Annotated in this window: 119 protein-coding genes, 1 pseudogene and 3 riboswitches (2 of these 123 running past the window's edge); of the genes and pseudogenes, 35 read left to right on the forward strand and 85 right to left on the reverse strand. The window is 49.7% G+C overall.

All coding sequences use genetic code 11. From position 1 onward, the window contains the following. Together pabB and M1Q06_RS15955 are read right to left on the reverse strand one after the other, a co-directional pair. On the reverse strand, window positions 1–107 hold the 5' end (the start) of the coding sequence (pabB, locus tag M1Q06_RS15950; RefSeq protein WP_434400667.1) for an aminodeoxychorismate synthase component I. 1,639 nt of this gene lie to the left of the window's left edge; 107 of the gene's 1,746 nt are visible here — the first part of the coding sequence; it begins with the start codon at window positions 105–107; the stop codon falls past the left edge of the window. Then, window positions 82–705, reverse strand: a complete 624-nt coding sequence (locus tag M1Q06_RS15955) for an anthranilate synthase component II (protein WP_434400668.1) — start codon at window positions 703–705, stop codon at window positions 82–84. Before M1Q06_RS15955 ends, pabB begins: the two co-directional genes overlap by 26 nt. A gap of 208 nt (window positions 706–913) precedes the next feature. On the opposite strand from M1Q06_RS15955, the gene M1Q06_RS15960 reads away from it, so the two are divergent. Beyond that, window positions 914–1,063, forward strand: coding sequence for a hypothetical protein (locus M1Q06_RS15960; RefSeq protein ID WP_434400670.1), 150 nt, complete (start codon window positions 914–916; stop codon window positions 1,061–1,063). 33 nt (window positions 1,064–1,096) lie between these two features. Here the strand turns inward: M1Q06_RS15960 and M1Q06_RS15965 are convergent, their stop codons facing one another. The 17 genes from M1Q06_RS15965 to M1Q06_RS16045 form a co-directional block, all read right to left on the reverse strand. After that, a complete protein-coding gene (locus M1Q06_RS15965) occupies window positions 1,097–1,306 on the reverse strand; it encodes a hypothetical protein (protein ID WP_434400672.1) in 210 nt (69 codons plus the stop codon). A gap of 123 nt (window positions 1,307–1,429) precedes the next feature. Then, window positions 1,430–1,966 carry a DUF1259 domain-containing protein gene (locus M1Q06_RS15970; RefSeq protein WP_434400674.1) on the reverse strand — a complete coding sequence of 179 codons (537 nt, stop codon included), beginning with the start codon at window positions 1,964–1,966 and terminating at the stop codon, window positions 1,430–1,432. Between the two features lie 106 nt (window positions 1,967–2,072). Next, entirely contained in the window at window positions 2,073–2,255 is a 183-nt protein-coding gene (locus M1Q06_RS15975) for a hypothetical protein (RefSeq protein WP_434400676.1), read from the reverse strand. Window positions 2,256–2,328: 73 nt separating this feature from the next. Further along, on the reverse strand, window positions 2,329–2,808 hold the full coding sequence (locus M1Q06_RS15980; RefSeq protein WP_434400678.1) for a flavodoxin domain-containing protein: 480 nt from the start codon (window positions 2,806–2,808) through the stop codon (window positions 2,329–2,331). Then, window positions 2,795–3,841: a ribonucleotide-diphosphate reductase subunit beta gene (locus M1Q06_RS15985; protein WP_434400680.1), complete on the reverse strand. Its 1,047-nt coding sequence runs from the start codon at window positions 3,839–3,841 to the stop codon at window positions 2,795–2,797. Before M1Q06_RS15985 ends, M1Q06_RS15980 begins: the two co-directional genes overlap by 14 nt. A gap of 6 nt (window positions 3,842–3,847) precedes the next feature. Further along, window positions 3,848–6,025 (reverse strand): ribonucleoside-diphosphate reductase subunit alpha, encoded by a 2,178-nt coding sequence (locus M1Q06_RS15990; RefSeq protein ID WP_434400682.1) that lies wholly within the window; start codon window positions 6,023–6,025, stop codon window positions 3,848–3,850. Between the two features lies 1 nt (window position 6,026). Beyond that, window positions 6,027–6,515, reverse strand: coding sequence for an acyl-CoA thioesterase (locus M1Q06_RS15995; protein WP_434400684.1), 489 nt, complete (start codon window positions 6,513–6,515; stop codon window positions 6,027–6,029). A gap of 136 nt (window positions 6,516–6,651) precedes the next feature. Then, a riboswitch (cobalamin riboswitch) is annotated at window positions 6,652–6,829 on the reverse strand. Between the two features lie 1,107 nt (window positions 6,830–7,936). Beyond that, complete coding sequence (locus M1Q06_RS16000; RefSeq protein WP_058382400.1) at window positions 7,937–8,125, reverse strand: DUF3934 domain-containing protein; 189 nt, start codon at window positions 8,123–8,125, stop codon at window positions 7,937–7,939. 71 nt (window positions 8,126–8,196) lie between these two features. Next, entirely contained in the window at window positions 8,197–8,673 is a 477-nt protein-coding gene (locus tag M1Q06_RS16005) for a glutathione peroxidase (RefSeq protein ID WP_434402908.1), read from the reverse strand. Between the two features lie 28 nt (window positions 8,674–8,701). Continuing rightward, complete coding sequence (locus tag M1Q06_RS16010) at window positions 8,702–9,139, reverse strand: transcriptional regulator, SarA/Rot family (RefSeq protein WP_404335479.1); 438 nt, start codon at window positions 9,137–9,139, stop codon at window positions 8,702–8,704. Between the two features lie 20 nt (window positions 9,140–9,159). Further along, window positions 9,160–9,579 (reverse strand): organic hydroperoxide resistance protein, encoded by a 420-nt coding sequence (locus M1Q06_RS16015; RefSeq protein WP_434400687.1) that lies wholly within the window; start codon window positions 9,577–9,579, stop codon window positions 9,160–9,162. Between the two features lie 150 nt (window positions 9,580–9,729). Further along, window positions 9,730–10,284, reverse strand: coding sequence for a methyltransferase family protein (locus tag M1Q06_RS16020; protein ID WP_434402910.1), 555 nt, complete (start codon window positions 10,282–10,284; stop codon window positions 9,730–9,732). Window positions 10,285–10,499: 215 nt separating this feature from the next. After that, window positions 10,500–12,152 (reverse strand): b(o/a)3-type cytochrome-c oxidase subunit 1, encoded by a 1,653-nt coding sequence (locus M1Q06_RS16025; RefSeq protein WP_434400689.1) that lies wholly within the window; start codon window positions 12,150–12,152, stop codon window positions 10,500–10,502. A 1-nt stretch (window position 12,153) separates the two neighbouring features. Next, on the reverse strand, window positions 12,154–12,621 hold the full coding sequence (locus M1Q06_RS16030) for a cytochrome c oxidase subunit II (protein ID WP_058382394.1): 468 nt from the start codon (window positions 12,619–12,621) through the stop codon (window positions 12,154–12,156). Between the two features lie 18 nt (window positions 12,622–12,639). Next, window positions 12,640–12,762: a cytochrome C oxidase subunit II gene (locus tag M1Q06_RS16035; RefSeq protein ID WP_121299205.1), complete on the reverse strand. Its 123-nt coding sequence runs from the start codon at window positions 12,760–12,762 to the stop codon at window positions 12,640–12,642. Between the two features lie 415 nt (window positions 12,763–13,177). Further along, window positions 13,178–13,501 (reverse strand): hypothetical protein, encoded by a 324-nt coding sequence (locus M1Q06_RS16040; protein ID WP_434400691.1) that lies wholly within the window; start codon window positions 13,499–13,501, stop codon window positions 13,178–13,180. A 415-nt stretch (window positions 13,502–13,916) separates the two neighbouring features. Further along, window positions 13,917–14,612 (reverse strand): Crp/Fnr family transcriptional regulator, encoded by a 696-nt coding sequence (locus tag M1Q06_RS16045; protein WP_434400693.1) that lies wholly within the window; start codon window positions 14,610–14,612, stop codon window positions 13,917–13,919. A gap of 171 nt (window positions 14,613–14,783) precedes the next feature. Here M1Q06_RS16045 and M1Q06_RS16050 point away from each other — a divergent pair, with 171 nt between their 5' ends. Beyond that, window positions 14,784–15,248, forward strand: coding sequence for a universal stress protein (locus M1Q06_RS16050; protein WP_121299207.1), 465 nt, complete (start codon window positions 14,784–14,786; stop codon window positions 15,246–15,248). Between the two features lie 58 nt (window positions 15,249–15,306). Here the strand turns inward: M1Q06_RS16050 and M1Q06_RS16055 are convergent, their stop codons facing one another. Then, window positions 15,307–16,356: a M14 family zinc carboxypeptidase gene (locus tag M1Q06_RS16055; RefSeq protein WP_421958180.1), complete on the reverse strand. Its 1,050-nt coding sequence runs from the start codon at window positions 16,354–16,356 to the stop codon at window positions 15,307–15,309. Window positions 16,357–16,761: 405 nt separating this feature from the next. Between M1Q06_RS16055 and M1Q06_RS16060 the strand changes: the two genes are divergently transcribed. From M1Q06_RS16060 to M1Q06_RS16085, 6 genes are all read left to right on the forward strand, one after another. Beyond that, window positions 16,762–18,081: a murein hydrolase activator EnvC family protein gene (locus M1Q06_RS16060; RefSeq protein WP_121299209.1), complete on the forward strand. Its 1,320-nt coding sequence runs from the start codon at window positions 16,762–16,764 to the stop codon at window positions 18,079–18,081. Window positions 18,082–18,268: 187 nt separating this feature from the next. Beyond that, window positions 18,269–18,496 carry a hypothetical protein gene (locus M1Q06_RS16065; RefSeq protein WP_434400696.1) on the forward strand — a complete coding sequence of 76 codons (228 nt, stop codon included), beginning with the start codon at window positions 18,269–18,271 and terminating at the stop codon, window positions 18,494–18,496. Between the two features lie 39 nt (window positions 18,497–18,535). Further along, window positions 18,536–18,835, forward strand: coding sequence for a hypothetical protein (locus tag M1Q06_RS16070; protein ID WP_434400698.1), 300 nt, complete (start codon window positions 18,536–18,538; stop codon window positions 18,833–18,835). A gap of 39 nt (window positions 18,836–18,874) precedes the next feature. Further along, on the forward strand, window positions 18,875–19,036 hold the full coding sequence (locus M1Q06_RS16075; protein ID WP_434400700.1) for a hypothetical protein: 162 nt from the start codon (window positions 18,875–18,877) through the stop codon (window positions 19,034–19,036). A gap of 155 nt (window positions 19,037–19,191) precedes the next feature. After that, window positions 19,192–19,470 (forward strand): hypothetical protein, encoded by a 279-nt coding sequence (locus tag M1Q06_RS16080; RefSeq protein WP_434400702.1) that lies wholly within the window; start codon window positions 19,192–19,194, stop codon window positions 19,468–19,470. Between the two features lie 33 nt (window positions 19,471–19,503). After that, window positions 19,504–19,773, forward strand: a complete 270-nt coding sequence (locus M1Q06_RS16085; RefSeq protein WP_058382385.1) for a hypothetical protein — start codon at window positions 19,504–19,506, stop codon at window positions 19,771–19,773. A gap of 51 nt (window positions 19,774–19,824) precedes the next feature. Here the strand turns inward: M1Q06_RS16085 and panB are convergent, their stop codons facing one another. The 8 genes and pseudogenes from panB to M1Q06_RS16125 form a co-directional block, all read right to left on the reverse strand. Next, window positions 19,825–20,658, reverse strand: a complete 834-nt coding sequence (gene panB / locus M1Q06_RS16090; protein WP_434400704.1) for a 3-methyl-2-oxobutanoate hydroxymethyltransferase — start codon at window positions 20,656–20,658, stop codon at window positions 19,825–19,827. A gap of 205 nt (window positions 20,659–20,863) precedes the next feature. Continuing rightward, window positions 20,864–21,334 carry a GNAT family N-acetyltransferase gene (locus M1Q06_RS16095; protein ID WP_434400706.1) on the reverse strand — a complete coding sequence of 157 codons (471 nt, stop codon included), beginning with the start codon at window positions 21,332–21,334 and terminating at the stop codon, window positions 20,864–20,866. Further along, entirely contained in the window at window positions 21,331–21,747 is a 417-nt protein-coding gene (locus M1Q06_RS16100; RefSeq protein WP_434402912.1) for an HIT family protein, read from the reverse strand. Before M1Q06_RS16100 ends, M1Q06_RS16095 begins: the two co-directional genes overlap by 4 nt. 84 nt (window positions 21,748–21,831) lie before the next feature. Then, window positions 21,832–22,356, reverse strand: a pseudogene (locus M1Q06_RS16105) (class I SAM-dependent methyltransferase); the annotation flags it as partial. 19 nt (window positions 22,357–22,375) lie between these two features. Continuing rightward, a complete protein-coding gene (locus M1Q06_RS16110; RefSeq protein ID WP_434400708.1) occupies window positions 22,376–22,936 on the reverse strand; it encodes a GNAT family N-acetyltransferase in 561 nt (186 codons plus the stop codon). Then, window positions 22,917–23,450, reverse strand: coding sequence for a GNAT family N-acetyltransferase (locus M1Q06_RS16115; protein WP_434400710.1), 534 nt, complete (start codon window positions 23,448–23,450; stop codon window positions 22,917–22,919). The genes M1Q06_RS16110 and M1Q06_RS16115 overlap by 20 nt, the downstream gene beginning before the upstream one ends. 53 nt (window positions 23,451–23,503) lie before the next feature. After that, window positions 23,504–23,956, reverse strand: a complete 453-nt coding sequence (locus M1Q06_RS16120) for a hypothetical protein (protein ID WP_434400712.1) — start codon at window positions 23,954–23,956, stop codon at window positions 23,504–23,506. A 44-nt stretch (window positions 23,957–24,000) separates the two neighbouring features. After that, window positions 24,001–24,495: a DUF4181 domain-containing protein gene (locus M1Q06_RS16125; RefSeq protein ID WP_158290791.1), complete on the reverse strand. Its 495-nt coding sequence runs from the start codon at window positions 24,493–24,495 to the stop codon at window positions 24,001–24,003. Between the two features lie 265 nt (window positions 24,496–24,760). Here M1Q06_RS16125 and M1Q06_RS16130 point away from each other — a divergent pair, with 265 nt between their 5' ends. The 4 genes from M1Q06_RS16130 to M1Q06_RS16145 all read left to right on the forward strand — a co-directional run bounded on the left by M1Q06_RS16130 (window position 24,761) and on the right by M1Q06_RS16145 (window position 29,543). After that, a complete protein-coding gene (locus M1Q06_RS16130) occupies window positions 24,761–25,990 on the forward strand; it encodes a dicarboxylate/amino acid:cation symporter (RefSeq protein WP_101192004.1) in 1,230 nt (409 codons plus the stop codon). Window positions 25,991–26,073: 83 nt separating this feature from the next. Next, window positions 26,074–26,406 (forward strand): heme oxygenase, encoded by a 333-nt coding sequence (locus M1Q06_RS16135; protein ID WP_404335501.1) that lies wholly within the window; start codon window positions 26,074–26,076, stop codon window positions 26,404–26,406. Between the two features lie 114 nt (window positions 26,407–26,520). Next, complete coding sequence (locus M1Q06_RS16140; RefSeq protein WP_121299229.1) at window positions 26,521–28,161, forward strand: diguanylate cyclase domain-containing protein; 1,641 nt, start codon at window positions 26,521–26,523, stop codon at window positions 28,159–28,161. 188 nt (window positions 28,162–28,349) lie between these two features. Then, window positions 28,350–29,543, forward strand: coding sequence for an MFS transporter (locus tag M1Q06_RS16145; RefSeq protein ID WP_434400716.1), 1,194 nt, complete (start codon window positions 28,350–28,352; stop codon window positions 29,541–29,543). A 58-nt stretch (window positions 29,544–29,601) separates the two neighbouring features. Here the strand turns inward: M1Q06_RS16145 and M1Q06_RS16150 are convergent, their stop codons facing one another. Both M1Q06_RS16150 and M1Q06_RS16155 read right to left on the reverse strand, forming a co-directional pair. After that, window positions 29,602–30,018, reverse strand: a complete 417-nt coding sequence (locus tag M1Q06_RS16150; protein WP_434400717.1) for a cupin domain-containing protein — start codon at window positions 30,016–30,018, stop codon at window positions 29,602–29,604. A 75-nt stretch (window positions 30,019–30,093) separates the two neighbouring features. Next, entirely contained in the window at window positions 30,094–31,143 is a 1,050-nt protein-coding gene (locus M1Q06_RS16155; protein ID WP_434400719.1) for an NAD(P)/FAD-dependent oxidoreductase, read from the reverse strand. A gap of 157 nt (window positions 31,144–31,300) precedes the next feature. Between M1Q06_RS16155 and M1Q06_RS16160 the strand changes: the two genes are divergently transcribed. The 4 genes from M1Q06_RS16160 (at window position 31,301) to M1Q06_RS16175 (ending at window position 35,094) form a co-directional block, all read left to right on the forward strand. Continuing rightward, window positions 31,301–32,092 (forward strand): ABC transporter ATP-binding protein, encoded by a 792-nt coding sequence (locus M1Q06_RS16160; RefSeq protein ID WP_121299236.1) that lies wholly within the window; start codon window positions 31,301–31,303, stop codon window positions 32,090–32,092. 7 nt (window positions 32,093–32,099) lie between these two features. Then, window positions 32,100–33,029 carry an iron-hydroxamate ABC transporter substrate-binding protein gene (locus M1Q06_RS16165; protein WP_434400721.1) on the forward strand — a complete coding sequence of 310 codons (930 nt, stop codon included), beginning with the start codon at window positions 32,100–32,102 and terminating at the stop codon, window positions 33,027–33,029. A 62-nt stretch (window positions 33,030–33,091) separates the two neighbouring features. Further along, a complete protein-coding gene (locus tag M1Q06_RS16170) occupies window positions 33,092–34,090 on the forward strand; it encodes a FecCD family ABC transporter permease (RefSeq protein WP_083509202.1) in 999 nt (332 codons plus the stop codon). Beyond that, window positions 34,087–35,094, forward strand: a complete 1,008-nt coding sequence (locus tag M1Q06_RS16175; protein WP_434400723.1) for a FecCD family ABC transporter permease — start codon at window positions 34,087–34,089, stop codon at window positions 35,092–35,094. The genes M1Q06_RS16170 and M1Q06_RS16175 overlap by 4 nt, the downstream gene beginning before the upstream one ends. Before the next feature lie 48 nt (window positions 35,095–35,142). Here M1Q06_RS16175 and nhaC read toward each other — a convergent pair whose 3' ends face one another. Beyond that, complete coding sequence (nhaC, locus tag M1Q06_RS16180; protein WP_121299244.1) at window positions 35,143–36,612, reverse strand: Na+/H+ antiporter NhaC; 1,470 nt, start codon at window positions 36,610–36,612, stop codon at window positions 35,143–35,145. 204 nt (window positions 36,613–36,816) lie between these two features. Here nhaC and M1Q06_RS16185 point away from each other — a divergent pair, with 204 nt between their 5' ends. From M1Q06_RS16185 to M1Q06_RS16195, 3 genes are all read left to right on the forward strand, one after another. After that, a complete protein-coding gene (locus M1Q06_RS16185; protein WP_434400726.1) occupies window positions 36,817–37,353 on the forward strand; it encodes a dihydrofolate reductase family protein in 537 nt (178 codons plus the stop codon). 107 nt (window positions 37,354–37,460) lie between these two features. Further along, window positions 37,461–38,807, forward strand: coding sequence for a magnesium transporter (gene mgtE / locus M1Q06_RS16190; protein ID WP_434400728.1), 1,347 nt, complete (start codon window positions 37,461–37,463; stop codon window positions 38,805–38,807). A 142-nt stretch (window positions 38,808–38,949) separates the two neighbouring features. Then, window positions 38,950–39,363, forward strand: coding sequence for a DUF4395 domain-containing protein (locus M1Q06_RS16195; RefSeq protein WP_434400730.1), 414 nt, complete (start codon window positions 38,950–38,952; stop codon window positions 39,361–39,363). A 49-nt stretch (window positions 39,364–39,412) separates the two neighbouring features. Here the strand turns inward: M1Q06_RS16195 and M1Q06_RS16200 are convergent, their stop codons facing one another. The 6 genes from M1Q06_RS16200 to M1Q06_RS16225 form a co-directional block, all read right to left on the reverse strand. Next, window positions 39,413–40,690, reverse strand: coding sequence for a glutamate-5-semialdehyde dehydrogenase (locus M1Q06_RS16200; RefSeq protein WP_434400732.1), 1,278 nt, complete (start codon window positions 40,688–40,690; stop codon window positions 39,413–39,415). Between the two features lie 29 nt (window positions 40,691–40,719). Continuing rightward, the gene (gene proB / locus M1Q06_RS16205; RefSeq protein WP_434400734.1) at window positions 40,720–41,490 is read right to left on the reverse strand and encodes a glutamate 5-kinase; all 771 of its coding nucleotides are present in this window, start codon (window positions 41,488–41,490) and stop codon (window positions 40,720–40,722) included. A gap of 524 nt (window positions 41,491–42,014) precedes the next feature. Further along, on the reverse strand, window positions 42,015–43,052 hold the full coding sequence (locus tag M1Q06_RS16210; RefSeq protein WP_434400736.1) for a hypothetical protein: 1,038 nt from the start codon (window positions 43,050–43,052) through the stop codon (window positions 42,015–42,017). 184 nt (window positions 43,053–43,236) lie between these two features. Then, window positions 43,237–43,872 (reverse strand): DUF4352 domain-containing protein, encoded by a 636-nt coding sequence (locus tag M1Q06_RS16215; protein ID WP_058382364.1) that lies wholly within the window; start codon window positions 43,870–43,872, stop codon window positions 43,237–43,239. 22 nt (window positions 43,873–43,894) lie between these two features. Then, window positions 43,895–45,331, reverse strand: a complete 1,437-nt coding sequence (locus M1Q06_RS16220) for an alkaline phosphatase (protein ID WP_434400738.1) — start codon at window positions 45,329–45,331, stop codon at window positions 43,895–43,897. A gap of 173 nt (window positions 45,332–45,504) precedes the next feature. Continuing rightward, complete coding sequence (locus M1Q06_RS16225; RefSeq protein WP_434400740.1) at window positions 45,505–48,600, reverse strand: efflux RND transporter permease subunit; 3,096 nt, start codon at window positions 48,598–48,600, stop codon at window positions 45,505–45,507. Between the two features lie 98 nt (window positions 48,601–48,698). On the opposite strand from M1Q06_RS16225, the gene M1Q06_RS16230 reads away from it, so the two are divergent. After that, window positions 48,699–49,550: a TetR/AcrR family transcriptional regulator gene (locus tag M1Q06_RS16230; RefSeq protein WP_434400742.1), complete on the forward strand. Its 852-nt coding sequence runs from the start codon at window positions 48,699–48,701 to the stop codon at window positions 49,548–49,550. A 246-nt stretch (window positions 49,551–49,796) separates the two neighbouring features. Here the strand turns inward: M1Q06_RS16230 and M1Q06_RS16235 are convergent, their stop codons facing one another. Further along, complete coding sequence (locus M1Q06_RS16235) at window positions 49,797–50,870, reverse strand: branched-chain amino acid aminotransferase (protein ID WP_434400744.1); 1,074 nt, start codon at window positions 50,868–50,870, stop codon at window positions 49,797–49,799. 115 nt (window positions 50,871–50,985) lie between these two features. Further along, window positions 50,986–51,600, reverse strand: a complete 615-nt coding sequence (locus M1Q06_RS16240) for an NUDIX hydrolase (RefSeq protein WP_434400746.1) — start codon at window positions 51,598–51,600, stop codon at window positions 50,986–50,988. A 153-nt stretch (window positions 51,601–51,753) separates the two neighbouring features. Between M1Q06_RS16240 and M1Q06_RS16245 the strand changes: the two genes are divergently transcribed. Continuing rightward, a complete protein-coding gene (locus M1Q06_RS16245) occupies window positions 51,754–52,512 on the forward strand; it encodes a polyphenol oxidase family protein (protein ID WP_434400748.1) in 759 nt (252 codons plus the stop codon). 369 nt (window positions 52,513–52,881) lie between these two features. Here the strand turns inward: M1Q06_RS16245 and M1Q06_RS16250 are convergent, their stop codons facing one another. Next, a complete protein-coding gene (locus tag M1Q06_RS16250; RefSeq protein WP_434400750.1) occupies window positions 52,882–55,995 on the reverse strand; it encodes an SNF2 helicase associated domain-containing protein in 3,114 nt (1,037 codons plus the stop codon). A 159-nt stretch (window positions 55,996–56,154) separates the two neighbouring features. On the opposite strand from M1Q06_RS16250, the gene M1Q06_RS16255 reads away from it, so the two are divergent. Together M1Q06_RS16255 and M1Q06_RS16260 are read left to right on the forward strand one after the other, a co-directional pair. Next, on the forward strand, window positions 56,155–56,604 hold the full coding sequence (locus M1Q06_RS16255; RefSeq protein WP_434400752.1) for an SRPBCC family protein: 450 nt from the start codon (window positions 56,155–56,157) through the stop codon (window positions 56,602–56,604). A gap of 444 nt (window positions 56,605–57,048) precedes the next feature. Then, the gene (locus M1Q06_RS16260; RefSeq protein ID WP_058382354.1) at window positions 57,049–57,585 is read left to right on the forward strand and encodes an ECF transporter S component; all 537 of its coding nucleotides are present in this window, start codon (window positions 57,049–57,051) and stop codon (window positions 57,583–57,585) included. Window positions 57,586–57,622: 37 nt separating this feature from the next. Here the strand turns inward: M1Q06_RS16260 and M1Q06_RS16265 are convergent, their stop codons facing one another. The 9 genes from M1Q06_RS16265 to M1Q06_RS16305 all read right to left on the reverse strand — a co-directional run bounded on the left by M1Q06_RS16265 (window position 57,623) and on the right by M1Q06_RS16305 (window position 62,601). Continuing rightward, window positions 57,623–58,039: a GNAT family N-acetyltransferase gene (locus tag M1Q06_RS16265; protein WP_404335536.1), complete on the reverse strand. Its 417-nt coding sequence runs from the start codon at window positions 58,037–58,039 to the stop codon at window positions 57,623–57,625. An 86-nt stretch (window positions 58,040–58,125) separates the two neighbouring features. Continuing rightward, window positions 58,126–59,655, reverse strand: a complete 1,530-nt coding sequence (mqo, locus tag M1Q06_RS16270; RefSeq protein ID WP_434400754.1) for a malate dehydrogenase (quinone) — start codon at window positions 59,653–59,655, stop codon at window positions 58,126–58,128. A 311-nt stretch (window positions 59,656–59,966) separates the two neighbouring features. Beyond that, a complete protein-coding gene (locus tag M1Q06_RS16275; protein ID WP_434400756.1) occupies window positions 59,967–60,236 on the reverse strand; it encodes a hypothetical protein in 270 nt (89 codons plus the stop codon). Between the two features lie 82 nt (window positions 60,237–60,318). Further along, window positions 60,319–60,882 (reverse strand): DNA-3-methyladenine glycosylase I, encoded by a 564-nt coding sequence (locus M1Q06_RS16280; protein WP_434400758.1) that lies wholly within the window; start codon window positions 60,880–60,882, stop codon window positions 60,319–60,321. Between the two features lie 62 nt (window positions 60,883–60,944). Further along, the gene (locus M1Q06_RS16285; protein WP_121299280.1) at window positions 60,945–61,145 is read right to left on the reverse strand and encodes a hypothetical protein; all 201 of its coding nucleotides are present in this window, start codon (window positions 61,143–61,145) and stop codon (window positions 60,945–60,947) included. A gap of 39 nt (window positions 61,146–61,184) precedes the next feature. Beyond that, a complete protein-coding gene (locus M1Q06_RS16290; protein WP_434400760.1) occupies window positions 61,185–61,391 on the reverse strand; it encodes a hypothetical protein in 207 nt (68 codons plus the stop codon). Window positions 61,392–61,578: 187 nt separating this feature from the next. Continuing rightward, window positions 61,579–61,803: a hypothetical protein gene (locus M1Q06_RS16295; protein ID WP_101192032.1), complete on the reverse strand. Its 225-nt coding sequence runs from the start codon at window positions 61,801–61,803 to the stop codon at window positions 61,579–61,581. A 35-nt stretch (window positions 61,804–61,838) separates the two neighbouring features. Further along, on the reverse strand, window positions 61,839–62,078 hold the full coding sequence (locus tag M1Q06_RS16300) for a hypothetical protein (protein WP_101192033.1): 240 nt from the start codon (window positions 62,076–62,078) through the stop codon (window positions 61,839–61,841). 178 nt (window positions 62,079–62,256) lie between these two features. Next, window positions 62,257–62,601, reverse strand: coding sequence for a DUF6176 family protein (locus M1Q06_RS16305; RefSeq protein WP_434400762.1), 345 nt, complete (start codon window positions 62,599–62,601; stop codon window positions 62,257–62,259). A gap of 184 nt (window positions 62,602–62,785) precedes the next feature. Here M1Q06_RS16305 and M1Q06_RS16310 point away from each other — a divergent pair, with 184 nt between their 5' ends. Next, window positions 62,786–63,718 carry an iron-hydroxamate ABC transporter substrate-binding protein gene (locus tag M1Q06_RS16310; protein ID WP_404335542.1) on the forward strand — a complete coding sequence of 311 codons (933 nt, stop codon included), beginning with the start codon at window positions 62,786–62,788 and terminating at the stop codon, window positions 63,716–63,718. 68 nt (window positions 63,719–63,786) lie between these two features. Here M1Q06_RS16310 and M1Q06_RS16315 read toward each other — a convergent pair whose 3' ends face one another. The 6 genes from M1Q06_RS16315 to M1Q06_RS16340 form a co-directional block, all read right to left on the reverse strand. Then, window positions 63,787–63,957: a Fe3+ hydroxamate ABC transporter substrate-binding protein gene (locus M1Q06_RS16315; RefSeq protein WP_434400764.1), complete on the reverse strand. Its 171-nt coding sequence runs from the start codon at window positions 63,955–63,957 to the stop codon at window positions 63,787–63,789. Window positions 63,958–63,979: 22 nt separating this feature from the next. Continuing rightward, window positions 63,980–64,534 (reverse strand): hypothetical protein, encoded by a 555-nt coding sequence (locus M1Q06_RS16320; protein WP_101192037.1) that lies wholly within the window; start codon window positions 64,532–64,534, stop codon window positions 63,980–63,982. A 164-nt stretch (window positions 64,535–64,698) separates the two neighbouring features. Next, the gene (locus M1Q06_RS16325) at window positions 64,699–65,778 is read right to left on the reverse strand and encodes a M42 family metallopeptidase (RefSeq protein ID WP_434400765.1); all 1,080 of its coding nucleotides are present in this window, start codon (window positions 65,776–65,778) and stop codon (window positions 64,699–64,701) included. Between the two features lie 20 nt (window positions 65,779–65,798). Continuing rightward, complete coding sequence (locus tag M1Q06_RS16330) at window positions 65,799–67,427, reverse strand: ABC transporter substrate-binding protein (RefSeq protein WP_434400766.1); 1,629 nt, start codon at window positions 67,425–67,427, stop codon at window positions 65,799–65,801. Window positions 67,428–67,624: 197 nt separating this feature from the next. After that, entirely contained in the window at window positions 67,625–68,113 is a 489-nt protein-coding gene (locus tag M1Q06_RS16335) for an LURP-one-related/scramblase family protein (RefSeq protein ID WP_434400768.1), read from the reverse strand. A 68-nt stretch (window positions 68,114–68,181) separates the two neighbouring features. Next, window positions 68,182–68,748, reverse strand: coding sequence for a DUF4256 domain-containing protein (locus M1Q06_RS16340; RefSeq protein ID WP_434400770.1), 567 nt, complete (start codon window positions 68,746–68,748; stop codon window positions 68,182–68,184). A 347-nt stretch (window positions 68,749–69,095) separates the two neighbouring features. On the opposite strand from M1Q06_RS16340, the gene M1Q06_RS16345 reads away from it, so the two are divergent. Next, on the forward strand, window positions 69,096–70,523 hold the full coding sequence (locus M1Q06_RS16345; RefSeq protein ID WP_434402914.1) for a purine-cytosine permease family protein: 1,428 nt from the start codon (window positions 69,096–69,098) through the stop codon (window positions 70,521–70,523). Between the two features lie 190 nt (window positions 70,524–70,713). Here the strand turns inward: M1Q06_RS16345 and M1Q06_RS16350 are convergent, their stop codons facing one another. The 4 genes from M1Q06_RS16350 to M1Q06_RS16365 form a co-directional block, all read right to left on the reverse strand. Then, window positions 70,714–70,854 (reverse strand): GNAT family N-acetyltransferase, encoded by a 141-nt coding sequence (locus tag M1Q06_RS16350; protein WP_244201653.1) that lies wholly within the window; start codon window positions 70,852–70,854, stop codon window positions 70,714–70,716. 258 nt (window positions 70,855–71,112) lie between these two features. After that, a complete protein-coding gene (locus tag M1Q06_RS16355) occupies window positions 71,113–71,730 on the reverse strand; it encodes a hypothetical protein (protein ID WP_434400773.1) in 618 nt (205 codons plus the stop codon). A gap of 267 nt (window positions 71,731–71,997) precedes the next feature. Next, entirely contained in the window at window positions 71,998–74,247 is a 2,250-nt protein-coding gene (gene katG / locus M1Q06_RS16360) for a catalase/peroxidase HPI (protein ID WP_121299303.1), read from the reverse strand. Window positions 74,248–74,476: 229 nt separating this feature from the next. Further along, window positions 74,477–75,118, reverse strand: a complete 642-nt coding sequence (locus tag M1Q06_RS16365; protein WP_434400775.1) for a Yip1 family protein — start codon at window positions 75,116–75,118, stop codon at window positions 74,477–74,479. 154 nt (window positions 75,119–75,272) lie between these two features. On the opposite strand from M1Q06_RS16365, the gene M1Q06_RS16370 reads away from it, so the two are divergent. Continuing rightward, complete coding sequence (locus M1Q06_RS16370; RefSeq protein WP_434400777.1) at window positions 75,273–75,845, forward strand: YdeI/OmpD-associated family protein; 573 nt, start codon at window positions 75,273–75,275, stop codon at window positions 75,843–75,845. 136 nt (window positions 75,846–75,981) lie between these two features. Here M1Q06_RS16370 and M1Q06_RS16375 read toward each other — a convergent pair whose 3' ends face one another. From M1Q06_RS16375 to M1Q06_RS16420, 10 genes are all read right to left on the reverse strand, one after another. Continuing rightward, entirely contained in the window at window positions 75,982–76,998 is a 1,017-nt protein-coding gene (locus M1Q06_RS16375; protein WP_434400779.1) for an ABC transporter ATP-binding protein, read from the reverse strand. After that, window positions 76,995–78,002 (reverse strand): ABC transporter ATP-binding protein, encoded by a 1,008-nt coding sequence (locus tag M1Q06_RS16380; protein ID WP_121299307.1) that lies wholly within the window; start codon window positions 78,000–78,002, stop codon window positions 76,995–76,997. The genes M1Q06_RS16375 and M1Q06_RS16380 overlap by 4 nt, the downstream gene beginning before the upstream one ends. Before the next feature lie 13 nt (window positions 78,003–78,015). Next, complete coding sequence (locus M1Q06_RS16385; protein ID WP_434400781.1) at window positions 78,016–78,846, reverse strand: ABC transporter permease; 831 nt, start codon at window positions 78,844–78,846, stop codon at window positions 78,016–78,018. Between the two features lie 23 nt (window positions 78,847–78,869). Continuing rightward, on the reverse strand, window positions 78,870–79,814 hold the full coding sequence (locus tag M1Q06_RS16390; protein ID WP_404335564.1) for an ABC transporter permease: 945 nt from the start codon (window positions 79,812–79,814) through the stop codon (window positions 78,870–78,872). A gap of 93 nt (window positions 79,815–79,907) precedes the next feature. After that, the gene (locus M1Q06_RS16395) at window positions 79,908–81,488 is read right to left on the reverse strand and encodes an ABC transporter substrate-binding protein (RefSeq protein ID WP_434400784.1); all 1,581 of its coding nucleotides are present in this window, start codon (window positions 81,486–81,488) and stop codon (window positions 79,908–79,910) included. Window positions 81,489–81,768: 280 nt separating this feature from the next. After that, window positions 81,769–81,871, reverse strand: a riboswitch (SAM riboswitch). Between the two features lie 100 nt (window positions 81,872–81,971). Continuing rightward, on the reverse strand, window positions 81,972–82,739 hold the full coding sequence (locus tag M1Q06_RS16400; RefSeq protein WP_434400786.1) for an alpha/beta hydrolase: 768 nt from the start codon (window positions 82,737–82,739) through the stop codon (window positions 81,972–81,974). A 156-nt stretch (window positions 82,740–82,895) separates the two neighbouring features. After that, a complete protein-coding gene (mmuM, locus tag M1Q06_RS16405) occupies window positions 82,896–83,849 on the reverse strand; it encodes a homocysteine S-methyltransferase (protein ID WP_434400788.1) in 954 nt (317 codons plus the stop codon). Between the two features lie 42 nt (window positions 83,850–83,891). After that, window positions 83,892–84,629 (reverse strand): amino acid ABC transporter ATP-binding protein, encoded by a 738-nt coding sequence (locus tag M1Q06_RS16410; RefSeq protein ID WP_434400790.1) that lies wholly within the window; start codon window positions 84,627–84,629, stop codon window positions 83,892–83,894. Then, complete coding sequence (locus M1Q06_RS16415; RefSeq protein ID WP_101192054.1) at window positions 84,629–85,348, reverse strand: amino acid ABC transporter permease; 720 nt, start codon at window positions 85,346–85,348, stop codon at window positions 84,629–84,631. The genes M1Q06_RS16410 and M1Q06_RS16415 overlap by 1 nt, the downstream gene beginning before the upstream one ends. 21 nt (window positions 85,349–85,369) lie before the next feature. Beyond that, window positions 85,370–86,182: a transporter substrate-binding domain-containing protein gene (locus M1Q06_RS16420; protein ID WP_101192055.1), complete on the reverse strand. Its 813-nt coding sequence runs from the start codon at window positions 86,180–86,182 to the stop codon at window positions 85,370–85,372. Between the two features lie 126 nt (window positions 86,183–86,308). Then, window positions 86,309–86,414, reverse strand: a riboswitch (SAM riboswitch). 206 nt (window positions 86,415–86,620) lie between these two features. Between M1Q06_RS16420 and solA the strand changes: the two genes are divergently transcribed. Further along, window positions 86,621–87,760, forward strand: a complete 1,140-nt coding sequence (solA, locus tag M1Q06_RS16425; protein ID WP_434400793.1) for an N-methyl-L-tryptophan oxidase — start codon at window positions 86,621–86,623, stop codon at window positions 87,758–87,760. 76 nt (window positions 87,761–87,836) lie between these two features. Here the strand turns inward: solA and M1Q06_RS16430 are convergent, their stop codons facing one another. Further along, window positions 87,837–88,562, reverse strand: a complete 726-nt coding sequence (locus M1Q06_RS16430) for a sulfite exporter TauE/SafE family protein (protein WP_434400795.1) — start codon at window positions 88,560–88,562, stop codon at window positions 87,837–87,839. A gap of 534 nt (window positions 88,563–89,096) precedes the next feature. On the opposite strand from M1Q06_RS16430, the gene ahpC reads away from it, so the two are divergent. Further along, complete coding sequence (ahpC, locus tag M1Q06_RS16435) at window positions 89,097–89,666, forward strand: alkyl hydroperoxide reductase subunit C (RefSeq protein ID WP_112233367.1); 570 nt, start codon at window positions 89,097–89,099, stop codon at window positions 89,664–89,666. Between the two features lie 13 nt (window positions 89,667–89,679). Then, window positions 89,680–91,227 carry an alkyl hydroperoxide reductase subunit F gene (gene ahpF / locus M1Q06_RS16440; RefSeq protein ID WP_434400797.1) on the forward strand — a complete coding sequence of 516 codons (1,548 nt, stop codon included), beginning with the start codon at window positions 89,680–89,682 and terminating at the stop codon, window positions 91,225–91,227. A gap of 55 nt (window positions 91,228–91,282) precedes the next feature. Here ahpF and M1Q06_RS16445 read toward each other — a convergent pair whose 3' ends face one another. Further along, window positions 91,283–91,762, reverse strand: coding sequence for a nucleoside deaminase (locus M1Q06_RS16445; RefSeq protein ID WP_112233365.1), 480 nt, complete (start codon window positions 91,760–91,762; stop codon window positions 91,283–91,285). Between the two features lie 70 nt (window positions 91,763–91,832). Further along, window positions 91,833–93,020 (reverse strand): DUF4317 domain-containing protein, encoded by a 1,188-nt coding sequence (locus M1Q06_RS16450; RefSeq protein WP_434400800.1) that lies wholly within the window; start codon window positions 93,018–93,020, stop codon window positions 91,833–91,835. 264 nt (window positions 93,021–93,284) lie between these two features. On the opposite strand from M1Q06_RS16450, the gene M1Q06_RS16455 reads away from it, so the two are divergent. The 5 genes from M1Q06_RS16455 to M1Q06_RS16475 all read left to right on the forward strand — a co-directional run bounded on the left by M1Q06_RS16455 (window position 93,285) and on the right by M1Q06_RS16475 (window position 98,827). Next, window positions 93,285–94,661, forward strand: a complete 1,377-nt coding sequence (locus M1Q06_RS16455; protein ID WP_434400802.1) for a PQQ-binding-like beta-propeller repeat protein — start codon at window positions 93,285–93,287, stop codon at window positions 94,659–94,661. A 409-nt stretch (window positions 94,662–95,070) separates the two neighbouring features. Next, a complete protein-coding gene (pgaC, locus tag M1Q06_RS16460; RefSeq protein WP_434402916.1) occupies window positions 95,071–96,258 on the forward strand; it encodes a poly-beta-1,6-N-acetyl-D-glucosamine synthase in 1,188 nt (395 codons plus the stop codon). Then, window positions 96,216–96,716: a hypothetical protein gene (locus M1Q06_RS16465; RefSeq protein ID WP_121299353.1), complete on the forward strand. Its 501-nt coding sequence runs from the start codon at window positions 96,216–96,218 to the stop codon at window positions 96,714–96,716. Before pgaC ends, M1Q06_RS16465 begins: the two co-directional genes overlap by 43 nt. Continuing rightward, window positions 96,670–97,542, forward strand: coding sequence for a polysaccharide deacetylase family protein (locus M1Q06_RS16470; protein WP_434400804.1), 873 nt, complete (start codon window positions 96,670–96,672; stop codon window positions 97,540–97,542). The genes M1Q06_RS16465 and M1Q06_RS16470 overlap by 47 nt, the downstream gene beginning before the upstream one ends. Before the next feature lie 187 nt (window positions 97,543–97,729). After that, window positions 97,730–98,827, forward strand: coding sequence for a hypothetical protein (locus tag M1Q06_RS16475; protein ID WP_434400806.1), 1,098 nt, complete (start codon window positions 97,730–97,732; stop codon window positions 98,825–98,827). Window positions 98,828–98,907: 80 nt separating this feature from the next. Here the strand turns inward: M1Q06_RS16475 and M1Q06_RS16480 are convergent, their stop codons facing one another. The 7 genes from M1Q06_RS16480 to M1Q06_RS16510 form a co-directional block, all read right to left on the reverse strand. Beyond that, window positions 98,908–99,813: an AEC family transporter gene (locus M1Q06_RS16480; RefSeq protein ID WP_434400808.1), complete on the reverse strand. Its 906-nt coding sequence runs from the start codon at window positions 99,811–99,813 to the stop codon at window positions 98,908–98,910. 61 nt (window positions 99,814–99,874) lie between these two features. Beyond that, window positions 99,875–101,182 carry a 2-hydroxycarboxylate transporter family protein gene (locus M1Q06_RS16485; protein ID WP_434400810.1) on the reverse strand — a complete coding sequence of 436 codons (1,308 nt, stop codon included), beginning with the start codon at window positions 101,180–101,182 and terminating at the stop codon, window positions 99,875–99,877. Between the two features lie 353 nt (window positions 101,183–101,535). Continuing rightward, window positions 101,536–102,252 carry a response regulator gene (locus M1Q06_RS16490; protein ID WP_434400812.1) on the reverse strand — a complete coding sequence of 239 codons (717 nt, stop codon included), beginning with the start codon at window positions 102,250–102,252 and terminating at the stop codon, window positions 101,536–101,538. Then, complete coding sequence (gene dcuS / locus M1Q06_RS16495; protein ID WP_434400814.1) at window positions 102,245–103,858, reverse strand: DcuS/MalK family sensor histidine kinase; 1,614 nt, start codon at window positions 103,856–103,858, stop codon at window positions 102,245–102,247. Before dcuS ends, M1Q06_RS16490 begins: the two co-directional genes overlap by 8 nt. 139 nt (window positions 103,859–103,997) lie before the next feature. Next, window positions 103,998–104,615: an NAD(P)-dependent oxidoreductase gene (locus M1Q06_RS16500; RefSeq protein WP_434400816.1), complete on the reverse strand. Its 618-nt coding sequence runs from the start codon at window positions 104,613–104,615 to the stop codon at window positions 103,998–104,000. 42 nt (window positions 104,616–104,657) lie between these two features. Continuing rightward, entirely contained in the window at window positions 104,658–105,623 is a 966-nt protein-coding gene (locus tag M1Q06_RS16505; protein ID WP_434400818.1) for a nucleoside hydrolase, read from the reverse strand. 159 nt (window positions 105,624–105,782) lie between these two features. After that, window positions 105,783–106,379, reverse strand: a complete 597-nt coding sequence (locus tag M1Q06_RS16510) for a DUF4230 domain-containing protein (RefSeq protein ID WP_434400820.1) — start codon at window positions 106,377–106,379, stop codon at window positions 105,783–105,785. Between the two features lie 269 nt (window positions 106,380–106,648). Here M1Q06_RS16510 and M1Q06_RS16515 point away from each other — a divergent pair, with 269 nt between their 5' ends. Beyond that, window positions 106,649–107,398, forward strand: a complete 750-nt coding sequence (locus M1Q06_RS16515; RefSeq protein WP_434400822.1) for an SDR family NAD(P)-dependent oxidoreductase — start codon at window positions 106,649–106,651, stop codon at window positions 107,396–107,398. Window positions 107,399–107,641: 243 nt separating this feature from the next. Here the strand turns inward: M1Q06_RS16515 and M1Q06_RS16520 are convergent, their stop codons facing one another. The 6 genes from M1Q06_RS16520 to M1Q06_RS16545 all read right to left on the reverse strand — a co-directional run. Further along, entirely contained in the window at window positions 107,642–109,150 is a 1,509-nt protein-coding gene (locus M1Q06_RS16520) for a DUF1846 domain-containing protein (RefSeq protein WP_434400823.1), read from the reverse strand. 390 nt (window positions 109,151–109,540) lie between these two features. After that, a complete protein-coding gene (gene rlmH, locus M1Q06_RS16525) occupies window positions 109,541–110,020 on the reverse strand; it encodes a 23S rRNA (pseudouridine(1915)-N(3))-methyltransferase RlmH (RefSeq protein WP_121299375.1) in 480 nt (159 codons plus the stop codon). Window positions 110,021–110,109: 89 nt separating this feature from the next. Continuing rightward, entirely contained in the window at window positions 110,110–110,322 is a 213-nt protein-coding gene (locus M1Q06_RS16530) for a CxxH/CxxC protein (RefSeq protein WP_434400825.1), read from the reverse strand. Window positions 110,323–110,589: 267 nt separating this feature from the next. After that, window positions 110,590–111,792 (reverse strand): S1C family serine protease, encoded by a 1,203-nt coding sequence (locus tag M1Q06_RS16535; RefSeq protein ID WP_434400827.1) that lies wholly within the window; start codon window positions 111,790–111,792, stop codon window positions 110,590–110,592. A 504-nt stretch (window positions 111,793–112,296) separates the two neighbouring features. Then, entirely contained in the window at window positions 112,297–113,085 is a 789-nt protein-coding gene (locus tag M1Q06_RS16540; protein WP_101192084.1) for an MBL fold metallo-hydrolase, read from the reverse strand. A gap of 13 nt (window positions 113,086–113,098) precedes the next feature. Then, window positions 113,099–113,645: the 3' portion of a two-component system regulatory protein YycI gene (locus M1Q06_RS16545; protein WP_434400830.1), read on the reverse strand. Its footprint extends 257 nt past the window's final position; the window shows 547 of its 804 coding nt (coding positions 258–804); its start codon lies off the right edge, out of view; it ends in the stop codon at window positions 113,099–113,101.

Consider the following 113,645-nt stretch of genomic DNA (forward strand, 5'->3'; position numbering starts at 1 on the left):
TCTTCAAGCGATTTAGCTTCAAGTACCGCATGCGGCTCAGAAAAAGCGACCGTCTCCGGCGTTCCGTCGTCTTTTGCAAAATCAAACTGCAGATAAGGGGCCATCATGTGCGCCTCCTTTCTTTTCACGTTTCCATACTTGGGCGTTCTGATAGGCGGTCGCAAGCATCTGAAAACCATCCTTTGTCAAAATCGACTCGGGATGGAACTGGATGCCTTCAACCGGCAGTTCTTTATGGCGCACGCCCATGATGCTGCCATCTTCTGCCCTAGCTGTTACTTCAAGAATGTCCGGCAGTGACATGCTGTCTGCTACGAGTGAATGATAGCGCACGACCGGCGTCGGTGAAGCGAGCCCTGCAAAAACCCCTTGCCCGCCATGTGCCACTCCCGACACTTTCCCGTGGACAGGCTGTGCACCTTTACGGACTTGCCCGCCGTAGAACTCGACAATGCTCTGGTGTCCAAGGCACACGCCGAGTATCGGCACGTTCCCGCTGAACTGTTCGAGCGCTTCACGCCCAACCCCTGGCTGCAAGGGCTTGCCCGGGCCTGGCGACAGCACAATCAGTTCCGGCGACAACGCTTCGATATCTTGAAGTGTGGCCTGATCATTTTGGAAGACCTCAACATGCGCGCCGAGCCGCTCGAAATAATGGACCAGATTATATGTAAATGAATCGTAATGATCGATGATGACAATCACGGGAAAAACTCCTCTTCAAATGAAATGTTGCGTAAGTTCATTATAAAGGGAGGATGAGGATTAAGCATCGATTATCTAATGGCTAGGTTTGAGCCTAAAGCAAAGCTGTTGTATCTATATTATGAAATAGAAAATATTTCCTTTATTGTCTTTATAATCTGCACTTAAGTTATAATACGATTAACTTGTAATGAAGGGAGATAATGGGATGGAAAAGAATTTACTGGTTTACATAGCAGTCGGAGCCCTTCTTGGACTGTTCTACGGCAGCATTTGGCAAGGAATCGCCGCCATGACATTGGTTTATATTGCACTGCGCCTCGACCATTTGATAAAACTATTGGAATTTAGAAAGTAACACGAGAAATTCAAACCATCGCCAACAAGGAGATTACTCTTGTTTGGCCTCTTTCTGTTCTTGCGCTTCTTTTCTTTTCACCCTCTTCTCAAACCAAAATCCGCCGCGTATAAATAGCGTGATGAACAAAGCTTTAAAAAGGTTTTCCTGTAAATTCCACGTATTTTCTTGTATGTAATTCATCCAACTATTAAAAGCTGCAAGCACCAAAAACCCTATAAAATACACTATAAATTCACGCATGCCCAAGCCTCCCACTGAATCAAAATGTGCCAGCAACCCCACCATAACATGCCAACTTTCTCTTTCCAAATAAAGGATACACGCTAAAAACCCGGATCGCCAGGCGGTCCGGGTTTTGTCTATTTAATCGATCTGGCGCAAGGCAGCAGCGAGGCGCGCGGCGAAATTCTCTGGCGGTTCCTCTGTTGTCAGTCGCAGACACACAATATTCGGGTTTGAGTCGATGCTTTGTTCAAATTCTGTTGGCAAGGCTATTGGATATTGCTGCAATGCTTGCGTAAATAACACTACTTCTTCAGGGAGCAAATATATGTCTGCTTCGTTTACGGCAGAACCGTCAGATTTCAGGTTTCGAAACGATATATCGTGTTCCAGTGTGCAATCAAAACTTTTATCATGCAATTCAATGGTTACGGTTCGGTTTTTCTTGATCAGACATTCCATGTCCGTGGTATCGGTTTCCGCCTCAAGCAAGTTACCGACCTGTTGTGCCAGATCCATGATGGTGTGTTCGATTTTCATATCGTTCCCCTTTCTTAAAGCAGATTGTGCTAAAAAGAAAACGCCGAAAAAAACCCAAGCAAGGGTTTTTTTCGGCGTTGGTTCCAGCGCTATAGTCTGTTCCATTTTACCAAATTGGAGTTGATCATTTTGAAGCAATGATGATTGACGCCTGACCGGAAATACTATGGTTTCCCGTTCGTATACAGTATAAGACAAATCGTCAAAAAAGGGAAACTATAGGCCCACAACTACTTATACAAAGTTAGTCTTCTTCCTCTTCTTCATCGTCACTCTCATTGTCTTCAGAGTCGCCTTGTTCTTCACCTGGCATGACGTCTGTTTCCTGTTCCATTTCCGGCTCTTCTTCTCCGCCACCGCATGCAGCGAGCACTCCCGCAGATAGCATTGCCGCTGCGCCGACTTTCAACCATTTCTGTTGTGCCATTGACCTTCCTCCTCTGTTTCAATTCCTTATTAGCTCTATACCCGCTTGTACAAAGGAGAAACTATCGGAAGCTTCAAGAGTTGGCGGCTGACAACATGCCTTTGTGATGGCTGTATTTTAACAGCACACTTTCTGCAAACACGCCGCAGCGCATGCGGTCGTCCGCAGACGGCATCTGTTCGACTTTAAGCGTTGCAGCTAAGATGGTTGTCGCATGAAGCATGTCCCGGAACAGATCCACCGCGCCGCAATACGTTGCAAAGCAGCGGTCGCCTGTCCCGAATACACCCGTAACAAGCGTCTTGTCTTGCTGTTCCATCGCTTCAAATAAGCCATGAAGCTGCTTTGGAATGTCACCGTTCATCCAGGTATAAGTACCGACCACAACTATATCGTAACGACATAGTTTAGCGAGATCGAATTCTTTTACACGAAAAACATCCGGTTCAGTCCCTTGCCGCACGAAAGCGTCTCCCACCATGTGCGCAAGGATTTCAGTGTGCCCCGTCGCAGAAGCATAGACAATTGCAACGCTCGGTTTATAATTCGTCAAAGCCGTTCGACTCCGATACTTTCGTATAGGCGCGTGATTTCTGTTCGAAGAAATCCGACTTCGTGCTGTTCATCATATCATCACCGAAGACGCGGATCCACGGCATCGGGTTGTCACGCGTTTCATAGAGGTTGCCAAGGCCGATTTGGCGCAGCCGCTTGTTGGCCAAATACTCGACGTATTCATTGAACTCATCAAGATCAAGCCCATCAATCTCCCCAAGGATATGCTGTGCCCATTCTTTTTCGAGTTCCACTGCGTGCGCCACTTCCTCGCGAATCCAGTTGTTCATATCATCTGTCGCGAGTTCTGGGTTTTCTGCAATCAAGATGCGGATAAATTGCGAAACAAAATAAGCGTGCTGCATTTCATCGCGTTGGATATAGCTGATCATCGTACTCGTCTTGAGCATTTTCTGCTGGCGAGCGAGATGGTAGAAAAACGCAAAACCCGCGTAGAAATAAATGCCTTCCAAGTTGATCGAGTTGACCGCAAGCTTCAGCAGGTTTTCCAAATTCGGCTCGGTGCGGAACGCTTCGTAAGCTTGTAAAATGCGTGCGTTGCGTTTTCTGACGAGCGGATCGTTCTTCGCTTCGTCAAAGCGCCGGTTTTGTTCATCGAGCGGTACGAGCGAGCTGAGTACATAGGAATACGACTCGGTATGAACCGCTTCCTGTTGGGCGATGACGGCAAAAATCGACTTGAAACTTGAATCACTGACATAGTCCATGACTTGAGTCATCGTCGGCGTCTGCAGGCTGTCGAGAGACGCGAGCTGCGTGTTGATGCGCAAAAAGACGTCTTTTTCGGTATCGGACAATGAATCCCAATTTTTAATATCATCCTGCATATTGATTTCCTGCGCTTTCCAGAAGTTCGCTAGCAGCGCTTGGTACAGTTCATACATATGCGGATGGGCGATGTCGTTCCAATTGAGCAAACCAGAGCTCGCCCCGCCGACAATGGCGGTCGAGCGGTTCGGTGCATCCGGATCCATTAATGGTTGTTTCGTTAAAGTTTGCATACTCCTCATCCTTCCTTAGCTTTCACATGCCTCGCATGCTTCGATTTCTTCCTGAGACGTGCTGCGCACATAATAGCTTGTCTTTAAGCCGCAATTCCATGCTTCGAGGTGCAGTTCCAGCAATTCTTTGGCACGGATCGTGTGCGGCACGTATAAATTAAAGCTGATCGACTGGTCGATATGGCGCTGTCTTGCGGCATTTTGGCGGATGCTCCATTTTTGGTCCAGCACGTGGCGCGCGCGGCGGTAGTAGTCATACGTCCGGTGGTTGAGATCCGGTGCCGTCACATTAAAGCGGAAATTCTTTTTCTCTTCTGCGTATTCGACGGCATATAAAGGATCGATACCGTCTGTCGAGCCGCCGATTTTGGCAGTCGATGAGTTCGGTGCGACCGCCATCATCCAGCCGTTGCGCACGCCGGATGCGGATACTTTGCGGCGCAAGGCATCCCAGCGCTCTCCCTTGTAGCTGCGGCGTTCGAAATACTCGCCCGTATGCCATTCAGAACCTGTGAATTCACTGAATGCGCCTTTTTCTTCTGCCAGCCCCGCTGATGCGCGGATGGCGTGCCAAGCGATTTCTTCGTATAAGGTATCAGCATAATCGACTGCTTCTTGCGTTTCCCAGTGGATGCTGCGAAGCGCAAGCAAATGGTGCCATCCGAATGTCCCTAATCCAACGGCACGATATTTTTGATTCGTTACTTCCGCCTGGCCGACCGAAATGGTATTCAAATCAATGACATTATCGAGCATGCGCAATTGAATGGGGATGAGGCGGGATAAGACGTCCGCTTGCACTGCTCTCGGCAAGTTGATGGACGACAGGTTGCAGACGACGAAATCGCCAGGTTTTTTCACAGTGACCAAATTGCCTTCTTCGTCTTTGTATTCTTTAATGATCTCAGTTGGAGACATGTTCTGGGCGATTTCGCTGCATAGATTGCTGCAATAGATGGATGTTTTGCCGATGCCGCGCAAGTGCTTATTCGGGTTTCCACGGTTCACTTCGTCGCGGTAGAACATATACGGAGTACCAGTTTCGAGCTGCGATACCATGATGCGCGCCATAACGTCCATTGCACGGAACGATTTTCTTGCCAATAAAGGATGGTTGACTGCTTCTTCGTATTTTTCCGTGAAGTATTTACGATCCGTTTCGTCATAGAAATCTTCCAAGCCAAGCAAATTGCCCTGCTCGTCTTTCCAACCCATCACTTGCTTCACTTCATGCGGGCAGAACGTATGCCATTCGCCGATGCTGCGTCCGTTTTCATCTGTTTCTTGCAGCTTTTTCATGAACAAATCCGGAATCGACACGCCCGTGAAAATATCGTGTGCTTTGCGGCGCTCATCGCCGTTGTTTGTTTTCAAATCCAAGAAGCCATTCATGATGTCCTTATGGAAGACATCTAGATACACTGCCACTGCGCCTTGGCGCTGGCCGAGCTGGTCGACACTGACGGCGGTGTCATTAAGCAGGCGAATCCACGGGATGACGCCGGATGAATTACCTTTAAATTTGCGGATGTCCGAGCCGAGTGCACGTACTTTTCCGTAATAAACCCCGAGGCCGCCGCCGTCTTTACTTAGGCGCGCAACGTCCCAGTTGTTCTGGTAGATCCCATCAAGCGAATCCGCCACGGTGTCGATAAAGCACGAAGACATTTGTCCGAAGCTTTTACCAGCATTCGATAAAGTCGGCGTCGCCACTGTCATATACAAATTGCTCATCGCCCAATACGCTTCCTTGACGAGTTCCAAACGGCGCACTTTCGGTTCTTTTTGCATCAAAGTCATTGCGATGATGAGAAAGCGCTCCTGCGGCAATTCCCAAACCCGGCCGTCATAGTCTTTTGCCAAATAACGGTCCGCCAGCAAGAATAATCCTATGTAATTGAACAATTCATCGCGCTCTGGTGCGATTTCTTTTCCTAGTAGGCGAATTTCGTCCTCGGAGTAAGCTTCCAACAAATCTTTCGAATAAATGCCAACTCGACTCAGCCCGTAAATCAATCCATAAAAATCATCGTATTTGTTCGCTGCGCTGTAGCCGCGTGTTTGTGCCGCTTGCTCGTATAATTTCTCCAAATATAATCCTGCTGCCTCAAACGTCCAATGCGGTTCGTCCATCGACACACGGTCAAGTGCATCTTGTATTTTTCTATCGCGTTCTACTGCTCCTAAAGTCATTTCAACACAGCTCCTTTGCATATTCGTTTGCGATCATTCGGCGTTCTTTTCGTTCTTGTGCATTCTCAAACAGTCGTTTTTCATTTTCTGTTTCCGGCACTACGCTCGCGACCGGCGTCGGGCGGCCTTCTGCATCTACTGCCACCATCGTCAAAATCGAGGTGGTCGTAAGGCTGCGCGTGCCGCTTTCGATGTGCTGACATTCTGCTTTGACGTATACTTCCATCGAAGTACGTCCTGTCGAAATGACGACGCCTTCTAGAATCAGGATATCGCCGACTTTCGCCGAGGACAGGAAATTGACGTTGTCAATCGAGGCAGTGACGACTGCACGCTGGCTATGTTTCATTGCCGCGATAGCCGCGATTTCATCGATATATGCGAGGACGGTGCCTCCGAAAATCGTGCCCATATGATTGGTATCCGGCGGCAAGACGAGCCGGGACTGGATGGTCCTGGATACGCCGGCCGGAAGTTGTTTTCTATGCATGCTGACTTCCTCCTTTTGAAAACACAAAAGCCCCCACTCTCCGGAGAGAATGGGGGCATAAACGCAAGTTAATTAGGTGGGCACACGTGGGCCACACAAACCAAACCTTTGTCATCCTTCCCAATTCCCGGAGAAGTGCAAAACGACAACAAAGGCAGGTCTCCTGGCTCGCGCGTCACTCTCCCCATGCCCTTCCCGTCCATTGGACAGTGGATTTCATGGTTCGTCTGCGCTTACAGTTGCGGGAACAGCTCCGGGATTTCACCGGATTCCCTATTCAGCCCATATTGGGCACCTTTGTTGCGGTATCACTATATATGGTGTTGAATTTTTACATCATCACCAAATCTTGTAGTTTCACTATAGACCAGTTCCAATTTCGCCGCAAGGATTTTCTCGCACTTCCTGCAGAAAGTGAAAAAGGGTCTAGTCACTGGCGTGTTTTTCGTATAAAACTTTCAATTTGTAGTTATTTTTTGATACGAGGTTCTTTAAATTTTCTGTTTCTGTGAAGATAGCGAGAGTTTGCTTGTAGAACCGATATGGTGTTGTGATTGTGCATCATCTTGGCAGTCGCCAGCCTGCTTTGGGTTGGCCTTTGGCAGTAAGCCAGGAAGACCGTCTGTCTTACTGCGTCGGCTCACCCTTGTCGCTGGCCGGCTAAAACATTTCATAGATTCGTGTGTGTTTAATTAAATCTACTTCTTTAATGAGTTCCCTGCTAGTGGGGGAATCGCTTTCCAGATTGGGCATGTAATGAGGTAGTGAGAGTTTGATTGTGGAATCGTTTCTGTGTTCTTCTTGTGCTTCATTTTATTAATCGCCGCCGGGCTTTGGGTTGGCCTTTCGCAATAAGCCAGGAAGAACGCCTGTCTTATCGCTTCGGCTCACCCCTTTGCGCTCGGCGGCTCGGAGACTTCGTTGTTCTATGTGCGTTTAATCGGAGCTGCTTCTTTAGTTAGTTGCCGGCTAGTGGGGGAATCGCTTCCCGGATTGAGCATGTAATTGGATAGCGAGAGATTTATTGTGAAATCGTTCCGGTGTTCTAGTTATGTATCATCTTGGTACTCGCCGCTGGGCTTTGGGTTGGCCTTTCGCAGTAAGCCAGGAAGAGCGCCTGTCTTATCGCTTCGGCTCACCCTTTTGCGCTCGGCGGCTTAGAGATTTCGTTGCTCAGTATGTGTTTAATTAGATCTGCTCCTATAGATAGTTGCCGGCTAGTGGGGGAATCGCTTCTTGAGATAAGCATCAACAAGATAGGCAGGATTTTCTCATGCAATCGTTCCGAAGCTTGGTTTGTTCTTTCAATGAGTTTTCGATGCCTCGCTTTAGAGTAGCTGCCGCAAAACCCCTCCGCTTTCTTCCGTCATTTCTATTTCCCAGGAAATAAAAAGGCCGCGCAATTACCTGCGCGGTTTTTGTTATCCATCGACCCATTCAGATTCAGCTTCTGGCTGTTTTCCTTTTTGGTTCGTGGCTTCTTTATTGTCTTTGCTTGTATACGGCTTGAAACTCTTGGCCTTGTTCTTGCCTTTTTCCCAACGGTTCCAGCCTTTTTTGCCGGTTCCTTGGCCTACGCCGCTTTTTGATTTCGCTTTTGCTTTGCCCATTTCTTTCACTCCCGTTCACTCATCGTGACGTTCAGCTTACCACATTCGGCAGCTTTCGTGAACAAAGGTGTTTAGGCGCCGAGCACTTTCTGGATGTCTTTGTGCATTGAATCGGGTGTATCTTTCGGTGCGAACCTCGCTACGACTTTGCCATTTGGATCGATCAGGAATTTTGTGAAATTCCATTTGATGCCGCTCGACAGGAAGCCTTTCGTGTTCGACGTCAAATGATCGAACAAGGGATGTGCATCTTTACCGTTCACCTTGATGATGTCATGCATCGGGAAAGTGACGCCGTAAGTCATGCGGCATGATGATTCGGCATCTGCCGCTTCCCCGAGTTCCTGGCCGAATTGATCGGACGGAAAGCCGAGCACAACAAGGCCTTCATCTTTGTAGCGCTGGTAAATTTTTTCGAGGCCATCAAATTGGCCGCGCAAACCGCATTTGGTCGCCGTGTTGACGACGACCATTGGCTGTCCTTTGTAACGTTCGAGCTTATACTCTTCCCCGCTGGCATCGGTGACCTTAATATCGTAGATTCCCATCATTCACCACTCCCGTTTCCAAGATTTTTCACAGATCCATTTCACCGAAAAATGCATTCAAGTCTTTCAAGTTTTTCATCAGCTCGATGGCATTGACATCGAGGTAATTGCAACTCGTGATTTTGTCATGAATGGCTTGGCCGATCGGCTCTTCGTCGGCAATCGACTGCTCGGTCAAAGAAATGCGAAAAGCGCGGCGGTCTTCAGCCGATTGTTCTTTCACGATGCGGCCATTTTGAATCATCCGGTTGATGATCGGGTTAAGTGTGCCGGTGCCGAGGCCTAGTTGCCCGCCGATCTCTTTCATCGTCAAGCCGTCTTTTTCCCACAACACCAGCAACACCAAATACTGCGTAAAGGTCAGGCCAAACGGTTCTAAGGTCTTCGCGTAAAGTTTTGAGAAATTGCTCGAAGCTTTATACACTTCAAAGCATAATTGCTGTTCCAGTTTGGTTGGTTTGTCCATGTCATCACCTGTTTTTCTGCTTATCGAACGACAATCTCCACGTCCACTGAATCTTTAATGGCTTTGGAATATGGGCAATAAGCGTGTGCTTTTTCGACATACTCCTGCTTCTTGCCATCTTCCAATCCGTCGATATCCACTTCAAGGCGCACTGCGAGTTTCACGCCGCCGTCCGTTTTATCGCCAAGCAAGGAAACTGTCGCTGTAACTTCGCTGTTCGTTACTTTCACTTTATCACGTTCCAACACGAAGTCCAATGCACTGTTGAAGCAAGAGCTATAGCCTGCCGCAAACAATTGCTCAGGGTTCGTCGCCGTGTTTGGCTGACCGCCAAGTGCGACTGGTTTTGCTACGTCGAGGTTAAAAATATTGTCCGGCGAATAAACCGTGCCTTCGCGTCCGCCGCTGTTAATCATTGTCGTTTCAAATAGTGGTTTCATTTTTATATCCCTCCAAGAATTATATCTTACACGATGTATATTAAATTAAATCGTACACGATGTAAAATGAAACGCTTCGGTTTTTTGCAAAATAAAAATCCCGGATGCAAGATCCGGGATTTCCACTTCTTTATTCGCGATAGCCCAGCTTCAATAAATATAAGGAATCAAGCGGGCGCGGTGCTTCATCCATTCCTTGTATTCGGGTCCTAACTTTTCGACGAGCAAGGCTTCTTCGTGCTGCATGCGTTTATTGAGTGCAAAAGCGAGCAACAAGCCGCCGGCAACCGCCGCGATTAGGCTCGTAAAGAACAGCGCCATGCCGATGCCGATCAAAAACAAGCCGGTATAAAGCGGGTGGCGCAGCTTGCGGTAAGGGCCGCTGCTGACGATACTATCGCCTTCCCTCACCGTCACGTGACGCGTAAATTGTGATTTCAAATGAATGATTCCCCAAAATCGCAAAAAGACGCCTATGATAAGCAACACGAGCCCGATCGGCTTGAGCACCGATGCAATTTCATTTTCTGCCAGCTCCTGAAGCCAAAAACCAACCACGATGGTGGCAATCAGCGACAATAGGATCCCGAAGAATGTCCTTTTTTCGACCGAGTCGCCTTGCCCAGTCTCACGGTTTTTAAAAACGATGAATTCGACCAGCCAGATAACGCTCACGGCGGTGAAAACCCAGTCCATCCACCCCATCACATCCACCTCTTTCTTCTCCTTAAAATACTATAGAAGATGCTGCTCAAATACAATTTCCAACTGGTTGTGCATAGAAAAAAGCTGTCCCGGCACCTTACCGGAACAGCTCTTCTTTAGTCTTCGTCCGTCACCGACAACTCAACGAGCATCGCGGTGAAAACGATAAAAATGGCCATTAATGCGATTACCATCGTGAACATTGTCCTCAACTCCTACCATGTAATAAATCCTTTCGAGCCAGGTGGTGCATGTTGGATCATGTGGGTCAGTGGAATAGCGTATGCAATGATGATCAACGCAGCGGCAATACCGATCCAAATCCACCAGTTCTCAAGCCATTTTGGCGTATTGGACATATCGCTTTCCGCCAGCGGAAATTCCACCATCTGTTCAGGCGTGTCCGCTTTTGGCGAAACGAACATCGTCATGATGACGATATACATCAAGATCATGGCAGACAGGAACAAAATCGTACCGCCGATCGCCATCGTCACATGGTTTGAGATGATGCCCTCAAACCATTCCATGGCCTGTGGATGATCGTTATAGCCGCTGTACGCTGTACGGCGCGGCGCTCCCATCAACCCCAACACGTGCTGCGCGGTCGACATGAGCAGCATGCCGATCGACCAAGTGATGATCTGGACAAAGCCGAGGCGCTGCATGCGCTTCGTGAAACGGCGACCCGTCAAGTACGGGATGAGCCAGAAGGTCAATCCCATAAACGTCATCGCGACAGGCGTCCCGACGGTAATATGGAAATGCCCGACAATCCATAAGGTATTGTGGACGACTTCATTCAATTGGAAACTGGCATTGATGATCCCGCCAGCGCCGCCAGGAATGAAGAACGCCATGGCGATGAAAATCGAAGTGAAACGGACATCTCGCCACGGCAGTTTCTTAAACCAGCCAAAGAGGCCGGTGCCGCCTTTTTTGCGCCCTGAAATTTCAAAGGTCGCAAACATCGAGAATGCTGTCATGAGCGATGGCACGATGACCATGAAGGTCAAGACCACCTGCAGGAACTTCCAGAAATTCGAGATGCCTGGCTCCGTCAATTGATGGTGGAACCCGACCGGAATCGAGAACAGGATGAACAAGACGAACGCAAGCCGTGCCAAGGAATCACTGAATACTTTCACGCCGAGCAGTTTCGGCACGATCGTGTACCAGGCGATGTACGCCGGAAGCAGCCAGAAATACACAAGCGGGTGGCCGAAATACCAGAATAGCGAACGGCTCAATTCCACATTGATCGTATCCGTCCAACCGAACGCCCACGGAATGTATTGGAACAACACGGTCGCAACAACGCCGAGACAGGCGATGATCCATAACACGATGGTCGTGATCGTCATGAAGGCAAACAAGGGACTCAATTGCCCTTTATTGTTGCGGCGCCAGACCATATAATGGCCGACCAATGCAAAACTCGAAATCCACGTGCCGACAATGACCAAAGCCAGGCCGACGTAATAAAAACCGTTCGCTTTCAGCGGGGCATAAAAGGTATAAAGCACGGAAGCTTCCCCGGCGATGATCATCACCGTGGCCATGACCGTTCCGAGAAGGGTCACCCACAGGCCGATCCATGAAAACAAGCGGACTTTCGGGCCGAAGCTGCCAAGGCTTTTGCTCATGCCGGTGATAAAGAAGGCAAAAATGAAAAAGGTCGTATAAATAAGTGCAAGCAAGACGCCGTGCGCAGTAAGGATTTGGTAATAATCAAGCCAAGCCGGGAGCTGAAGTGCGTCGTTTCGGATAAATACCTGCAATACGCCCATGAGCGTGCCGATCAAAAATGCGGTATAAGCGACACCTAAGTGCCATAAAGCGATTTTACGTTCTGATTGGGCAATCATTTCAGTACACCTCAATTTCCGTAGACATCATATGGTGCCCGGTTCCACAGTATTCGTTGCATAGAATCAAATACTTGCCCGGTTCTTCAAATGTGTAGGATTTGGTCGTAATCCGTCCTGGAACGACCATCATATTGACTTTCGTGTTGTCGATCGTAAAGCTGTGCACCACATCCGTGCTGGTGACTTTAAAAATGATTTCTTTGCCGGCCGGCACCCGCAAGTCCGGTGCATTGTAGCCGAAAGCCAGTGCAACGATCGCTACTTGATATGTATCTTCATCCAATTGCGTCACGCCTGGGTTATCGAATGGCGCGGTTTCGTTCACTTTCTCCGGGTCGATGGTGTCCATCCCCCCGGACGGTGTGTGATTTTGCGAAAACGCACTGACGCCGACGACGCTCAAAAAGACGATGAGCGAGACGATGCCAAAACTGAGCCAAATCTTTTCATATTTATGGAAATGCATGATAAATCTCTCCTTTTTTTATCTCGCTACATACATCAAATACACGGCAACCCACATGGCAACGATGACGATGCCGACGAAGAACACACTGACGAGTGTTCCCCTCAAATTCATATCATGGTCCGATTGCTTCTTATCCATTGCTTCCACCTCATCACTTGTTTGCTGTTTCCTTTAGCATAGGACCTAAGTTTCGATTTAGCTGTGACATAAATCACACCTGGCCGTTTTTATTTTTAGCTGTCCATATTTTCGCCAAAAAAAGAAAGCCTGCGGATGGGCAGGCTTTTGGGTAGTTGCTATTTGTTGGAATGAATGGCGGAGATAGCTGGGGTTCGCATGTGACATTGTTTCGCTATTCTCTTGAAGCTTCATCTTGGTAATCGCCGCCATGCTTTGGGTTGGCCTCTCACTGTAAGCCAAGAAGAACACTTGTCTTACTGTGTCGGCTCACCCCTTTACGCTCGGCGGCTGAGAGATTTCATTGAGTCGGATGCGTTTAAGCTGATTTGCTTCAATATGCAATTTCCGGCTAGTGGGGAAATCGCTTCCTGGATTAGGCGTGTTTGAGGATAGCGAGGGTTAGCGAGTGGCATTGTTTCCCTGTTCTATTTTCTTCTTGGTAATATTCGCTGCCTTGCTTTGGGTTGGCCTTTAGCAGTAAGCCAGAAAGAACGCCTGTCTTACTGCGTCGGCTCACCCTAGGCGCCAGCAGCTGAGAGATTTCGTTGTCTGTAGATTGTTTAATCGCATCTGCTTCTATATGCAGTTGCCGGCTAGTGTGGGAATCGCTTCCTGAGATGGTGCGTCTGACAAGCCGTTGATTGAGTAAGTTAAGTTTATGGGTTTGTTTGGTTGATAGAGACATGTGATCCTTCATTCTTCTACCTGTTTGAAGCAAGCTAAAGAATAATATGAATTTCTACATTTCATTTTAAAGGAGCTGAAGAGCTGATCTTCCACTCTAAAGCTAGAGACGGAGTGGAAGGGGGCTGACGCCTGTGGGACCGCGCGGGCTGGCGAGACAATCGTGGCGCGCTCTTCGCGGCACGTTGGCTCAACACCCGCCCCATACACGGACAGCTGAAAGCGCGACGTCCTGTCGCATCAGCTGCATGACTCGCATCCTGCGAGCCCCAAGCAGCTCCCTGCAACGCAGTCGAAAAGCGGAAGCTTTTCCTTTCATTGCTCTTATATATTCAGCTATATAACTCCTTTGCACTACCCTCTTAAGGAGAAAAAGCCAATGTTACCAGAGCACACAAAAAAGCCTGCCGTAACGGCAGGCTTTGCAATCAGTCGATTTTGCAGAGGTAGATCGGGCATTCTTCGCAATTGATGTCGAATTTCAGTTTGGGGATGTTGTATAGAACGATTTTGCCGTCTTTCATGCCGACGGTTCCTTGTTTGCGCAAGTCGCTGAGCATCCGGTTGACCATTTCTCGGCTCATGCCGCAGAAATTCGCCAACTCCTGGTTCGTCAGCACGACATCGATCAATAAGCCGCCTTCTGCTTCTACACCGTAGCTGTTGCCAAGGCGGATCAAAGTCGAATACAAAGCTCCTTTTTTGCCATGAAGCATCAAATCCCGGAAGCGGGTCTGCGTTTTCTGCTGGTCGATACCCATCCATTTCATGAACGCCATCGCAAGCGTAGGGTCTTTTTCAAGCGATTGTTCCAACTCTTCTACGGGAATTTTCAAACAAGCGGTCTTGGTCAGCGCACGGGCGTCCAGCAAATACGTGGCGCCTTCTGCGAACACAGTGATCTCGCCGACCATCTGGCCAGTGCCGCAAATCTTCAATGCCAGTTCACGGCCGTCCGGTGTTACTTTCCCGATCTGCACTTTTCCGGAACGGAGAATATAAAGGCCTTTTACCGCCTCCCCTTCGCGGAAAAGATAATCGCCTTTTTGGTATTCTTTCACTTGATGGCTGATCGTCAATAACTTTTCGAGCTCTGGTGTCAACTTGTCGATTCCTGATTCCAAAGGGTTCTCCCTCCTCTCTCTTGCTCATGCTTTTCTCAAGCGTACCACAGATTTTACGAAATTTGGATGCGTTTTCACAATTCAGTCGCGGCTCGCAGGAAATTTTCTGAAAAAAGCAGGAAGTCCCGGATGATGTATCGAAAGGTAGCAGTATAGAAGGAGGTATGAACAATGACTTTGAAATATTCCCGAATTATGGTGGCAGTGGATGGTTCCAAGGAAGCGGAATGGGCTTTCAAAAAAGCTGCTGCTGCAGCTTCCCGGAACAATGCAGAACTTTACTTGGTGCACGTCATCGATAACCGCTCATTCGGCTCCATTGAAGCGTACGACCGCACGATTGCAGACCGCGCACTGCAAAGCGGTGAAGAATTGCTTGCCCGTTACAAGGAAGAAGCCACTTCACATGGCGCAACGAATGTCCATACGATGATCGAATATGGTTCACCAAAAACGGTCATTCCGAAGAAACTGGCGAATGAGCTGAAAGTGGACGTCATCGTTTGTGGCGCTACCGGCTTGAATGCAGCGGAACGCCTAATCATGGGCAGCGTTTCCGAGCGCATCGTCCGCACAGCCAAATGCGACGTGCTCGTGGTCCGCAGAAACCAAGAAGACATCGACGCAGACGAATAACAAGCTCCACAATAAGAAAAGCCTTTCCCGGCCAAAGCGGGAAAGGCTTTTCTTCGTCTTACTCCGTTTCGCGGGTTTGCTGGAATGCCAGCGTATCCCAGAATGAAGTATCTTGTGTATTAATCGAACCATCCGCAATCGCCCGTACAGTCGATTCCAATGTGGTGATGGTTTGCTTGATCAAATAGCCATTGCTCTTCTGCCCAAGAACATAAGGCTCGTATTCGTGGTCAGACATGCCGCGCATCTCGAATAGCAATGTCGAAATGCCATATTCAACTGCGATGCCGTTGCGGCTGATGGTTTCAGCGTCGCCGCCGCGGTATTTCCCAAGGTGGCCCCACCCTGTGGAATCGACGGCGTTAAATACGACGGCCCCGAGCTTTTTCGATCCTTCCACGACCTCAGGGTCAGCGTTTGGTGTGGTTGGATAAAGGATCGAGCCAGAAACCAATTCGCCATCGCGTTCGCTGCTGGCCCCTTGATGATGCAAGTCGATCATGTAATCGATATCGTATTTGCTCATGACATTATCGTGCAATGCTTTTGTTTCCGGCTGTATTTTATCGATATGGTCGCGGTTCAAGTCCACTCCAACTGCGTTGTAACGCGTCAAATTGCGGTCCCCTGACGCTACGTAATCATCCAGTGAGAAATCGACATCTCCCATGGCGCCGTCCGCATTAAGCATCGGCACGACCAGGATATTGACGTTATCCGTGACGCCTTTCATCTTTCCAGTGCCGAGATGCTTGATGAATTCAAGCGCCCCTTCTGTCGTCAGCTGTTCATTTCCATGTTGCTGAGTCAAGAATAGGATAGTTGGATTTTCCGGGTTGCTCATATATTTCGCTACGTACAAGTCGCGTCCCTTTACGCTTTGCCCGATGACTTCAAGTTCCATGTTTTCTTGTTTGGCTTCCTGCTTTTGCAAAAAGTCAGCCATTTCCGAATAAGTGGTCAAAATGGACGTGTTGATTGTTTCATTACCGCCATATCCAGGCCCGTTGCCGACCGCTTCCACTACCGAAGAGTTCAACGGGACTGCACTTAACGCAAGAGCCCCCGCCAATGATAATGTTAATGCCCCTTTTTTCAATGATTTCATCGATCCATCACTCCTTTTTGTTTGTTGCCGTCCTACCCTTTCCGTTTATCCAGCTTCTTTTCCTGCCCAAATATTGAAAACGATTCCTTCGTAATACGAAACAGGAAGCTTCTGCTGACCCCAGCCCTATCTGAAATAATAGAAAACATGAATTATTCTGCAAAAACATTACTTTATCCTTATAAAAGATTACATTTTCTAGCCTTATATGTCGCTTATGACAGTTTGTCCCGTCATTTGATAAGAAACTGTAATAATAAATAGGTTTATGCGGTGGTACAATGGGTCTGCCGGAATTTTTGACGGCTTTTTTTCATGGCATCAGCCATGCTTTATTACTGCAGAAAAGAATTCTTATATAGAGAAACAATAATAATCAAGGGAACGCGAAAGGAGCACAACAAATTGAACACATGGTCCAAATGGTTCGTAGCAGCATTATCCGCTGTACTGGCACTATCGATTTTCTTGCCGACAGCAAGTGCTGATAAATTGTCCGACCTCGAAAAAGAAAAACAACAGGTCGAGCAAAAGAAAAACAACTTGAATTCGGAAATCCAGTCAAAAAACAACGCTATCGTCGAAAATCAGACGAAACTTGAAAAAATCATGAACAAGATCCAGGAATTGAACGGCGAGATCGAAGAAACTCAAGGCAAGATCGACGGTGTTCAAGCACAAATCGACCAAACGAAAGTGGAAATCGATGAATTGAAAGAATCGATCGAAGAACTCGAACGCAAAATCGCAGAACGCGAAGAACTATTGAAAGAACGGGCGCGCGCTATCCAATTGAGCGGCGGTTCCGTTGATTATATCGATGTCTTGCTTGGAGCGAACAGCTTTGTCGACTTTATCGACCGCGCTTCTGCCGTCAACACATTGATTGAAGCAGACCGTGAAATCATGCGTGAACAGGCAGCGGATAAAAAACTTTTGGCTGAACAAAAAGCAGAAGTTGAAGAAAAGCTCGCAAAACAAGAAAGCCAAAAAGCAGAGCTTGTGGACTTGAAAGATTCATTGGACGCACAAAAGAAAAAACAAGACGATTTGCAGGATGATTTGAAAGCCGAGCAGAAACGCTTGGCCAAAGAAAAATCGAAACTTGAAGAAGAACACGCAAAAACAATGAACATCAGTTCTTCACTTGAGAAAAAAATCGGCAAAGAACAAAAACGCTTAGCGGAAATCGCGCGTAAAGCGGAAGCAGAACGCAAAGCGAAAGAAGCTGCAGCCCGTAAAGCAGCAGCGAAGAAAGCAGCGCAATCCAACGCTTCTTCAGCCACTGTTACACAAGCGGCAGCCCCTAAATCAAGCGCTGGATTCATCCGTCCTGCAGCAGGCCGCCACACTTCAGGGTTCGGCGGGCGTGATATCGGCGCAGGAGCTGAAACACACCTTGGCTATGACATCGCCAACAGCCCAGGAACACCAATCCATGCAGCAGCAAGCGGTTATGTCTCACATGCTGGTTCAATGGGCGGTTACGGCAACGTCATCATCATTACACATGTCATTAACGGACAAAGTTACGCAACTACTTATGCACATTTGAATTCTATCAATGTTTCTGTCGGCCAAGCTGTCTCACAAGGACAGAATATCGGCGGTATGGGCAATACTGGGCGTTCAACTGGCCCACACTTGCACTTTGAAATCCACATCGGCGGATGGAACGGCGCTCGCTCTAACGCAGTCAACCCAGCATCATACATCGGTGGTTAAGAGCTAGCCGATCGAAAAGAAAGGCAGTACCCGAAAATTTCGGGTGCTGCCTTTTTTGCTTTTATCGAATTCTGACGAGGAGTTAAATTCTTCCTTTTTTATGTTAGACTGAGGTAAATAAACAGATTTCTTTCTATATAATAGTCGTTTGCAAAAGATCCATTAGCGTTTAAGGAGGCGTTTCCTTGTGTTGGGGAAAATCAATATCGGGATGGCGATTGTAGCCTTACTTTTATTAGCCCTCCTATTGACCGGAAATGAATTTAAGCCTTTCCCGAATTTCATTTTCGCTTTTTTAGCATTGATGTTCTTATCGCAAAGCATTGAAAGCTTCCGGAAGAAAAAAAGATGGGAAGGCGCGCTCCAAGGGTTTGTTTCGGTGATGTCTCTTTTAGTCGTGGTCACCGGATTTTAAACAATCGAACGCAATAAGCTATGGAAAGGAGACAGTCGGATGAAGACACTTCTCGAACTGATCCGCGTCTTTGCCATATTGGCGATCCTGGGAATGGGCGGCGGGTTGATTTTAGCAGGATTTTATTCGGGCAGTCCTGACACCGAACCGTATCGCTGGCTCGGCGGCGTCGCGGTGCTGGTACTCATTTTTGTGCTGTATCGCAATAAATTGCAGTTTTCGGGATGGTATCAAGGAACAAAGCGCAACAAATTGCGCCGGCCGATTACGATTTTATTGGTCGGCACTTCGGTTTTACTAATAATTTCACCGTATATTTTAGCGACCTTATCAGCTTAATCAGAGGGTTAAAGCAATTTCTAATAACGAGGTGGAGCAATGGATTCGAATCAATCAAGAAAAGAAAAGATACACAATCCATACTTTTCGTTAAGCATCGGCGCTATAGGGATGTTGCTTTTGACTTTTGGCATCTTTCAATTGGTTATCGGCAATGTGGGCACGAATCCTGCCGATTTTTTCTGCCGTGCGTTGGGCTGATCATCTTAATTCATTACATATACTATTTGGAAAAGAAAGTTGGCATCAGCGATAAGTTGATCTGGATCCGGGCGTTGGCGATTATGATGGTCCTGGCGTTGGGGGCATATCTGGCTTATTGAGCGGTTTAATGCCAGTAAATAAGGAGACCTTCCATGAAACAGAAATTGCTGTCCATCTTTTCGTTCCTGTTATTTCTCGCGCTGCTCATCCCCTTTGCTTATTCAAGTAGCCGGTTAGGGATACTGTTATTCGAAGGGCTGTTTGCCCTCGGCTTCTACTCGCCGCTCGTGCTGGCCGTGATCGGATTCGCTGCGGCTTGGTTCGGGGTCAGGACTGTTTACCGAATGCTGCTCACGAGCGGACATGCTTTTCTTTTCGTGCTGTATGCTTTTTTGCTTTTTGTTGTGAAGTACGGCTTTCAGGAACCATGATACATTGACTACAAATAGAATTGGGGGCTTTTCATGATTTTTGTATTGGCTGGGTATATTGCTTTGCTGGTTTTTTCGGTGAAAGCCTTCGCTGGCAAGCAAGCTCATCGGTGGATCCATTCCGGATACATTACGGCTTTCCTGCTGCCTTTTCTGGTGATGGCGGTGTTCCTTCGAATCATCGGCCCCTTTGTCGGCTCCGGAATTGGGGCGAGCGCTGTCGGCATGGCCTTCGCACTCGTGACTTTGATTACCGGCCTTGGCTTTTTGTATATTGGCTATACTTCCAAAAGCACCCATTAAAAAAGATTGCCCTCATCCACCAGGAACATGGTTTTTGAAGGCAATCTCTTTTTATTTGGAACCATACAGCTGCTCGAGTTCTTCTTCTTTCATCGTGAAACGATGCTGTTCTTTCGGGAACGCGCCGCTCTTCACTTCTTCGACGTACTGGGCGAGCCCTTGTTGCATGGTCTCGCCTGCTTCTGCGTAGGACTGGACGAATTTCGGCAAATGGTGCGAGCCGTATTTGACGGTGTCGTGGTAAACCAGTACTTGTCCGTCGGTTTCGCTGCCGGCGCCGATGCCGATAACCGGAATGTTGAGTTCTTTCGTGACTTGTGCGGCTAATTGATGGGGGATGCATTCGAGTACGAGCATGCAGGCTCCTGCCGCTTCGCACGCTTTGGCGTCTTCGATCAATTGCTTGGCGGCGCTGGCGGTTTTGCCTTGCACTTTATAACCGCCGAGCACAGCCGCTGATTGCGGCAACAAACCGAGGTGGGCGACAATTGGAATGCCGGCTCCGACAAGCTTTCGCGTCACTTCAAGTACTTCTCCTGCGCCTTCGAGTTTCAAGGCTTGAGCGCTCGTTTGCTGGAAGATGCGCATGGCGTTTTCCAGCGTGCGGTCCCAGCTGCCGTGGAACGAGCCGAACGGCATATCAACGACTAGGAATGTATCCTGTGCACCTCTTCGTGCCGCCTTTCCGTGATGGACCATATCCTCAACAGTCACCTTGACGGTTGAATCATAGCCGAGTACGACCATGCCGAGCGAATCGCCGACTAGCAGCACATCCACCCCCGCTGCTTCCGCAATTTTAGCGGACGGGTAATCATAGGCCGTCAGCATCGCGATTTTGTTCCCTTGCTGTTTCATCTTCATCAATGAAGCTGTATTTTCCATTGTTCTCTCCTCCCGGGAAGGAAACCTTTGAAAAAAGCCCGCCGCAACAGAGCGGACGGACAGAATTTGATTGCGTCGGTTTCTCCGTCCCTGTCGTTTTTCAGATCAAGGCAGATCTATTGAGTTGTTAAGCTTTTTTACAGGTGCAGTTCCTGATGGATACCACCCTGTTTTTACTATAGCAGATGCTCAAGCCGGCTGAAAGTCACTCATCCTTCAGCATCACTTGAAACGCAGCGTAGTCGTTGTTGAATTCGCCGGCCTTCACGAACCCCGCCGTTTCATACAAATGGATCGCGCGTCCATTGAACTGGGCGACCGTGAGGCGCAGTGCTTGTCCAGGATGATGCTTTTTGATTTCCTTGAGCAGGAAATCAAAAAACGCAGCCCCTCGTCCCGCTCCGGTTTTTTCCGGTTTCATACCGAGCCCGATATCGACGGGGCCATCCGGATAGGCATTCGATGCGTGGCCGGCCGGCACTTGCGCACCCTTACCCGTGCAATAAAAACCGAATAACTCCCCATGCTCCGTCACCACCCGGTAACTGCCGTTTATCAACTCCTGCAAACTTTCGTCCGACGCTTCCCCGTTATAGAAATCGTACGGATACGGATAGCGCCAGCTGAGGATGTCACGCGCGCTTTCTTCTGTCATTGCCTGTTCTTTAAATTTCACCGTTCATCCCTGCCTTGGCCAGGACGCCGGTTCTCCGGTTTTTTCAGCCAATGACGCAAGCCTTTTCCGGCATACGGTTCGTCGTTGAAACGCGGGATGACATGGAGATGGCTATGGCCGATCGATTGATTGGACGCTTCGCCGACGTTCCATCCGAGCGTATAGCCGTCGGGCGCTATCTTCTCGAGAAAAGGTTTCACAAGCCCAAGCAGCTCCTGGGTCTCCTCCCATTCTTGAGGCGTCAGTTCGAACGGCGACGAGCGATGCTGTTTCGGCACAATGACACCCGATCCTTCGAGCACGCCTTGCGCTTTCTCGTGCTGCAAGAACCAGCAATTGGCGGTTTCAAAAACAACGCGCTGCTCCAGGTCGTAAACCGGATGGCAAAACGGGCACTCGGGATGCAATTGAATCACGGCGCCGCAATGAGAATGCGCTTTGAATTCGCATTTTGCGATATTGGACAAGGACGCTTCGAGCTCGTCAAAAACGACATAAGCTTCGTCACCGTCCCAGACGTTTTCGTATTCATTCCGGCAAGCTTGACGGTCTTCCGTTGTCCGAAAAGCGATATCGCCGATCAATAATGTGCCTCCCGGCGCCAGCCTTTTCAGCAATTGCTTGAGGAAACTCCATTTATCCGCGTCTTCCAAGTGATGAAGTGCGTATGTACTGACGATGCAATCAAAAAACAGCCCGTCAAAAGCAGGCGGCAAGCCATCCGCCATGTCCCATTCCACTAGCTGCGCTTCCGGCATTTTCTTCCTGGCACGCTCAATCATTACAGATGAAAAATCAATTCCGAAAATACGATGCCCTTTGTCGTATAAAGCAGACGTCAATGCGCCGGTCCCAAAACCGATATCCAAAATCGACGCCTGTTGTTTCTCATCAACTGCCTCGAAAATCTCTGTCAGTACATTGCTATAACCCGCAAACGGATACGTTCCTTGGCGCTCGCTTTCCCGCACCGTGTCGTCGTATTCCGCTGCCCATTCATTGAATCCTTGTTTTCCTAACATCCTGCCGCTTCCCTTCTCATCATCGATTGTCCTTTTGCTGCATTTGCCATTCAGGGGCCAGCAGCGAAAAGATTAGTGCATCATGCGACTCCCCACGCTGGTACAAATAGCCGCGGAGCCGGCCTTCTTCCGTAAAGCCCATTTTCTTCAACAGCCGGTTCGACCCGGTATTGGCCGGATAAGTTGTGGCGCCTACACGGTAAAGCCCCAGTTCATCGAATGCATAGGTCAGTACGGCCGAGAGCGCTTCTTCCATCAGCCCTTGGCGCCAATAATCCGGATGCAATTCATAGCCGACTTCGGTCTTTTTCGAGCGCAGCTGAAGCTGGTTCAAGCCAATTGTCCCGATTAGTTCTTCCTCGCCGCGCAAGCGGATGCCCCAGCGCATGCCGCGCATGAACTCAAACACGACGCGAAAAGCACGGATCATCTCAAGCGCTTCTTCTTTTTCCAAAAGCCGATCCATGCCGTAATAATAAGTTACGTCTTCACGCTGCAAGAGCGCGAAAAAGCGGTCAGTGTCTTGCTCCGTAATTTCCGTCAGCAATAACCGCTCCGTCTCAAGTATGGGAAATTGCATGCCATCGCTCCTTTTGCACCCGGTAAACGAGTACGTATTGTCCGTTGCGCAAAACCGGTGCTCCGCATTCCATGCCAAGTGCTTCCGCTACTTTTTGCGAGGCTTGGTTGTCCGGTTGAATGAGTGAAATGAGTGCGCTTTGCCCATGCTTCGTGAATCCCCGCTCGCAAAGCAGTCTGGCCGCTTCACGGGCATAGCCAAAGCCCCAGAATTCCGGTGCGAGCCAGTAGCCGACTTCAAGTTCCGTCTGCCCATTTACTGATTGCGGCACCAGGCCGGCATGGCCGATCCGCTTGCCGTCTTCTTTCCGCACCAGCAAAAACAAGCCATGTTCGGGGTGCTCCCTGTACATGCGGTAGATCCAGTATAGGAATTCCAAAGCCTGCTGGCGGCTCTTCACCTTGCCGTCTCCGATATGCCGCATGACTTCCGGCTGCTTCAATAAAGAATACAGAAATTCAAAATCCTCATCCCGGTAACGGCGCAGCAGCAAGCGCCCACTCTCCAATCCCATGTCCACTTGCCCCTTTCGCCGTTTCACGTGAAACATTTTTCAGAAATCTTCCATTAACGAAGCCTATTGCTGCCAAGCTTTTCGATGGTTTGGTAATCTTTGGACTTCCGGAGCTCCAGATCGTTACGTTTGGCAAATTGCGATAAATCCTCAAATAATCCGTCGCCGAATAAAGCGAAGCGCAAATCGAATCCCTTTTCCACACGGACCACCGCCACTTTCGAAGCCCAATTGCTGCGCTTGAATTCAATGCGGCGCATTTCCTCTGTGTATACCGTTTTATAATAAAGCGGCAGGCCCCACAATTCGACACGATAAATAATATTGCTGTCCCGGACCTTAACGCGCGCTTTGATGAACAAAGCCAGTACAATCAATGCAGAAACGAATAATTGAAAATACAGTGCAAATCCATCCGGAAACGAACTAAGGAGCAGCGGCGGCAAATTGACAGCCAATAACATGATGACGAGCAGCCAGCGCTGCACTTTTCCTTGATGGACCATTCCGCTCTCCTCCTTATTTCATTCTATCGATTACCTGCTTTTATTTAATTCATAAAATCGGTCAACAAACGAATATCATCCAATATGAATTCGGAAAAATCCGGGAAAAATGCAACCATGCATGTGACGACAATGACTGTACCGGTGACAAATTGCAGAAAGCTGTATTTATAATCATTCGGATTGTCGGAATGGGTTCTTTCCATATAAACAGTGTAAGCCCCCTGCACCCCATTGACGGCAAGCAGCGCAGCTAAAGGAAGAAACGAACGGGTTTCTTGGAAGACAAAGAGTGCACCGATGGAAATCGCTGCCCCGCTCCAGCGGAAATAAGCATCCACTTTTTCATGGCGATCATTGACGAAATTCGACGAACTGGAAAAAAGTTTCTTGCGTTCGACCCTTAAAATCTTGCGCAGGATCCAATTCACGCTCATGATTGCCAGGACCGTGACCGCAATAAAACCGATCAGCGGCCATACCCAATCGTATTGCGCTTCGTAATAACCCATTCCGTCTGTTTCACCGACTCCACCCATTTTATCCCCCTCAACTTTCCGCTTCATGCCGAAATACGTTTATGCTACTAGTCTTATCGTATCACGAGCTTTTGGGAAATTATAGAATATTTTTAAGTTTTCTGATAACCAGCGATTTGTTTCTCTTTTTTTCGCCTTTTGCGCTTCGTTCTCCTGCCGAGTTCGCTTCTTTGACAAAACAAAGGGCATAGGCTATCGTAATTAAGTCAAATCCGACTAAGTTTATATGGTTTTTAAAAATAAATGAAAAATAAAGGAGGCGCTTATGAAAGCTCTTTGGAAATCTTATACAAATGTATCGCTTATCTTAAAAATCACTGTGGCGCTCATCCTCGGCGTTATCGTCGGCTTGATCTTCGGGCCGGACACAGCCGTCTTGGCACCGCTTGGGGATCTGCTCTTGCGGCTCTTGACCTTCCTGATTGTGCCACTCATCTTCTTCACCTTGATCGTCGGAATCAACCAATCGAAAATCGGCGACCTAGGCCGAATGGGCGGAAAAGTCTTTCTGTTCTATACATTGAGTTCGGCATTCGCCATCGTGGTCGGCTTAACGGTCGCAAGTATTTTCCAGCCGGGTTCGGGCATGCAGCTCGACGGCTCGGAAACCTTTGATGTTCCGGACAACCCCGGCTTTACAAGTGTTCTGTTGAACATTGTACCGTCCAATATCATCTCGGCATTCAGTGAAATGAACTTGCTCGGGATCATTTTTACGGCGTTCGCGTTCGGCATCGCCATCTCCTATATGAGAAGCTCTGCGGAATTCGGCGAACTTGGCAACCATCTGATGAAAACGATCAACGCGTTGAACGAAGCGACTTTGATCGTCTTGAAAGCGATCCTTCAATACGTGCCGATCGGCATTTTCGCCATCATGGCGCAGACAGTCGGTTCGCAAGGATTGGATACACTGGGATCGCTGCTCGGCATGGTCGCCGTTCTTTACATCGCCATCGCGGTGCAGATTGCGCTCTATACGATCGCCATGCTGGTGTTCAAAGTCAATCCACTGCATTTCTTCAAACACGCGCGGACACCGATGCTAACGGCGTTCGTCACGCAAAGCAGCTCCGGCACCTTGCCATTGACGCTTGATGCGGCGCGCGGGCTCGGCATCCCGAAAAGTTTGTACGGCTTTAGCCTGCCGCTCGGCGCGACAATCAATATGGATGGTGCGGCCATCCGCATCGCCGTTTCAGCCATATTTGCTGCCAACATCATCGGTGACCCGCTCAGCTTGTCTGAAATGTTCATGGTCGTCTTGATCGGCACGCTCGCAACCATCGGAACCGCCGGCATTCCAGGCGCTGGCATCGTCATGATCGCCACTGTCTTCGTCCAGCTTGGATTGCCGATGGAAGCCGTCGCGCTCCTGACAGCAATCGATGCACTTGTCGGCATGGGCGCCACAATGCTCAATGTGACAGGCGATTTGGCTGGCTCGAAATTGATCGACCAAAGCGAGAAAAGACGCGGCACGGCCAAGGCTTAACACGACTCGCTGCGGACAAAACATGGAGCTCTGTGATACAGTGGGAGTATCTCGTATCCCATTGAAAAAGGAGACATGCAGTTATGTATATCGTAACCAACCGCATTAAAATGAAACCGGGATTTGCTGAAAAAATGGCACCCAACTTCACCCGTCCAGGCGCATTGCAGGAAATGGAAGGCTTCCATAAAGTCGAAGTGACCGTCACGCAGGACCTGGAAGAATACGATGAACTGAACGTCAATATGTACTGGGAAACACTCGACAATTACGAAGCATGGAAATCCAGCGATGTTTTCAAGCAAGCCCATAAACGTCCTGAACCAGCAGAAGGCGAAGAGAAAAATGAGTCGCCGATGCTCGGCAGCCAACTCGTCATCACAAAAATTGCTTCGGTCATCGAAGCAGCTAAATAATGGAAACAGGCAGCTTTTGCTGCCTGTTTCTTTTTGCCTTCTTTCCCCTTTTATGCAGGACTTTTGATATACTTAAAGTGTTCGTGAAAATTACCTATTCTGGAAGGGATACATATGAAATCATTATCGCTGAGAAATTACTGGGGCCTGATATTCGCGGTCTTCATCCTGCTTTTTGCTGCTGTACTCAGCGTCCTCGTCTCCGAAGTGAGCACGAAGCGGCTGGAAGAAGAACGGGGCAATGCCTTATCGAGTGCAGCGTTCCAGATGAAAGACCGACTGGATCAATACATGTGGGGACGCTATAGCGAAATCAAGACCTTCGGGGAAATCGAAGAACTTGCGCTGACTACGTCCATTGAAGAAAAGCGTGCCACGCTTGAAATGCTGCAAGACCAAGTGCCGGCTTTTTCCTGGATTGGCATCACCGATTCGGCCGGCGTCGTGACTGCTTCCACTAACGAATTGCTGGAAGGAATGGACTTGTCCGATAGACCCGTTTATTCCGAAGCACGCCAAGCGGATTACGTCGGCGATGTCCACGAAGCGCTGCTTTTGGCAGACTTATTGCCGAATCCCGGCGGCCATGAGCTCGAATTTGTCGATATCAGCGTCCCTTTCTTTTACTCGGATGGTTCATTCGGCGGCGTAGTAGCCGCCCATTTGAGCTGGGATTGGGCACAAGAAGTGATGCAATTCGTGTTGCGACCGCTCAACCGCAGCGAAAATGAACTGGAGGTTTTCGTCTTAAGCCCAGGGGACAATCGCGTCATTCTCGGTCCTGAACAATTTCTCGGCAAGCCGCTTCCGATCGATTCCTACACCCTGTCACAAGGAAAACGAGCCGGTTGGGTACTGGAACAATGGCCAGATGGCAATTCGTATTTAACTGGCTTCACCGGCGGCCGAACCAATTGGGAGTATCCGGGGCTTGAATGGACTGTGCTGGTCCGCCAACCCGAAGAAACGGCCTTCGCCGCCGCCCGCGACTTGAGCCGCATCATCATGTTGAGCGGTTTGGCAAGCGCTGTTCTTTTTGCCTTAGCCGGCTGGTTAGTAGCCGGGCGCATCAGCCGCCCGCTCAATGAAATCTCCAACAAAGCGAAAGCCTTCCGCAAAGGCAGCCAATTGGTTCTGCCAAAAAATACGGGAGTCCGTGAAATTGAAGACTTATCCAACTCGCTTGAGAGCCTGGTCATGACACTTGGCACGACGGAATCCGATTTGGTGCGCATGCAGGATTTGGCACAACGTGACCCACTGACAGGCTTGCCGAACCGCATCGCGCTTGAAGAGGCCGCGGATCGCATGATGAAGCAGGCACGCACCACGGATGGAAAATTGGCTTTTTTCTATTTGGATCTGGACGGCTTCAAAAAAGCGAATGATAGTTTGGGGCATTTAGCGGGTGACCATGTACTGCAGAAAGTGGCTGAACGGCTGACGGCGGAACTGCCTGAAGAAGCGTTCATTTCCCGGATCGGCGGAGATGAATTTGTCTTGTTGTTCCCATGTGGAGGATTAGGCGAGTCGTCGACGAGAAAGTTGGCGCAGCGGCTGATCGACCGGTTGAGCAAACCGATTACCGTGGAGGCTGGGCGTGTGCAACTGGGATGCAGCATCGGGATTGCCATTTACCCTGATAACGCAGAAAACCTCTATACTTTGCTGTCGTATGCAGATGCCGCGCTTTACGTGTCCAAGGAAAACGGCAAAAGCCAGACGACGTTTTACAGGGATATTGCCTCGGAATGAACAAGCCGAAATGCCTTTTCGCTTCACCAATACCCATAAGGATCTAAAAGCGCTGCCTCTCGAGGCGGCGCTTTTTCAAGTGCCGCATATTGGACGGCACGCCCGGGGTCTGCTACGGTTAATAATGGCAAAAGCCGAAGATGTATTATATATAGCGCTGCTATTGTGCTTTCGAAGGAGTCTTTCAGTTGAGCAACAACAAACCTAAATTATGGACGCGGGACTTTATCGGCGTTTCCGTCGTCCATTTCCTGCTACTGCTCGTTTTTTATTTATTGATCGTCACGATCGCTTTATATGCCGTCGAAGAATACGGTGCTTCAACCAGTGAAGCCGGTCTTGTCACCGGGATTTTCATCCTGGGAGCACTGGCGGGACGCTTGGTCATCGGCCGGACACTCGATATGATCGGGCGCAAACGGGCGTTGGTGCTCGGTTCCGCTTTATTTGTCGGTATGACGGCACTGTATTTCCTGCCGCTCGGCTTGCCTTTCTTGATGCTCAACCGCTTTTTGCACGGGGTGACGCTCGGAGTCGCAAGTACCGCAGCGGGCACGATCGCCGCTCAAGTCATTCCTCATACGCGTAAAGGCGAAGGCATCGGCTATTTCAGCATGAGTGCTACGCTGGGTGCAGCTTTCGGGCCATTTATCGGCTTATTAATGAGCCAATGGACTGGCTATAATGTGATTTTTGCTGCCTGTGTCGCGATTGCTGTGTCTGCTCTGGCGCTCAGTACTTTTGTGAAAGTCCCGCCGCTGGAGAAACCGTCTGGCGGAGAAGCGAAATCCGGCTTCCAGCTTTCCAATTATTTAGAAGCGAATGCTGTACCGATTGCCATCGTCATGTTTTTGATCGCGCTCAGTTATTCGAGCGTTTTGTCCTTCATCAATTTTTACGCCAATGACAAAGGGCTAGTGGAAGCAGCGAGCTTCTTCTTCCTAGTGTATGCTGTCGTCATCCTGCTGACGCGGCCTTTTACGGGACGCATCATGGATTTGTACGGCGCCAATTACATTATGTATCCTGCGCTCGTATCGCTTGCAGCGGGACTATTGCTGCTCAGTGTCGCCGATTCAGGCTTAGGGCTGTTGTTTGCGGGTGCTTTGATCGGGCTCGGGTTCGGGAATATGCAATCGACGACGCAAGCGGTCGCCATCAAGCTGACGCCTCCCCACCGCATGGGGCTTGCGACATCGACTTTTTTTGTCGCGATGGACGGCGGGCTCGGCATGGGGCCGTATATCCTCGGCTTTATCATCCCGTTCACCGGCTACAGCGCGCTTTATGGATTGCTTGGAATCGCGGTATTCGCGTTAATCGTGCCGTATTACTTCCTCCACGGAAAAAAAGAACGCCAGCTCTCCGCTTCCGCTCGTTGAACGGCTGCACAATAAAAGAACGGCCGACAGATGACTGTCGGCCGTTCTTTATTTGCATTTATTCTTCCTCTTCTGCTGCGTCCGCTTCCGCTTTTGTTTCGTGCACTGTGCTGTGCGGATGTTCTGGCGGTGCATAGATGGAATAGATCTTCAGCGGCTTATCGCCTGTATTGGTGACGTTGTGCCATTTGCCTGCGGGGATGAGGATGGCGTAATCGTCTTCAGCTTTTTCTTCAAAGCTTAAATTGTCTTCGCTGTCGCCCATCTGCACGAGGCCTTCCCCTTCTTCGATGCGAAGGAATTGGTCGCCGTGTTCGTGGACTTCAAGCCCGATGTCATCGCCTGCTGCGATGCTCATCAATGTAACCTGCAAGTTTTTCCCTGTCCAAAGAGCGGTCCGGAACGTTTCGTTTTGTTTTGTCGCATCTTCTATATTGACGACAAATGATTCAGCACCATAATCTTTTAATTCCATGTGTGGTTCCTCCTCCGATTTGTTGTTCTGTCCTGCTCTTCTCTACCCTGCGAGCATCGGACATAAACAAACCGTTCAGCGCAAGGCTTGTTTTTTGAGCGCCTGGTTGCGGGAGTTGAACACATCATTATGGGAAGACACCATGGCGATATTGGCAGCGTCCGGTTCGATGAACTTCTTCGCTTTATTGACGGCATTGGCGGCGTCGGTGAACGTGCCGGCAATCAAATTGAGCTTGCCGTCATGCTGGAGAATGTCGCCTGCCGCAAACACTCCCGGTACGGAAGTTTCGCTTGCCGGCGTGCCTTGTAAATAGAAGTCGTCTTTTGTTTCCAGATCGAGCGGGCTATTTTCGAGTAAGCTCGCATCACGCTCATAGCCGTGGTTGATGACGAGCTGGTCGACCGGCAGCATGCGCCGTTCCCCCGTCACTTGGTTCATCACTTCCACGAGTTCCACGCGGTCGCCTGCATCCGATGCCACGAGCCGCGTGATGGCGGAATCCAGTAAGCACTCGGCGCGGCTTTCGAGCAATTGGCGCACTTGCGCTTCGTGTCCGGCCATTTCCGATTTGCGGTGGACGACATAGACTTTTTCGGCGATCGGCTCAAGCTCGTTTGCCCAATCGACTGCCGAATTTCCCCCTCCTGAAATGAGCACCGTGCTGCCACGGAAACGCTCGAGTGTTTTGACGGTATAATTAAGGTTCGCCACTTCAAAGCGCTCGGCTCCTTCGATTTGCAGCTTCTGCGGTTTCAGGATGCCTCCACCGACTGCGACGATGACCGATTTCGAATAATGGACTTCACCTGAAGCGCCCACCAGCACAAACAAACCGTCTTCGTTCTTATTCATGCTTTCCACTTTCTCATCCAAGCATACCGTCGGATCGAACGTCAGCCCTTGTTCAACCAATTGGGTGATCAGCTGTTCACAGCGGATTGGCGTCTGCCCCCCGACGTCCCAGATCATTTTTTCCGGATAGACATGGAGCTTGCCGCCAAGGCGCGGCTGGAACTCGATAATTTTCGTTTTCATGCCCCGAAGCCCGCTGTAAAAAGCTGAATACAAGCCGGCGGGACCTCCCCCGATGATGGTTACGTCAAAGATGTCGTGATTGGCCATTTTTTCCATCCCCGTTCTATAGTAAATTCCGATTGACAACGATTCTCAATAACTTTATAGTATACATTGTAATGAAAGTGAGAATCATTATCAACACATATCCTATTTTTATTTTTTTTGCTCCAAAATTACGGTTTAACGAAAAGGAGGGCTGTCGATGGGACGCCTTTTTACAGAAAACCTGGAAGTCAGCTATGGCGAAAGGAAAATCGTCAAAGGCTTGTCCCTGTCGATTCCAGATAAAAAGATTACGGCAATCATCGGGCCGAACGGCTGTGGGAAATCGACCTTCTTGAAAGCGATGACACGCGTCATTCCCCACGAATCGGGTTCGGTCATTCTCGACGGCCAGCAAATTGCTGAAGAAAAGACGAAGCAATTGGCGAAAAAGCTTGCCATCTTGCCACAATCGCCGGAAAACGCGGCTGGCCTGACCGTCGGCGAAATTGTCTCTTACGGCCGCTTCCCTTATCAAAAAGGTTTCGGCAAGCTCAGCACACGGGATTATGAAATGATCGACTGGGCACTCAATGTGACCGGCACGCAATTTTTCAAATACCACCCGGTTGATGCTTTATCCGGCGGCCAGCGCCAACGCGTCTGGATTGCCATGGCGCTCGCGCAGGAGACCGAAATGATTTTCCTCGATGAACCGACGACTTACCTCGATATGGCGCATCAACTGGAAATCTTGGAGCTTCTCCGCGAACTTAATGCCGAAGAAGAACGCACCATTGTCATGGTGCTGCACGATTTGAACCACGCCGCCCGCTTCGCCGACCATATTGTCGCGATGAAAGACGGCCAGATCATCAAGGCCGGATCGCCTGAAGAAGTCATTGTTCCGGACGTGCTCCGCGAAGTTTTCCGCATCGATGCGGAAATCGGCCTTGACCCACGAACACAAAAACCGATTTGCTTAACTTATAATTTAATCAAAGGAGCTTAACCAGATTATGAAAAAATTACTTTTCTTGTCCATCGCTTTACTCGTTATGCTGGCACTTGCCGCTTGTGGATCTACAGAAGAAACGACAGAGGAAACGGGCGGTTCGGAAGGCGAAGCAAGCGGATCCGAAACCATCCAATATGAATCAGAAAATGGCACAGTGGAAGTTCCGGCTGACCCGCAGCGCGTGGTAGCATTGGCTTATGGCGGAAACGTCATGTCACTTGATGTGCCGCTTGTCGGCATTGACGCTTGGGCAATCGACAACCCGAACTACGAACCATACTTGGACGGCGTAGAACAAGTGTCGGAAGAGAACCTGGAGAAAATCATCGAATTGGATCCGGATTTGATTATTGGTTACTCGACTCTTCAAAACGTCGATAAACTGGAACAAATTGCCCCGACTGTCACTTTTACTTACGGCAAAGTCGACTATTTGACACAACACCTGGAAATCGGGAAACTATTGAATAAAGAAGACGAAGCACAAGCATTCGTTGACGACTTTAAAGAACGCGCACAAGCTGCGGGTGAAGAGATCAAAGCGGAAATCGGCGAAGATGCAACGGTCTCTGTCATCGAGAACTTTGATAAGCAATTGTACGTATACGGCGACAATTGGGGCCGCGGCACCGAGATCCTCTATCAGGAAATGGGCTTGAACATGCCGGAAAAAGTGGAAGAAATGGCTCTTACTGATGGGTACTACGCCTTGTCTCAAGAAGTCCTCCCTGAATATATGGGCGATTACGTAATCTTCAGCAAAGACTCCGAACAAGATAATTCCTTCCAGGAAACGGACCTTTACCAAAACACGCCAGCTGTAAAGAACGACCAAGTATTTGAAGCGGATGCGAAAAAATTGTACTTCAACGATCCGATTTCACTCGATTACCAGCTTGAGTTGTTCCAGGAAAAATTCCTTGGCCAATAAACACAAAAGGGATTCTGCCAAGCGGAATCCCTTTATCCTTTCTATAGAAAAGATGATGATGCATGCGTTATAACGCCCGTTTTTCATACATATTTGGAATCAGCCTGCTGGCACTTGTGCTGGCTTTTGTTGTGTCGATGGTCTTTGGCGCTGCTGATGTCAGCCTGAAGAATCTGTGGCTGGCGCTGTTTTCCGACAGCACCGGACAGCAAATATCGGTCATCCAGGAAATTCGTCTGCCGCGTGAAGTAGCCGCAATTTTCGTCGGCGCGGCACTCGCCGTGTCGGGCGCGATCATGCAAGGCATGACCCGCAACCCGCTGGCAGACCCTGGTTTGCTCGGTTTGACTGCCGGGGCCAATGCGGCACTGGCCGCGACCTTGGCATTTATTCCCGGAGCCAATTACTTCGGCATCATGATCGCCTGCTTTATCGGGGCAGCCATCGGGGCCGGGCTCGTCTTTGGGATCGGGGCTTCGCGGCGCGGCGGCTTTTCGCCATTTCGCATCGTCCTGGCCGGTGCGGCGGTATCGGCGTTTTTGACCGCCATTGCAGAAGCGATCGGCTTGCTGTTTAAAATCTCCAAAGATGTCTCCATGTGGACCGCCGGCGGCTTGATCGGCACATCTTGGGGACAATTGCAGATTATCATTCCCTTTATCACCATCGCCTTGTTTGTCGCTTTATTGTTATCCCGCCAACTGGCGGTGTTGAGCTTAAGTGAGGAAGCGGCGATCGGGCTTGGCCAAAAGACCGGCCAGATCAAAGCGATGCTGTTTGTCGTGGTCACTTTGCTTGCTGGCGCTGCAGTAGCTTTGGCCGGCAACTTGGCGTTCATTGGCTTGATGATTCCGCATATCGTCCGCGTGATCGTCGGCAGCGATTACCGCTTCATCATTCCGATGTCCGCTGTCACGGGCGCCATCTTTATGCTGCTCGCCGATTTGTTCGGACGCACCGTCAACGCGCCATTTGAAACCCCGGTCGCAGCGGTGGTCGCCATGCTCGGCTTGCCGTTCTTCCTGCTCATCGTCCGTAAAGGTGGAGGTGCGTTCACATGATCCAACAACATTTGATCCGCAAGCAGCGCATCACTTTGATCGTGCTCACCGTTATTCTTTTGATCACCGCTGTCTTGAGTTTGGGACTCGGCTATTCGACGCTTGGTTTCGGCCGGATTGTGCCTGTGCTGATGGGACAAGGCGATTTTAAAGAAGAGTTTGTGCTGTATTCCATCCGCATGCCGAGGATGCTCATTACGTTTCTAGCGGGGATGGCACTCGCCTTATCCGGGGCAGTGCTGCAGAGCATTACGCGCAATGATTTGGCCGACCCGGGCATTATCGGCATCAATTCCGGTGCCGGTGTCGCCATCGCCATTTTCTTTTTGTTCATCCCTGTAGATCCGGGCTCTTTTGCTTTCTTGATGCCGTTCGTCGCGTTTTTAGGCGCGTTTATCACGGCGATCCTGATTTACTTGTTCTCCCGCGATCCGCGTACAGGCCTTCAACCGGTCCGTCTCGTCCTGGTAGGGATCGGGTTTTCCATGGCGTTATCCGGCGTTATGATGGTGCTCATTTCATCAGCAGAGCGGGAAAAAGTGGATTTCATAGCCCAATGGCTCGCAGGTTCCATTTGGGGCACCGACTGGCCGTTTATCCTGGCGCTTTTGCCTTGGCTTATCGTGTTGATTCCGTTTGTTTTGTATAAAGCAAATCGGCTGAACATTCTCGGACTTGGCGAATCGGCCGCAATCGGTCTCGGGCTCAATATCGGCAAAGAACGCGCCGTCCTTTTGCTTGCGGCCGTCGCGCTCGCTGCCGCTGCGGTTTCTGTCACCGGCAGCATTGCCTTTATCGGCTTGATGGCCCCTCACCTCGCGAAAGCGCTTGTCGGGCCGCGCCATCAATTGTTCCTGCCCGTCGCCATTTTGCTCGGCGGCTGGCTGTTGCTTGCAGCTGATACGATCGGCCGCAACTTGCTTGAACCGTCGGGCATTCCGGCTGGCGTCATGGCCGCATTGATCGGCGCACCATATTTCGTTTATTTACTAATGAAGAAATAAAAAAACGGCTCATGCCCCCTTTTCGGGACGTGAGCCGTTTTGTTGTTGTTATACCGGTTCTTGCTGCGCGTCCATTTCCATACGCGCTTCGCGGTCTTTAAGTTTCTGCATTTCCTCATCGGTCATGAATTCGACTTTCCAGCCGAGGAACGCCATGAGGATGGCGATGATCGGCACCGAGTAATTCAACACCGCGTACGGCGCATAGGCGAAGGGATGGACGGCGAGCGTCGCCAGGATGAACACGCCGCATGTGTTCCACGGAACGAATGGCGAGGTGATCGTCCCACCGTCTTCCAGTGCACGCGACAAGTTTTTCGAATGCAAGCCCTGGTCTTGATAAGCCCTCGCATACATCCGCCCAGGCAATAGAATCGAAATATACTGTTCAGATGCCGTGACGTTCGTCAAGAACGCGGAAGCCACAGTCGCAGCGATCAGGCTACCGGCTGTTTTCGCCAGCATCAAGATCTTAGTGACGATCGATTTCAACATGCCCGTATGTTCCAACACGCCACCGAACGTCATGGCGAAAATCGTCAAGGAAATAACGAACATCATCGAATCAATGCCGCCTCTATTGAACAAGGAATCGACGACTTCGTTGCCGGACGTGATGACATAGCCATCATGCAGCGCATTGACCGCTTCTGCGACCGAACCGCCTTGCACCAAGATGTGGCACAGCCAGCCAAGCACGATACCGATGCCGAGCGCCGGCAATGCCGGCACTTTCTTCATCACCAATACGATGACCGCCAAAGGCACGAGCAAGAGCCACGGCGAGATGACGAAATTTTCTTCAAGCGACGCCAGGATCGTGTTGATATTGCCGCTGTCGACCGCGTTTCCGGCAAACTGGCGGCCCAGGAAAAAGTAAGCGCCGAGGGCAATGATCATGCCCGGGATGGTCGTGTAGATCATGTGGCGGATGTGGACGAATAAATTGGTGTTCGTCACCCCTGCCGCCAAGTTGGTCGTGTCCGACAGCGGTGACATCTTATCGCCGAAATAAGAACCCGAGATGACCGCTCCAGCGACCATCGCCGCCGGAATTCCCATACTCGCGCCGATGCCCATGCCGGCGATGCCGACAGTGCCCATCGTCGACCAGGAACTGCCGATCGCCCCGGCAACCAGTGCACAGATCAAACAGATCGTAACAAGGAATAATGACGGCGTAATGATTTTCAAGCCATAGTAAATCATCGTCGCGACAATCCCCCCGCCGATCCATGAAGCGATGATCATCCCGACCATGATGATGATGACCAAAGCCGGAAGCGCGAGGCGGATTCCTTTGTATGCCCCTTCTTCGATCATATGCCAGCGGTACCCCAACCGCCAAGCGATGATGACCGCGATTGTCGTGCCAAGAAGCAAGGGAATATGCGGGCTGCCTTCAAAAATGATGATGGTCACAGCCATGGCCGCCACCATGAAAATCAGCGGCAGTAAAGCCAGCCAAAAGGGCACTTCAATCTCTTGCTGTTTCGGGCGTTTCTTCTCCTCTTTCATGTTCTCTAACCCCTTTGTGAAAATGGAATAAATGCTTGTATTTATTTTGCCACTATACTGATTTCATTGCCATAAAAATTTTCAGATTACATAGATTTTTCGGAATTCGGAATAGTTCAATGCAGGATTCTCTCGGGCCCGCCCCGAAGTGTAACCATATTGCCTAAGCTTCCGGCATCCAGTTATGGAAAGGGGAAGATGACCGTGGGAAAATTGACTGTTTCGATGTATGTGACACTTGATGGCGTCATGGAAGAGCCGTCATGGACTGCTGCCTATTGGGACGATGAACTCGCCCAGTTTCAACTGGGCCAGCTTTACAATAACGATGCCTTGCTGCTCGGGCGCGTCACGTATGAGGGATTCGCTGCTACTTGGCCGACTGCTGAAGATGAACATGGCTTTGCGGACCGGATGAACGAAATTCCGAAGTATGTCGTATCACATACGCTGAAGCGCACCGAATGGAATGCACGCCTGATTAACCACGATTTCGCTTCGGAGATCAAACGGCTGAAGAAAACCGGTCAGCGCTTGCTCGTTTACGGCAGCGCCGAGCTCATCGATACCTTAATCGAACATGATTTGGTCGACGAATTGCATTTGATGACCTTTCCGCTGCTATTGGACGAAGGAAAAAAACTGTTCCGCGATGGCGTATCGCCGAAAGCATTTAAATTGCTTAAAAGCTTTTCGACAGACCAAGGTGTCCTGATCGCCAATTATGCGCCTGAACGATGATGAAGATGTTTTAAAAACAAATGAACATGACCGTCTCCCTTTTGGGGAAAGAAGAAATGAGGCCGCCTCGCACTTAAGGCCACCCCGGAAGGAGCTGCCGTCTTGCGATGACAGAAAATGAAATTACTTTAGCGTTGATCCAATCATTGAAAGACGGTCGGACGCAAGATTTCCAGCACATACTCGATGAGCTGCAGCCTTACGACATCGCGGTCCAATACCGCCATCTGCCCGAAAAGCACCGTGAACGCTTCCTGCTTCATCTGACTGTCCGCCAATTGACGGAGCTCATGCAGGAGCTTCACCGGAACGACCAGGTGCGTTTGCTTGAGCGAATGTCCGTCGACCAATCAACCAAAGTGCTCGACTTGATGGACAATGACGATCTCGTCTCCCTATTGTCCGATTTAGAGCCAACGATGATCGAAGAGCTCCTGTCGCGCATGAATCGCGAGGAATCTTCCTATATCCAAAAGACGATGAATTACCCGCCGGAAACAGCGGGACGCATCATGAACAACCGCTATGTCTGGATTCCGCGCCATTACACCATCCGTGAAGCAATCGATAAAATCCGCGATTTCGCGGAAATTGCCGAGTACTTGAACTATCTATACGTCGTCGATGAAGACAAGAAACTGCTTGGGGTTGTTTCCTATAAAGATTTGATCCTCGGTGAACTCGATGAACAAATCGACGATGTCATGTATACACGCGTCGTCAAAGTCGATGCCTTGACCGACCAGGAAGAAGTAGCTGCCATTATCAGCCGCTACGACTTTATCACGTTGCCTGTCGTCGATACGGAAAACCGGCTGCTCGGCATCATCACCGTCGATGACGTCATTGATGTCGTGTTGCAGGAAGCGAATGAAGACATCGAAAAGCTTTCTGCATCCGGCAAATCAATTGATTTTCAGACACCGCCTTTTGTTGCAGCATACCGCCGTTTGCCTTGGTTGATTTTGCTGTTGTTTATCGGGCTAATCTCCGGTGGCATCATCAGCCGCTTTGAAGACACCTTGCAGACAGTGGTCGCCTTGGCGTTCTTCATGCCCATGATTGCCGGCATGACCGGCAATACCGGCACCCAGTCGCTCGCAGTCGTTGTGCGCGGGCTGGTTGGCCAAAAGCCCGACAAAAAAGGTACGTTCAAACTCATCCTGCGCGAGTTATGGGTCGGCATCATCATCGGCGTCACCTGCGCCGTGCTAATTTTGCTCATCGCCTATATCTGGCAGGGCAGCCTGGTGCTCGGGCTCGTTGTCGGGAGTTCATTGCTGTTGACCTTGATCATCGGAACGCTCGCCGGCACGATCATCCCGCTCGTCCTGTATCGGTTGAAAATAGATCCGGCTGTCGCATCGGGGCCTCTGATTACGACCATTAACGATATTCTCTCATTGCTTATTTATTTCGGGCTTGCTTCGCTGTTCATCTCTCGTTTGATGTGAACAGCGTTTTTTTGAGCTCTTTTCTTTATTCCGAGTAATCAACTATGTATAATAAGGAGAAACTTTATGCAACAACATTCTCCTGCTTATGACGGCTTGTTTCAGAGCCGATCGGCCATAAAAAAACTCGGAGGGATTCACTATGACCATTCCAAAACCGCTCGTCCAGCTCAATCAAGCCTTTCTTGTCGCCACGGTATTAGCCGGGCTCATCGTTCATCCGTTAATCCTGCTCGTTCCTTTCGCCATCGGAGTCGTCACTCTGATCACCAAGAAAAACCCACTGATTGCATTCGGCCGCCGCTTTTTGCCGAATCCTCCTAATAGTTACTTGCAAGAAGACCGCGATCAGCAATTGTTCAACCAATGGATCGCCACCGTCTGCCTCGGGCTCGCCCTGTTGTTTTTCGCAGCGGGCTTGCCGATTATTGCCACCGTTTTCGGCGCTATGGTCATTGTCGCTGCTGGTGTCGCGCTCATGGGCTATTGCATCGGCTGCACCGTGCGCTATCAGTTGATGATGTGGAAACACCGCCGCGCAAAAACGGATTATTAAGGTATTTATAAATGAACAAAAAAAGCGAAGACCGCAGTCTCCGCTTTTTTTATTTTGTTTGGCCGTTGCCTTTAATGAGGTATTTCGTAGATGTCAGTGCCGGCAATCCCATCGGCCCGCGTGCGTGGAGCTTTTGCGTGCTGATGCCGATTTCGGCGCCAAAGCCGAATTCAAAGCCATCCGTAAAGCGCGTTGACGCGTTATGGTAGACCGCTGCTGCATCCACTTCCGTGAAGAATTGCTGGACGCTTTCCGCCTGTTCCGAAATGATTGCCTCGGAATGCTTCGTGCCGTACTGGTTGATATGCTTGACCACTTCATCCACGCTTCTTACCGTTTTCAGCGCGAGTTCGTAAGCCAAGTATTCCGTTCCCCAATCGGCTTCTTCCGCCGGGATGATGTCGCTGCCTGATTGCTGCGCCTTTTCATCGCCATGGATTTTCACGTCTTTTGCCTGAAGCGCTGAAATCAATTCCGGCAGATGCTGTTCAGCCCATTTCTCGTGGACGAGAATGGTTTCGCAGGAGTTGCAGACGGATGGGCGCTGGGTTTTCGCGTTCAACGCGATATCGATCGCCATGTCCTTGTCCGCCGTCTCGTCGATATAGACGTGGCAATTGCCTGCACCCGTTTCAAGCACCGGCACTGTCGAATTCTGGACGACCGTCTTGATCAAGTTGGCGCCGCCACGCGGAATCAAGACATCCAAATAGTCGTTCAGCTTGAACATGGCAGATGCCGCTTCACGGCTCGTGTCTTCCAACAATTGCACAGAATCGACCGGCAATTCGCTTTGTTCAAGTGCACGATGTATGACAGCCACAATGGCCGTGTTCGAATAGATCGCTGTCGAACTGCCGCGCAGGACGACGGCATTGCCGGTTTTCAGGCAAAGGCTCGACGCATCCACCGTGACATTCGGGCGGGCTTCGTAAATCATGCCCACCACGCCAAGCGGCACGCGTACTTTCGTCATATCGAGGCCGTTCGGCTGCTGCCAATGCTCGAGCACTTCACCGACCGGATCAGTGAGTTTGGTCAATTGGATCAGCGCATCCGCCATATCCGCAAGGCGCTCTTCATCGAGCTTAAGGCGGTCGACGAGCGATTCGCTCATGCCGTTTGCGCGCCCCGCTTCAATGTCTTTCAGGTTTTCTTTTAAAATGAAAGCTTTTTCAGCCATTAACTGCTGAGAGATGAGTTCTAATGCTTTATTTTTCAGGGTGGTGTCGGCTTTTGCGAGTTCCCCCGCTGCCGCTTTCGCTTTTTTCGCTTTCTGTACCAGTTCTGTCTCCAAAGCTTCTTCCTTTTGAAGAACTTCTGTCATCCAATCTTCTCCTTTCGAATTTCCGTGCCTTACGCTAATTCTTTAACGGGTTTTGCAATATACGTCCCGTCGCCGTTTCCATTCATGATCTCAACCAATTTTTCACTGCCTTCTCCTGTGCCGATGAACACATCGACGCCGAAGTTATGGGCTGTTTTCGCGGCTTCCACTTTCGTCTTCATGCCGCCTGTCCCGACATCTGATCCTGCACCCGATGCAGCTTCCATTAGCTCATCTGGAATATCCTTCAGATGGGTATATCTTTCAGCGGATGGGTTGGTCTTCGGATTATCTGCATAAATGCCGTTGATGTCCGTCAGAATGATCAATTGATCAGCACGGACAAGCCCGCTGACAAGGGCCGATAGCATATCGTTATCGCCAAAGGTCAATTCCTCGACCGCCACCGAATCGTTTTCGTTGATGACCGGCATCATGCCGCGCTCCAACAATTTCGAAATGGTATCGTCCGCTTTTTGGTACAAGTCCTTCGTCAACAATAATTGCGCAGAGACGATATCGAAATTCTTGAATTCCGTCGCATACGCCTGCGCGAGCAAGCTTTGTCCGACGGCTGCCGCCGATTGTTTGTCGACAACTGTATCCGGACGCGATAAATACCCCATGCTTGTGCATCCGGCTGCAACTGCGCCAGATGAGATTAAGATGACGTCATGGCCTTCTTCTTTCAAGCGGGCCAACGCACCGACATGTTCACGCAACTTCGTGATGGACAATTTACCGTGGCTGTCCGTCAATGAGCTGCTTCCTATTTTCACTACTATTCTTTTCTTCTCCATTGTTACAGTCACCACCCGATTTTGATTATTTAATGAGCTCTCCCATTACGATCAAAAGCGGAAGAACCCGGTCTCCGTAAAACGCTTTACAATGGCTGACTTACGTTGTCTGATAATAAGAATTATTATGCAATCAAATGCATTTTAAGTCAACTATTAATTTCAAAAATACTTGTAAAACGGTTCTCGAAACAATAAAACTTGCATATTTATGAATATTTATTCAAAATGCATGTTTCATTATAAACCATTTCCAGTTCCGGAGATGGCGGCTGCGCATTCTTCGCCGGCCGTGAATTCCGACCGGCAGCTGATCGCCTGCAACACGCCATTCATAAGTGGCAAGTGTAACATAACCAGAGGGTATTTCAAGTTCAGGGAGGGGATTTCGCCTTATGAAAGGGCTTTCATTATGGATATAAAGTAGGTAAAAAGACATATTTAAAGATCAACAAAAGCCCGCACCATAAGGGATGCAGGCAAAATGCGTACAAGTGTTGCTATTTCATTCTAAAGTACCACATTCAATGAGGCGCTGTTTTCGACAGCTCACGGCGTTTGGCCGCTCGCCGATAGCCTTGGATGATATCGCTCAACGCACCCACAATCATAATGATTAGGATGCCGCCAAAAATCCACGTCAGCGCATTGGTTCCGCCAAATGTAGCGGTGAGGAACTGGCGGAATTCGGTATTGAGCAATTCAGAATTGATGAAGATCAAGATAAACACGAGCACGGAAACCGTTTGGACCGCGGCATTGAATGTAGCCAGCCGGTAATTCCAATAGCCGGCGCGCCATTGCCAAATGGCAAGCGACAACTCCAGGACGATGACGAGTGCAATGAATGGCCAATACGACAACAGCACGTCCTGGTTGAATACTGCCATTTGAAAGCGCAAGCCTTCCCCATCGTCAGTGTAAATGCCGAGTACTTTATCGGCATTGAAATAGACCATCGTCCAGATGACCATCCAAATTAAACTGCCGAAGATCTGACTTTTTGCCACTTTCGCTTCCACCGGCTCGAGCAGCGCCTCCTGCCCTTTCCACTCTTTCAAGTCATCCGGCGTCCACTCGCCCATCGTCAGCCCGAGCGGCGTCTCCACGCCCGATTTATCCGCCCAGTCCATCACGGCAACGACGAGTGTGATCCAGAACAAAGTCTGCATGATGGTATTGAAGATCGCGCTGATGATGTTGCCGATCAACGAGCCGAGCACCGTGATTAGCGTCTCGTCCTGGCCGATCCCTGAAACGATGCCGACGATGGTCACGACAATGAGCGTGATGAGAACTGCCAACGGAATGACCAGCCTTAGCAAGCGGACATATAAATCGAAATAGCGCGGGCCGATCAAGTAACGCCTTCCTTTTCCGTAATGCTCCGCCATGAGTGCTGGATGGCCGAATTCCTGGAGGACAGCCCGCTCTTCGCTTTCGCTACTGTCTGCCGTGAGCCGTTCCGAAAGTTTGCTTCTCAGGTCTTTTTCCGCGTCCTGGCGTTTTTCTTGCGGCAGCCGTTCCAGCACTGCCCGAATATACCGTTCACTTAGCTTCATAACCCCATCTCCTTTTGAGGCGGCCTATTATTAGCTCTATCATGAAGGATTTTTCTGGAAAATTCAATATAATAATCGGATTATTCTAATATTAAAATCCACTTAGGTTCCCTCTTTCTACGACAAAACCCGGCTGTCTGGTCAACAGCCGGGTTTTGTTTCTTCTATTGAAAAAGATGCTTCATCAATCGAGCTTGATCGTGATGGTTTGTGCGGGTGCGAGCAGCTCTCCATCCGCAGCGAATAGCTTGCTGGTGGTCAACTTAATTTCTTGTGCCCCATCTTCCACGATGAAGCCAACATTTCCTGATTTTACTTCTCCGGGTTTCAGCCCTTCATTCAACGATTCCAAATACACGTCATCTTCCCAAGTCTTCACTTCGCCGCTTTCTGTCTCGATCAATGCGACTGGCGCAAAATTCACTTCTTCGCTCGCAGCATTGTTGATTTCAACAAAGAACTTTGCCAGCTCGAATTCCTGGTCATGCGTGTAGGAATGGTAAAAATCGATCAAGCTATAATCCGGCGTGTATTGCAGCAGCTTCGTTTCATGGATGGTCAGCTCGATATCGCCGATCTGCACCTTCTGAGGCTCCATATTGGCTGCCAATAGCTCCAAGCCGCCTTTTGCATCACGCGCTTTCTGGCCAGGTTCCTGCAAGCGGCGGTCGTCGCTCACTTGTGGGCTAAGGACATAGTGTTCCGTGTACGCGGGTGCTTCCGCTAAAGACGCCGCAGTCGCCGTCCCCTGTGCTGTCTCATTCTGGCAGCCCCATAACATTGCCAATGGGACGATCAGCCATGCTAATCTCGCTTTCATCCAATCCGCTCCCTGCTATCGTTTATTGTTTGTCGTCGATCGTTACGTCCGCGCCCATCAAGTCGAAGATGATGCCGGCATGATCCGTATTGTCCAGTTGCCCTGCAAATTTCTGGCTCGCTGGCCCGTAAGCATAAACCGGCACGTCTTCTCCGGTATGGCCGCCAGTTGTCCAGCCTGTGTGCGAACGTTTATCGAAAATGCGCTCGATGGCGTTATCGATGTCCAAATATTCACCTTCGTCGGCTGCTTTTTTGACAGAAGCGATTTCTTCTTCAGTCAAGTCCAAGTCGATATAGCGTTCCAAGGTTTCCTCTACGCCGGCACCTTCCGTAATCTCAGAAGCCATGAAATCCGGTGTGCGCTGTGCAGCAAGGATCGGCTCGGCGAACCAATTGTATATGCCGTCTGCACCGATCGAGAAGCCGCCTGTCGAGTGGTCGGCTGTCGCTACGACCAATGTATTTTCATCTTGCTTGGCGAATTCGATTGCCGCCTGGAATGCACGGTCGTAATCCTCCATCTCGCTCATCGCTGCGACGATATCGTTGTCATGTCCTGCCCAGTCAACCTGGCTGCCTTCGATCATCAGGAAGAATCCGTCCTCGTCCTGCTTCAAGCGATCGATCGCAGAACGCGTCATGTCTTCAAGAGACGGCACGCTGTCTTCGCGGTCGATCATTTTCGGCAAGCCGCCTTCTGCGAACAGGCCGAGCACTTGACCGTCGTCATTGGCGCGCAGCTCTTCTTTCGATGTTACATAGCCATAGCCGGACTCCTGGAATTCCTCCGTCAAATCGCGATCTGTGCGGTCGAATAGTTTGGTGCCTCCACCGAGCAAGACGTCGATTTTATGTTCGCCGTCGATGCGCTCATCGAAATAATCATCAGCGATGGCGTTCATATTACGGCGGCTGATATCGTGCGCGCCGAATGATGCTGGTGTCGCGTGGGTGATTTCAGAGCTAGCCACAAGCCCGGTCGCTTTACCTTTTTCTTTCGCCGCTTCAAGTACGGTTTTCACTTCCGATTCATCGTTGTCGACCGCGATGGCATTGTTATAGGTTTTGATGCCTGCTGCCATGGCAGTGGCGGCCGACGCTGAATCGGTGACATTTTGTTGCGCATCTTCCGGATAGGTCATTTGCTGTCCAACCAAATAGGAATCGAACGACATTTCATCCGCGAAACGCGCAGATGGATCGTCCTGCAAATAACGGTAAGCGGATGTATAGGACGTGCCGACGCCATCACCGATCAGGAAAATGACGTTTTTCGGTGCATCCTTGTCTTTGCCCTTCTCTTTCCCTTTCCCTTTTCCAGGATTTTTGTGTTCTTTATGTACTTCGGCTTTGCCATTCCCGTGCGCTTCAGCTGGCGCGGACGGGGTAAAGCTCGTCACGGCGACTGCTGCCACCACTGCGGCTGGAACAATTTTTTTCATTGATTTTCGGATCATCTGGCATTCCTCCTCGTGTTTGTTGACCATCGCCAGTGTATCGAAGGAATATTAAGGAATTGTTGAGGGCATGTATGGAATTTGTTAAAGAAATCCTATTTCCCGGGAAATAATTTCGGGGGGATTTCCAAATTAAAAACCGGCCTCCATTAAGGAAGCCGGTTTTTGGCCGATCAATCTTCGCGATCGACGAGTGATTTGTTTTTCTGGAATTTACGGAGTATTTCATAGACGACCGGCACGATCACGAGTGTCAGCAAGGTCGAGGACAATAAGCCGCCGATGACGGTGATCGCCAAGTCTTGGGAGACGAGGCCACCGCCACCGCTTGAGAGAGCCATCGGAATCATGGCACCAATCGTAGCGATTGCCGTCATCAGGATCGGCCGCAGACGCGTCGTTCCTGCTTCAAGCAAGGCATTGCGCACCGTCATGCCTTCGCGTTCCATATGGATGACGCGGTCGACAAGGACGATGGCGTTCGTTACGACGATCCCGATGAGCATGAGCAGCCCCATCATGACCGATACGGAAATTGTCTGGCCTGTGACATATAGGCCGACAAATGCACCGATGACCGCAAACGGCAGCGAGAATAGGATGGCGAATGGCGCAAGCCCGCCGCCGAACGTCACGACCAGGATAAAGTAAACGATCGCGATTGCCGCTGCCATCGCCAGGCCAAGCTGTGTGAAGGTTTCATTGATATCCGCCGTCACGCCGCCGGTTTCTACCGTCACGCCTGTCGGAAGATCCAGTTGATCCACATTTTCCTGGACGGCCGCACTTGGCGCAGACACGTCATTGCCCGTCACCGTGCCGGAAACAGTCGCATAATAAGCGCCTTCCGAACGGCTCAAGGTATTCAAGGTGGTGCCTTCTTCGACTTCGACCAATTCGCCGACAGTCATCATGGTACCTGCAGCTGTTGGCACAGGCGTCTCCAGAAGCTCTTCAAAAGTCGCTGCGTCTTGCTGGGCATCACGCTGGACAATGACTTCAAGTTCGCCGCCGTCTGTATTGACGGTCGTCAGCACTTCATTTTGGCCCCCGCCGGACAAAGCCATCGCGACTTGTCCCGCCGTCAGGCCATATTGGAGAATTTCCTGCTGTTCGATGCGTAAAGTATGTTCGACATAAGGATCTTCCGCATCGGAGGTCACTTCTTCCAAGCCGTCGACTTCGCTCATCGCGCCTTCGACTTGTGCAACGGTATCCATCAAGTCATCGAGGTCTTCGCTGTACAAGGTGTACGCGACTTCACTCGATGCCGCCATGCCGCCGCCCATCATATCCTGCTCGCCCCACTCGCCTGACTGGTCGAGTCCTGCAAGATAGTCCGTAACTCGGCTGCGGGCTTCTTCGAATTCATCGACTGAAATCGAATCATCAAAGATCAAATACAATAATGCACCGTCTCCGCCGCCCATCATCATCTGGGCCATATCGGCATTGGCTGAATCGTTGATCGATAATTGAAGAACGTCGATGTCTTCGCGTTCAAGCAAGTCTTGCTCGACCGCTTCGATGTTCTCGACAGTCTCTTCCTGCAACTCTCCGGCTGAAGGGGAATACGTGATGTACATCATTTTCTCGGTTTGCGAGCCGAGGAACGAGAAGCCGATCAACGGTGTCAGCGCCAAAGACCCCGCGAGCAACACGACTGCAATGATCGATGTGATCCACTTATGGTTCAAGGACTTCTCAAGGAATGAACGGAACCAAAGCGCCATCTTTCCGACTTCTTGATGCTTCGATGCTGTTTTCTTGCCGTATAATTTCTTTTTGAAGAAACTATGCGACATCGCCGGCACGATGCTGACTGCCACTGCAAGCGACGCAAGCAAAGCAAACGACATTGTCAGTGCGAACGGCAAGAACAATTCGCCGACCATTCCACCGACAAAGACCAGTGGCGCAAAGACTGCAATCGTTACAAGCGTTGATGATAAGATCGGCTTGAACATTTCGATCGTCGCCGATTGGATCAATTTGCGGCCGGATAATTTCTCTTCTTTCAAATGCATGCGCCGGTAAATATTCTCGACGACGACAATCGAGTCATCGATGACCCGGCCGATCGACACGGTAATGGCACCGAGCGTCATGATGTTCAAGGTGATATCGAGCCAGTTCAACAGGAGCAATGCCACGAAAATGGATACTGGGATCGAGACGATGGCAATGAGCGTCGAACGGAGATCACGCAAGAACACCAAAATGATCAGCACGGCAATCAAGCCGCCAAACAAGGCTTTTTCCACCATTGCAAAGACCGATTCCTCGATCGGCTCGCCTTGATCAAGCGTAATGTCGACGATCAAGCCGTCCACTTCGCTTTCCAAATCCACCATCAAGTCTTTTACTTCATTGACCACAGTGACCGTATTGGCTTCCTGGCCTTTGACGATTTGAATCGCTATCGCATCTTCGCCGTTGGTCCGGGAAATCGACTGCACTTTCCCGACCAGTTCCACATCGGCCAGTTCAGACAAGGCAACAAATGGTTCCGGATTGTCTTCTGAAGGCGTCACCGGAATCAATAAGTCACCGAACTCTTCAATAGAAGCAACCGAACCGTCGATATAGACCGCTTCTTCGCCTTCTTCAAATTCACGAAGGCCGAGCGACAAGGCAATATTGCTCGCTTCGATCATCTGCTGGATGTCTTCTTCCGTCACTTCACGGGCAGCCATCGCTTCTTCGTCATAGGTCAGATGAATTTCTTCGACATGCTGTCCAGTGACAGTCGCAGAGGCGACGCCATCAATTTTTTCGATCTCCGGCAAAATGGCCGTCTGGACACGGTCCGTCAATTCGACGATCGATTCCGTCTCACTGCTGACAGACAGTGCAACCACCGGGAACATATTGAGGCCGATCGACATGATCGACGGAGTCTCCACTTCCTCAGGCAAGTTTACGCCATCGACTGCGGATTCAAGTTCCCGCTTTTTCTCATCCATATCGACTCCGTAATCGTATTCGATCTGGATTTGGGAGACATTCGAAGAGGAATTTGAATAAACTGCTTTGACATCCTCCAGGCTTTCGACTGCCTGTTCTACAGGTATCGATACTTCTTCCATCACCTGTTCAGGTGCAGCCCCCGGGTAGACCCCCGAGACGATTAAGTAGGGAATCGAAATATCAGGGATCGACTCCATCTTCATTTGGGTTGTTGAATAAATGCCGGCAAAGGTTACAATTAAAGTCAACAGCCACACGGCAAATTTGTTTTTCAGCACAAAACGCACGAATCCTTGCACACAAATTCTTCCTTTCTTTGACGAAATCCATTTACTACTCTATAGTAATGACCGATTGGTCAAGCGTCAAACAAGTAAGGGGAAAAGAGGAATCAAATATGTCAAAAAAGCAACAGATCCTGGAATCAGCGCTTCAACTCTTTGCTGAAAACGGCATTGAAGCTACATCCGTCCAGCACATCACCCAAGAAGCAGGCATATCAAAAGGCGCGTTCTACTTGTCTTTCCCTTCAAAGGAGTCATTGATCAAAGAAATCATCGATTCATTCATGAAAGGCTTTGTCGCTGATATTGACCGAGTAGTCAACAGCTTGCAAAAACCTGATGAAAAACTGCGCCTCTATTTTCTTGCCCATCTGGCATTGCTCGAAAAGCATGCGGATTTCGCCAAGATCTACGCACAGGAGACGATGCATGCCCTAAACGAGGAAATTTTGGAGAAACTCATCCATTACGATACGTGGATTGACCGTTCGCTGCTGTCGTTATTGGACGAGTTGTATGGGGAACAGCTGCGAGGCCGCCGCTATGACTTGCTCATTTCCATCAAAGGCTTCGTGCGCATTTATTCGCAGCTGGTGTTGTTCCATCCATATCCACACGATATCGAAAAAATTGCAGAGCTTCTCGTCGAAAAGACCAACGTCCTGGCCGCCTACTCCACTACGGCTTACCTGACAGAAGAAATGGTCGAATTGCCGATGCCTGGTCCCGAGGAAGTGACCACCGAAGAAAAATTGCTGTCGGTAATCGCCGAGTTACTGGAAGACGGACAGCACCCGCCGCTCATGGCCGAATCGTTCTCGCTGCTTGCCGAAGAGCTCCAGTTGGAAACGCCAAGACGCGCGATCCTCCACGGCTTGCAGGCCAATATCTACGATTACGCTCCTGCCAAATGGCTATCATATCTATTAAAGAAATACGAACAGAAAAAAAGCCCAGACAATTGATGTCCGGGCTTTTTCAGAGTGTTGAAGAAGTCTATTAATTCATTACGAATTAGAATGGAATCGTTTTTTCTACATTCAACAATCAACGATCTCTTTAAGTATTTGGAGAAGTGTTCGCTCGACTCCTGTGGAATAGCGAGACGACCGAGACCCCGCAAGGCGCAAAGCGACTGAGGAGGCTTGGGCGCGAGCCCACGGAAAGCGAGCGATAAGCTTCGGAAAATACTGCTTTTTACATGCGCTGATTTAGTTGATTTCCACGGTCCAGTCCAGTGTGTCTTCGACTTTTCCTGTCTGGATGCCAGTGATCGTATCGTACAGCTTTTGCGACAATTCACCGATTTCGTGGTTGTTGATGATCATTTTCTGGCCTTGCCAGTTGAGTTCACCGACCGGGGAAATGACCGCAGCCGTTCCCGTCCCGAAGACTTCTTCGACTTTTCCAGCTTGGTACGCTTCGTAAAGTTCATCGATGGCCATGCGTTTTTCCGTTACCGGAACGCCCCATGAATTCAACAATTCAATGATCGACATACGCGTGATGCCTTTTAAGATGCTACCGTTGAGCTCAGGTGTGAATACTTCCCCATCGATCTTAAAGAAGATGTTCATGCTGCCGACTTCTTCAATATAGCGCTTCTCGACGCCATCGAGCCACAACACGTCCGCATTTCCTTCTTTCTTGGCATTCGCTTGCGCCTGGTAGCCGGAAGAATAGTTCCCGGCCGTTTTTGCCATTCCCGTGCCGCCTTTGACTGCGCGCGTGAACTTGTCTTCGACATGGATGACAACTGGTTGCAATCCGCCTGGGAAATAGGAGCCGACAGGAGACAGGATGACCATATACTTATATGTAGATGATGGCCCTACTGCCAAATTGGCATCCGTCGAGATAATGTACGGGCGGATATAAAGTGATGTGCCCGGTGTTTTCGGCACCCAGTCTTTTTCGAGCTTGATCAATTGCTTCAGGTGCTCAAGCGCCAAGTCTTCGTCGATCGGCGGAATGCTGAGGCGCTCACTCGACAAGTTGAGGCGTTCAAAGTTCTTCTCAGGACGGAACAGCAATACGCGCCCGTCTTCTGTGCGGTATGCTTTCATGCCTTCAAAAACCGTCTGCCCGTAATGGAAAATCATCGCTGCCGGATCCAAGGAAATCGGACCGTATGGAACGATCTTCGGTTCATGCCAGCCTTTCTCCGTTTCGTATTCCATGATGTACATATGGTCAGTGAAAGTTTGGCCGAATGGAATCTGGTCTTGCGCCGGCTTGTCTTTCTTCGCAGTATTCTCGATTACTTCCAATTGATAAGTCGTCATGGTCATGTCCCCTTCTATGCAGCAATTTTATTTTCACAATTTCGAATAATTATACACACATTTCCACGTACTGAAAAGGCTGTTCATCAAATTCGCCAAATATCGGCCAATCGGCTCAGCGGATCAATTCCATGAAATGCATGAGAATTTTCGCCGTTAATCCCCAAATGACGCGGTCTTCGTATAAATAGAAAAATTCATCCACTTGGCGCGCACGCCAGCTGTAGTTTTCGCCACCGGCAATCAAGTCATACGGAAAACTTTCCTCCGGCTGAATATCGAAATCAATGCGGTACACGCGCGGCTCGTTTTCAAGGAAAAACTTCAGCGGCACCGTGAAGACGCTGTCGACTTCAGGCGGATTCGGCTTAAAATCCGTGTCAGGATCAATAAAGCCCGCAAACGAATAGACAATCATGCCGAACGGCGAGACGATGTAATCGAGTGGAAACACATTGCTGATCGCCTCTTTGCGGATGCCAAGCTCTTCCATCGTCTCACGCAAAGCCGTCTCTTCCTCATCTTCGTCTCCGCGGTCGATGCGCCCGCCCGGAAAACAAATCTCTCCAGGCTGACGCCTCATTTCAAACGAACGCACTTCAAACAGGATATGGACGCCGTCTTCTTTTTCAATCAATGGGAGAAGAATCGCATATTTCGAGAAATCCCGGTTGCCGAGTACTTCAGGCACCCGCCCTTTGACTTTTTCCAAAATCTTTTCCGGTTCCATGCCATCACCTCGACTTTCTTTCTTCCTATCTTACCAAATAATCGAAGTGCCCGGCCTTTCAATCGCTCCGGAAAGATGAAAAATCCGAATTCCCTTGCCATCTATTGGCGAACGCACTGCGCCTTCGCTACAATTGGAGCGGAGGGGATAGACTTGAACCGAAAAACATATATCGACAACGATTCCTATATCGCGGGCATGACCGTAAAAGACCCGCAAACGAGCGGCGATAATAACTTGGCGCTCCACGCCGGAACCCATCGCGAGCATTCACTCGAAAACCGAAAAGCCTTGCTTGCTTCACTTGGCCACACCCTCGATGAACTTGTCTGCGCCAATCAAACCCACAGCAAGCATTTCCGAAAAGTGACCCGTGCAGATGCAGGCAAAGGCGCCCGCATTCTAGACGATGCGATTGCGGATACCGATGCGCTCTATACGCGCGATACAGGACTCGTGCTCTCGAGTTTTGCCGCTGATTGCGTGCCCGTAACTTTCTATCACGTAACGGAAGAGTTGGTCGGTGCCGTACATTCCGGATGGCAAGGAACCGTAAAGGAACTCGTGCCGCACTTGTTTGCCCATTTAACCGCCAATGAAAACTGCGCGCCGGAAGGATTCCGCGTCCAGATCGGCATGTCGCTCAGCCAGGAGAAATTTGAAGTGGATGAAGACGTCTACGTGAAATTCAAAGCACTCGGCTATGCCGACCCGTTCATCGAATTCAACGAAGAAACCAGGAAATACCATATCGACAATCAACTCACGGTCAAAACCCAGCTGGAACGCGCAGGCATTCCAGCCGAATATATCGACATCGACCGAAGCTGCACCTTCAAGAGTCCAGACGGCTTTTCCTACCGCGAAGACAGACAATGCGGCCGCCATATGGCTTATATCGTCAAGAAATAGCAAAAAGCTCTTCCGCATAGGGAGAGCTTTTTATAATAACTATTTGAACTGACGATCGACTGGATTATCGGTTTTTACATCCTGCTTTAAGAGAGATACAATAACTTCCTACTCTTAAACTAGAGACGGAGCGGAAATGGCTGACTCCTGGGGGACCGTGCGGGCTGGCGAGACAAATGTGTCATGCTCTTCGGCACATTGGCTCAACACCCGCCCCATTCCCGGGCAGCTGAAAACGCGACGTCCTGTCGCATCAGCTGCATGACTCGCATCCTGCGAGCCCAAAGCAGCCATTGAAGCGCAGTCTATTAGCACTGGCTATGCACACTGGCTTCAACTACCAGACGGTATAATTCATCAATTATATCTTCAAATCATCAAAATCTCCCGAATGTCCTCTTCACTCATCGATTGCACGGCTTCTGAACCGGATTGGATCATCTCATCCACCAAATCCTGCTTGCGCAGCTGCAGGTCGTACATCTTCTCTTCAATCGTTCCTTTCGCCACTAAACGCAGCACTTGCACTTCCCGCTTCTGCCCCATCCGGTGTGCTCGGTCCGCTGCCTGCTGTTCGACGGCCGGGTTCCACCACAAATCATACAGGATGACCGTATCGGCCCCCGTCAAATTGAGCCCGGTCCCGCCCGCTTTCAAAGAAATCAAAAACAGGTCCTCTTCGCCTTCGTTAAAGCGGTCGCATAATTCCACGCGCTCTTTTGGCGGCGTCGAGCCATCTAAATAGAAATACGACCTTCCTGAGCGCAAGAGCGACTGGCCGATGATATTGAGCATGCCCGTAAACTGTGAGAACACCAGCACACGGCGGCCGGTCAAGCGCGCCTCTTCCAGGATTTCCAGCAATTGCTCGAACTTCGCCGAGCCACCGGAGTAGTCTTCCACAAACAATGATGGGTGGCAGCATAATTGCCGCAGACGCGTCAGTCCCGCAAGAATGCGGATGCGGTTTTTGCGCATGCTATTGTCGCGCAGATGCTTCAAGGCTTCGTGGCGCAGTTCCGCGAGATACGCCGTGTACAGTTTCTTCTGCTCTTCGTGGAGTTCGGAATGTTCGATGCGCTCGATCTTTTGCGGCACTTCCCCAAGCACTTCCGCTTTCGTCCGGCGCAACAGGAACGGCCGCACGCGCTTGGCGATATCGGCGTTGCGCAGTTCCGCAAACTGGCTGCGGTCCGGAAGCAGCGCCGGAAAGACGACGTGGAAAATCGACCACAATTCATCGAGCGAGTTTTCAATCGGCGTCCCAGTGAGCGCGAACCGATGCCGTGCGTTCAGCTCTTTCACGGCTTTGGCGGTTTGAGTCGCCGGATTTTTAAAAGCTTGCGCTTCATCGAAGAAAATCGTATGGAAGGTCCAATCTTTATATGCCCCCCGGTCCATCCGCAGCGCCGGATAAGAAGTGATATACACATCACCGGGCTCTTTCAAGGCTTGCGTCCGCTTTGCTTTCGGGCCGTCGACGATGACCGTCTGGATCTCCGGTGCAAAGCGCTCGAATTCGGCTTGCCAATTGTACATGAGCGAAGAAGGCGCAACGATCAGCGCCGGTTCATCGCTCTTGCGGATGTCTTCCAGCACCGATTGCACAAAAGCGATGCTCTGGACGGTTTTTCCGAGTCCCATCTCATCTGCCAATATGCCGCCGAATCCGTACTTCGCCAGCAAACGGAACCAGCTGAAGCCGCGTTTTTGATAATCCCTTAAAATGCCTTCAAAATGCGCCGGCAATTGTTGTGATTGCGTCCACGGATGGTGCAGCTCTTTCAGCAAGCGCGCAAATTCCGTCCCTGTCTCCGATAATTCGTGCTGTTCGAGGCTCCCGGCAAGCCGCATGCCTTCCAGCAGCGGAATGCGCTGAACGCGTTCAAAATTATCTTCATCGATGTTCATGACAGCCAAATACTCCTCAAACGCCGCCATGCCCGGAGTTTCAAGCGACATTAACGTACCGTTAGGGATGCGAAAATAGCGCTTTTTCTCCCGAATGGCGCGGATAATCCCCCGTAATTCTTCTTCCGGTATGCCCCCGAGATCAAAGCGGAACTCCAGCCAATCGGTCCGGTCTTTCGGCAGATTGACACGGATTTTCGGCCCCGGCAAGGTTTTTTGGATGCGCATTTTCACCGAAGTTGTCGCATAGACCTCGAGCCATTCTTCGAGCAGCGGCACCGTATCGTAAAGGAAATCATATTCCGCTTCTTCGTCCTGGAGATAGAAACCGCCGTCCGTTTTCGTCAGCCGCCCCGACGCCATCAAGTCCATGATGGCCCGTTCTTTTTCGAGCTGGCGGAACACACCAGGATACTGCCGGTATGTTCCGTCGGGCTCTTCGCACGGATTGATGATGAGCTGTCCGTAATGAAATTCAAGTCCTGCAAGCAGTCGGCTGCGCACGCGATCGAGATACAGTTTCGCGCGCAGCGGCGTTTCCCCGATTTTCTCAATCGCCTTTTCAGTCACGATGACCGGCCCGAGCTTTTCCAGCCCCGGCAAGACGACTTTCATCATATGGGCGACTTGGCTTTCCTCGACCGCCAGCTCCTCGCCTGCCCCTTGCATCAATTCCTGCAAGCCTGAGAGACGCTTCATATCGGCACTGGCCGGCTGGACAATCGATTCTTCCGTCAAGGCGACGCCGTACTTCGGAAAAATTTGAAGACGCTCCAAACCACGGACGATCAAGCGGTATCCGCTAGTGCCGTGGTCTAGTCGAAATGACACTGGCAGTGTATCCGTTACGTGAAATGGCAGCACTTCCCCGAGTGGATTTTCAAATTTGGCATGCGTTATTTCGCGCAACAATGGCAACAAGCGCTCCCAATCGCTTGCGGAAACGAGCAATTTTCCGTTTTCATCCGGCTGGGGATTGCTTTTATCGAGCACTTGAAGCAGCTCCAGGACCGGTTGTTCGAGTGCATGGCGGCTTGGGTCGTATGGAATCGCTGCGGTCTCCTCGTATTGGCCATTCGACAGGGCCGAGACGAAACGCAGGGGATCCCTTACATTTTTCAAGATGGCCGTGCCGCTCCGGAACGTCAGTACCAATTGCTCTTTGCCTCCACTGCGTATGGCTGCTTCCACGTGATACGGCACGCGCCGGTCGAAGCGATGCAGCCGGGCAGAAGGCTTGTCGTCTTCTTCAAACAAGCCGAACATCTGCTCAGCTAGTGGACGCTCCCGTTGGCCAAGCTCTTCCGCGGCGATCATCACCGCTGCAATGTGATGGCAATATGTATGGATGAATCCGACAGGCGGGCAGCTGCATTCTGCATGAATGGTCCCGGCTTGTGAACGGGTTAGCTCGACGTAGAATGAGCTGCGCCCTTCGACAATAGCTGTTATGGACTGGTCATTGGCTTCTGTGATATTGACTTTTCCGGCCATTTGAAACGCTTGGCCTTTTTTATAGGCAGCCTGGCCGCATAATTTGCGGATATGTTTATCGCTGATCCAAAATTCCATAGCGGCCCCTTTCTTCTGCGTGATGATGTCGTACATTCATTATCCGGCATGCCGCGTTCGTCTTCAAGCGGGGCGCTTTACATAGCATGTGCTTTCAACTTATAATAGACTTAATTTTCAGTTATTAATTGATAGCTTGATTCCAAGGGGGAGATAGCAATGGCTCGTGCCCATCAAAGCATATTCATCCAAGCGCCGATCGACGAAGTGTTCCAGTTCGCCAAGAAACCCGGAAACTGGACGAGTTTTTACAATCATTTATCCAAACCGGAAAGAATCGAAGGCACCGGCGATGCAGGCACTGAAGTCGAGACGGTGTTTTCCATTGTCGGCTTGCGCTTCCCGGTGACGATCAATGTAATTCGCTGTGAACGCGGCGGAGATGAAGGATTTTGGGAAGGCATCATCACAGGCAGCTTTATCGCCCACCAAAAGAGCTATTACCGTTCGATGGAAGGCGGAACGGAAGCTGTCTTCGAACTGGAAATCGATCTGCCCGGCAGCGCTTTCGACCGTTTTACCGAGCGATTGGTCTACGACCGGCTGGAGAAGAACACACTTCGCCATACGCTTGAAAATCTCAAAGCGGCTTGTGAATTGGAGCGGTGAACCCTAGTTGCCCAAAGGATAAATCAACTGAGCTTGGAAAGAAACTAGCGATCATCACTGGCTCGCTTATTGAACTAATTGAAAACCCGTATGCTAAATTCCGGCATACGGGTTTTTTGGGCATTAAAAAACACCCCGCATAAATGCGGGATGTATCGATAGCTGCGGCGTATCAGGCCACGCTCCACAACGTGTTCCATAAAGGAATGCCTGTCCGTCTTATGCAGCTTAGCTCATCGCGTAGTTAACAATAGCCTATACACCGTGCCCTGTCAACTCCAAAAATCCGAAGCCTCTACCTCTTCCTTTAAAACTGACCCCTAAAAATTATTCAGAATTGATACTTTTAACTAGGTCAATTACTTGCTACAGTAGTTCAAAACTACACGGCATTGCTGGAGGGCCTTGCGCCTGGCGGATGTCCAAGAAAGAAGGAATCGTTTCATGCAAAAAACTACGACTTATTCCAGTTCCAAAACCTATGATTTGATCATCACTTCGATGCTCATCGCACTTGTTTTTGTGGCAACGATGTTGCTCAACATCCGCCTGCCGATTGCGGCAAATGGCGGACTGGTCCACCTTGGCACGACGATGCTGTTCACGGCAGCCCTGTTGTTCGGGCCGAAAAAAGGCGCCATCGCCGGAGCAGTCGGAATGGGGCTCTTCGATTTAGTATCAGGCTGGACGCTATGGGCGCCGATCACCATCATCGCACGCGGCTTGCAAGGCTACCTGGTCGGGAAAATCGCCTGGTCGGGCGGGCGCGGCGGCGAAAGCCTTGGATTCAACATCCTGGCTGCGGCGCTTTCCATTCCGGTCATGGTCGCTATCTACTATATCGGTGAAGCGATTATCTTCAGCAGCTGGATCATTCCTGCAGCCTCCATTCCAGGAAACCTGGTGCAAAACGCAGTCGGATTGGCACTCGCCATTCCAGTTGTTGCAGCGTTGAAGAAAACACCTTACTTCAGAAATTAATAAAATGCCACTCCTGACATTTCAGGAGCGGCATTTTTTATTTGCGAAGTGATTTTCTGAATCCATAAAAAGGCCGGAACCCATTGCCTTCGTAAAAAGAACTCGACGAGCTGGAGGCTAGAAGATCGATTCTTGTATCTGGGTGCAACGCGTGCACAAAATCCAGTAACTTTTTCCCAGCCCCGCATCCTCTAAATGGTTGAGCTACAAGCAGTTCGCTAATATACGTGCTGACAGAGCCGTCGGTGACTCCTCTTATATAAGCTATGAGCCCCTGGTCTTGTGATTCTGCCACATAAGCGATGTTCAAGTTTTTCCACGCTTCTTTTGTTTGGATATTTTTCTCCACCAGACCTGTCCATCCTTGTTGTTGGTTCAACCGTTGGATGTGCTCCAAATCTTTTTCTTCGTAGCTTCGGATCGTAATCTCCAGCGCATCCCCTGCCTGTGCCATATGAATGCCTCCTGCCGAAATAGTTTAATTGCTTTCCAAAACTTGCAAAAAAACCGCCAAGATTGCTCTCGGCGGTTTTCTCTTCATTAAATTTGCGGTGTTAAATCTTCCGGCGCATGGTCGGCCGGTTTCACTTCATTCAAATCCAGCGTTTCTGCTGTGTATTTATGCACATGTTTCAATAGCTCTTCGTTGTTCATCAAGGATTTGCCGTAGGACGGAATCATTTCCTTGATCTGTGGCTCCCATTTTGCAAGGTCTTCAGGGAAGCAGCGTGCGAGCACGTCGAGCATGACATGGACCGCTGTCGATGCACCCGGGGATGCACCAAGAAGCGCAGAGATCGTGCCGTCTGCTGAGCTGACGACTTCCGTGCCGAATTGCAGCGTGCCTTTGCCGCCTGCGTCGGTATCTTTGATGACCTGAACGCGTTGTCCTGCGACAACGAGCTCCCAGTCATCGCTTTTCGCAGCCGGGATGAATTCGCGCAGTTCTTCCATGCGCTGTTCTTTCGACTGGATGACTTGCTGGATCAGGTATTGTGTCAGCGACAAGTTTTTCGCTCCGCCTGACAGCATCGTCAATACGTTATTCGGCTTGACGGATGCCACCAAGTCCATATAAGAGCCGGTTTTCAGGAACTTCGGCGTAAAGCCTGCGAACGGCCCGAACAACAAGGATTTCTTGTCGTCGATAAAGCGGGTATCCAAGTGAGGCACGGACATCGGCGGTGCGCCGACTTTCGCTTTGCCGTAGACTTTCGCGTGATGCTGTTCGATGACTTCCGGGTTTTTGCAGACCATGAACAGGCCGCTGACCGGGAATCCGCCGATATGCTTGGATTCCGGGATGCCGGATTTTTGGAGCAAGTGGATGCTTGCACCGCCGCCGCCAATAAAGACGAACTTCGCTGTGTGTACATCGAGTTTGCCGGTCTCCAAGTTTTTGACTTTCAGCAACCAACGGCCATCTTTCATTTGTTTCAAATCCTGCACCACGTGGCGGTAATGAACGTTTACGTCTTCTTTTACGAGACGGTCGAACAGCATGCGCGTCAAAGCGCCGAAGTTGACGTCCGTGCCCGTATCGATTTTTGTCGCCGCAATCGGCTCGTTGTCTTGGCGGTTTGCCATGATCAACGGCATCCATTCTTTCAGCACTTCCGGGTCTTCGGAAAATTCCATGCCTGTAAAGAGCGGGTTTTTAATCATTGCGTCAAAACGTTTTTTCAGGAAACGGATATTGTCTTCGCCTTGCACCATGCTGATGTGCGGAAGCGGGCGAATGAATTCTTCCGGGTTTTTCAACAATCCCGTTTTCACGAGATGGGACCAGAACTGGGCCGATACCTGGAATTGTTCGTTGACGTCAATGGCTTTGCTGATATCCATCGTGCCGTCCGGTTTTTCTTTCGTATAGTTCAATTCACAAAGGGCTGCGTGGCCTGTACCGGCGTTGTTCCATTCGTTCGAACTTTCTTCGCCAGGGCTCGATAATTTCTCGAACACATTGATTTTCATATCTGGGGACAATTCTTTCAGGAGAATCCCCAAAGTCGCACTCATAATACCAGCACCGATTAAGATTACATCTGTATCAGTTTCTCTATTGCTCATGTATACCTTCCTTTTCTACGCAAGTATTAGCGGCTTTCGAGTCCACCGCTTCCGTGTTAAATCCATCATCTATTGTATGCCTGTGTGACACAAAATTTCTACTACTAACGGACAATTATAAACCATTTTGCGTAAGGATTAAAGAAAATAAGCCTTTTGTGCAAAGCCATGAGATGAAAAAGCAGATTCCTGCACTGAAGGCGCGTAATCCCCCTTCGAACGAGCAGCTTAGTCTATTCCGCAATCTGCGCCCATGCAAAAAGAGACCGTCATTGCGACGGTCTCTACAGGGTCTTCAGTACAATTGAGTTTTACCAGCTTGGCTTGGAAGCGAATTTCTTGTATAGGGCAAGCAGGCACCAGAACAGCCAGGCCGTGGCGAGAAAACTTACCATGTACCCGATCGGGGAAACCGTATAGCCGAATGACACTTCCGACTGTAACACGTGCTCATTCGCCCATAACGCTTCGATATTCGGCTGATACAGCATCGTTTTCGCATATCCGACCGTAAATGTAACAATCCAATACAAAAGATGGACCATCATCGCCCCAGCTGCTGCCTGGCATATCAGCTTCATCCCGCTCACCCCTTTTTCCATATTTTAGCACAAAAATGGAAGTGAACCTATATAGAATTCCAACTGTTCCCAATTTTTTAATTTATGTTCGGTTCGCGCTGTGGAATGGGCAGCTGATGACATGATCGTCGACCATTCCTACTGCCTGAAGAAACGAGTAGGTCGTGACCGGGCCGACAAATTTAAATCCGCGCTTTTTCAAATCTTTGCTGAGCTTTACCGACAATTCCGATTGGGCGGGTATTTGCCCGTCCGATTGCCATTCGTTGATCACCGCTTGGCCGTCAGTGAAACTCCATAGATACTCGGCAAAACTCGTGAATTCGGATTGGATCTCCTTCACCGCCCGTGCATTCGTGCGGACGGATTGGAGCTTGGCACCGTGTTTGATTACGCCGTATTGTTCCTTGATCTCAGCAAGCGCTTCATCCGTCAATGCGGCGCAATAATCTATATCGAAATTGTGAAAAGCCTCTTTGTAGCTATCGCGTTTTGACAGCACGATCTGCCAGGACAAGCCTGCTTGGGCGCCTTCCAAGCTCAGCATTTCAAATAAATAGCGTTCATCGCGGCTTGGCCGGCACCATTCCTCGTCGTGATAGGCCTGCATCCGTTCGTCACCTTTCGGCCATTCGCATTGCGCCATTGGAGCACCTCTTCCTGTTTTTTTATGATGAAAAAAAAGAAGCGGCAATCCTTCCCGCTTCTTTACCGATTATCGTCTTCCGGCGTTTCCCGTTCCTCTACTTTGACACTTTTTACAGGTGTTTGTTGATTCGGCACATCGTCCACTTTATTGGACTTGCTCTTTTTCAGCATCACAAGGATACTGCCGACCAAAAGCCCGGTAATGAGCAAAAAAAGGCCAAAGATGATGAGCGCCACCGTAATTCCACCAGGCATTTCCATTTTTATTTCCCCCTTTCGCTATCGATCCTTAGGTTCTTTTCACTGTTCATTCTCCAGTTTTTTAACGCGCAATTCCAGTGCCTTGATGCGCTTTTGCAAATCCATTTCATCCGCATGCAGCTTTTTGTTCTTGTTGGCCGATGACTTTACGGCAGCTACTACCAGCACGATCGCCAAAATGAAAAAGCCCAGGAGGAAGAACGTTGCAATGATATCGCCTATATTGAACATCATCATATTATCCACAATTCATATCCCCTTCCAATCATGGTGTAAACTTCTACAAACTTTATAGAAAACCCTTTTATCGTCGCATGCAGTCAATATTAAGAGCCGCTTTCATAAATCCCCTTGAAATTAAAACTCATTCAACTCACTAAAAAGCCGAAACCCTCACGAAGGGCTTCGGCTTTTTAGTGTTCAAGCGACGTGTCTATCGCATCATTTCGTTAACGAAATACAGCTGATAAACAGCAGGCAGCAATAACGCGACGGTTAAACAAATCACGGCCGCGATTTTCGATTGTTTGCGTACGCGCCCATCTTCCGATTTCAATTGCTCGAAAAACGTTAACGTAAAGTAAAAGCTGGCCACAAACAAAAGGGCTGAAACGATGCCCATCCAACTGCCCATTCCAAACATCCCAATATTCGACATCCCGCTCCCCCATTTCATACCTGATTAGGCCTTCGTTAAGTCGCCAAGAACAAGTTTTGCCATGAGACAGTCAATAAAAACAGCGAAATGACCACGAAAGCATAACCCCAGAATTCTTTTTGGTTTTTCTCGATCCGTTCGAATCCTGCAACGAGCATGAACAATCCCGCGAGCAGCATGACGAGCGGCGTCAAAACCAATTTTTCGGTAAATAATGTATAGCTTCCTATTCCGATAACACTTAATTGAAGGATAATCCGAATTATTTTCAGCATCGCTATTCCCCATTCTTACGCAACTGCTCCAATGCGTATTGGCGCATCCGGGCAGTCTATAAATTCCCATTTTTTTCATCCTATCTTTTTAAGGAATCAAAGGAATATGAAGATGGAAATTTGAGGAAATAGATAGTCGTTTTCATAAAAAAGAACGCGGCTCCTGCTTTAGCCCGCCTTATTTCATATGATTTCGGATATGGCGGGGAATCATGATCGCTTCGACCGATAAATCGACGGCTTCAAAATCAGGATCGATGCATTCCTGCCAGTACGCCATGTGTTTTTCGTCGATCCAATGCGTTGAGGTTTCCACCGCCTGCCCGCCTTCCCCCTGTACCGAATACCAATACAAATACTCAGCCCCATCCAGCGTTTCCCGGAAAATGGTCTCGACGTACATGTTCTCCCCTTCTAAGGTCACAAGGACTTCCTCCATATGATCGTTCAAGAACTTTAGCCATTCATCTACCACTTCCGACTTTCCTTTTTTCACGCGAAACCGCGTCAACTCAACATCCATTCGAATCACTTCCTTTAAAAATTTTCAACATTTCACAATCTGGCAGAAAACAACAAGCTTGGCGAAATTCTCTTCCGTAAGTTTATTGACAATACACGAGCAGAGAAGTAGGATTAAACTAGAATCTAATTGAAAATGATTATCATTATTGATTGATCATTCTCGATCAAAGGAGAAGAAGAACTTGAAAAAATCAGGATTATTGTTCGTGCTTTTATTGTTACTGGCCGTACTCGCCGCTTGTGGCTCTGCTGAATCGTCAGAAGATACAGGCGCTGCAGAACCGGAACAAGATGCAGCAGCGGAGACATTTACATACGAATCGGAAACAGGCGCCGTTGAAGTGCCGACAGACCCGCAGCGCATTATCGCCTTGACGAACGGGCCGAATGTCTTGGCGCTTGAAGGCAATATCGTCGGCATCGACGAATGGACCAATGCCAACCCGCTTTTTGAAGATATGCTGTCCGATGTGGAAATCGTCACGGAAGACAACCTGGAGAAAATCATCGAATTGGATCCGGACCTCATCATTGCAGGCACACACATGAAAAATCTCGACAAGATGAGCGAAATTGCACCGACCGTTGCTTTCACGTGGGGCAAACTCGGTTATTTGGATCAGCAAGTCGAAATCGGCAAATTGCTCAATAAAGAACAGGAAGCGACAGATTGGGTCGCTGATTTCCAAAACCGCGCACAAGCTGCCGGTGAAGAAATCCGCGCCAAAATCGGTGAAGACGCCACTGTTTCGGTCATCGAAAGCGGCAATAAGGAATTCTATGTATTCGGTGATAATTACGCACGCGGCACCGAAATTCTCTATCAGGAAATGGGCTTGAACATGCCGGAAAAAGTCGAGGAACTTGCCCTTGAAGCAGGCGTCCACACCTTCTCGCTCGAAGTATTGCCTGACTTTGCAGGGGATTACGTCGTCCTCAGCAAAAATCCGGATGTCGACAACTCATTCATGGAAACCGATGTCTGGAACAATATCCCTGCCGTAAGCGAAGAGCGCGTCATTGAAATCAATACGAAAGCTTCGACGTACAGCGACCCGATCACCCTGGACCATCTGCTCGGTATCTTTGAAGAAGGATTCCTTGCCGGTAATTAAGCCATTTGAAAGCCCCCGTCCGAACGGACTTCCACACCCCCCGGAAGCCGTTCGGACGGGGGCTTTCGTTATGTTTTGCTTTTGGCGCATGCATCACACGTAAACTTGCCCTCTAGTTTTAAATACGCTTTGACCTCCGCGAACCCTTTGCGCTTCGGATAGCGCATCTGGATATGCACTACTTCATCGCCTTCGATTTCCCTGCCGCACACTTGGCATTTCGGTGCTTCATTGAACATCATCATCCCTCCCACTTGATCGTTATTGTTTTAAGCGTTCCGATAAGCCTTGGTCGTCCGTATAAGTGAACTTGCCGATTTTGCCTTCCTGGACAGTCGAGAATAGCACGACGCCTCCCACTTCAGCACGCTGCTCTTTTCCGCCTTTTTTCTGAAACACCACTTCTGCCGTGAACAGGTAGCGGTTCGCCACCGTCTCGCTCAACTCGATGTCTACATCTTCCAGGCGCAGCTCGTAGCCGTAAATATCAGCCAACCCCGGAAAATAGGTACCGAATACCCGCATGAACTGATCCAATTCGTTGTCAGTGAAATAGGCTCCGTATTTGTCGTCCACTTGCTGTTCAAATGCCTCATTCACTTCGACGCCGTCCACGATTTGTTTGTTGGCAGGATTCCACATCGCCTCTAAAAACTCCTCGTCCGGTCCGTTGAATTGCAGCTCCAATACGCGCTCAATCGTCTCCATTTTTGGGTCGTCCGCTTTCGCCGCCATACACCCGCACACGGTAAACAATGCCGCGAGCACGGCCAGCCCAGCCAACGCCAATTTCAGTTTGCTTGCTCCTTTCTGCATTCCGACCATCTCCTTTGTTTATACTACGAAATAACTAGAGTTAAGTTTCAATTTTCTGGAATTTGAAGAAACTCATTTATAAATCATATATTTTCACAAAGAAAAACGCCTTTCCACTCGTTCCCCCTAAGGTTCACAAGTAAAAAGGCGTTTCTGGAATGCTGTTAGGTATCCAAGAAACTTTTCCCGCTCAGTTCATTCGACGATAAAATAAAGTGTTTCACCAAATCCACTGTGTGATCCAAATCTTCCAAGTCCACGATTTCAATCGGTGTATGCGTATAACGGGAAGGAATCGAGACGACACCAGACGAGACGCCTTTATGTGTCATATGGATTGCCCCGGCATCTGTGCCGATGCCCATAAAAATTTCCTGTTGATACGGGATCGCTTGCTCGTTGGCCACTTTTTCCAACAGCCCCGTCACCAAAGGATGCGAAATCAAGGATTTATCCGTAATCTTAATGCATGGCCCTGCTCCCAGTTTTCGGGTGCCGGTCATGAGCACATCATTGGTGTCACTCGTCGGCGTCGTATCGATCGCCAAAGCGAAATCCGGCTGCAGGTTTGCGCTCAAGACGGAAGCGCCGCGAAGCCCGACTTCTTCCTGTACAGTGAATGCGAAATGGATATCGCCATGCGCCAGATCCGCTGCTTGCTGGAATTCATTGATTAACTCCAGCAAGACGGCACAGCCCGCCCGGTCATCCAAGGCTTTCCCGACGACGCGGTTTTGCTTGGCATCGCCAATCAGCTTCAATTCGCTGCCGTAACTCACCGGCTGGCCGACTCTGACGCCCATTTGTGCCACTTCTTCAGGCGAAGCCGCCCCGATATCGATATATAGTTCCCGGTGCGAAGCGATGCGCTTCGGGTCGTCCCATTTCACGTAATGGACAGCGAGCGTTCCGATCACGCCTTGAATATAGCCGTCATCGCCTTTGATCGTCACCGGCTGGGCCAGCAAGGTGCGGTTGTCGAATCCGCCGAGCTGTTCGAAGCGCAGTGTGCCATTCGCTTCGATTTTTTTGACGATAAAGCCGATTTCATCTGAATGCGCGGCGAGTAAGATCGATGGCAAAGAAGCATCCGTCGCCGGAATCGTCGCGATAATATTGCCGAGCGGGTCCACTTCGCAAGATGCCACTTTCCCTTCTATTTCGTCTTTGATATAACGTTGGACGTCCTGCTCGAAGCCGCTTGGCCCCACCAATCCACATAATTCCTTCAATACTTTATACAAAACGGCTCAACTCCAGATACTTAGTTTGATAAATACACATCGGTCATTAAATCATTGCTCATCGGATGCGGATTGTAATCTTCCACATAATCGCTTTGTGCCAAAGGCGGCGTTGTATAGGCGAGCATCACCCACGGAGCGTCTTCCTGGAACAATTGCTGGGCTTCCTGGTAGAGCTCGGTCCGCTTGTCCTGGTCGATTGTTTCACGCGCTTCCGTAATCAACGACGTGAATTCGTCGCTCTTATAAAACGCGATGTTTTGTGCAGGCACTTCGGCGTTCGTTTTGCTGAGGTTCGGATAGAGGAAGTTGTCCGGATCAGCCATAACGCCTGTCCATCCGTACATCGCCATGCTGTGCTTGCCGTTCTTCGTATCTTCCAAATAAGTGGCCCATTCAGACGACACGATTTCTGCCGTAATCCCAATCTCAGCCAAATCCGATTGAATCGCTTCCGCAATTTTCATCGGTTCCGGCAAATAAGGGCGAGGGTTGCTCATCGTATACAGTTCCGTGGTAAAGCCGTCTTCAAGTCCTGCTTCCGCCAATAGTTTCTTCGCTTCTTCTACGTTGTAATCGTATTTCTCCAGCGACTCGTCATGGCTCCAGAGAGACGGCGGCAACGGGCTAGTCGCCGGGTCTGCCAGTCCGTTATAAAACGCATCGACAATTTCTTCTTTGTCGATCGCCATATTGATGGCCTTGCGCACCAAGGGATCATCGAATGGCTCTTTTTCCATATTGAACGCCATATAGCCGATATTGAAACTTGGGCGTTTAATCAGTTCAATGCCTTCCGTGTCTTCGACAATCGTCGTATCGCTTGCATTCATGCCGTCCAAAATATCGATTTCCCCTGTCTGCAAGGCATTCAAGCGTGCCGAGTTTTCGGGAATAACTTGATAGATGACTTGGTCGAGGTAAGGCTTCCCTTCCATCCAATAGTCTTCATTCTTTGATAGCGTGATCGTGTTATTGCGGTTCCATTCCTCAAACTTGAACGGCCCAGTGCCGACCGGGTTCTCGCCGATGCCAGCGCCGTACTGTTCGATCGCTGCAAGGCTTGCAATCCCGAACATGGAAATCGCCAAATAGCTAAGGAACGGTGCGGTTTTTCGCTTCAATACAATTTCAAGTTCGTGTTCGCCAGTCGCTGTTACCGATTCAATCAGGTGGTTTTCGTCTCCTTTAAACCCGCCGTAAAGAAACGGATAATAAGGAAAATCTCCTTCATGGTACGGGTTTTCCGGATCCATCCAGCGTTCGAAATTAAAGACGACGGCGTCTGCGTTAAAATCGGTGCCGTCATGGAACTTCACGCCTTCGCGCAGCTGGAATGTCCAAGTCAAGCCATCTTCGCTCGAGCTGTATTCTGTTGCCAGTTTCGGCTGCAGCTCCAAATTGTGGTCATATTCCAATAGAGTTTCGTATATATTGTGCGTGACCCGGATCGATTCCCCGTCCGTTACATTGATTGGGTCTAAACTGACCGAATCGGCGCCGCGCCCGTAAACCAAAGTGCCGCCGCTCTTATCGCCTTCGGTTGCAGTGCCGGCCTCGTCTTGTGCGTTATCACTTGAACATCCAGCCAATAGTACAATTCCAAATGCGATGAAAAAATAAAATAGGTTACGAATTTTCTTTTCCAACCGGCTTCCGCCTCCTTTTTTGCACTCTTTCTCTAGCACAGTGAAGTTTTAGAGAAAGGAAGATAGCTCCAAGTATAAAGTTTTTGGAATTAATTTTCAAATCTATTTTTTCAGAATTTTATTCATGCACATTAAAAAACACCCACTTATGAAGTGAGTGTCGCAAGCTATTGTCCACTTAATCAATACCATGATCATCAGCTTGAAGCGGCTGCGGCCTGGTCTGCTTTTACGCAATCGATGGCCACAACGAGCGAAATGATCAGATGCTCCATCGTTTCATCGAGGATATCTACTTGGTAAGTGTCCCCCCAGCTGAGCCATTGCTTGCTCACCGAGCCGATGACTTGTCCATGCCGAAGGATGTCAAAAGTCATTTCCCACCAATTTCCCTGCACGTCGATGCCTTCTGCTTCAATGGCATAGCGTGGCTTCAGAAAAGTAAACTCTTTCTTGATCATGACCGCTTCCTGGCCGTCCACTTCCACGAAGAAAGTCGGCAAGAAACTAAAGGTCTTTTTCGTGATTACGCCGATTTCCTGGTTTTCAGCATCCAAGATCGAAAAGGTCTTTGGGATTTTCAAAAAACTGCCTTCGACGAAATACCGATCCCGTTCTTGTTCGTCTTTCACCGTGAATTTCTCGCTCAAGCTGAATACTTTTTGTTTGATATAGAGGTGCTTCATAATAACTTCCTTTCTGGTTTCTGCTGTCATGCTCTTTCATTCGGTTCCACGTGAAACATTTTCATCGCCTATACTTTCAAAATGCCCCTGAACCCTCTTGCGGCGTAATAGGAGTCCGCTCCGTTATGGTAAACAAAAACCTGCCCGTACCTGCAATCGCCAAAAATCGCCCCGCCGCGTTCCCGGATTTCCTGGGGGGTCTCGAGCCAGCTCGACGTCTTTAAATCGAACTCATCCAAAGTCTGAAGCAGCCTGTACTGCTCTTCTGTCAATAATTCAATGCCGATCTCAGCTGCCATGTCGACTGCCGAATTTTCGGGTTTGTTTTTTTTCCGGGATTCAAGCGCCGACCGGTCATAACAAAGACTTCTTCGTCCTTTCGGGCTTTCTTTTGAGCAATCGCAAAACAAGAACATCCCGGTCTCCGCTTCATAGCCGATGACATCCGGTTCGCCGCCGGTTTCCTCCATTTGGTGCAAAATCGCCAACTTTACCGGATCTTCGTCTAGCTTCAGCCGAACATTGTCCCACCCCATCTTTTCGTGGCGCTGTTCGTTTTGTTCGAAGCGCTGTTTCAAGGCTTCGAGCAGAGTTCGCTGCTGTTCATCAGTTAGATACTCTTGAGGCTGTGCCATTGCTCTTCTCCTCCCTTTCCTTTTCACCGCATAGATGACCTGTATATGGAGTTGGCTATTTAATCCTGATTTCCTTTATTTACGGCAAATCGCTTGGGAAAGATTCATTTAATTTCGCCGAGCTGCTGGCTGTCGCCTAATAAATTGTTTGTATTTTCTATGGTGTCATAACTTAAATTCCTTAAAATAAAAGAAATTTACCAATAAAATATTAAAAATCAGCATATTGTGAACAATTTCACTTAATTCTTTGTTATGCTTATATAGTGAAAATTGTGGCAGAAAGAATAAAAATGGGCAGGAGTGATAATGAGGATATATAGGAGATGATCGATATCACGAAAGAAATGATTACTACTGTAGACGAAGCCATGGACTTAAATGTTAAAAAACAGGCAGAAGGGCAAGATGATTATTCCTTGGATCGTGTGCCGCGCGAAGAACGGAAGATGGGTTGGCTCAGCATCACCAACATCACGTTCGGAATTGCGACTGCTATATTCTACTTCCAGACCGGCAGTGTTATGGCCCTTCAATTCGGGGCGGTGAACGCCATTATTTCCGCTGTTTACGCGATTATTGTTGCAGGAATTCTCGGGACGGTTATTGCCTATCTGTCGGCAAAATCAGGGATGAATGTCAATCTATTATCCAGAAGTGGCGGATTTGGTTATATCGGAGCCTCTTTGACCTCCTTAATCTACGCATCAAACTTTATCATGTACTGCGCATTCGAAGGCCTGATTCTGGTCGCCGCAGTTCATACGTTCTTCCCCTCTATCCCCGAATGGGCGCTCATCATCTTTTTTGGGCTTCTGGTCATTCCACTCAATTGGTTTGGCATCAAACAATTGGACAAACTGCAAAAATGGTCTTTGCCGATTTTCCTGGTGTTCCTCCTGGTCACCATTATCGTCACCTTCAATACGCCGTCGGGCTATGACGGCGCCTTCTGGACTTATTTGCCAGAAGGCGTGCAAGTGGGCGGTGCGGCATTGTTGCTGTGCATCGGCATGCAGCACGGCATCATGGGATTGACGGCCTTACTTGCCTCGGATTATGCCCGCTTCCTGAAACCGAAAGACGTCAAGCTCGGATCGGTCATGATTGGCTTCATCCCGCAAATTTTCTGCTTTGGCGTCATGGGCGGCCTTGGCATCTGGTTTGGTGTGCGCCTCGGTGAATCCAATCCGGGCGTCTATATCGTGCTATTGCTTGGCTTCGGCGGGGTCATGTTTACTTTGCTTACGCAGCTGCGCATCAATATCACGAATATTTACAGTGGTTCCTTATCGCTATCGAACTTTTTCGAGAACATTTTTAACTTTATGCCTGGCAGACGGTTTTGGATCGTCGTCACTGCCTTGTCCGCCATTGCCTTGATGCTCGGCGGCATTGTTGATCATCTTGGTACTGCGATGACCTTCCAGGGCGTCTTTTTGCTCGCCTGGGCAGCAGTCATCGTCGCGGATGCCATGATTGTCAAGAAATGGTTGAAGATCGGACCCTTGTTCTATGAAGCCCGCCAGGAATATCTGTATAAATGGAATCCTGTAGGGGTCGTAGCGCTGGTCATCTCGAGCGGCCTCGGCACGTTTGCGGCACTCGGCTATATAGGGCCGTTCCTGCAAAATACTGCCGCTTTCTTCGCCGCTGTGCTCGCCGCACTTCTAACAGTGATGCTGGCGGCCCTGACAAAAGGCAAATACTACATGAAAACGGAACCGGTTGATGTGGACATCGAAGACCATATCGCGACCCGCTCCGGCAAATAAATAGCCATGATTTTATAGCAAGAACACACACCCATTATCTCCTCAACTTACCAATAGACACTATCTTTCTCCTTTTCACATCAAAAACGCCCGCTGCATCACTTGATGCAGCGGGCGTTTTTCAATAAACCAGTTTATAGACGATTTCCCCGTCAATGATGCGGCCGTCTGCCACAAAACCAAGCTTTTCTTATAGTTTCTTGGCAGCTTCATTGGCCGGCTCGAAACTCAGGTACATTACACGATGTTCCCGGTCTTGTTGGAGCTGCTCGATGAGCCGTTCCATCGCCGCCTTTCCATAGCCTTTTGACTGGTGATTGGCATCGATCATCAAGCGGTAAATCCAATACTCTTGGTCATCCTGATCCAGGCACTACATCGTAAACCCGACGAGTTCGTCGCTGCAGTAGATAGCTAAACAGGCGCATTCCGGGTACGCTTTCGCCTGTGCCAAGGAAAAAAACGTTCGATGCTACAAAGGACTTCTGGTGTTCCGCCACTTCCAAACCGATGACATCGAAAAAATTATGGCGGTTAACTTCTTTGAGATGGATCATCCACATCCCTCGCTTACTGAAGGTTTCAGCTCTTATTTGCTTCTTATGATCACTATTTCCACTACCGGGCCATCTTCCGTTTCAGCAGAATACGTGATTTTGTAGTTCTCGACATAATGGATATTGAGATAGTACTGGGTTTCCGACTGATCGTATCCTACTTCTCCCTTTGCCCCCAGAATTTCATCGATTTCTTTGAAGGTCATGCCGATGCGGGTATCGAAGACCGAGACCTCAGGATTGCCGACAAAAAACCCTTTGGCGATATTGTCATCATCCAGGAAATAACCGTCTTCCTTGTTGAAAACCACAAGCCGGCTCCCGAGGAAGTAGTTATCGTAAGTCGGTTGGCCGTAATGCTCAATTAAATCGGCCAGAGGCGTTCCAAGCGGAAGCGGCATGGTGATGCCCTTCTGGTCTGCAGGCACCGCTTCCCCTTCTTCATCGGTTGTACCAGCATCAGCTTCCGCATTTTCTTCTGGTGCTTGCGTTTCCTCTTCATCTGCCTCTGCAGCTTCTCCTGCTTCTTCTTCCGATTCTTCCGTTTCGCCGGAGCCGTCCGAAGCAGTCGTTGTTTGAACTTCAGTTGGCTCACTTTCTGCCGGCTGTTCTGCGATCGTGTCTCCAGTTCCACAACCTGCTATGAACAAAGCTGAGCTTATTACTCCTACACTCAAACTCTTTTGATAAAAACTTTTTCTTTTCGGCAATCTAATCCTCTCCTTACGTTTTTGAACTGAATCCAGTGGCTGCGACGCATCTGGTGTCGGTAAAACGTGCTCTTGGGTGATGGCTCTTGTTTTCCAGTTTATCATTAAATTAATCAAGAAATTACATTTTTCTGAAATCTCTCGCTGTCCGGTGAATGAAACCACAAAAAAACCGGCCAGCAAAATGCTGGCCAGTCAGTGTTTGATTCAGTTCTGCAAATCGTAGCGATCGGCATTCATCACTTTGTTCCATGCTTTGATGAAGTCGCGGACGAATTTTTCTTTGTTGTCGTCTTGTGCGTAGACTTCAGCAACCGCACGCAGGATGGAGTTCGAGCCGAATACGAGGTCGATGCGCGTTGCAGTGCCAGCGGATTCGCCAGTTGCACGGTTTTTGCCTTCGTATTTATTGAACTCAACCGGTGACCATTCGATGTCCATGTCCAATAGCTTCGTGAAGAAGTCGTTGGTCAAGACGCCGACGTTGTCAGTTAGAACGCCTGCTGTAGAACCTTCGTGGTTTGCGCCAAGTGCGCGCATCCCGCCGACCAATACGGTCATTTCCGGAGCTGTCAGGCCAAGCAATTGTGCTTTATCCAACAACATTTCTTCCGGGCTTGTTGCATATTCTTTCTTATGGTAGTTTCTGAACCCGTCAGATAGCGGCTCAAGCACTTTGAAGCTCTCGGCATCGGTTTGCTCTTCAAGAGCGTCTCCGCGGCCTTGCGTGAATGGCACTTCGATATCGAAACCGGCTGCTTTGACCGCTTGTTCGATCGCTGCGTTACCGCCGAGGACGATCAAGTCGGCGATGCTTACTTTGTCGCCTGTTTCTGCTTTCAAATGCTCATAGAAGTAAAGCACTTTTTCCAATTCTTCCGGCTCGTTGGCATCCCAGCTGCGCTGTGGTGCAAAGCGGATGCGCGCACCGTTTGCGCCGCCGCGCTTGTCGGAACCGCGGAATGTGCTGGCAGAAGCCCAAGCTGCTTTGACGAGCTGTTGCGGGTTGATGCCGCTTTCCAGGATTTTCGCTTTCAGTTCAGTTAATTCTTTGTCTTTCAACGTTCCTGGAGCTGCTGGTACTGGATCTTGCCAGATCAACTCTTCGTCTGGAACTTCTGGTCCCCAGTAGCGGACTTTCGGGCCCATGTCGCGGTGAAGAAGTTTGAACCATGCACGTGCGAACGCATCTTGGAACTCTTCCATGTTTTCGTAGAAACGGCGGGAAATTTTTTCATATTCCGGATCTACACGAAGCGCCATATCGGCAGTTGTCATCATCGTTTTCACTTTGATGGAAGAATCTTCTGCATCCGGTGCCATTTGCCCTTCAGATAGGTCTACTGCTGTCCATTGGTAAGCGCCAGCAGGAGATTTCGTCAATTCCCACTCATAGCCTAACAATTGCTCATAGTAGCCGTTATCCCATTGGATCGGGTTGGCAGTCCAAGCGCCTTCGATGCCGCTTGAAATCGTGTCACGGCCTTTTCCAGAGCCGTATGAACTCTTCCAGCCAAGGCCCATGTTTTCCATGACCGCCGCTTCCGGATCGTCGCTTACGTTGGAAGGATCTCCAGCGCCGTGCGCTTTACCGAATGTGTGGCCGCCTGCGATCAAGGCAACGGTTTCTTCGTCGTTCATTCCCATGCGCGCAAAAGTCTCACGGATGTCCACTGCACTTGCAAGCGGATCCGGTTTGCCATTCGGGCCTTCCGGGTTTACGTAGATCAAGCCCATTTGAACGGCTGCGAGCGGATTTTCCAGTTCGCGGTCGCCGGAATAGCGGTTATCCGCGAGCCATTCTTTTTCATTGCCCCAATAGACGTCTTCTTCAGGCGCCCAGATGTCTTCGCGGCCTGCACCGAATCCGAAAGTTTTGAAGCCCATCGATTCAAGTGCCACGTTGCCTGTCAAAACGAGCAAGTCAGCCCATGAGATTTTGTTTCCGTATTTTTTCTTGATCGGCCAAAGCAAACGGCGCGCTTTGTCCAAGTTGACGTTATCCGGCCAGCTGTTAAGCGGCGCGAAACGCTGGTTGCCGGTAGAACCGCCTCCGCGGCCATCCGTTGTACGGTAAGTACCTGCAGCGTGCCAAGACATACGGATGAACAATCCGCCGTAATGGCCATAATCCGCTGGCCACCATTCTTGGCTGTTGGTCATCAAGTCGCGAAGGTCTTGTTTCAATGCATCGTAATCCAATTTCTCGAATTCCGCTTGGTAATCAAATTCTACCCCTAGAGGGTTCGTTTTCGTGTCATGCTGGTGCAGAATATTCAAATTCAGCATATTCGGCCACCAGTCTTTATTTTGCGTTTTGCCTGGCTTGTTCGAAGTCGTGATGGCGCTGTCTTGGTGTCCGCCCGTTTGGTCAGTCGGCTGTTGCCCGCCGGCGCCTGTTATTGGGCATTGTGCATCGGATGCAGCTGTGTGGCGCTTTTGTTCGTTGTTATCCATCTTGTAAAAACCTCCCAATTGATAATGAAAAAAGGTGAACTTCTATCCAACACGCATGTTGTTGGGTATTGCCAATTGCATGTAATAATTCTTACATTAGAATTATACTAAACTAGAGAACAGCTGAACAGCAATATGGATAAAAATGAGGGCAAATCTTTTTCTGCTTCGTTTAAAACAGCAAGAGTTGCCCGAATTTCTTCCTATAATATGTTTTCATTTTTCAACTTCAGAAAAACTCACTGAAGAATGAAGCGAACAGCACAAAGACGATCAGCAAGACAATGAATGTGATGATGATCCCCGGCAGCACAACGATGAAGAACCCTTTCCAGGACGACACCCGGTGCGCTTCGCCTACCGCCTTGCAGACGATGATGAATGTCCAGATGGAGACCACTGCCATCACGATCGACATGACGACGACGATCGGGTTCCCTTCCACGTCCGTCCGGTCTGCCAAGAAGGTTTCCGGAGAGGCGAGCACCCAGATGATCAGCAGCGGCAACAGCCAGATCTGCGGAATTTGGGCCGTAGCCAGCGCCTTGAACATCTCCTGGTAGCTCGCCGTCCCCTTAAACAGCCGGCCGACAAGCACCAGGATTGCGGCACCGAGGAAATAGCCGAAAGCGCTGCCGATCGGCCCGGTCACCAAGGCCTGCAGAATGGCCGCCCACGCCGGCATATCCGAGCTGCGTTCGTTCATCATCCCGATCAAGCCGGAAGCAAAACCCGTGAGGACGATGAGCAGTATGATGAACTTGAAGGATTTCCGTTCAATGACAAAACGGACGGTTTCACGCGTGCGCAGCCAAATATCGGTGAACGGGTTCAACCCGCGTTCATTTCTTATCCGTTCTTCCCTTACCATGATTTCTTCCTCCTCTCTTATCAAAGATCGCAATGGCTCAAAAGGCTATCCCCTATGTTTCTTCATAACTCTCGAATACCTTTTTTTGACGAAGGGCGTGAAATCGCAGTGGTAATGATAAGCGAACAGCCAATTGAGAAAGGAGTCATGCCGAATGGAAATTGACAATATGCTTGGCGCGCGTTCCAGGCAGGAATTGAGGGAATGGCTAGAGAAAAATTCGGCTTCGGCGAAGTTTTGCTGGGTGCTGATCGGGACCAAAGAACGGCCAGAAGGAATCCCTTATTTGGATGCTGTGGAAGAAGCCTTATGCTTTGGCTGGATTGACGGCATCACGAAAAAGACAGCCGATAATCGATTGGCGCAGCGGCTTTCACCGCGCCGGAAAAACAGCAATTGGACCGAATTGAACAAAGAGCGCGTCAGAAGGCTGGAGAAATTGGGCTGGATGACTGGCCAAGGGCGCCGCGTCCTTCCTGATATGCGGCCCGAGTCTTTTGCTATCGACGAAGAAATCGAATCTGCTTTGAAACGAGACCCGCAAGTCTATGAAAACTTCTTGAACTTCCCTGAACTGTACCGCCGGATCCGGATCGATAATATACAGGGCTATAAAAGCTATGACCGCGAAATATTCGATAAACGGCTGGAGAAATTCATTGTGAATACACGCGCCACTAAAATGTACGGACAGTGGCACGACAACGGGCGCTTATTGGATGACTGAAAACTTCTCGCAAGTTTCCACCTTTGTTAAGTAGATATTTCTACTTTTGTTAGATAGAACTTTGCTAGGAACGCTGGCATCTCCATCGAAAAAAGGCATCTTTCCCGCATTTGTGCTGGGAAAGATGCCTTTTCTTCTATACATATAGCGGATCTTTTGCCGCATCAGCTGGCTGTTTTTCAGCAAGCGGATAAAAACAGGCGACTTCCTGGCCCGAGAGCCCTCTCGGTTCGAGCGCTGGCACTTCATTTTTGCAGCGTTCGGTGGCCATGGGGCATCTTGTGTGGAATACGCAGCCGCTTGGCGGGTTCGCCGGCGACGGCAGCTCTCCTTTTAAGACGATGCGTTCCCTGCCGCGCTCAAGCAACGGGTCGGGAACCGGCACTGCCGACAGCAAGGATTGCGTATACGGATGCTGGACTTTTGTATGAAACGCGCCCCGTTCCGATTTCTCCATCACTTTTCCTAAATACATAACCGCCACACGGTCGGCCAAATGATTGATGACGGACAAATCATGTGCGATGAAAACATAGGTCAAGCCCAATTGCTTCTGAAGATCTTGTAGCAAATTGATGACTTGCGCCTGCACGGAAACATCGAGTGCACTGACCGGCTCATCACAGATCAGCAGTTCCGGCTCCAGGGCAAGGGCGCGGGCAATGCCGACACGTTGCCGCTGGCCGCCAGAAAACTCATGCGGCAGTTTATTGTAATGGGTGTCCGGGTTCAAGCCGACCAGTTCGAGCAATTCCTTGACTCTCGATTCCAGCCGCTCGGTCTTTTTATAGGCTTTCAACGGCGCCGCCACGCTGTCCCCGATCTTCATGCGCGGATTCAAACTGGTGTAGGGATCCTGAAAAATCATCTGGACATTGCGCCGCATGTCATGAAGTTCTTTGGCGCTAGCTTCTGCGTAATCTTTTCCGTGGAACAGGATTTCGCCCGCTGTCGGTTGCTGCAGGCCGACGATGCTTCTCGCGAGCGTGCTTTTCCCGCAGCCCGATTCGCCGACGATGCCGAGTGTTTCGCCTTTTTGGACTTGGAGGTCAATGCCATTAAGCGCTTTGACGTAGCTTTTCTCGCGCTGCAACAAGCCTTTTTTGACGGGGAAATGGACATGCAGCCCTTTGATATCCAATAATGCGCTCATGTTGTCAGCACCCCTTCCAATTGCTTTTTCTGTTCTTCGAATTCATTGCTCGAAAGAATGCACGCTGCAGAATGATTGCTTTCGCGATGCTCCAACGGCGGATCAACTTGCCGGCATGCGTCCCGTGCAAACGGGCATCTCGGTTCGAACGCGCATCCCGCCGGCCGGTCGATCAAACTCGGCGGCTGCCCATCGATCGGGATGAGCCGCTCTGGGCCGCCTTCACGAATGACCGGGACCGAACGCAAAAGCGACCACGTATACGGCATTGACGTTCTATAGAAGATATCTTCAGCACTTCCCGATTCGACGATTTTCCCGGCATACATGACCAGGATGCGGTCGGCCAAATGGGCCACGACGCCGAGGTCGTGAGTGATGACGAGAATGGCCGTGCCGTATTTTTCTTGGATGCCCTTCAGCAAATCCAAAACTTGCGCCTGTATCGTGACATCCAGCGCCGTCGTCGGCTCATCCGCAATCAATAGTTTCGGATTGGAAGCAAGCGCCATGGCGATCAAGACACGCTGGCGCATTCCACCCGAGAATTGATGCGGGTAGCTGTTCATGCGCGCTTTGGCATCGGCAATGCCGACGTCTTCCAATAACTCAATCGCTTTTTCGCGTGCTTGCTGTTTCGGCCGTTTTTGATGCGCTTGTATGGCTTCGATCAATTGCTTGCCGATTCTGGAGACGGGATTCAAGCTCGACATCGGATCCTGAAAAATCATGGCGATGTCGTTGCCCCGCAGTTTTCTCAGTTCCGTTTTGCCCATTTCCAATACCGGCTGGCCTTCAAAATGAATCGTGCCTTGCGGATACAGTGCAGGCGGTTCCGGATTGAGCTTCATCAAGGAATGGGCAAGCACGCTTTTGCCGCTCCCCGACTCCCCGACGATGCCGATGGTCTCCCCTTTCTGGATGGAAAAGGACACGCCGTCGACCGCTTTCACGAGGCCGCCCGGTGTATCAAGATGGACATGAAGATTTTCTACTTGCAACATTCGAGTGCCCCCTTTAGGCAAGTTTGGTTTTGCGCTTGCGTTTCGCTTGATGTGGATTAAAACTGTCCCTCAGCCCATCGCCGAGCAAATTCAAAGCCAGAACAGTGATGACGATCGCAAGGCCTGGGAAAATGGAATACCAAGGCGCGATGGTCACGTAGATCTGTGCTTCCTGCAGCATATTGCCCCAGGTCGGCGTTGACGGGTTAACCCCCACGCCGAGAAAGCTGAGCGCCGCTTCCGCTAAAATCGCTTTCGCGAAAATGAAGGTGCTTTGGACGATAACCGGGGACAGAATATTCGGCAATACGTATTTGGCGATGATCACCGCATGGCTCGATCCGGTCGTCTGGGCCGCTTCGATATAGGATTGGTTTTTCACTTGCAGCGTCGCCGAACGGACGACTCTCGCCATGACCGGGAAAAACGCCAGCGTCAAAGCGATGATGATATTGGTGATGCTGCCGCCAAGTGCTGCAACCAGCGCAAGCGCAAGGATGAGTGCCGGAAACGCCAGAAAGCCGTCAATGATTCTCATCAGCACGAAATCCACTTTGCGGAAATAGCCGGAGATTAAGCCAATCACTGTGCCGATTACCGTTGACAGCACCGCAACGATGACGCCGACAGACAAGGACACCCGGGCCGCGACGATGGTCCGCGAGAAAATGTCGCGGCCAAAATCATCCGTGCCGAACCAATGTGCCCCTGAAGGGCCGGTCAAGCGCTGTTCCGGGGAAATCGCGGCCGGAGAGAAAGGCAGCCAGAAACTTGCGGTGAAGGCCGCAAGCGCGACGATCAATAGCATCGCCAGCGCCAGCAAATTCGTTTTCTTAGTAAACATCGGTTTCGTCTCCTTCCAAATGGTCAATCATAGCGGATGCGTGGATCGAGGAATGTGTACAGCAGATCTACCAATAGATTGACGAACACATAAATGCCGGCAATGAACAACACAATTCCCTGTACGACCGGGTAATCGCGGCGGTGGATGGAATCGACCAAGAGCTGGCCGATGCCCGGAATCGTGAACAAAGTTTCGATGATGACTGTGCCGCCGAGCAAGCCGGCCACTGTAGCGCCGAGCACCGTGGTCGTTGGGATCAAGGCATTGATGAAGACATGGCGCATCAATACTTCACGTTCCTTTACGCCTTTCGCGCGCGCCGTTTTGATGTAATCCTGATTGACCGAATCGAGCATGCTGTCGCGCAGCATCCGGGCGATGATGCCCACCTCAACGATCGCCAGTACAAACGATGGCAGCAAAATATGGTGAAGCCATGCATCCGCCCCTTCCGCAAACGGCACATAACCGGCCACCGGAAAGATCGGCAGCGCGACGCCGAAGCCGAGCACCAATAGCGTCGCGAGCCAGAATTCCGGGACCGATACGCCGAACAAGGAAACCGATGTGAAAATCGGGTCCAAGACAGTCTTGCGCAACGCGACGATGAGGATCGCCACCGGAATGGCAATGACGAGCAAAATCACCGTCGACAGCGCCATCAAGCTGAAGGTCGGCCCGAAATTCTCGGCGATCAGCGAGGTCACCGATTGCGAAGAGTAAACGGAAGTTCCGAGATCCCCCGTGATGACTTGTGAAAACCAATTAAAGAATTGGACATACAGCGCTTGGTCTAAGCCCAGTTCACGCTCCAAATCAGCAATCGCTTCCGGTGAACTGTCCTCCCCTAAAATGAGGAACGCCGGGTTGCCGGGAGTCAGATGCACGATCATAAAGACGATTACACTGACGACCAGCATGACGGGAATCACCGACAACAGCCGGCGAATCGTGTAGTTCAGCATTGCTTGTTCCCCCTTCTCCATAAAAGGAAGAAAATCGCCAGCATCGTTCCTGACGATTTTCTTCTCTTAGTTATCCTGTTTGATGGCTCGTCGTTAATTTGTTTTATACGTATTCCAGAAGCGCGGGCCATACCATTCGCTATAGTCGTGGATATCGGTTGTGCGCGCATTCAAGTTCGAGATGTTCGTCACTTTTTCAAACGGCAATTCTTCATACAGCGTTTCGTTCAAGCCGGCGAGGATCTGCTGTCGTTCTTCCTCGGATTCCGCTTGTGCCCACTGGGCGATTTGCTCCTGCCATTTCTCACTGTTATACCAGCCACTGCTGTTCGAATCCTGGCTCAACATGCCTGCCTGGTTCGGCGAGAAGAACGGGGACCATCCGACGACAACGAGATCCCAATTGGAAGCCTCTCCCCATTTCTCAAGGTATGTTGCCCATTCATAGGATTCCAGCTCGACCGCAAAGCCGGCTTCTTCAAGCTGCTGTTCAGCGATCTCGGCAATTTTCTTATAGTCGTTGGAATCGCTCGAGAAGATAATTTTGATCGGCTCGCCGTCGTAGCTGCTTTCTTCCAATAAGCGTTTCGCTTCATCCACATCGTAGGACAGGAAGCCGTCTGTGTTTTCTTCCGAATACAGGGCGGTTTGGTTCGGCGTGAACAAAGCACCGTCCAATTCGTAAAATTCCTCGTTGCCGTATGTTGCTTTGGCAATCGCTTCTTTATCGAGTGCAGCGTTCAATGCCTGGCGTACTTGCAAGTCATCGAAAGGCGCTTCCGATTTATCCGGCGTCAACACCGTATAGCCGTTAGTGGCGGTGCCAGCTTCGATATTCGGCGTGCTTTCGATCACTTCGTACAAATCGAGCGGAACTTCATCGCCGAAATCGTAAAGTCCGGTTTTCAAGCCATTGACCACCACTTGAGGGTCTTTGACGATCTTGAAATGGACCGAATCCACATACGCTTTTTTCTCTCCCGTCAAACCGCTTGTCTCATCGGTTCTAGATGCATAGTCGTCGTATTTGGCCAAGACGATTTCATCGCCGCGCTTCCACGAATCAAACTGGAATGGCCCGGTGCCGATATACTGGTCATGGTCAAGCGGCTTTTCGCCGGCCGCTTCAGCGACCTCTTTCGGCAAGACGACTGCAGCCGATTTCGGGGCAGCCAAGTCAGAAAGCAAAGAACTGTATGCTTTGTTCAATTGAATGGTCAATTGCGAGCCATCTGCTTCCACGGACTCAACGTGGTCGTTGGTGATCTTGCCGACAGATGACACTTTCAGCCAACGTTCGATGGACGCTTTGGCATCTTCTGCCGTTACCGGTTCTCCGTTATGGAAGGTCACGCCTTCACGCAAAGTAATCGTGTAGGTTTTTCCGTCTTCGCTCACTTCATAATCTTCAGCGAGCAGCGGCACTGCTTCAAAATCCTGGTTTAAGGCAAACAAACCTTCATAAATATGCCAGCCGATTTTGCGTGCGGCACTTTCCCCCGTGTACATCCAGTCCAGCGTGTTCGGATCTGCGCCGATCGCCACGTTCAGCTCCCCACCTTCCACTGGTTCTGAATCTCCGTCAGCATTGGACGAACTCGCTTCCCCGCCGGAACAACCGGCCAAACCGATAAGTGCAATTAAACTGATAAGTAAAAAGATGATATTTTTCACGATGTTCCTCCTTATGATTAAAAAAATGATGATGCCTCGATTATGTATGCAATTGCCTAAAAGCCTATCCAAGTTCCCAGATTTTCAATGAAGCGTCGAAGTGTTGATGCGCCAATCTGCCGCTCAAGCTCCGACGGTATTTCGAAAACCATTTGTCCATTGAAGGCACCTCCTTCGCCAAAAATAATTTATCTTACCTGTTTACTTGGTTTTAACGTAATAAAAAAACCCCTTCTTCTTTTCGACAAGAAGAGGAGTGGTTTCATACGTTCGATCGCCTCTCTTATCTCTGTACGCGCGGTACAAGGAATTAGCACAGTGCCGCATTGCGGTCTGCTGCTTTGACGTCTCAGGGCCAGTCCCTCAGTCAATCTCGATAAGATGATTAAATTGTAAAGTTCATGTTAAGGCCCTTGATCCGGCTTGTCAACATTATTTTGAATAAATTGAATTTATTTACATAACGCTGAAATTCGATTTGGTTTACGCTTGCCGTCCTGCCGGAAAAACACTCGACTGTTCGATCCATTCAATGGATTTGGCGACGATGAAATCCAATTCATGGTCCATGGAAGCAATGTGATAGGAATTATGGAGTTCGTGCTTGAACGCGTGTTGCGAACCGACCTTGCCGAGAATATAATCGGTGTTGGCTGGCGGTACGACATGATCTTCAAGCGACTGGAAACACATGACCGGGCAGTGGACTTCGCCGAGCTTTGCGCGGACAGCATCCATATAGCCGAGCAATTGCTGATACGCTTTGACCGGCGCTTGCCCGTAAGTGATTTCCACCGCATCCGCTTTTTTAATGTCGGGCGCATCTTCTGTGACGTAAGCATGGGCCGGGCGGCTGCGGTAAGTTTCAAACTGCGGGATGTCGATCGCCGGATTGATCAACGCGATGCCCTGGATTTCAGAATGGCGGCTGGCCAGATCCAAGCTCAAGGTGCCGCCCATCGATTGCCCGATGACAAAGACCGATGTGCACGATTTTCTGAGTTCGATATAGGCCTGCTCGACACTCCGGAACCAGTCATCATAAGAAAATTGTTGCAGATCCTTGTAATGGGTGCCATGGCCCGGCAGCCGCGGACAGGAAACCGTATAGCCTTGTTCGCCGAGCGCTTCGCCTAATTCCCTGACGCTTTGCGGCGTGCCGAGAAACCCGTGGCACAATAGGATGCCGGTGCTGCCGCCTTTCAGAAAGAAGGCTTCCGCCCCTTGGATGACAGGATATTGTTCGTTCATGCAATCCCTCCTTCAGCTGTTTAAAAATCAGGAGGCCCACTAGCTGCCTCTAATGTGAAGTAATGCGAAAAAAGCTTATTCACATTAGACTATATTTAAAACCTACTTGTCAACTAGGTTTTATAAAATGAACGATCCCCCGCACTAGGCGCTGCTTTAAACTCCCGAACCCTTCCCTTGGCGCGCCCAGCTGGCGATGGCTGCAATATCACTCGGCGACGTGCTGCAACAGCCGCCGATGATGTCAGCTCCTGCTTGATGCCAGGCTTTCGAATTGGCTGAAAACGCACCAGCTGACGGTTCTTCGCTCCAGGTTTTGCTTACCGGATTGTAAGTGGCGCCGGAATTCGGATAGACGATGACCGGTTTGGAAGATGCGCTTTTCACTTCCTGGATCAAGGATTCGATAAACTGCGGAGCTGTGCAATTAATGCCGATTGCCGCCACTTGGGGTTGTTGCTCGAGCCATTTTGCACAATCTGCGATCCGCTCCCCGTTGCTGATATGGAACTCATCTTTCGCGCTGAACGTGAACCAGGCAGACACTTGCGAAAATTCTTCCAGCACGCTCACGATCGCTTTCGCTTCCGCGAGGCACGGTAAAGTTTCGCACGCTAAAATATCCGCTCCTGCTTCCACCAGCACCCGGATGCGTTCTCTATGAAATGCGGCCAATTGCTCTTCGCCAATCGCATAGCCGCCGCGGTATTCAGACCCGTCCGATAAAAACGCGCCGTATGGGCCGACTGATGCCGCCACTAAAGGCTTCGGCCTGTTCGAGCGATCCGCTGCAGCGCCCCAAAACTCGTCGCGCGCTTGTGTTGCCAACTCGACAGACTTCGTGATCAATGCGATCGCTTGTGATTCTGTCAGCCCTCTCTCCTGATAGCCTTCAATGGTCGCCTGGTAACTGGCCGTAATGGCACAATCCGCCCCAGCCTGGAAATAATCCACATGCACTTTCTTGATTAACTCCGGATTTTCCATCAATATTTTCGCTGACCATAAGGAATCATTTAAATTGCATCCATAGTTTTCAAGTTCTGTCGCCATAGCCCCGTCCACGATGAGGACCGGGAACTCGTTCAATATCTGTTCAATCGGGTTCATTCCAAACCATCCTTCCGCTCTCAGTCGTTTCACTTTATTCCCTCAGCCTTGGACGGCTTTCCCTAAAAATTGTCTCGTTCTTTCAACGGCGGGCTCGGTGAAAATTTGCTCAGCCGTGCCTTGCTCGATAATGACGCCGTCTTCCATAAAGATGACGCGGTCCGAAATTTCCCGCGCGAAATTCAATTCATGGGTCACGATGAACATCGTTTTTCCGGTGTCCGCGACGCGGCGGATGGTGGCTAATACTTCATCGACCAGTTCCGGGTCCAATGAAGAAGTCGGTTCGTCGAATAACAGCACTTCCGGGTCCAAAGCCAGCGCACGGGCGATGCCGACACGCTGCTGCTGGCCTCCGGACAATTGCGCAGGGTAATGGCTCAGTTTAGACGACAAGCCGACCTGCTCGAGCATCTCGATGCCTTTCTTGTCAGCAGCGTCTTTTTTCATCCGCTTGACGCTCGTCAAACCGACGGAGACATTTTGCAGCACAGTCAGATTCTTGAACAGGTTGTATTGCTGGAACACCATCCCCGTTGCAGTCCTGAGCGCGAAGATTTCCTTTTTCTTGGCGGTGGCCGCATCCACCCGCTTTCCGCCGATTTCCACGATGCCGCTCGTCGGATCTTCGAGAAGGTTGATGCAGCGCAACAACGTCGACTTCCCGGAACCGCTTGGCCCGAGGACCGCCACCACTTCGCCTTTTTCGACGGTTAAATCGATGCCTTTCAACACATGCTGTCGGTCGTAATATTTATGCAGCTTCTCCAATTTGATCATCAGGCAATCCCTCTTTCATATCTGCGTGCACGCTTCTCGATTTTCACCAATAAGCGCTCGACGGCAATGCATAAGATCCAATAGACGATCGAGACGGCGATATACACTTCAAAGAACGCCAAGCCGCGGGAGCCGAGGATTTTTGCCTGCCCCATGATATCGATGACGCCGATGATGAACACGAGCGAGGTGTCTTTGATGGTGCTGATGAACATATTGCCGAGGTTCGGGATCGCTACCGTCAAGGCCTGCGGGAAGACGATCTTCAGCATCATCTGCACAGGCGTCATGCCGATCGCTTTGGCGGCTTCGAACTGGCCGCGGTCGACCGATTCGATCGCCGAACGGATCGTCTCGGATAAATACGCGCCCAAATTGATGGAAAAGGCCATCAAGGCATAGAATTCCGGAGCGATGCTATTAACGTCCGCCGACTGAAGCCAGCCGTATTCGCTTTGAAGAAAATAAATGATTTTCGGAATCCCGTAAAACACCAGGTAAATCTGCACCAATAACGGCGTCCCCCGGATAAAGGAGATATAGATCGACGTGATGACGCTGAGCACAGGTACTTTGTAGATTTTGATCAATGCCGCAGCCACGCCGATGATTAAACTCAAAAGCAGTGAGCCGACTGCTATGCCGATCGTGATTGGTAGCCTGGAAATAATGGCAGGAAAGCTCTCGATCAAGAAATTCAAGTCCAGTAAATTTTCCATTGTCTCTGTCCTTCCGCTAGCTTATTCAGGGATGTAGTCGCCGCCGGTCCATTTCTCGGACAGTTCGGACAAGGTGCCGTCTTCTTTCAGCTGTTTCAAAATCGGGTCGATCAAGGCTTTCAACTCTTCGCCTTTTTCTTCATCTTTCAAGACGATGCCCATATCGTCATTGACCAAAGGCTGCCCGACAATCTCCACGCCGAGTTCATTCTTTTCCAACACCGCGTTCATCATGATCGGGTCATTGACGTAAGCGTCGACGCGTCCGTTCTGCACATCCTGCAGAATTTCCGACGGGTTGCCGCTTTCGCTGTATTTCAGTTCGATCGGCTCTGCGGCGGTTTCGTTATACTCCTCAAGCAATAAAGTATAGGAATCACCTGCCAAAGCCCCGACCGCTTTTCCTTCCAAATCTTCAATCGTCTGAATGTCTTCTCGGCCTTCTTTCACTGCGATGACCGTTTCCGCTGCGAAATACGATTCATCGGTGAACAAATACTTTTCTTGGCGTTCCGGCGTTTTTGCTACTTGGTCGGCAATGGCCTGAATTTTATTCGACTCGAGCGCAAGGAACATGCTGTCCCACGGCACGGCGACGTATTCGAACGTATAGCCGTCCAATTGTTCATCGACGGCCTTCATCATGTCCACGTCATAGCCCGTCAGCTGGTTGGCATCATCCGCGAAAGCGAAAGGCGGATAGTCGTTTTGCGTTCCGACGCGGATCACTTGGTCTCCTGTAGCGTTCGCCGTCTCTTCCGATGAACAGCCGGCAAGTGTTCCGGCAAGACCTACTAAACAGGCAGTAGCGAATAGATAAGCGTTTCTTTTCATAATTCAAGCTCCTTTTGGTGTGTAGTTTTTTTATGATAGGGCTGGACTTTCCGCCTTGTGTAGAGTACCTGCCCTCCTTTTGGATGCAAAAAAGCCTCTTTCAATAGGAAAGAGGCTTCGACCAATTTCTTATCTCTCAGAATGAACACATCCTGCAGGAATTAGCACCTCTCATGAACATGATGGTTGCTGGACGTCATAGGGCCTGTCCCTCAGTCTCTCTGGATAAGTTATTTAATTTTTTTAACATATTAACGATAGTATTTGAGATAGCCCCTGCTGTCAAACCCTTTTTTGAAAATAAATCAAAATTTCGTATAAAAATTCAGGAGGAAATTGACAAAGCCTGCCATATTGCATACCATCAATTTAATATTCCATTGCTGCCGGGTTCCACCGGGCGGCATGCATCCAATACAAGAGCGGAGTGAACACAAGATGAGCGAGGAAACTGTTTTTGATGTCGCCATCGTCGGTGCCGGCACGATGGGCATGGCCGCCGGCGCCTTTTTGGCACAACAAGGCAAGAAGACATTGGTGATCGATGCATTCGACCCTCCCCATGCGAACGGCAGCCATCACGGAGACACCCGATTAATTCGCCACGCTTACGGGGAAGGCAGGCATTACGTTAGGTTAGTGTTGCGCGCGCAGCAATTATGGGAAGACCTGGAGAAACAGACCGGCTACAAAGTGTTCGATAAGACCGGTGTTATCGGGCTTGGCCCGGAAGACTCCCCTTTTCTGCTCGAAAGCATTGCAGCCGCCAATAGCTACGGCTTGCCGCTCGAAATATTAAGCAGCGGCGCGATTCAAGAAAGATGGCCGGGCTTCACAGTGCCCGAGCATTTCATCGGCTGCTTTGAAGCACAAGCAGGCGTGTTGTACAGCGAAAATGCCATCCGTGCCTATAAGAAACTGGCGCTCGAAAACGGCGTTCACTATGTGCCGAATACACCCGTCCAGCACATCGATATACAGGACGGGGATCGCGTGAAAATCTCGACCGCGCAAGGTGTTTTCTATGCTGAAAAAGTGATCGTCACAGCCGGTGCATGGGCGAAGAAGCTGCTGCCGGACCTGCAATTGCCGATCCAACCGACGCGCAAAGCGGTCGGCTGGTTTGAAGCACCGGAGATGTACAATGCCGATCAATTTCCCGGTTTTTTTGTGGAAGGTCCCGAGATGATGTTCTACGGCTTCCCGAGCATCGACGGCGCTGGCGTAAAAGTCGGACGCTCGGATGGCGGGCAGCCAATCGACCCGGACGAACAAACCCAGAACTTCGGGCAATACGAATTTGATGAGGGCGACCTAAGAAGATTCCTGGACCTGTATATGCCAGAAGCGAGCGGAGAATTGAAACAAGGCAAAACTTGTTTATACACCGTCTCGGACGACCATAACTTCATCATCGACCGCCATCCGGACAACGAGCACGTCATTTTCGCCTGCGGCTTTACCGGCCACGGCTTTAAATTCGGCAGCGTCATGGGCGAAGTGTTGAGCCGGTTGGCGATCGACGGCCACACGGAATTCGATATCGCCCCGTTCTCGCTCAATCGCTTTAAACTATGAGCTCAAACACAAAGAGGTTCTCCTTATTGTTAAAGGAGAACCTCTTTGTTATATTTGCCGACTATTAGTGAATCGTTCATGGCAACCATCCTAAACTCTCCAACAGTAAATAACTCCCTGTGAACAGTAAGATGACATAAGTGAACATCCGGAAAATCCGTTGGTTGATTCGCCCAAACAATAATTGCCCCAAGTATAGGCCTGCCGCTACAAGTGGGATGGCCCAGAAACTGGAGAGCCAAACGGTTTTGTTCGTTCCCGCAAAACTCATCTGCATGATCAGGCTCACCAAATAAATGAAGAGGTAAAACGCCAACGTCGTACTCCGCAAGGTTTCTTTTTTCGTCTCCATTCCTGAAAAATATAGCAAAATCGGAGGTCCCGGCATGCCAATACTTGTTGTCAGGGAACCGGAAAGGCCACCGACCAATAGATCCCGCTTGTTATTTCGGCTGATCCGAAATTTAAAAATGAGCATCAAGGTCAGCAATAAAATGAGCAGGCTTACCATGAGTTTCAAGCTATTCAAATCGATCATCAAGAAGACCGCTATTCCAACAGGCAACCCCAGCGAACTTCCAGCAATGAACCTTTTCAAAACACCGATATCGACATCTTTCCGAACCTTTGCGATCAAGGCGGCCGAAATGAGCAAAGATAAGATTAAATTTATCTGTATGGCTTCGGCGGGCTCAAAGATCAGCAGAAGGAATGGCGTCGCCAGGATGGAAAACCCGAATCCGGTGCTCGTCTGGAGGATTGAGGCAATCAGTATGACGATGGTAAATACGGCAAACTCCATAAAATCCTGCTTTCCCTTACAAAGATTTACTGTGCTGTCATTTTCCTATATCCATCTTAACATGCAGCCCGCTGCGGGTTTTAGATATGCTCGCGATCAGGCAGAATCCCCCGACGCCTCTCTTGAATATCCTGCCCAATAAGTGACTTAACTGCCTGGTTCTTTTTATGCCTCCCTATTGCCCGCCATTCTATCAATTGGGAGGCTTTATTGAGAAATCACCATTATTTTTGATTATTAACCCTATTTCGAAATATTTAATAATTATTAATTTCACAATCTACCCTGCTTTTTTCAGATTATGTGTTTTTTTGATTAAAACGGCTTCTTGCAACGTTTTTTCTAGTCTTTCAGCGAAAGCGTTTCCACTTTAGGGTTCTCTTTGACAAAAACCCGATTTCATATGACAATGGAAATAGAATTAGAATTATTATAACCAGATAACGATATTAATTGGGGCGAACCACTTCGATTAATTTTTTTTACGTTATCGTTTACGGTAATTCTAAAAAATCATTCAGGAGGTAATTATTTATGTCATTGATCGGAAAAGAAATCCAACCATTTAACGCTTCAGCTTACCAGGCCGGGAGCGGAGATTTCATTGAAGTCACTGAAGAAAACATGAAAGGCCAATGGAGCGTCGTATGCTTCTACCCAGCGGACTTCACGTTCGTTTGCCCGACTGAACTTGAGGACCTCCAAAGCCAATACGCAACATTGAAAGAGCTTGGCGTTGAAGTATACTCTGTTTCTACAGACACTCACTTCACTCACAAAGCATGGCACGACCATTCAGATGCGATCGGTAAAATCGAATACACGATGATCGGCGACCCGTCTCAGCGCATTTCACGCGGATTCGACGTCTTGAACGAAGAAGAAGGCCTCGCGCAGCGCGGTACATTCATCGTAGACCCTGACGGCATCGTACAAGCTGCGGAAATCAACGCAGACGGCATCGGCCGCGACGCCAGCACGCTTGTCGGCAAAATTAAAGCGGCACAATACGTGCGCAACAACCCAGGCGAAGTTTGCCCGGCGAAATGGGAAGAAGGCAGCGACACATTGAAGCCAAGCCTTGACCTCGTAGGCAAGATTTAAGGGAGTTTTGACAATGATACTAGATGCGCAAATCAAATCTCAATTAGAGCAATACTTGCAGCTTTTGGAAGGCGACGTGCTGCTCCAAGTGAGCGCCGGGTCCGATAAGGTATCAAATGATATGGTCGATTTGGTGGAGGAACTGTCTGCCATGTCTTCCCGCATCCAAGTGGAGCGCACTGAGCTTGAGAGAACGCCAAGCTTCAGTGTCACCCGTCCTGGCGAAGATATGGGCATCACCTTTGCGGGCATCCCGCTCGGCCACGAGTTCACTTCCCTCGTCCTTGCCTTGTTGCAAGTGAGCGGACGTGCGCCGAAAGCCGAACAAAAAGTAATGGATCAAATCAAAAACCTTGAAGGTTCTTATCATTTCGAGTCTTATATCAGCCTGAGCTGCCAGAACTGCCCGGAAGTCGTACAATCACTCAACTTGATGAGCGTCCTCAATCCGAACATCACGCATACGATGATCGACGGCGCGGCGTTCAAGGAAGAAGTCGAAAGCAAGGACATCATGGCCGTTCCAACGGTATTCCTAAACGGCGAATCATTCTCGAGCGGACGCATGTCGCTTGAGGAATTACTTGCGAAGCTCGGCAATGCGCCGGACGCTTCCGAATTCGAAGGCAAAGAACCGTTTGACGTGCTCGTCGTCGGCGGCGGCCCGGCTGGTGCCAGCGCAGCGATTTACGCGGCGCGTAAAGGCATCCGCACCGGCATCGTCGCTGAGCGCTTCGGCGGACAGGTGATGGATACCTTAAGCATCGAGAACTTCATCAGCGTCAAGCACACGGAAGGCCCGAAATTCGCGGCCAGCCTTGAAGAGCATGTGAAAGAATACGACATCGACCTCATGAACCTCCAGCGTGCGAAGCGCTTGGAGAAGAAAGAGCTGTTCGAGCTTGAACTCGAAAACGGCGCTGTCGTCAAAGGCAAGTCCGTCATTCTTTCTACAGGTGCCCGCTGGCGCAATATCGGCGTTCCTGGCGAAGCGGAATTCAAGAACAAAGGCGTGGCGTACTGCCCGCATTGCGACGGCCCGCTATTTTCCGGCAAAGACGTCGCAGTGATCGGCGGCGGCAACTCCGGCGTGGAAGCGGCGATTGACCTTGCAGGAATCACGAACCACGTCACGGTGCTTGAATACAACACAGAACTTAAAGCGGATTCCGTTTTGCAGGACCGCCTGAAGACCCTGCCGAACGTCACGGTGCTGACGAATGCCCGTACGTCGGAAATTACCGGCACTGATAAAGTGAACGGCCTTTCCTATATCGACCTCAAGACCGGGGAAGAAAAGCATGTCGAATTGTCCGGCGTCTTCGTCCAAATCGGCCTTGTGCCGAACACCGACTGGCTCGGTGACTTCGTCGAGCGTACACAGCACGGCGAAATCGTCATCGACCAGCGCGGCGCGACGAACGTACCCGGCGTATTCGCGGCAGGCGACTGCACGAACACCCCATACAAACAGATCATCATTTCGATGGGCGGCGGCGCCACGGCTTCACTCAGCGCGTTCGACCACCTCATCCGAAGTGATATCCCTGTTATGGCGTAATCAAAAGAAAAGGACTGCGAAGAGATTTTCTTCGCAGTCCTTTTTTATGTGCTTACTATTTTGATTCGTGTAAACGGCGGTGAAGTTCGCCCACTTTTGCCGCAAGCTCCGGAACCGGCCCATCGACGTCCGGATTCGTCAGTATTTCTTTTATGGACAGGTTGCGGACAGGCGAAGGTTCAGTGTTCAGCTCTTTCATCCACTCCGCCAATTGTTCCGATGAACTCGCATAGACGATGCGGCCGAGCCCGGACCAGCCATGCGCCGCTGCGCACATCGGGCAATGCTCGCCTGACGTATAGACAGTCGCATGCGCCCGTTCTTCCGGCGCCAGGTGATTCGCCGCCCAGCGCGCAATCGCAAATTCCGGATGCTGCGTATGGTCGCCTGACGCCACGTGGTTATGGTCCTCGAACAGCACCTCCCCAGCAGCCGATACAAGGACGGAACCGAATGGCTCGTCCCCTTTCTCAAGCGCCTGTTCGGCAAGTTCCACACAGCGCTGCAGATGCTTTAAATCGGTTTCGGTGATCATGTGCGGCTCCTCCTATCCATTTATTGCACTTTAAATAAGTTTACCCACTTAATGGGCGGTTAAGCCCGTTCTACTCCAACTCTTCCTCCGCCAACAACTTAAACCCTTCCACTACCGTATCCTCTTCCACTTCGATCAGGATGCAGCGGCGGCCATTGTAATTGACTTGTTTGACGTAACGTAAGTCTTCGGGACCGATCTTGATTTCCGCGACTTTCGTATTGATCTTGATCGATTTGGCCCCGTATTTCGGCACGATGTGGCTCGCTTTCATCTCGTATTGGCGGTTATCGGTCACTTGCTGGAAAGCCTGTTCCACTTTCTCGGTGCTGATGTCTTTGATGCCGCTTGCCTTCAAGACGCGTTCGACTTCCTTGGAATCAAGCATCGGTGCCGGCTCGTCCTCGTCTTCCGCTTCCACTTCGAGCATGCTGTTGATCTCGTCGTAGACGCCGGCGAGCGTTCTCGAATTGACTTCATCACCGATCACGTGCTTGACGATTTCTTCAAACACCACTTTATCGTCTTCTGCAGTGGTTATTTCGTCGCCGTTCAGCACGTTTTCGATAAACTGAAAATCGGGCTTATTGGCCTTTGCCGCAGAATACAGGATACGGTTGACGTCTGCGGCATTGTTCGTGAAGCTCGGGAACAAGAACCCGCCGACTGGAGACGACAGCTTGATGACCGGGTCCGCCATGATGTTCGACTTGAATTCCTTTTCGATAAAATCGAATACCAGCGAGGATTTCGGCAGCTCGGTCTGGTTCATGCTGCTGAGGACGAACGGCGTAGTGTATACTTCGTCGCGCATCGCGGCTTCTGTCTCATCCGGCTCGCGTTTTGTCGTCTTGAAATACGTGCCGCGGATGAAGGTGATGACCATGTCTTTCTCGTATGGCGTTTCTTCGACCATCTTCAAGGCAACGCGCTGCATATTGTCTTTCCAGCCTTCTGCATCGTCTGCGTGAAGCCCTTCGTAGAGCAGATGCTGCGTATGGTCGGCTTGCCCTTCCTCCGGGCGCTGGAACTTCACTTCGAATAGCTTGATGTCGAGCTTGCCCGCCAGCACTTTCTTGAAGTTGGCCAAAAACAGCTCTTGCTGCTCCCGATCGAGCAAGGAAAACGAACGGCTCTCCTCGTGGAAGATTTCACTAGTGTCCTGCTTGATATATACGTTATAGATTTCGGCGATTTTCAGTAGATCCGTCTCCAGCTTGAACTGCTTGCGGATCTCGGCAATGTCTTTTTTGTTCATCTCTATTTCCAACTCCCAGCTATTAAAATCCATGTGTTTGCAAAAAAAAGAGCATCGAAAGCCTGCGCTTTTGACACTGCTCCATTATACCAGTTGAACGGCCATGCATGTACGATGCCTGCATGAATGGCTGGCCCATAATCCAGAAACTGCCTTTCACACAATAGCTTTAGCAGAAATCGTTTGGATCTCTTGCGCAATAAGCTATGATGTCTGGAAGGCGTATCAACAAGAAACCAATGTGGAGTGAGGAGCATGCAGAATATGCGCAAACAAATTGAGCATGAAATCTTATGGCAGGTCAAAACAGGCGACGAACCGATCTATTCCACTCCCATCTTCGCCATTTTCAGCAAGGGCCAGCGAGTCGTCATCTATCAATCCTGGGATTGGTATATCTACGTCCGGGAAGTGGAAACCGGGCGATTGGTTTGGCGCTATCTCTTCGGCGCGCCGAATTACGGACGCCCTCAAGCTGCGGATGTGGACGGCGATGGCAAAATCGAAATTTTCGGCGCTTCCCACGATGGCCATGTTTACTGCTTGAATGAACAAGGCGAAAGGATTTGGTTCCACTCAAATCTCTATTACCGGGAAGGCAGCGGCCAAGTCACTTCGGCAAGCGAATGGGGAATTACCGATTCAACGAAAGAGTGGGCAGCCAATTCGTTCCTGAGGATAGATGGCAACCACGCCGAGCTCGCTATTGTTTCCGGGACCGGCGCAGGACAAAGGCGGAAAATTAGCGGCGTCGAAACGGATACCCTTTGGATCGAAGAGGCATTCGACACCTTGCCCGATGCCACATCGACTTACGAGGTCCACCCTTTTCACGAATCCGATGTGTATTACCAGCATGCCGGCCAGCTGGTGAAAGAGCCGGATGCTTGGTACCTATATACAACTTCCTTTGATAATCAATGCGTCAAACTGAAAGCAAGCACGGGCGAGTTGATATGGAAATTCAGCTCGCTCGAACAGAACGAACCGTTTCCGACAGTCGTGGATATCGACGGGGACGGAAAACTCGAATGCCTCTTCAATAGCATCGATGAGCATGTCTATTGCCTGGACGCGGAAACCGGGTCACTGAAATGGCACAACCATGCAGGCTTTGGCATCGACTGTTTCGGAAGCTATGCGGATATGGATCATGACGGAGTGGTGGAGTACATCATCAACGGCCGCGGCGGCAGGACGCTTTACCTGGACGGCGTAACCGGCGAGACAAAATACAAATCGACGGATTGGTCGGTTTGGGCGACCAGCGAAACCAATTCAAGAGCGACAGTCTTCAATTACGAACCGGGCCAAAAAGCGGTGGTGTTCGGCGGCTTGGCTGGATTCGTCTATTGCTTGGACGGCCAGGCGAATACCATTTGGCGGACCTTTCTGGCTGCGAATATGCGCGGGTCGACGACTGTCTTGGATATCAATTCGGACGGAGAGCAGGAAATCCTGGTCCCTGATATGATGGGCACCTTGACGATTCTCGATCAACTCGGGAAAGAAATCGGCCAAGTTCACGTCAAGGGCGGCATTGAAGGCACTCCGCTTGCCGGTGATTTGGACGAAGACGGAAAAACCGAAGTATTGTTGACCAGCCTTGATGGCTATGTGAGCCTAATCCGATTCAATTGAAAATCAGGCTTTTCCTAACGAATAGCGATCCATACCGAACAGCCTGTGCCCGATATCCATTCGGGCGCAGGCTGTTTTTTGTTGCAGCCATCGGCGCGTAGATTCCTTTTTTTACCGATAGAGCACCAGCCGAAGGAGCTGAATCCACATAAAAAATCAATAAATATAATAATATTTTATTTTAAGTGAATAAATTACGAGCATATTTACCTATTTGTAAATTAATTATTAATTATTTGGAAATTTCATTGACTCTTTATGACTACGTTGGTTATACTCACAACTAAATTATTTAAATATTTGTTAAAATCAAATATTTTTGTTAGGAGGCATATCAATGGAATTTTCTCAGCTTTTTTCAGGCCCTTACAGTTTCATAACCGGCTATGTTTTCGTGTATCCCTTTGCAATGGCCTTGTTTTGGATAGCGGGTTCTATCCTTTTCCTCAGAACCAAGGAGTTAAAAAGCGAACCTTTGGACATTGAAGCGTTCGACTGGCCCATGATCAGCATTCTCGTCCCTTGCTATAACGAAGAGGAAACCATTGAAGAAACCGTCCGCAACCTGGTTGGACTGTCTTATCCGAAAAAAGAAATCATTTTAATCAATGACGGTTCGAAAGATGGGACGAGCGGAATCCTCAGAAGATTGTCGGAACAGTACGGCGATGTCCGGGCCATCCAGCTGCATGAAAACCGCGGCAAGGCGAACGCTTTGCAAGTCGGCTTGTTCGCTTCTAGAGCCGAATACCTCGTATGTGTCGATTCAGATGCCATGCTGGCCGATACCGCTCCCTATTATTTGATCCATCAGTTCTTCAAACAAGGCGAACGGGTCGGCGCTGTCACCGGCAACCCCACGATCCGCAACCGCAACAATTTGCTGAGCCGGATGCAGCTGGTCGAATACGCTTCGATCATCGGGGCGATTAAGCGGACGCAAAGGCTGCTCGGAAAAGTCATGACCGTTTCCGGCGTGGTCGTCGCCTATCGCAAAAAAGCACTCGTCGATGTCGGCTTATGGGACCGCGACATGATCACTGAAGACATCGCGGTCAGCTGGAAACTCCAAAAGCGTTTCTGGGATATCCGCTACGAACCCCGTGCGCTGTGCTGGATGCTGGTGCCGGAAACGGTATCAGGCATTTGGAAACAGCGAGTCCGCTGGGCGCAAGGCGGACAGGAAGTCATCCTGCGCCATTGGAAAGTCTTGTTCAATTGGAAACAACGCAGAATCTGGCTTGTCTATCTCGAACAATGGTTCAGCATCCTATGGGCTTTCTGCTGGCTGTTCATCACGCTATTGTTATTGTTCACGGCTACTACGCTGCAGGAAATGCTGTTCTGGTTCACCTTCAGTTCCTTCGCCTTGGTGTTCATCAGCCTCATTCAATTATTCATCGCCCTGTCCATCGACTCCCGCTATAACGGGAAATTGAAATACTATTTCTGGGCCGCTTGGTATCCGGCCATTTATTGGATGATCAATACCGCTGTCGTCATCGCAGCCATCCCAAAAACAATCTCATCTCGCCTAAAAGGAGGTTACGCTGTATGGAACAGCCCAGACCGCGGTATGAAGAAGAAAGTTTCCTGATTGTCGTCAAGCGATCCTGGCTTTACGCCAGCGTCGATTTCATCTTTTCCATGCTTTGCTGGCTTTACAGTGTATTGGTGGTCTCGTTCATCGTCTCAGCCACTTTCGGCTTCAATAATATCCTGACACGGGTCATGAATTCTTCCTTTAACATGGTCAATCAAGACATCCGCTTGTTCATTGCGGCAGCCGTGGGCGTCTTCCTGCTGTTCTATGCATTGCTGTACCTGAATCATGTCTACAATAAAAAGAGATTCGGCACCTTGAGAAGACGGCGCTACCCTACCCCGGCAAGCAATGCCGAACTCCAATCGTTGGGGCTGATGAAAATAGAAGCGATCGAGAAACTGCAAAGTGAAGACTATGCCGTTTTTGAAACGAATCCGATTGTCCCTCTTGGAGGTGAGAGTGTTGATCAAAAAGATCTTTATCTGGACGACCATTATCGCATTAATTAGCCTGTTTTTCTTGTCGCGGAAAGAGCTTTTCGTCGAGGCATTCTCAGCAGACAAGCCCGCCATGTCTTTCCCGGAAACATTGATCGAAGATGGCTGCCTTGGACTGAATTATCACCGCGTCCAGGATGATGACTTATTCGTCAAATCGGCGCGCAGCGTGCTGCAATCCAATGAACTGGTGCAATACAGCGTGCTGGAAAGCGAATTCAAGTCGCAAATTGACGCCTTGGTCGAAGCAGATGCCAATTTCCTGAATGAAGAACAGCTATTGAAAGCGAAAGCAGATGGCGATTTCCCTGAAAAATGTGTGTGGATTTCATTTGATGATATTGACGTGTCGGTGTATGACAACGCTTTTCCGATATTGAAAGAAGCAAACGTGCCATTCACCATGTTCGTCATTGCCGGGCAAGTAGGCAATGAAGACTTCAGCAACTTGGAAATGGCCACATGGGATCAGCTGCGGGAGATGAGAGACAGCGGATTGGCGGATTTCGGCTCCCATACCTATGATATGCATCGCTTCGAAGGCGACACGCCTGTCTTTTTAATTCCAGAGCAAGCGGACGCATTCAGGGAAGACCTGAAGAAAAGCGTCGAAACGATCGAGTCGGAATTGGATGTGAAAGTGAAAAGCTTTGCATATCCTTACGGCGACACCAATGAACCCGTAGCCCGCATCCTGAAAGAGCAAGGCCTTGAAGCTGGCCATATCCTAGCCCCTCAAGTCATTCGCCCGGATGATGATAATTATTGGATCAACCGGATCATCGTCAACCAGACGACGTTTGAGGATGTGCTGCTTCCTTACTTGGAAAAAAACTAAGAGTTGAAGCCGATCCTTAGCTGTTATGGCTGCTGCATGCTTTATAAGGAAGCTCCTTTCTATAGGGGAGCTTTCCTTTTTTATTCAAAGACTTGATTTCATGGCCTCTTTGCCCCCTGGAATCACGTGCCTCCATTACCCGCTTCTCCCGCCACGCTGAAAAACGTACCGTAAAGGCGGAATGAAAATGAAAAACTGGCTTACACTGATAGCCTCCCTCCTGCTGTCAGGCTGTTCCATGCAGCCTACCCAGCCAGCTGAGGATACAAGGAAATATGCGCATGGCGTGTCCATCGTCGGAAATTCGGTGCTATGGTCTGAAAAAAGTGGGGAGCAGCGCAAAGATGGCTGGACCCATGATATTTATAAAAAAGAAATCGGTGAAAACCAGTTCGACACACTCGTTTCCAGTCCGGAAGCACAAGAACCGGTCAGCGCCAGTTCAACCAATGAAACGAGCATCATCACTTATGAGGATGGCTACGATTCAAAAAATAACGTTTCCCAGCGCTATAAGCTCTATGATGACAATTGGCAGCTATTGCATGAAGGCACCTTGCTCGATGGTGGGCATTCCGGGCATGCAGCTTCAACTGATGCACAGCACGTCCTTTTCTGGTCCCACGGCTGGGTCAACGGCGGCGGTGTCAATGACCTCGGTTCGGGTAAGGAAGTCATCGTCTCAACCGTTTCAGATGAAGGAGACGTGTTGCATGACATCAAACTATCGCAAGCAGGTGACCGCGACAGCTGGCCGATGCTTGCCGCTTCCGACGATAATGCGCTGCTCGTTTGGCAGCAATTCAATGATGATGCGAGCGAAGCTTCCCTCCGTTTCGCCCTTTATGACCCAGAGGCAAACGAACTGACCGTCACGCCAACCGAATTATTGCCGCAAGTGGAATTTTATATTTACAGCGTTTCTTATGTACCCGAAGCACAACAATACGTCGTCGCTGCCCAGACAGATCAAGGCGGCACTTTGTCATTGCTGTCAAAAGAAGGGGCACTCCTCGACCAAATCGATTCCCCCCGCCTGGTCCGGGAAGCCGCCCCGGCCATAGAAGGAAATACCTTGGTTTTCCCGCAGCTGCCCGCGAATTATTTCACCGTCCATATTTCGGATGACCAGCTCCAGTTGAATTCTTCTGATTCATTGGATATCAGCTGGGGAACGTCCGGCACCACCGGCGTGTTCCTCAATGAGCGCCGTATGTATTTTGCGACTTTGGACAAGGAAGGCTTGCAGGAAGTGACGGTGGAGTTGGACGAAGCAGTTCAGTAATTCCACGTATAAAAATAAGGAGTCATCCCCAAGCAACTTAGGGATGGCTCCTTATTTATTTTGTCCAGACATTTGCCGTTTTAAAGGATCAACAGCAATGCCGGAATGGTAACGATGCTCGCCAAGGTGCTGACGAACATTGCGCTCGATACCATGTCCGGGTTCATATTGAATTTGATGGCCAAAAGCGTCGTCGTGGCAGCCGCCGGAGTTGCCGCAGAAATGAGCAACACCTTCGCTTCCAGCGACCCTCCCGGATACAGCCAGGCCAGCAGCACGAACGCGATCGCCGGGAACGCAGCCAATTTCAACACAGCCGCCGTCCCGATAAACTTCAGCACGGTCTTGATCTGAATCGATGCCAAGGTAATTCCGAGCAGCGTCAATAGCACCGGCACCGCCGCCTGCCCGAGCAATCCCGTGGCATTGCCGAGCGCCTCAGGCACCCCGATGCCCGCTATTTTCAGAACCAGCCCGATCGTGATGGCAATAAGTCCTGGCATACGGATGATAGTAATGAAAATCGCCTTCTTGGACACATCGTCATGGTTTGATGCATAAAAGATGCCAGCCGAATTCATCAGTAAGGATTGCATGACGACGTAAATAATAGCGATCGCCATCCCCTCGTCCCCGAAAGCGAAAAACACGATCGGCAAGCCGTAATTCCCGGTGTTCGGAAATGCGCTCGCGAGCATCATCGTATTGCGATACGACAGAGTCCACCCAAATACGATTCCAAGAAGCTTAATGAGCACGGCAAAGAGAGCGAATAACAATACGGCAAACAGCACAATTCTTCCTAAATCCCCCAAATCCAGCGAAGACGTCGTGACGGAATGGAAAAATAAGGCCGGGCTGAACACGTAGATGCACAAATCCGACACCGGTTTCGTCTGGATGTCCATGAATCTACCGACAAAAAAGCCGATGCCGAGCAAAATAAAGACCGGCAAAATGACATTGATGATTTCACTGACAATCACGGCGTTCACTCTCCATCAGAAAGAGGGAAAGGATTTCTCCCCTCCCTCAGATTATAATTAATTAAATGAAAAACGGTATAAATATACTGGCCAATAATAAGATTAACGCGCCGCCGAGACGGGACGAAATTTGAGCAAACGGCATCAACTCCATGCGTCTTGCCGCAGACAGCACCGCGACATCGCCCGTTCCGCCCATATTCGCCATACACAGCCCTGCAGTGATCGCTGCTTCGATCGGATAGAAGCCCATGAACTTCCCGACCACGCCAGCACCGATGACGGCACCGATGACGACAGCCAAGACGATGAGCACGTATTGGATGCTCAAGGCATTCAGCACGGCTTCCAAGTCCGTATACGCGACCCCAATGCCCACTAGCAAGGCGTTGGTCCAGTTGCGCGCCACGAACTCATACCACTGGCTCGCGCCTTCTACAATAATTTCCGGCATGACATTGGCGACTTTCAGCGCTGCCACCAAAATAATCATGAGGGCATACGGATGAAGCGGGATAAAATCACCCAAGAGATTCCCTAAAATATAGAACGACACCGCAGCCAAGACGCCGATGCCCATTTTCGCCAAATCATAGCTAGGCGTTTCTTTTTTCTCGTAATGGAAATTGCGGATCAGCTGGCCATTCCCCGTCAAGCTCGGGTATTTATTGCCGATCATGTTCAACACACTCGCCAAGATGATGGCGAAGACATTCCCAAGTGCCAAAGCCGGCACTAAAATCGATAGGTAATATCCGGGTTCATTGCCAAGCATTTCCGAATAGACTTGGGACATCGGCACAGCGCCTGCCCCCATACCGCCGCCCATGATCGGCATGGCGATGACAAGCACCGCTTCCTGGACGCTGAAGCCTAATACCATTCCGACTAAGGCAGCCAGTCCAACCGCCCCTGCCACCGCAGCGAGCAATGGCAAGGCGTAGCGGACACCCGCTTTCACCAAAATTTTCGATTCCATCCCCAAAATACTGCCGGTAATCAAAGCCGCAATATAGAAGTTAAGGAAATCGCCGTCTTTCATGAATTCCGTAATCCCAGCCGTCGTGCTTTCGGGCATAAGTCCACTATAGACCATATAAGCGGATCCGAAAATAGCGACGATCGCGCCGCCTCCGAGGAATGTGCGGACAATCGGCAGATGATTGCCGAACCAGCCCAATAATTCACCGAGCACCATGGTAATGAGCAAGGCGCCGATCATTCCGGCTGGCAAGTTTTCGGTATACATCGCATAGATCGCAATAACCGCGAACACCCCGAACCAGAGAATCGGCATATTGAAAATCGTGAATTTGTCTTTCAAACTTCTCGCCGGCAACTGCGGCGGGATCTTATTTGTTTCCTTCATCGTTGGACACCTCGTTTTCTTGTGCTTGCGCTATTTAGGTAAGCGCTTTCAATGTATTTCATATTTTAGACAAATTTCAGACAACTTCTAGCTTATGAAAGTATTGGTTTTATTGTAATTAAAAAAAGCAGCCGCATTGGCTGCTTTTTTTGGGTGTCGCGAAACCGTATTTTCCGAAGCTTATTGCTCGCTTTCCACGGGCTCGCGCCCAAGCCTCCTCAGCCGCTTCACTGCTTGCGGGGTCTCGGTCGTCTCGCTATTCCGTTGGAGTCGAGCAAACGCTTCTCCAAACACTCAGACATCTCACTGAACTATTAGATGACGCAATGTTTTCCAAAGCTCCACCTTAACCCTCAAAGATAAGGATCGAGACGATGTGCGTTTTCCGGCGCCACACGGTATTGATAGATAGGCCGGCCGACGCCGTAGGTCAAATCTTCCTGCAAATAGCCGATGGCGCTGAGGAATTTCAGGTATTTCCGGACGGAGACCCTGGAAATATGAGCTGACTGCGCCAGTTCATCTGTTGAAAACACCGCAGCTTCGTTCGCCAGGATCACTTGCTGGATGGTCTGCAGCGTTCCTTTTGTCAGCCCTTTCGGCAATGATTGCACCGTGGCTGATGTAGAAGTGGCTGGCTGTTTTCTGCCGAGCAGGCTGTCGATTTCCTGCTGGCTGATTTGTTTATTATCGTTCAGTTTATGGAAATGTTTTTGGTATTGCAGCAGCGCTTCCTGGAAACGGCTGAACTCGAAGGGCTTGATCAAATAATCGGAAGCCCCGAGCCTCAAGGCGTGCTGGATTTGCTGGATTTCAGAGGCTGCCGTGATCAAGATGACGTCAAGGTCCTGCTGTTGTTCGCGGAGCATCTGCAAAAATTCGATGCCGGTCAGCCCCGGCATGTGGATGTCGAGCAATACCAAATCGACGTCCGACTCCGCGAGGATCGCGATGGCCTGCTGGGCGTTTCCGGCGACGCCGCTCACCTCAAAGCCGTCCATCCGCTCGACGAATTGGCGGTTCAAGGCGGCGACCATCGGGTCATCTTCTACTATCATTACCTTAATCATCTGTTTCACCCCTTGCTTCATACGGCAGCACCAACTCGAACGTCGTACCTTCGTTTTTCTCGGAGGCCACTTCAATCGAACCTTCGAGTTGGTCTACGCTATTTTTCACCAAATGCAATCCGAATCCGCGGTGGTAGCCTTCCTTACTGGAGACGCCTTTTTCGAACATCTTTTCCTGCAATTCCTCGTCGATCCCCGTTCCTGTATCGCTGATCGTGATCGTCAGCAATTCATCGATATAGGAAAACGCGGCGTGCACCCGCTTGTATTGGGTCTCTTGGACATTGTCGATCGCGTTGTCGACCACATTGCCGATGATCGTGATCAGCTCGTGCGTGACCGCGGGATCGTCCGGTTTCGGGATGTCGGTCTCGCAGCTGATCATCAGTTCCACCTGCGCTTCTCTCGCGAAACTGATTTTCCCGAGGATAAAGCCGGCCAGCACCGGATCCTTGATGGAACGCGTCACATTGCCGACTTCCACGGCCTGGTGGTCGACCAATTTTGCGATAAACTGCGACACTTGCTCGTATTGCTCCATTTTAATCAAGCCGAGCAAGACGTGCAGTTGATTCATGAATTCGTGCGATTGCGCCCGCAAAGTTTCCGCATACATTTCGACGCCGGTCAATTGTTCGGCAAGCAAGTCGATTTCCGTCTTGTCCCGGAAAGTGACCATCGCGCCGATCACTTGGTCATTCACCAATAAAGGCACTTGGTTCGACAGGATCGACAGGCCATTGAGCTCCTGCTCTTCATCCAAAACGGTATGTTTTTCAAGCAATACACGGTGCGTGTTGAGGCCTGGCAGAAAGTCATGGATCTCCTTGCCGATCGGCTCACGGCCCGTGAAGCCCGCTTTTTCGAACAGCTCTCTCGCCGACCGGTTGGCGAGCATGATGCGTGAATGTTGATCGATCGCGATGACGCCTTCGTAAACGGAATGAAGCATCTGGTTGCGTTCTTCATGGATGCGCGCAATTTCGGGAGGTTCCAGGCCGAACAGGCTCTTTTTAATATATCGTGCCAAGTACAATGCGCCGATAATGCCGAACAATAAACCGCTTAACGACCCGATCCAAAGCGTCTTTTGATTTTGCCCGATCGCCGCTTCCACTTCCTCTAAGGAAATACCGACTGCGACCGCGCCGATTTGTTTATCGTCTTGATCAAACACCGGCGTGAACGCTCGGACCGATTGCCCGAGCGTCCCTTCCGCACGCGACGTGTATTCCTCGCCTGCTAGTACACGGCGTTCATCGCCCCCGGCAAACCCCTTGCCGATATTGTCCGGATTCGGATGCGATTTGCGGATGCCGTCCATGTCCATGACGACGACAAACAACACATCTGCGGCTTGTTGCACGGCCAACGCATAATCCTGTATATTCGCTTCCGCCGCTTCCCTCTCCAAGCCTTGGCGAATCACTTGCGACTCTGCGGCGGTCCGGGAAATACTGACGGCTTTATCTTCCAACTGCTGCTCGATCCGGTCGCCCGATGTATCGGCCACCAGCAGATTGGTAATCACGAGCGACACCAACACCACCAATAGCACAAACGAGATAATGATTGTACTCAATTTAAATCGTGATAAAAACGCCATGATGCACCTCATTCTTTGCTGCGGAAAAGTACTTGTAAACAGATGTTTCTACTATAAGCCAAAATTTCAATAAAGAAAATCGTGAAAATGAACCAAAAAAACAGCCGCAATATTTGCAGCTGCTCGTCTTGGCGAGGATTCAAGTCGCAATCCCCACAGACTTGTTTTCATACTCTGCATTTCCCAGTGCTTTGACGATAAAATGCGCCACATCTGCGCGCGGAATGGTCTTCGATTTGCTCGGCACGCTTTCTTCAGATTCACGGTACTGCCCGCTAAAGGAATCATTGGTCAAGCCCATCGGCCGGACGATCGTATAGGTCAGTCCGGCTTCTTGAATGGCATCGACAGCGGCGCGGTGATCGATGAGCACCTGCTTCAGTACGCCCATCATCAACTTTCCGCCAATGCCTGGAAGTTCATCGTTAATTCCTGCAGATGCCGTGTAGACGATGCGCTTGACGCCATGCTGTTGCATGCCTGCCACGATATTTTTCGCCATCGTTTGCAAATCCGCTGACTTTTTCATCCCTTGATTCGAGCCCAAACAGGATACGACCGCGTCATGGCCGGCAATCGCTGCAGCCACTTGTTCCACGTGGAACGCATCTCCTTGCACTACCATTAACTTTTCACCGGTCACTTTCAATTTGTCCGGAGTCCGCACAAACGCCGTCACTTCAAAGCCTTGCTCCAATGCTTGCTTGACGACCGATCGGCCCACGCTGCCCGTCGCCCCGAATACGATGATTTTCATCACGCTTCACCTTGCTTTCTTATGAGTTGTCGAGCTATCGAATCAACGAGATTCCACGCGGTCCGAAATGACTTTTACGGCTTTCACGAATTCCACAACGAACGCTTCCCGGTCCACACTATGCAAAACATGGACATTCGGCTTCTCCCCTGTCCGGTTCGTGAAATCCACTACCGTCGCTCCGGCAGTGATGCCTTCGAGCGATGCTTCCACATAGCAATCTTGCCCTTCAAACAATTCCGGCCGCAATAAATACATGACTGCACAGACATCGTGGAAATGTAGCACCTGGTCGTAATTTTCCTCGTGAAAAGGCGTTCTTTTGATGACATCCAAATAATGCGTAACGAGGCCATACGCTTTTTCCGCAAATTCGGTGCCGATAGCCAAAATGCTCTTAGCTTCCTCAAGCGTCACGAATGCTTTATGTGTCACATCCAAGCCGCTCATGACGACCGGAACGCCCGAGCGGAAGACGATTTCGACTGCGTGTGGGTCGACATAGGCATTGAATTCAGCGGACGGCGACATATTGCCGCCGACTGCCGCTCCACCCATCCACGAAATGCGCTCGATTTTCGGCTTTACTTCCGGATGCGCCAGCAATAAGGCCGCCACATTCGTCAGAGGGCCCGTTGCCACGATGGTCATTTTCTCCTCGCTCGCCAGCAAAGTCTCGAGCATCGCGGTCACGGCCGGCCGTTCGCTCACTGGCAAAGTCGGAGGCGGAAACTCAACATTCCCAAAACCACTCTCCCCGTGGATCTCTTCCGCCATCTCGAGCTCGCGGAACATCGGCTGCTCCAAACCGCGCGCCACTTCAACCTGTGCACCGATATAACTGAGGAAGGTGCGTGCATTATAATTCGTCTTGTCCTGCGAAATATTCCCCGAACACGTCGTCACTAAGCGCACATCAAAGAATTCCTCATGCGCAAACGCCAAAGTCAGCATCATCGCATCGTCAATTCCAGGGTCTGTATCGATCATTATCGGCAATCTGGCCATCCCTCAAAACCACCTTTTCTCATCTATTGGTTTTGATTTTACGCTAGTCAGGGCTTGGAGTGAAATGATAGCGCATGTCTTCATTCGTCACTAAGCTGTACATAATACAAAAAGAAGCAATCCAAGTTGTTAAACTCGATTGCTTCCTGCTTATTTTTATCAATAAAATTCGATGACGACCTCACTATACCCTTGCGCGTTCAAGAAATCAGTCAACAGCTCTTCTGTTCTCTGATCCGCCTCATCCAGTAAGCCTTGGTCGATTTTTTCTTCCTCAATCTGTTCCTTGTTTTCATTTACTTCATCAAAAACTTTCTGGGTAGGATAGTTTGAGAAGATATTGCCTTTGATATCTTCTACTGTCGTTTTTTCAGTATCTACTACATTATCGAGTATTTTAGCTTTCGGAATCCTGAGGGATATTTTTTCTTCCCCATCATCAGTTGTTACTTCTAGCTCTGAAAGGTCCGACCCTGCTTTCAAATATCCGGTATACTCGATTAACTTTATTGCCTCCACGAAATTGATATCTGTGAATGGAATATTTTTATTTTCACCTGTCCGGCTTACGATTGTGTATCTGTATTCATACTTTAATGTCGTCCATTCCGACAGTTCTACAATTTGCTCTTGGATCAAACCAGTTTCAGAGCTGCTATCGGCAGCGAAGCCAAATAAATTTGTTTGTAAAAATGCAAACACCCCAATTGCCCCGATAACCAATCCCAATACTAAAGTTACTGCTATCTTTTTCATGTTATATCCCCTTTGCCTATTCTCCATATTTAATAGAAAAGCACTTTATACTTACAGAATAATTCCAGAGATTTCAACAATCTCTTACACTATTATACATATTAAAAATTGAATAAATAGAAAAAAATAACATAATTAATCATTTAATTATGATAAGCAGCTCTCCATAGCACTTGAGTAGCGATACCCAAATTTCCTACAGTGATCCGAATGCTATATACTGATTACAAATTCTTTATGACTTTACTATGACGTTTGGAGGAGATCAGATGATGTTCGAAAACAAAGTAGTGGTTGTTAACGGTGGAACGGATGGAATTGGCAAGGAAGTGGTTCGTTTCTTTTGTAAGGAAGGAGCTACTGTTCATTTTACGGGAAGAGACAGCGACAAAGGGGCTCAAGTAGAGAGTGAATGCGACGGGAAAGCCCATTTTCACCAAGTGCATAACGAAAACCCGGAAGAAATCGAGAGCTTTTTTAACGCACTTGAAAATGATGGACACACTGTCGAGATCCTCTTCAACAATGCGGGCGTTCTGTCTATCGGAATGGGGCCCTTGTCTCGAGTAAAGCTGGATGACTGGAATCAGTTGATTGCCGTCAATCAAACGGCGATTTTCCTCTACATGAAATATGCTTTAGCCGTGATGGGTAAGCAAAAACATGGAGTCGTGATCAATAATGCGGCGATCCTCGGAAACGATAAAGTCAATCCGATGCTGCCAGCTTATAGCGGAACCAAAGCAGCCGTTGTGGCGATGACCCAAAGCACGGCACTGCGCTTTGCCAATCAAGGCATCCGCGTCAATTGCATCTCCCCCGGACCGACAGAAACCGACCTGGCCATTAAGGCATATGGCGGAAAAGAGAATTATGACAAGCAATCGCAGGGACACCCGAGAGGAAGTTACGGGAAACCAAGTGAGATCGCAGAAGTTGTGCTGTTCTTGGCTTCAGACAAGGCGTCTTATATAAATGGTGCAGAAATCGTTGTAGATGGTGGGTATTCGTTAAAATAAATAGATTTAGGAAACAAGATAGGATTAATTTAACCATTTACTGTAGTGCTTTATTTTGGTGTCGGATGAAGTAAAGTTATTTTTTACAGTCTTTCACAAGTAGCGCTTGATTGATTCAATAAAGCAAAAAGGTTCATTCTTCTCATTAAAAGAAGAATGAACCTTTTCAGTAAACGCTATAAATGAAAATACATCTGTCTCAGGCTTCTATGGAAGGAGAAAAAGGCAGGTGTTTTCTAAAATCTAATTGTAATATAGGTTCTCAGTTGGATATACCGAATCGTTGGTGATGTCGATTCCAAGCTTCTTAAAGGTCTGTTCGTTTTCTCTATTCAATATAACCGTCGAATGTGCTTGGGTGTCTTTTAAATGTGGCAATTGCTTATAAGCCAGCTCAGAAGTAGGATTGGTGACCGCACTGATTGCCAGTGCAATGAGCACTTCATTGGCGCTTAATGTCGGGACGCGGCTATTCAAGTCATCGGTTTTCAAGCGTTGAATCGTTTGTAAAATCACCGGCGACAACAAATCAATTTCATCGGAAATATTGGTCAATTTCTTCAACCCATTCAGAATCGCGGCTGCCGAAGCATCCATCAGAGTTGTCGTTCGACCAGTGATCATCTCGCCATTCGGCAGTTCTATCGCAATGACGGCTTGTAAATTCGTGCTGTCAATTTGTGCTTGGACTTCTTTCGCATAATTACGCGCCGGCAATACAGGTGCCCGGTCCTCTTTCTTTAAACCGGTCTCTTCTAGAATCACTTGCATGTGGCGTACACTGTCTTCATCGGCAAGCCCTTTTTTATAGTCGTTCTCAACGACAAAACTGCGCCGAATGATTTCCTGCTTGGCAGCTTCCTGGACAACCCGATCGTCAGTGATGCCCGATTTCAGGCGATTAACCCCCATATCAGTCGGTGAGCTGTAAACAGATTCTTTGCCGGTAATCCTTTCAATAATCCGTTTGATGACAGGAAATGTCTCAATATCACGATTGTAATTGACCGCTACTTTCTCATACGCTTCATAATGATAATTATCAATCATATTCACGTCTTTTAAATCGACGGTAGCCGCTTCATAAGCGATGTTTACTGGGTGCTTTAACGGCAAGTTCCAAACTGGAAAAGTCTCAAACTTGGCATAGCCGACTTCATTTCCCAGTTTGTTCTCGTGGTACATTTGGTTAAGGCAAGTAGCAAGCTTTCCGCTTCCTGGGCCAGGGCCTGTTACTACCACGATTGGCTTTGTCGTTTTAATATAGGGATTCGTCGCAAATCCTTCTTCCCCAAGGACCGCCTCCACGTTTGTCGGATAACCTTCGATTTCGCGGTGAATACAGACGCTGATTCCGCTTCTCTCAAGCTTTGTCATAAATACTTTGACTGTTGGCTGCCCCTGGTAACGGGTGATCAAGACACTGTTGACAGAAATGCCGTATGCCCGGTATTCGTCAATTAAGCGAAGGACGTCCTGGTCATAAGTGATGCCGTAATCTTCCCGGACTTTGTTTCGTTCGATGTCTCCAGCGTAGACACAGATGATGATTTCCGCCTTTTCTTTCAGTGTATGCAATAGTTTGATTTTGGCATCTTCATCAAATCCAGGCAACACACGCTTGGCATGTTTGTCGCCTATCAATTTTCCGCCAAATTCCAAGTAAAGTTTATCATACTGCTGCACCCGCTCCAGGATGTAGGCTGATTGTTCTTGCAAATATTTCTCCGAATCAAATCCAATTTTTTTCATTAATTTCAGTCCCGCCTTCTATACTTCAAGTTTTCTCTTATCCAGTATATAAAAACGCATTAAGAGAAAGTACCAATAAAAATCTATCCTTTATCATTATAAATTTTTGAAAAAAAAAGTAAATCGGTCCAATTGCTTCATTGAGTGGCGTATCCAAAAAAGCGCAGTGGCCTCACCAAGGATATATTCAACTAAAATAACAGAATTCAAATCAATGTTTAGCATATCCAAATGATGAAAACCTGTTTTCCTTAGATAGTTTCAATAACTGAATTAATTTGATCTATCGGTGTAAAGAAAACATTAGAATTCGGTTTAAAAAATGGATTGTCTATAGCATTTAGACAAATCATGTATAAGTTAGAGTTTATTTACTAGTATAAACCTCACTTACTTATGATACGGTTCACCCTTCATAATCCGGAAAGCCCGGTATACCTGCTCCAGCAAGATCAGCTTCATCAATTGATGCGGAAACGTCATCTTCGAGAACGACAATTTCTCATCCGCACGCTTCAGCACTTCATCATGCAGCCCAAGAGACCCCCCGATGACGAAGACGACTTTGCTGCGGCCGTAAGTCATGAGCGATTCCATGTCTTTGGCGAGCTGCTCGGAGGTCTTCATCTTGCCGTCGATCGCCAGCGCGATGACGTAGGCGTCCTGAGGGATCTTGGCGAGTATGCGCTCGCCTTCTTTCTTTTTGACGATTTCCATATCCGCTTCGCTCAATTGCTCCGGCGCTTTTTCGTCCGCGACTTCTACCTCCGCAATTTTTGCATAAGCCCCTAAGCGTTTTGCATATTCTGCAATGCCCGCTTTCAAGTATTTCTCTTTCAGTTTTCCGACGGTCACAATTGAAATGTTCACAACTTATCCCCCTTTACACTAAATTTACAAACAAGTTGCCCACAGAGTTTATGCACATATCCACAGGCGTTTCTACATATTGTAGGATTTTATTTATCCGCCACAAGATACAATGCTCGTTCTTCACAGTAGTTGCACTTTGTGGATAACTTTTTGCTATCTGATAATTCAGTCAGTATAGGATAGCTTTCTGTTTTGGCAACAAATTCGTCAAGTCCTTGTCCCACGTGCGTTTGACAGCAATATAACTCCATTTTTACGCCCCCTTTCGATTTCCGAATATTCAACACAGTTATACACATTTCGTTCCCTTTTATCCACAATCCATTTTAACAGATATAAAACACTACGGATAGCGAAGCTTTTGTCACCTGTGGATTGTTAATAATCGATTTTTAACAAAAAAGTTATCCACATGCCATTTTCCCGAACAATTACCCCATTTCAGCTAAAAATTCGTGCTACGAAGTGTATAATATTCAGCTGATTTTCATTTTTCATTTTCATTTTCGGAAATGAAAAAAGCAGTTCCATTCGGTGTATAAAACACCTTACGGAACTGCTGGGTCTTATAATGTGGAATTGTCGGTGAGCTCAAGCTCGAATTCGAGCAATTCGCCGTTTCGGTATGCCTTTACTTGGAGCATATCCCCGATTTGCTTTTCGTTGTAAAGATGCTTGCGCAACTCGATGATATCCCCGATCTCTTCACCATCCATCTCGACGATGACATCATATTGGCGCATGCCCGCTTCATCCGCCGCGGAAGACGGGACAACCGAGCTCACAACGACGCCCGCCGTGACGTCTTCCGTCAAATTCAATGTATCATCGCGGTATGTGCTCGGCACTTGCGCCAAATCAATCAGCGTGATGCCCATCGCCGGACGCACCATTTCACCCGTCGCTTCGAGTTGATTGATGACTGGCAGTGCCGAGTTGATTGGAATCGAGAAGCCAATGCCCTCGACTTGCGAAGTGGCGATTTTCATCGAGTTGATGCCGATCAGTTGCCCTGCCAAATTGACGAGCGCGCCGCCGCTGTTACCGGGGTTGATCGCCGCATCTGTCTGCAAGACTTCCGCTTGCCAGTCTTCTGTGCCATCGCCGTCCAGGTCGACTGGAACTGCCCGGTCAGTGCCTGACACGACGCCGCTCGTCACAGAACCTGAGAATTCAAGGCCAAGCGGATTGCCGATCGCGATAACCGCTTCACCGCGCTTCAACGCATCCGAATCACCCAGCTCTACAACACCCTGCACTTTCTCGTTGCTCATTTCAAGAACAGCGAGATCGGTCCAAATATCGCTGCCGACCACTTGTGCGTCGACTTTTGTCCCGTCGGCCAAGGTCACTTCAATGCCACTCGCGCCGTCAACGACGTGATGGTTCGTCACGACATACGCGGTATCGCCTTCACTTTTATAAATGACGCCAGAACCCGTGCCGACTGCCTGTTCCTGGCTTTGCGAGAAGAAATCCCCGCCTGTCTGGAGATTCGACACGCCAACTACCGCATCCGACGCCTCATCGACGGCCTTCGTCACATCGGTCGTGATATCAAGCGACGCGCCTTGCTGCTCACGGTTTTGCTGCTGGATCTGGGTGCCGGAATTTGTTGATTCGGTGCCTGGCAATAAGCCCGGTGCTTGCGAAAACAACAGCCACATTAATAACGCTCCGACCAGTACGCCGAATACCCCCGCAAAGAAACTGCCCGCACGGCTCGGCTTCGGCTGCCTGCCATTCGGCGTTTGATTGTAATAACCCATAGCCTCCATCCTCTCTTATGTCTCTCTTTTTATCATAAGATGTACCCGCCAAAATGCAAGCAATCCTCCCTGTGTGAGCCTGTCAGGAAGTCATAATCCAACTTACTTTGTACACTTTTAAACTGGATGACTGGCCGCCGCAGCGCAGTAAGATGATGCTTTCCACAACTATTACTGCGACCTCTATATTCATCCCACACTAGCTGATGGGAATGGAGGCGGCGACTCCTGCGGGAGCAGTGACGGAGCAACGCGACGGAGCGACATGAGCCGAAGACCCTGGACTGAGCGAAGCGAGGGAAGCGGCTGAGGCCATGCCCGCGGAAAGCGTCCGCCGCAATGAGCATCAGCGGCTAAATGCGAGACCGCGCCAGCTGCATGACCCACATCCTGTGGGCCCGAAAGCGTCCACTTTCACGGACATCAGCGGCTCTAAAAAAACAAAAAGACTGCCCGACAAGCCATTTTTCAGGCTTCTGGGACAGTCTCTGCTCCTACATCTATTCACACCACAACCAAAGGCGTCGCTTCAGTCGGCGAGGTATCAAACAAATCGACATAATCGCCGACGAAGATGCCTTTCGTCTGCAAGGTCTGCTCGACGCTCATGCGCGCGAGGTCTTTCATGTTATTGTCTTTGCTCAAATGCGACAAGTAGATGCGCGTCGGCTTCTCCGCGAGCACTTCCGACATCGCCACCGCCGCATCTTCATTCGACACGTGCCCGACGTCGCTCAGGATGCGTCGTTTGACCGACCATGGGTAGCGCCCCATCTGCAGCATGCCGATGTCATGGTTGCTCTCAAACACATAAGCATCGGACGCGCCGATGATGCCTTTCATGCGGTCGCTGACATAGCCCGTATCGGTGATCAGCGCAAGCTTCCTGCCGTTCTCGTGGAACACATAGAACATCGGGTCCGCCGCGTCATGCGACACGCCGAACGACTCGATGTCGAGGCCGCCAAACGATTTCGTCGTCTCCATATCAAAATGGAAGCGCTGCTCGACCGGAATCTCGCCGACCAGCCCGTCCATCGCCGTCCACGTTTTGGCGTTGGCGTAAATCGGCACTTTATGCCGGCGCGCGGCGATGCCGAGCCCTTTAATGTGATCGCTATGCTCATGGGTGACAAGAATGCCGTCGAGCTTGCCCATATCGCGGCCGATGGAGGCGAATAACGACTCCAATTTCTTGCCGCTAAGCCCTGCGTCCACTAAAAACGCATGCTCGTCGTTTTCTATATAGATGGCATTGCCAGTCGAACCGCTGGCCAATACACTAAAGCGCATAGTTAAAATCTCCTTACTCTGCTGTTTCCTCTTTCTGTTTGTTCAGCTCAATGACACCGTCCTTGATGGCATTGACGAAATGATCCGTTTCCTCGCCTTCGGAATCCTTCACGCGGATGCGCCAAGTTGGGACGAACATTTGCCGGTTCTCCGATACTTGAACATGTGTCGAATAGCCAAGTTCAGCTTCGGTGATGCGGCTGTTTGTCTCCAATAAGCTCTTCTGGTAAAGGGTATGGATTGCCTGAAGTGGTGAAATCAATTTCTTTTGTTCTTCATTTTCGATGATGTTGTCGAATAAGGTCTGCTCAAAACCGATAACGGCGTCATTCTCATCCCAGAACACGGTCAATTGGCCGCCCTTGCTATAAAACAACGGGACACCCGCCATCTGCTGGAAAAACACCGCGTGGTTCTGATTTTCATCGATTTGCCAAAGGCTGTATTCCGAGCTTTCCGGTACTTCCTCTTCAATGAAAGCTGCCAATGCGTCTGCTTTGTCGCCCTCCAAGTCAATCGGTTCATCGTAAGTTACTTGCAGCATCCGGTCTTCCAGGACG

This window comes from Planococcus sp. 11815, assembly GCF_051096385.1.
GTDB lineage: Bacteria > Bacillota > Bacilli > Bacillales_A > Planococcaceae > Planococcus > Planococcus citreus.

Excerpts from the sequence above, each read along its gene's own strand:
- M1Q06_RS15960 (WP_434400670.1), top strand. The coding sequence starts at position 914 with ATGGAAAAGAATTTACTGGTTTACATAGCAGTCGGAGCCCTTCTTGGA.
- M1Q06_RS15965 (WP_434400672.1), bottom strand. The coding sequence starts at position 1,306 with ATGCGTGAATTTATAGTGTATTTTATAGGGTTTTTGGTGCTTGCAGCT.
- M1Q06_RS15975 (WP_434400676.1), bottom strand. The coding sequence starts at position 2,255 with ATGGCACAACAGAAATGGTTGAAAGTCGGCGCAGCGGCAATGCTATCT.
- M1Q06_RS15985 (WP_434400680.1), bottom strand. The coding sequence starts at position 3,841 with ATGAGGAGTATGCAAACTTTAACGAAACAACCATTAATGGATCCGGAT.
- M1Q06_RS15990 (WP_434400682.1), bottom strand. The coding sequence starts at position 6,025 with ATGACTTTAGGAGCAGTAGAACGCGATAGAAAAATACAAGATGCACTT.
- M1Q06_RS15995 (WP_434400684.1), bottom strand. The coding sequence starts at position 6,515 with ATGCATAGAAAACAACTTCCGGCCGGCGTATCCAGGACCATCCAGTCC.
- M1Q06_RS16000 (WP_058382400.1), bottom strand. The coding sequence starts at position 8,125 with ATGGGCAAAGCAAAAGCGAAATCAAAAAGCGGCGTAGGCCAAGGAACC.
- M1Q06_RS16005 (WP_434402908.1), bottom strand. The coding sequence starts at position 8,673 with ATGGGAATCTACGATATTAAGGTCACCGATGCCAGCGGGGAAGAGTAT.
- M1Q06_RS16010 (WP_404335479.1), bottom strand. The coding sequence starts at position 9,139 with ATGGACAAACCAACCAAACTGGAACAGCAATTATGCTTTGAAGTGTAT.
- M1Q06_RS16015 (WP_434400687.1), bottom strand. The coding sequence starts at position 9,579 with ATGAAACCACTATTTGAAACGACAATGATTAACAGCGGCGGACGCGAA.
- M1Q06_RS16020 (WP_434402910.1), bottom strand. The coding sequence starts at position 10,284 with ATGGGGTGGATGGACTGGGTTTTCACCGCCGTGAGCGTTATCTGGCTG.
- M1Q06_RS16025 (WP_434400689.1), bottom strand. The coding sequence starts at position 12,152 with ATGATTGCCCAATCAGAACGTAAAATCGCTTTATGGCACTTAGGTGTC.
- M1Q06_RS16030 (WP_058382394.1), bottom strand. The coding sequence starts at position 12,621 with ATGCATTTCCATAAATATGAAAAGATTTGGCTCAGTTTTGGCATCGTC.
- M1Q06_RS16035 (WP_121299205.1), bottom strand. The coding sequence starts at position 12,762 with ATGGATAAGAAGCAATCGGACCATGATATGAATTTGAGGGGAACACTC.
- M1Q06_RS16040 (WP_434400691.1), bottom strand. The coding sequence starts at position 13,501 with ATGAAGGATCACATGTCTCTATCAACCAAACAAACCCATAAACTTAAC.
- M1Q06_RS16050 (WP_121299207.1), top strand. The coding sequence starts at position 14,784 with ATGACTTTGAAATATTCCCGAATTATGGTGGCAGTGGATGGTTCCAAG.
- M1Q06_RS16055 (WP_421958180.1), bottom strand. The coding sequence starts at position 16,356 with ATGAAATCATTGAAAAAAGGGGCATTAACATTATCATTGGCGGGGGCT.
- M1Q06_RS16070 (WP_434400698.1), top strand. The coding sequence starts at position 18,536 with ATGAAGACACTTCTCGAACTGATCCGCGTCTTTGCCATATTGGCGATC.
- M1Q06_RS16075 (WP_434400700.1), top strand. The coding sequence starts at position 18,875 with ATGGATTCGAATCAATCAAGAAAAGAAAAGATACACAATCCATACTTT.
- M1Q06_RS16080 (WP_434400702.1), top strand. The coding sequence starts at position 19,192 with ATGAAACAGAAATTGCTGTCCATCTTTTCGTTCCTGTTATTTCTCGCG.
- M1Q06_RS16085 (WP_058382385.1), top strand. The coding sequence starts at position 19,504 with ATGATTTTTGTATTGGCTGGGTATATTGCTTTGCTGGTTTTTTCGGTG.
- panB (WP_434400704.1), bottom strand. The coding sequence starts at position 20,658 with ATGGAAAATACAGCTTCATTGATGAAGATGAAACAGCAAGGGAACAAA.
- M1Q06_RS16110 (WP_434400708.1), bottom strand. The coding sequence starts at position 22,936 with ATGCAATTTCCCATACTTGAGACGGAGCGGTTATTGCTGACGGAAATT.
- M1Q06_RS16115 (WP_434400710.1), bottom strand. The coding sequence starts at position 23,450 with ATGGGATTGGAGAGTGGGCGCTTGCTGCTGCGCCGTTACCGGGATGAG.
- M1Q06_RS16120 (WP_434400712.1), bottom strand. The coding sequence starts at position 23,956 with ATGGTCCATCAAGGAAAAGTGCAGCGCTGGCTGCTCGTCATCATGTTA.
- M1Q06_RS16125 (WP_158290791.1), bottom strand. The coding sequence starts at position 24,495 with ATGGGTGGAGTCGGTGAAACAGACGGAATGGGTTATTACGAAGCGCAA.
- M1Q06_RS16130 (WP_101192004.1), top strand. The coding sequence starts at position 24,761 with ATGAAAGCTCTTTGGAAATCTTATACAAATGTATCGCTTATCTTAAAA.
- M1Q06_RS16135 (WP_404335501.1), top strand. The coding sequence starts at position 26,074 with ATGTATATCGTAACCAACCGCATTAAAATGAAACCGGGATTTGCTGAA.
- M1Q06_RS16140 (WP_121299229.1), top strand. The coding sequence starts at position 26,521 with ATGAAATCATTATCGCTGAGAAATTACTGGGGCCTGATATTCGCGGTC.
- M1Q06_RS16150 (WP_434400717.1), bottom strand. The coding sequence starts at position 30,018 with ATGGAATTAAAAGATTATGGTGCTGAATCATTTGTCGTCAATATAGAA.
- M1Q06_RS16155 (WP_434400719.1), bottom strand. The coding sequence starts at position 31,143 with ATGGCCAATCACGACATCTTTGACGTAACCATCATCGGGGGAGGTCCC.
- M1Q06_RS16160 (WP_121299236.1), top strand. The coding sequence starts at position 31,301 with ATGGGACGCCTTTTTACAGAAAACCTGGAAGTCAGCTATGGCGAAAGG.
- M1Q06_RS16165 (WP_434400721.1), top strand. The coding sequence starts at position 32,100 with ATGAAAAAATTACTTTTCTTGTCCATCGCTTTACTCGTTATGCTGGCA.
- M1Q06_RS16170 (WP_083509202.1), top strand. The coding sequence starts at position 33,092 with ATGCGTTATAACGCCCGTTTTTCATACATATTTGGAATCAGCCTGCTG.
- M1Q06_RS16175 (WP_434400723.1), top strand. The coding sequence starts at position 34,087 with ATGATCCAACAACATTTGATCCGCAAGCAGCGCATCACTTTGATCGTG.
- nhaC (WP_121299244.1), bottom strand. The coding sequence starts at position 36,612 with ATGAAAGAGGAGAAGAAACGCCCGAAACAGCAAGAGATTGAAGTGCCC.
- mgtE (WP_434400728.1), top strand. The coding sequence starts at position 37,461 with ATGACAGAAAATGAAATTACTTTAGCGTTGATCCAATCATTGAAAGAC.
- M1Q06_RS16195 (WP_434400730.1), top strand. The coding sequence starts at position 38,950 with ATGACCATTCCAAAACCGCTCGTCCAGCTCAATCAAGCCTTTCTTGTC.
- M1Q06_RS16200 (WP_434400732.1), bottom strand. The coding sequence starts at position 40,690 with ATGACAGAAGTTCTTCAAAAGGAAGAAGCTTTGGAGACAGAACTGGTA.
- proB (WP_434400734.1), bottom strand. The coding sequence starts at position 41,490 with ATGGAGAAGAAAAGAATAGTAGTGAAAATAGGAAGCAGCTCATTGACG.
- M1Q06_RS16210 (WP_434400736.1), bottom strand. The coding sequence starts at position 43,052 with ATGAAGCTAAGTGAACGGTATATTCGGGCAGTGCTGGAACGGCTGCCG.
- M1Q06_RS16215 (WP_058382364.1), bottom strand. The coding sequence starts at position 43,872 with ATGAAAGCGAGATTAGCATGGCTGATCGTCCCATTGGCAATGTTATGG.
- M1Q06_RS16220 (WP_434400738.1), bottom strand. The coding sequence starts at position 45,331 with ATGATCCGAAAATCAATGAAAAAAATTGTTCCAGCCGCAGTGGTGGCA.
- M1Q06_RS16230 (WP_434400742.1), top strand. The coding sequence starts at position 48,699 with ATGTCAAAAAAGCAACAGATCCTGGAATCAGCGCTTCAACTCTTTGCT.
- M1Q06_RS16235 (WP_434400744.1), bottom strand. The coding sequence starts at position 50,870 with ATGACGACTTATCAATTGGAAGTAATCGAGAATACTGCGAAGAAAGAC.
- M1Q06_RS16240 (WP_434400746.1), bottom strand. The coding sequence starts at position 51,600 with ATGGAACCGGAAAAGATTTTGGAAAAAGTCAAAGGGCGGGTGCCTGAA.
- M1Q06_RS16250 (WP_434400750.1), bottom strand. The coding sequence starts at position 55,995 with ATGGAATTTTGGATCAGCGATAAACATATCCGCAAATTATGCGGCCAG.
- M1Q06_RS16255 (WP_434400752.1), top strand. The coding sequence starts at position 56,155 with ATGGCTCGTGCCCATCAAAGCATATTCATCCAAGCGCCGATCGACGAA.
- M1Q06_RS16260 (WP_058382354.1), top strand. The coding sequence starts at position 57,049 with ATGCAAAAAACTACGACTTATTCCAGTTCCAAAACCTATGATTTGATC.
- M1Q06_RS16265 (WP_404335536.1), bottom strand. The coding sequence starts at position 58,039 with ATGGCACAGGCAGGGGATGCGCTGGAGATTACGATCCGAAGCTACGAA.
- mqo (WP_434400754.1), bottom strand. The coding sequence starts at position 59,655 with ATGAGCAATAGAGAAACTGATACAGATGTAATCTTAATCGGTGCTGGT.
- M1Q06_RS16275 (WP_434400756.1), bottom strand. The coding sequence starts at position 60,236 with ATGAAGCTGATATGCCAGGCAGCAGCTGGGGCGATGATGGTCCATCTT.
- M1Q06_RS16280 (WP_434400758.1), bottom strand. The coding sequence starts at position 60,882 with ATGGCGCAATGCGAATGGCCGAAAGGTGACGAACGGATGCAGGCCTAT.
- M1Q06_RS16285 (WP_121299280.1), bottom strand. The coding sequence starts at position 61,145 with ATGGAAATGCCTGGTGGAATTACGGTGGCGCTCATCATCTTTGGCCTT.
- M1Q06_RS16295 (WP_101192032.1), bottom strand. The coding sequence starts at position 61,803 with ATGTCGAATATTGGGATGTTTGGAATGGGCAGTTGGATGGGCATCGTT.
- M1Q06_RS16300 (WP_101192033.1), bottom strand. The coding sequence starts at position 62,078 with ATGCTGAAAATAATTCGGATTATCCTTCAATTAAGTGTTATCGGAATA.
- M1Q06_RS16305 (WP_434400762.1), bottom strand. The coding sequence starts at position 62,601 with ATGGATGTTGAGTTGACGCGGTTTCGCGTGAAAAAAGGAAAGTCGGAA.
- M1Q06_RS16315 (WP_434400764.1), bottom strand. The coding sequence starts at position 63,957 with ATGTTCAATGAAGCACCGAAATGCCAAGTGTGCGGCAGGGAAATCGAA.
- M1Q06_RS16320 (WP_101192037.1), bottom strand. The coding sequence starts at position 64,534 with ATGCAGAAAGGAGCAAGCAAACTGAAATTGGCGTTGGCTGGGCTGGCC.
- M1Q06_RS16335 (WP_434400768.1), bottom strand. The coding sequence starts at position 68,113 with ATGAAGCACCTCTATATCAAACAAAAAGTATTCAGCTTGAGCGAGAAA.
- M1Q06_RS16340 (WP_434400770.1), bottom strand. The coding sequence starts at position 68,748 with ATGGCACAGCCTCAAGAGTATCTAACTGATGAACAGCAGCGAACTCTG.
- M1Q06_RS16345 (WP_434402914.1), top strand. The coding sequence starts at position 69,096 with ATGATTACTACTGTAGACGAAGCCATGGACTTAAATGTTAAAAAACAG.
- M1Q06_RS16350 (WP_244201653.1), bottom strand. The coding sequence starts at position 70,854 with ATGATCGATGCCAATCACCAGTCAAAAGGCTATGGAAAGGCGGCGATG.
- katG (WP_121299303.1), bottom strand. The coding sequence starts at position 74,247 with ATGGATAACAACGAACAAAAGCGCCACACAGCTGCATCCGATGCACAA.
- M1Q06_RS16365 (WP_434400775.1), bottom strand. The coding sequence starts at position 75,118 with ATGGTAAGGGAAGAACGGATAAGAAATGAACGCGGGTTGAACCCGTTC.
- M1Q06_RS16370 (WP_434400777.1), top strand. The coding sequence starts at position 75,273 with ATGGAAATTGACAATATGCTTGGCGCGCGTTCCAGGCAGGAATTGAGG.
- M1Q06_RS16375 (WP_434400779.1), bottom strand. The coding sequence starts at position 76,998 with ATGAGCGCATTATTGGATATCAAAGGGCTGCATGTCCATTTCCCCGTC.
- M1Q06_RS16380 (WP_121299307.1), bottom strand. The coding sequence starts at position 78,002 with ATGTTGCAAGTAGAAAATCTTCATGTCCATCTTGATACACCGGGCGGC.
- M1Q06_RS16385 (WP_434400781.1), bottom strand. The coding sequence starts at position 78,846 with ATGTTTACTAAGAAAACGAATTTGCTGGCGCTGGCGATGCTATTGATC.
- M1Q06_RS16390 (WP_404335564.1), bottom strand. The coding sequence starts at position 79,814 with ATGCTGAACTACACGATTCGCCGGCTGTTGTCGGTGATTCCCGTCATG.
- M1Q06_RS16400 (WP_434400786.1), bottom strand. The coding sequence starts at position 82,739 with ATGAACGAACAATATCCTGTCATCCAAGGGGCGGAAGCCTTCTTTCTG.
- mmuM (WP_434400788.1), bottom strand. The coding sequence starts at position 83,849 with ATGAACCCGATTGAACAGATATTGAACGAGTTCCCGGTCCTCATCGTG.
- M1Q06_RS16410 (WP_434400790.1), bottom strand. The coding sequence starts at position 84,629 with ATGATCAAATTGGAGAAGCTGCATAAATATTACGACCGACAGCATGTG.
- M1Q06_RS16415 (WP_101192054.1), bottom strand. The coding sequence starts at position 85,348 with ATGGAAAATTTACTGGACTTGAATTTCTTGATCGAGAGCTTTCCTGCC.
- M1Q06_RS16420 (WP_101192055.1), bottom strand. The coding sequence starts at position 86,182 with ATGAAAAGAAACGCTTATCTATTCGCTACTGCCTGTTTAGTAGGTCTT.
- solA (WP_434400793.1), top strand. The coding sequence starts at position 86,621 with ATGAGCGAGGAAACTGTTTTTGATGTCGCCATCGTCGGTGCCGGCACG.
- M1Q06_RS16430 (WP_434400795.1), bottom strand. The coding sequence starts at position 88,562 with ATGGAGTTTGCCGTATTTACCATCGTCATACTGATTGCCTCAATCCTC.
- ahpC (WP_112233367.1), top strand. The coding sequence starts at position 89,097 with ATGTCATTGATCGGAAAAGAAATCCAACCATTTAACGCTTCAGCTTAC.
- ahpF (WP_434400797.1), top strand. The coding sequence starts at position 89,680 with ATGATACTAGATGCGCAAATCAAATCTCAATTAGAGCAATACTTGCAG.
- M1Q06_RS16445 (WP_112233365.1), bottom strand. The coding sequence starts at position 91,762 with ATGATCACCGAAACCGATTTAAAGCATCTGCAGCGCTGTGTGGAACTT.
- M1Q06_RS16450 (WP_434400800.1), bottom strand. The coding sequence starts at position 93,020 with ATGAACAAAAAAGACATTGCCGAGATCCGCAAGCAGTTCAAGCTGGAG.
- M1Q06_RS16455 (WP_434400802.1), top strand. The coding sequence starts at position 93,285 with ATGCGCAAACAAATTGAGCATGAAATCTTATGGCAGGTCAAAACAGGC.
- pgaC (WP_434402916.1), top strand. The coding sequence starts at position 95,071 with ATGGCCTTGTTTTGGATAGCGGGTTCTATCCTTTTCCTCAGAACCAAG.
- M1Q06_RS16465 (WP_121299353.1), top strand. The coding sequence starts at position 96,216 with ATGGAACAGCCCAGACCGCGGTATGAAGAAGAAAGTTTCCTGATTGTC.
- M1Q06_RS16475 (WP_434400806.1), top strand. The coding sequence starts at position 97,730 with ATGAAAAACTGGCTTACACTGATAGCCTCCCTCCTGCTGTCAGGCTGT.
- M1Q06_RS16485 (WP_434400810.1), bottom strand. The coding sequence starts at position 101,182 with ATGAAGGAAACAAATAAGATCCCGCCGCAGTTGCCGGCGAGAAGTTTG.
- M1Q06_RS16490 (WP_434400812.1), bottom strand. The coding sequence starts at position 102,252 with ATGATTAAGGTAATGATAGTAGAAGATGACCCGATGGTCGCCGCCTTG.
- dcuS (WP_434400814.1), bottom strand. The coding sequence starts at position 103,858 with ATGGCGTTTTTATCACGATTTAAATTGAGTACAATCATTATCTCGTTT.
- M1Q06_RS16500 (WP_434400816.1), bottom strand. The coding sequence starts at position 104,615 with ATGAAAATCATCGTATTCGGGGCGACGGGCAGCGTGGGCCGATCGGTC.
- M1Q06_RS16505 (WP_434400818.1), bottom strand. The coding sequence starts at position 105,623 with ATGGCCAGATTGCCGATAATGATCGATACAGACCCTGGAATTGACGAT.
- M1Q06_RS16510 (WP_434400820.1), bottom strand. The coding sequence starts at position 106,379 with ATGAAAAAGATAGCAGTAACTTTAGTATTGGGATTGGTTATCGGGGCA.
- M1Q06_RS16515 (WP_434400822.1), top strand. The coding sequence starts at position 106,649 with ATGATGTTCGAAAACAAAGTAGTGGTTGTTAACGGTGGAACGGATGGA.
- M1Q06_RS16520 (WP_434400823.1), bottom strand. The coding sequence starts at position 109,150 with ATGAAAAAAATTGGATTTGATTCGGAGAAATATTTGCAAGAACAATCA.
- M1Q06_RS16530 (WP_434400825.1), bottom strand. The coding sequence starts at position 110,322 with ATGTGTATAACTGTGTTGAATATTCGGAAATCGAAAGGGGGCGTAAAA.
- M1Q06_RS16535 (WP_434400827.1), bottom strand. The coding sequence starts at position 111,792 with ATGGGTTATTACAATCAAACGCCGAATGGCAGGCAGCCGAAGCCGAGC.
- M1Q06_RS16540 (WP_101192084.1), bottom strand. The coding sequence starts at position 113,085 with ATGCGCTTTAGTGTATTGGCCAGCGGTTCGACTGGCAATGCCATCTAT.